General features: G+C 63.5%; 100 protein-coding genes, 1 other RNA gene and 3 pseudogenes. 32 read left to right on the forward strand and 72 right to left on the reverse strand.

The window, feature by feature from the left end; all coding sequences use genetic code 11:
* Both JV551A3_RS29800 and ilvD read left to right on the forward strand, forming a co-directional pair.
* Positions 1-258: pseudogene (locus JV551A3_RS29800) on the forward strand (RlmI/RlmK family 23S rRNA methyltransferase); the annotation flags it as partial.
* 338 nt (positions 259-596) lie between these two features.
* Complete coding sequence (ilvD, locus tag JV551A3_RS29805; RefSeq protein ID WP_133976116.1) at positions 597-2,438, forward strand: dihydroxy-acid dehydratase; 1,842 nt, start codon at positions 597-599, stop codon at positions 2,436-2,438.
* Between the two features lie 174 nt (positions 2,439-2,612).
* Here ilvD and JV551A3_RS29815 read toward each other — a convergent pair whose 3' ends face one another.
* On the reverse strand, positions 2,613-3,668 hold the full coding sequence (locus JV551A3_RS29815) for an HAD family hydrolase (protein ID WP_133976118.1): 1,056 nt from the start codon (positions 3,666-3,668) through the stop codon (positions 2,613-2,615).
* Positions 3,669-3,912: 244 nt separating this feature from the next.
* Here JV551A3_RS29815 and JV551A3_RS29820 point away from each other — a divergent pair, with 244 nt between their 5' ends.
* A complete protein-coding gene (locus tag JV551A3_RS29820) occupies positions 3,913-5,304 on the forward strand; it encodes an L-cystine transporter (protein ID WP_133976120.1) in 1,392 nt (463 codons plus the stop codon).
* A gap of 179 nt (positions 5,305-5,483) precedes the next feature.
* Here JV551A3_RS29820 and JV551A3_RS29825 read toward each other — a convergent pair whose 3' ends face one another.
* On the reverse strand, positions 5,484-5,999 hold the full coding sequence (locus JV551A3_RS29825) for a dihydrofolate reductase (protein WP_133976122.1): 516 nt from the start codon (positions 5,997-5,999) through the stop codon (positions 5,484-5,486).
* Positions 6,000-6,053: 54 nt separating this feature from the next.
* Here JV551A3_RS29825 and JV551A3_RS29830 point away from each other — a divergent pair, with 54 nt between their 5' ends.
* Together JV551A3_RS29830 and JV551A3_RS29835 are read left to right on the forward strand one after the other, a co-directional pair.
* Positions 6,054-7,445: a DUF2868 domain-containing protein gene (locus JV551A3_RS29830; protein WP_133976124.1), complete on the forward strand. Its 1,392-nt coding sequence runs from the start codon at positions 6,054-6,056 to the stop codon at positions 7,443-7,445.
* Positions 7,438-8,802, forward strand: a complete 1,365-nt coding sequence (locus JV551A3_RS29835) for a GTPase/DUF3482 domain-containing protein (RefSeq protein WP_133976126.1) — start codon at positions 7,438-7,440, stop codon at positions 8,800-8,802. The genes JV551A3_RS29830 and JV551A3_RS29835 overlap by 8 nt, the downstream gene beginning before the upstream one ends.
* 109 nt (positions 8,803-8,911) lie before the next feature.
* Here JV551A3_RS29835 and JV551A3_RS29845 read toward each other — a convergent pair whose 3' ends face one another.
* The 5 genes from JV551A3_RS29845 to JV551A3_RS29865 form a co-directional block, all read right to left on the reverse strand.
* Positions 8,912-9,937, reverse strand: a complete 1,026-nt coding sequence (locus JV551A3_RS29845) for a putative 2-aminoethylphosphonate ABC transporter substrate-binding protein (RefSeq protein ID WP_133976130.1) — start codon at positions 9,935-9,937, stop codon at positions 8,912-8,914.
* A gap of 18 nt (positions 9,938-9,955) precedes the next feature.
* On the reverse strand, positions 9,956-11,680 hold the full coding sequence (locus tag JV551A3_RS29850) for a putative 2-aminoethylphosphonate ABC transporter permease subunit (RefSeq protein WP_133976132.1): 1,725 nt from the start codon (positions 11,678-11,680) through the stop codon (positions 9,956-9,958).
* Position 11,681: 1 nt separating this feature from the next.
* Positions 11,682-12,740, reverse strand: coding sequence for a putative 2-aminoethylphosphonate ABC transporter ATP-binding protein (locus tag JV551A3_RS29855; protein ID WP_133976134.1), 1,059 nt, complete (start codon positions 12,738-12,740; stop codon positions 11,682-11,684).
* A gap of 219 nt (positions 12,741-12,959) precedes the next feature.
* Positions 12,960-13,829 (reverse strand): LysR family transcriptional regulator, encoded by an 870-nt coding sequence (locus tag JV551A3_RS29860; RefSeq protein WP_133976136.1) that lies wholly within the window; start codon positions 13,827-13,829, stop codon positions 12,960-12,962.
* A gap of 9 nt (positions 13,830-13,838) precedes the next feature.
* The gene (locus JV551A3_RS29865) at positions 13,839-16,052 is read right to left on the reverse strand and encodes a heavy metal translocating P-type ATPase (protein ID WP_133976138.1); all 2,214 of its coding nucleotides are present in this window, start codon (positions 16,050-16,052) and stop codon (positions 13,839-13,841) included.
* An 84-nt stretch (positions 16,053-16,136) separates the two neighbouring features.
* On the opposite strand from JV551A3_RS29865, the gene cadR reads away from it, so the two are divergent.
* Positions 16,137-16,580, forward strand: a complete 444-nt coding sequence (gene cadR / locus JV551A3_RS29870) for a cadmium resistance transcriptional regulator CadR (protein ID WP_015272183.1) — start codon at positions 16,137-16,139, stop codon at positions 16,578-16,580.
* 133 nt (positions 16,581-16,713) lie between these two features.
* Here the strand turns inward: cadR and JV551A3_RS29875 are convergent, their stop codons facing one another.
* The 3 genes from JV551A3_RS29875 to JV551A3_RS29885 are packed head-to-tail and all read right to left on the reverse strand — an operon-like array spanning position 16,714 to position 19,342.
* Positions 16,714-17,685 (reverse strand): thymidylate synthase, encoded by a 972-nt coding sequence (locus JV551A3_RS29875; RefSeq protein ID WP_133976142.1) that lies wholly within the window; start codon positions 17,683-17,685, stop codon positions 16,714-16,716.
* Between the two features lie 48 nt (positions 17,686-17,733).
* Complete coding sequence (gene lgt, locus JV551A3_RS29880) at positions 17,734-18,543, reverse strand: prolipoprotein diacylglyceryl transferase (protein WP_133976144.1); 810 nt, start codon at positions 18,541-18,543, stop codon at positions 17,734-17,736.
* Between the two features lie 16 nt (positions 18,544-18,559).
* Positions 18,560-19,342, reverse strand: coding sequence for a sulfite exporter TauE/SafE family protein (locus JV551A3_RS29885; protein WP_133976146.1), 783 nt, complete (start codon positions 19,340-19,342; stop codon positions 18,560-18,562).
* A 129-nt stretch (positions 19,343-19,471) separates the two neighbouring features.
* Between JV551A3_RS29885 and JV551A3_RS29890 the strand changes: the two are divergent.
* Positions 19,472-20,217 (forward strand): annotated as a pseudogene (locus JV551A3_RS29890) (NRDE family protein).
* A gap of 134 nt (positions 20,218-20,351) precedes the next feature.
* Here the strand turns inward: JV551A3_RS29890 and ptsP are convergent.
* Together ptsP and JV551A3_RS29900 are read right to left on the reverse strand one after the other, a co-directional pair.
* Entirely contained in the window at positions 20,352-22,631 is a 2,280-nt protein-coding gene (gene ptsP / locus JV551A3_RS29895; RefSeq protein WP_013974668.1) for a phosphoenolpyruvate--protein phosphotransferase, read from the reverse strand.
* Positions 22,632-22,653: 22 nt separating this feature from the next.
* The gene (locus JV551A3_RS29900) at positions 22,654-23,133 is read right to left on the reverse strand and encodes an RNA pyrophosphohydrolase (protein ID WP_003249017.1); all 480 of its coding nucleotides are present in this window, start codon (positions 23,131-23,133) and stop codon (positions 22,654-22,656) included.
* A gap of 141 nt (positions 23,134-23,274) precedes the next feature.
* On the opposite strand from JV551A3_RS29900, the gene JV551A3_RS29905 reads away from it, so the two are divergent.
* Positions 23,275-23,931 (forward strand): histidinol-phosphatase, encoded by a 657-nt coding sequence (locus JV551A3_RS29905; RefSeq protein ID WP_133976148.1) that lies wholly within the window; start codon positions 23,275-23,277, stop codon positions 23,929-23,931.
* A gap of 129 nt (positions 23,932-24,060) precedes the next feature.
* Here JV551A3_RS29905 and JV551A3_RS29915 read toward each other — a convergent pair whose 3' ends face one another.
* Complete coding sequence (locus tag JV551A3_RS29915; protein WP_133976150.1) at positions 24,061-24,486, reverse strand: DUF2269 domain-containing protein; 426 nt, start codon at positions 24,484-24,486, stop codon at positions 24,061-24,063.
* A 148-nt stretch (positions 24,487-24,634) separates the two neighbouring features.
* On the reverse strand, positions 24,635-26,149 hold the full coding sequence (gene ilvA, locus JV551A3_RS29920; RefSeq protein WP_013974671.1) for a threonine ammonia-lyase, biosynthetic: 1,515 nt from the start codon (positions 26,147-26,149) through the stop codon (positions 24,635-24,637).
* A 134-nt stretch (positions 26,150-26,283) separates the two neighbouring features.
* Between ilvA and rpiA the strand changes: the two genes are divergently transcribed.
* On the forward strand, positions 26,284-26,958 hold the full coding sequence (gene rpiA / locus JV551A3_RS29925; RefSeq protein WP_013974672.1) for a ribose-5-phosphate isomerase RpiA: 675 nt from the start codon (positions 26,284-26,286) through the stop codon (positions 26,956-26,958).
* A 115-nt stretch (positions 26,959-27,073) separates the two neighbouring features.
* On the opposite strand, the gene JV551A3_RS29930 is transcribed toward rpiA, so the two are convergent.
* The 4 genes from JV551A3_RS29930 to JV551A3_RS29945 form a co-directional block, all read right to left on the reverse strand.
* Positions 27,074-27,976: an SdiA-regulated domain-containing protein gene (locus tag JV551A3_RS29930; protein WP_133976152.1), complete on the reverse strand. Its 903-nt coding sequence runs from the start codon at positions 27,974-27,976 to the stop codon at positions 27,074-27,076.
* 91 nt (positions 27,977-28,067) lie between these two features.
* Positions 28,068-28,985 carry an SdiA-regulated domain-containing protein gene (locus tag JV551A3_RS29935; RefSeq protein ID WP_133976154.1) on the reverse strand — a complete coding sequence of 306 codons (918 nt, stop codon included), beginning with the start codon at positions 28,983-28,985 and terminating at the stop codon, positions 28,068-28,070.
* 183 nt (positions 28,986-29,168) lie between these two features.
* Positions 29,169-29,834, reverse strand: a complete 666-nt coding sequence (locus tag JV551A3_RS29940; RefSeq protein ID WP_133976156.1) for a fumarylacetoacetate hydrolase family protein — start codon at positions 29,832-29,834, stop codon at positions 29,169-29,171.
* A gap of 25 nt (positions 29,835-29,859) precedes the next feature.
* Positions 29,860-31,257 (reverse strand): FAD-binding oxidoreductase, encoded by a 1,398-nt coding sequence (locus JV551A3_RS29945; RefSeq protein ID WP_133976158.1) that lies wholly within the window; start codon positions 31,255-31,257, stop codon positions 29,860-29,862.
* Between the two features lie 170 nt (positions 31,258-31,427).
* Between JV551A3_RS29945 and serA the strand changes: the two genes are divergently transcribed.
* Complete coding sequence (serA, locus tag JV551A3_RS29950; protein WP_046613587.1) at positions 31,428-32,657, forward strand: phosphoglycerate dehydrogenase; 1,230 nt, start codon at positions 31,428-31,430, stop codon at positions 32,655-32,657.
* A 168-nt stretch (positions 32,658-32,825) separates the two neighbouring features.
* Here serA and JV551A3_RS29955 read toward each other — a convergent pair whose 3' ends face one another.
* Positions 32,826-33,302: a DUF4399 domain-containing protein gene (locus JV551A3_RS29955; RefSeq protein ID WP_085621626.1), complete on the reverse strand. Its 477-nt coding sequence runs from the start codon at positions 33,300-33,302 to the stop codon at positions 32,826-32,828.
* Positions 33,303-33,522: 220 nt separating this feature from the next.
* Here JV551A3_RS29955 and JV551A3_RS29960 point away from each other — a divergent pair, with 220 nt between their 5' ends.
* Complete coding sequence (locus JV551A3_RS29960; protein ID WP_133979367.1) at positions 33,523-34,011, forward strand: substrate-binding periplasmic protein; 489 nt, start codon at positions 33,523-33,525, stop codon at positions 34,009-34,011.
* Positions 34,012-34,143: 132 nt separating this feature from the next.
* Here JV551A3_RS29960 and JV551A3_RS29970 read toward each other — a convergent pair whose 3' ends face one another.
* Positions 34,144-34,635 carry a 2-thiouracil desulfurase family protein gene (locus JV551A3_RS29970; protein WP_133976162.1) on the reverse strand — a complete coding sequence of 164 codons (492 nt, stop codon included), beginning with the start codon at positions 34,633-34,635 and terminating at the stop codon, positions 34,144-34,146.
* The gene (locus JV551A3_RS29975) at positions 34,622-35,254 is read right to left on the reverse strand and encodes a 2OG-Fe(II) oxygenase (protein WP_112249937.1); all 633 of its coding nucleotides are present in this window, start codon (positions 35,252-35,254) and stop codon (positions 34,622-34,624) included. Before JV551A3_RS29975 ends, JV551A3_RS29970 begins: the two co-directional genes overlap by 14 nt.
* Positions 35,255-35,367: 113 nt before the next feature.
* Here JV551A3_RS29975 and JV551A3_RS29980 point away from each other — a divergent pair, with 113 nt between their 5' ends.
* On the forward strand, positions 35,368-36,120 hold the full coding sequence (locus JV551A3_RS29980; RefSeq protein WP_112249767.1) for a DUF2059 domain-containing protein: 753 nt from the start codon (positions 35,368-35,370) through the stop codon (positions 36,118-36,120).
* Here the strand turns inward: JV551A3_RS29980 and bipL are convergent, their stop codons facing one another.
* The gene (gene bipL, locus JV551A3_RS29985) at positions 36,121-37,047 is read right to left on the reverse strand and encodes a phospholipase BipL (protein ID WP_133976164.1); all 927 of its coding nucleotides are present in this window, start codon (positions 37,045-37,047) and stop codon (positions 36,121-36,123) included.
* 233 nt (positions 37,048-37,280) lie between these two features.
* On the opposite strand from bipL, the gene JV551A3_RS29990 reads away from it, so the two are divergent.
* The gene (locus JV551A3_RS29990; RefSeq protein WP_133976166.1) at positions 37,281-37,850 is read left to right on the forward strand and encodes a DUF6436 domain-containing protein; all 570 of its coding nucleotides are present in this window, start codon (positions 37,281-37,283) and stop codon (positions 37,848-37,850) included.
* Here JV551A3_RS29990 and JV551A3_RS29995 read toward each other — a convergent pair.
* Positions 37,829-38,395: a sugar O-acetyltransferase gene (locus JV551A3_RS29995; RefSeq protein ID WP_133976168.1), complete on the reverse strand. Its 567-nt coding sequence runs from the start codon at positions 38,393-38,395 to the stop codon at positions 37,829-37,831. The two genes, JV551A3_RS29990 and JV551A3_RS29995, sit on opposite strands and share 22 nt — an antisense overlap.
* Before the next feature lie 86 nt (positions 38,396-38,481).
* On the opposite strand from JV551A3_RS29995, the gene JV551A3_RS30000 reads away from it, so the two are divergent.
* On the forward strand, positions 38,482-40,845 hold the full coding sequence (locus tag JV551A3_RS30000; protein WP_133976170.1) for a penicillin acylase family protein: 2,364 nt from the start codon (positions 38,482-38,484) through the stop codon (positions 40,843-40,845).
* Positions 40,846-40,958: 113 nt separating this feature from the next.
* Here JV551A3_RS30000 and JV551A3_RS30005 read toward each other — a convergent pair whose 3' ends face one another.
* The 19 genes from JV551A3_RS30005 to JV551A3_RS30105 all read right to left on the reverse strand — a co-directional run bounded on the left by JV551A3_RS30005 (position 40,959) and on the right by JV551A3_RS30105 (position 59,351).
* Complete coding sequence (locus tag JV551A3_RS30005) at positions 40,959-41,831, reverse strand: transporter substrate-binding domain-containing protein (RefSeq protein ID WP_133976172.1); 873 nt, start codon at positions 41,829-41,831, stop codon at positions 40,959-40,961.
* Entirely contained in the window at positions 41,828-42,601 is a 774-nt protein-coding gene (locus tag JV551A3_RS30010; RefSeq protein ID WP_133976174.1) for an amino acid ABC transporter ATP-binding protein, read from the reverse strand. The genes JV551A3_RS30005 and JV551A3_RS30010 overlap by 4 nt, the downstream gene beginning before the upstream one ends.
* Positions 42,598-43,257, reverse strand: a complete 660-nt coding sequence (locus tag JV551A3_RS30015; protein ID WP_133976176.1) for an amino acid ABC transporter permease — start codon at positions 43,255-43,257, stop codon at positions 42,598-42,600. Before JV551A3_RS30015 ends, JV551A3_RS30010 begins: the two co-directional genes overlap by 4 nt.
* Positions 43,238-43,903 carry an amino acid ABC transporter permease gene (locus JV551A3_RS30020; protein WP_133976178.1) on the reverse strand — a complete coding sequence of 222 codons (666 nt, stop codon included), beginning with the start codon at positions 43,901-43,903 and terminating at the stop codon, positions 43,238-43,240. The genes JV551A3_RS30015 and JV551A3_RS30020 overlap by 20 nt, the downstream gene beginning before the upstream one ends.
* Positions 43,904-44,207: 304 nt before the next feature.
* Complete coding sequence (locus JV551A3_RS30025; protein ID WP_025341021.1) at positions 44,208-44,993, reverse strand: MetQ/NlpA family ABC transporter substrate-binding protein; 786 nt, start codon at positions 44,991-44,993, stop codon at positions 44,208-44,210.
* 175 nt (positions 44,994-45,168) lie between these two features.
* Entirely contained in the window at positions 45,169-45,999 is an 831-nt protein-coding gene (locus tag JV551A3_RS30030; protein ID WP_133976180.1) for a sigma 54-interacting transcriptional regulator, read from the reverse strand.
* A gap of 64 nt (positions 46,000-46,063) precedes the next feature.
* Positions 46,064-46,645: an alpha/beta hydrolase gene (locus tag JV551A3_RS30035; RefSeq protein WP_133976182.1), complete on the reverse strand. Its 582-nt coding sequence runs from the start codon at positions 46,643-46,645 to the stop codon at positions 46,064-46,066.
* A 302-nt stretch (positions 46,646-46,947) separates the two neighbouring features.
* Complete coding sequence (locus tag JV551A3_RS30045; RefSeq protein ID WP_133976186.1) at positions 46,948-47,349, reverse strand: ExbD/TolR family protein; 402 nt, start codon at positions 47,347-47,349, stop codon at positions 46,948-46,950.
* 1 nt (position 47,350) lies between these two features.
* On the reverse strand, positions 47,351-48,070 hold the full coding sequence (locus JV551A3_RS30050; RefSeq protein ID WP_046613603.1) for a MotA/TolQ/ExbB proton channel family protein: 720 nt from the start codon (positions 48,068-48,070) through the stop codon (positions 47,351-47,353).
* Positions 48,071-48,100: 30 nt separating this feature from the next.
* Positions 48,101-48,892 carry an energy transducer TonB gene (locus tag JV551A3_RS30055; RefSeq protein ID WP_025341026.1) on the reverse strand — a complete coding sequence of 264 codons (792 nt, stop codon included), beginning with the start codon at positions 48,890-48,892 and terminating at the stop codon, positions 48,101-48,103.
* A gap of 401 nt (positions 48,893-49,293) precedes the next feature.
* On the reverse strand, positions 49,294-50,283 hold the full coding sequence (locus JV551A3_RS30060) for a sulfate/molybdate ABC transporter ATP-binding protein (RefSeq protein WP_133976188.1): 990 nt from the start codon (positions 50,281-50,283) through the stop codon (positions 49,294-49,296).
* 3 nt (positions 50,284-50,286) lie between these two features.
* Positions 50,287-51,159 carry a sulfate ABC transporter permease subunit CysW gene (cysW, locus tag JV551A3_RS30065; RefSeq protein ID WP_025341027.1) on the reverse strand — a complete coding sequence of 291 codons (873 nt, stop codon included), beginning with the start codon at positions 51,157-51,159 and terminating at the stop codon, positions 50,287-50,289.
* Positions 51,160-51,170: 11 nt separating this feature from the next.
* Positions 51,171-51,989, reverse strand: a complete 819-nt coding sequence (cysT, locus tag JV551A3_RS30070; RefSeq protein WP_046613605.1) for a sulfate ABC transporter permease subunit CysT — start codon at positions 51,987-51,989, stop codon at positions 51,171-51,173.
* 184 nt (positions 51,990-52,173) lie between these two features.
* Positions 52,174-53,181 (reverse strand): sulfate ABC transporter substrate-binding protein, encoded by a 1,008-nt coding sequence (locus JV551A3_RS30075; protein WP_114171971.1) that lies wholly within the window; start codon positions 53,179-53,181, stop codon positions 52,174-52,176.
* A gap of 48 nt (positions 53,182-53,229) precedes the next feature.
* Positions 53,230-53,412, reverse strand: a complete 183-nt coding sequence (gene oscA / locus JV551A3_RS30080; protein WP_003258557.1) for a sulfur starvation response protein OscA — start codon at positions 53,410-53,412, stop codon at positions 53,230-53,232.
* Between the two features lie 250 nt (positions 53,413-53,662).
* Positions 53,663-56,716 (reverse strand): efflux RND transporter permease subunit, encoded by a 3,054-nt coding sequence (locus JV551A3_RS30090; RefSeq protein ID WP_133976192.1) that lies wholly within the window; start codon positions 56,714-56,716, stop codon positions 53,663-53,665.
* Positions 56,713-57,780 carry an efflux RND transporter periplasmic adaptor subunit gene (locus tag JV551A3_RS30095; protein WP_133976194.1) on the reverse strand — a complete coding sequence of 356 codons (1,068 nt, stop codon included), beginning with the start codon at positions 57,778-57,780 and terminating at the stop codon, positions 56,713-56,715. Before JV551A3_RS30095 ends, JV551A3_RS30090 begins: the two co-directional genes overlap by 4 nt.
* A complete protein-coding gene (locus tag JV551A3_RS30100; protein ID WP_133976196.1) occupies positions 57,777-58,865 on the reverse strand; it encodes an efflux RND transporter periplasmic adaptor subunit in 1,089 nt (362 codons plus the stop codon). The genes JV551A3_RS30095 and JV551A3_RS30100 overlap by 4 nt, the downstream gene beginning before the upstream one ends.
* Before the next feature lie 213 nt (positions 58,866-59,078).
* On the reverse strand, positions 59,079-59,351 hold the full coding sequence (locus JV551A3_RS30105; protein WP_133979369.1) for a DUF3077 domain-containing protein: 273 nt from the start codon (positions 59,349-59,351) through the stop codon (positions 59,079-59,081).
* 525 nt (positions 59,352-59,876) lie between these two features.
* Between JV551A3_RS30105 and JV551A3_RS30115 the strand changes: the two genes are divergently transcribed.
* The gene (locus JV551A3_RS30115; RefSeq protein WP_133979373.1) at positions 59,877-60,332 is read left to right on the forward strand and encodes an REP-associated tyrosine transposase; all 456 of its coding nucleotides are present in this window, start codon (positions 59,877-59,879) and stop codon (positions 60,330-60,332) included.
* Positions 60,333-60,437: 105 nt separating this feature from the next.
* Here the strand turns inward: JV551A3_RS30115 and JV551A3_RS30120 are convergent, their stop codons facing one another.
* The 7 genes from JV551A3_RS30120 to JV551A3_RS30150 form a co-directional block, all read right to left on the reverse strand.
* Positions 60,438-61,331: an ABC transporter permease subunit gene (locus tag JV551A3_RS30120; protein ID WP_133976204.1), complete on the reverse strand. Its 894-nt coding sequence runs from the start codon at positions 61,329-61,331 to the stop codon at positions 60,438-60,440.
* Positions 61,328-62,248, reverse strand: a complete 921-nt coding sequence (locus JV551A3_RS30125; protein WP_085621601.1) for an ABC transporter permease subunit — start codon at positions 62,246-62,248, stop codon at positions 61,328-61,330. Before JV551A3_RS30125 ends, JV551A3_RS30120 begins: the two co-directional genes overlap by 4 nt.
* Positions 62,245-63,387 carry a polyamine ABC transporter ATP-binding protein gene (gene potA, locus JV551A3_RS30130; RefSeq protein ID WP_016712588.1) on the reverse strand — a complete coding sequence of 381 codons (1,143 nt, stop codon included), beginning with the start codon at positions 63,385-63,387 and terminating at the stop codon, positions 62,245-62,247. Before potA ends, JV551A3_RS30125 begins: the two co-directional genes overlap by 4 nt.
* A 71-nt stretch (positions 63,388-63,458) precedes the next feature.
* A complete protein-coding gene (locus JV551A3_RS30135) occupies positions 63,459-64,553 on the reverse strand; it encodes a polyamine ABC transporter substrate-binding protein (protein WP_112249810.1) in 1,095 nt (364 codons plus the stop codon).
* A gap of 158 nt (positions 64,554-64,711) precedes the next feature.
* Positions 64,712-65,809, reverse strand: coding sequence for a polyamine ABC transporter substrate-binding protein (locus tag JV551A3_RS30140; protein ID WP_085621599.1), 1,098 nt, complete (start codon positions 65,807-65,809; stop codon positions 64,712-64,714).
* A 170-nt stretch (positions 65,810-65,979) separates the two neighbouring features.
* Positions 65,980-67,341: an aspartate aminotransferase family protein gene (locus tag JV551A3_RS30145; RefSeq protein ID WP_112249812.1), complete on the reverse strand. Its 1,362-nt coding sequence runs from the start codon at positions 67,339-67,341 to the stop codon at positions 65,980-65,982.
* 47 nt (positions 67,342-67,388) lie between these two features.
* Positions 67,389-68,747, reverse strand: a complete 1,359-nt coding sequence (locus JV551A3_RS30150) for a glutamine synthetase family protein (protein ID WP_112249814.1) — start codon at positions 68,745-68,747, stop codon at positions 67,389-67,391.
* A gap of 574 nt (positions 68,748-69,321) precedes the next feature.
* Between JV551A3_RS30150 and JV551A3_RS30160 the strand changes: the two genes are divergently transcribed.
* A complete protein-coding gene (locus JV551A3_RS30160; RefSeq protein ID WP_112249816.1) occupies positions 69,322-70,698 on the forward strand; it encodes a glutamine synthetase family protein in 1,377 nt (458 codons plus the stop codon).
* A gap of 151 nt (positions 70,699-70,849) precedes the next feature.
* Here the strand turns inward: JV551A3_RS30160 and argA are convergent, their stop codons facing one another.
* Positions 70,850-72,148, reverse strand: coding sequence for an amino-acid N-acetyltransferase (gene argA / locus JV551A3_RS30170; protein WP_112249818.1), 1,299 nt, complete (start codon positions 72,146-72,148; stop codon positions 70,850-70,852).
* Positions 72,149-72,272: 124 nt separating this feature from the next.
* Positions 72,273-73,415, reverse strand: a complete 1,143-nt coding sequence (gene argE / locus JV551A3_RS30175) for an acetylornithine deacetylase (RefSeq protein ID WP_133976206.1) — start codon at positions 73,413-73,415, stop codon at positions 72,273-72,275.
* A gap of 220 nt (positions 73,416-73,635) precedes the next feature.
* Between argE and JV551A3_RS30180 the strand changes: the two genes are divergently transcribed.
* On the forward strand, positions 73,636-75,003 hold the full coding sequence (locus JV551A3_RS30180) for a CYTH domain-containing protein (protein ID WP_133976208.1): 1,368 nt from the start codon (positions 73,636-73,638) through the stop codon (positions 75,001-75,003).
* A gap of 169 nt (positions 75,004-75,172) precedes the next feature.
* On the opposite strand, the gene JV551A3_RS30185 is transcribed toward JV551A3_RS30180, so the two are convergent.
* On the reverse strand, positions 75,173-75,643 hold the full coding sequence (locus JV551A3_RS30185; RefSeq protein WP_133976211.1) for an Lrp/AsnC family transcriptional regulator: 471 nt from the start codon (positions 75,641-75,643) through the stop codon (positions 75,173-75,175).
* Positions 75,644-75,769: 126 nt separating this feature from the next.
* Here JV551A3_RS30185 and JV551A3_RS30190 point away from each other — a divergent pair, with 126 nt between their 5' ends.
* From JV551A3_RS30190 to JV551A3_RS30200, 3 genes are all read left to right on the forward strand, one after another.
* Positions 75,770-76,075 carry a hypothetical protein gene (locus JV551A3_RS30190; RefSeq protein ID WP_003259353.1) on the forward strand — a complete coding sequence of 102 codons (306 nt, stop codon included), beginning with the start codon at positions 75,770-75,772 and terminating at the stop codon, positions 76,073-76,075.
* A gap of 216 nt (positions 76,076-76,291) precedes the next feature.
* Positions 76,292-77,977, forward strand: coding sequence for a GspE/PulE family protein (locus JV551A3_RS30195; RefSeq protein WP_133976213.1), 1,686 nt, complete (start codon positions 76,292-76,294; stop codon positions 77,975-77,977).
* Between the two features lie 89 nt (positions 77,978-78,066).
* Positions 78,067-78,381 (forward strand): DUF2388 domain-containing protein, encoded by a 315-nt coding sequence (locus JV551A3_RS30200; protein ID WP_003259356.1) that lies wholly within the window; start codon positions 78,067-78,069, stop codon positions 78,379-78,381.
* A 111-nt stretch (positions 78,382-78,492) separates the two neighbouring features.
* Here JV551A3_RS30200 and gcvP read toward each other — a convergent pair whose 3' ends face one another.
* From gcvP to JV551A3_RS30250, 10 genes are all read right to left on the reverse strand, one after another.
* Entirely contained in the window at positions 78,493-81,366 is a 2,874-nt protein-coding gene (gene gcvP / locus JV551A3_RS30205) for an aminomethyl-transferring glycine dehydrogenase (RefSeq protein WP_133976215.1), read from the reverse strand.
* Between the two features lie 194 nt (positions 81,367-81,560).
* Complete coding sequence (gcvH, locus tag JV551A3_RS30210; RefSeq protein ID WP_133976217.1) at positions 81,561-81,944, reverse strand: glycine cleavage system protein GcvH; 384 nt, start codon at positions 81,942-81,944, stop codon at positions 81,561-81,563.
* A gap of 51 nt (positions 81,945-81,995) precedes the next feature.
* Positions 81,996-83,078, reverse strand: a complete 1,083-nt coding sequence (gene gcvT / locus JV551A3_RS30215) for a glycine cleavage system aminomethyltransferase GcvT (RefSeq protein ID WP_133976219.1) — start codon at positions 83,076-83,078, stop codon at positions 81,996-81,998.
* A gap of 125 nt (positions 83,079-83,203) precedes the next feature.
* Positions 83,204-84,826 (reverse strand): ABC transporter permease, encoded by a 1,623-nt coding sequence (locus tag JV551A3_RS30220; protein WP_133976221.1) that lies wholly within the window; start codon positions 84,824-84,826, stop codon positions 83,204-83,206.
* Positions 84,827-84,969: 143 nt separating this feature from the next.
* Complete coding sequence (locus JV551A3_RS30225; RefSeq protein WP_015272231.1) at positions 84,970-85,971, reverse strand: extracellular solute-binding protein; 1,002 nt, start codon at positions 85,969-85,971, stop codon at positions 84,970-84,972.
* 221 nt (positions 85,972-86,192) lie between these two features.
* A complete protein-coding gene (locus JV551A3_RS30230) occupies positions 86,193-87,410 on the reverse strand; it encodes a 2-octaprenyl-3-methyl-6-methoxy-1,4-benzoquinol hydroxylase (RefSeq protein WP_166674317.1) in 1,218 nt (405 codons plus the stop codon).
* A gap of 9 nt (positions 87,411-87,419) precedes the next feature.
* The gene (locus JV551A3_RS30235) at positions 87,420-87,905 is read right to left on the reverse strand and encodes a DUF4442 domain-containing protein (protein WP_133976225.1); all 486 of its coding nucleotides are present in this window, start codon (positions 87,903-87,905) and stop codon (positions 87,420-87,422) included.
* A complete protein-coding gene (gene ubiH / locus JV551A3_RS30240) occupies positions 87,902-89,101 on the reverse strand; it encodes a 2-octaprenyl-6-methoxyphenyl hydroxylase (RefSeq protein ID WP_133976227.1) in 1,200 nt (399 codons plus the stop codon). Before ubiH ends, JV551A3_RS30235 begins: the two co-directional genes overlap by 4 nt.
* Complete coding sequence (pepP, locus tag JV551A3_RS30245) at positions 89,098-90,432, reverse strand: Xaa-Pro aminopeptidase (RefSeq protein ID WP_133976229.1); 1,335 nt, start codon at positions 90,430-90,432, stop codon at positions 89,098-89,100. Before pepP ends, ubiH begins: the two co-directional genes overlap by 4 nt.
* A gap of 22 nt (positions 90,433-90,454) precedes the next feature.
* Positions 90,455-91,009 (reverse strand): YecA/YgfB family protein, encoded by a 555-nt coding sequence (locus JV551A3_RS30250; protein ID WP_133976231.1) that lies wholly within the window; start codon positions 91,007-91,009, stop codon positions 90,455-90,457.
* A 181-nt stretch (positions 91,010-91,190) separates the two neighbouring features.
* On the opposite strand from JV551A3_RS30250, the gene JV551A3_RS30255 reads away from it, so the two are divergent.
* The 4 genes from JV551A3_RS30255 to JV551A3_RS30270 all read left to right on the forward strand — a co-directional run bounded on the left by JV551A3_RS30255 (position 91,191) and on the right by JV551A3_RS30270 (position 92,576).
* A complete protein-coding gene (locus JV551A3_RS30255; RefSeq protein ID WP_029886233.1) occupies positions 91,191-91,373 on the forward strand; it encodes a TIGR02449 family protein in 183 nt (60 codons plus the stop codon).
* Positions 91,370-91,690: a cell division protein ZapA gene (locus tag JV551A3_RS30260; protein ID WP_003259368.1), complete on the forward strand. Its 321-nt coding sequence runs from the start codon at positions 91,370-91,372 to the stop codon at positions 91,688-91,690. The genes JV551A3_RS30255 and JV551A3_RS30260 overlap by 4 nt, the downstream gene beginning before the upstream one ends.
* 17 nt (positions 91,691-91,707) lie before the next feature.
* A non-coding RNA gene (gene ssrS, locus JV551A3_RS30265) (6S RNA) lies at positions 91,708-91,887 on the forward strand.
* Between the two features lie 80 nt (positions 91,888-91,967).
* Complete coding sequence (locus JV551A3_RS30270) at positions 91,968-92,576, forward strand: 5-formyltetrahydrofolate cyclo-ligase (RefSeq protein WP_133976325.1); 609 nt, start codon at positions 91,968-91,970, stop codon at positions 92,574-92,576.
* Positions 92,577-92,594: 18 nt separating this feature from the next.
* Here the strand turns inward: JV551A3_RS30270 and JV551A3_RS30800 are convergent, their stop codons facing one another.
* The gene (locus JV551A3_RS30800; protein WP_003253683.1) at positions 92,595-92,747 is read right to left on the reverse strand and encodes a hypothetical protein; all 153 of its coding nucleotides are present in this window, start codon (positions 92,745-92,747) and stop codon (positions 92,595-92,597) included.
* A 178-nt stretch (positions 92,748-92,925) separates the two neighbouring features.
* Here JV551A3_RS30800 and JV551A3_RS30275 point away from each other — a divergent pair, with 178 nt between their 5' ends.
* The 4 genes from JV551A3_RS30275 to JV551A3_RS30290 all read left to right on the forward strand — a co-directional run bounded on the left by JV551A3_RS30275 (position 92,926) and on the right by JV551A3_RS30290 (position 98,414).
* Positions 92,926-93,375, forward strand: coding sequence for an EVE domain-containing protein (locus JV551A3_RS30275; RefSeq protein ID WP_133976233.1), 450 nt, complete (start codon positions 92,926-92,928; stop codon positions 93,373-93,375).
* 248 nt (positions 93,376-93,623) lie between these two features.
* Positions 93,624-94,583 carry an HlyD family secretion protein gene (locus JV551A3_RS30280; protein ID WP_133976235.1) on the forward strand — a complete coding sequence of 320 codons (960 nt, stop codon included), beginning with the start codon at positions 93,624-93,626 and terminating at the stop codon, positions 94,581-94,583.
* Entirely contained in the window at positions 94,580-97,300 is a 2,721-nt protein-coding gene (gene rbbA, locus JV551A3_RS30285) for a ribosome-associated ATPase/putative transporter RbbA (RefSeq protein ID WP_133976237.1), read from the forward strand. Before JV551A3_RS30280 ends, rbbA begins: the two co-directional genes overlap by 4 nt.
* 1 nt (position 97,301) lies before the next feature.
* On the forward strand, positions 97,302-98,414 hold the full coding sequence (locus tag JV551A3_RS30290; RefSeq protein WP_133976239.1) for an ABC transporter permease: 1,113 nt from the start codon (positions 97,302-97,304) through the stop codon (positions 98,412-98,414).
* A 181-nt stretch (positions 98,415-98,595) separates the two neighbouring features.
* Here the strand turns inward: JV551A3_RS30290 and JV551A3_RS30300 are convergent, their stop codons facing one another.
* Complete coding sequence (locus JV551A3_RS30300; RefSeq protein WP_025341058.1) at positions 98,596-99,000, reverse strand: flagellar basal body-associated protein FliL; 405 nt, start codon at positions 98,998-99,000, stop codon at positions 98,596-98,598.
* 169 nt (positions 99,001-99,169) lie between these two features.
* Here JV551A3_RS30300 and JV551A3_RS30305 point away from each other — a divergent pair, with 169 nt between their 5' ends.
* The gene (locus tag JV551A3_RS30305; RefSeq protein ID WP_133976241.1) at positions 99,170-100,147 is read left to right on the forward strand and encodes an NADPH:quinone oxidoreductase family protein; all 978 of its coding nucleotides are present in this window, start codon (positions 99,170-99,172) and stop codon (positions 100,145-100,147) included.
* A 114-nt stretch (positions 100,148-100,261) separates the two neighbouring features.
* Here JV551A3_RS30305 and JV551A3_RS30310 read toward each other — a convergent pair whose 3' ends face one another.
* The 5 genes from JV551A3_RS30310 to trxA form a co-directional block, all read right to left on the reverse strand.
* Complete coding sequence (locus tag JV551A3_RS30310; RefSeq protein WP_112249851.1) at positions 100,262-100,912, reverse strand: gamma-glutamylcyclotransferase; 651 nt, start codon at positions 100,910-100,912, stop codon at positions 100,262-100,264.
* A gap of 246 nt (positions 100,913-101,158) precedes the next feature.
* Positions 101,159-102,127: a CDP-6-deoxy-delta-3,4-glucoseen reductase gene (locus tag JV551A3_RS30315; protein ID WP_133976243.1), complete on the reverse strand. Its 969-nt coding sequence runs from the start codon at positions 102,125-102,127 to the stop codon at positions 101,159-101,161.
* Positions 102,127-103,593: a 4-hydroxy-3-polyprenylbenzoate decarboxylase gene (gene ubiD / locus JV551A3_RS30320; RefSeq protein ID WP_025341062.1), complete on the reverse strand. Its 1,467-nt coding sequence runs from the start codon at positions 103,591-103,593 to the stop codon at positions 102,127-102,129. The genes JV551A3_RS30315 and ubiD overlap by 1 nt, the downstream gene beginning before the upstream one ends.
* 204 nt (positions 103,594-103,797) lie before the next feature.
* The gene (gene rho / locus JV551A3_RS30325) at positions 103,798-105,057 is read right to left on the reverse strand and encodes a transcription termination factor Rho (RefSeq protein WP_003253661.1); all 1,260 of its coding nucleotides are present in this window, start codon (positions 105,055-105,057) and stop codon (positions 103,798-103,800) included.
* 373 nt (positions 105,058-105,430) lie between these two features.
* Complete coding sequence (trxA, locus tag JV551A3_RS30330; RefSeq protein ID WP_009684153.1) at positions 105,431-105,760, reverse strand: thioredoxin TrxA; 330 nt, start codon at positions 105,758-105,760, stop codon at positions 105,431-105,433.
* A 254-nt stretch (positions 105,761-106,014) separates the two neighbouring features.
* Between trxA and ppx the strand changes: the two genes are divergently transcribed.
* On the forward strand, positions 106,015-107,517 hold the full coding sequence (gene ppx / locus JV551A3_RS30335) for an exopolyphosphatase (RefSeq protein WP_133976245.1): 1,503 nt from the start codon (positions 106,015-106,017) through the stop codon (positions 107,515-107,517).
* On the opposite strand, the gene ppk1 is transcribed toward ppx, so the two are convergent.
* Positions 107,504-109,747 carry a polyphosphate kinase 1 gene (ppk1, locus tag JV551A3_RS30340; RefSeq protein WP_133979375.1) on the reverse strand — a complete coding sequence of 748 codons (2,244 nt, stop codon included), beginning with the start codon at positions 109,745-109,747 and terminating at the stop codon, positions 107,504-107,506. The genes ppx and ppk1 overlap by 14 nt on opposite strands.
* A 213-nt stretch (positions 109,748-109,960) precedes the next feature.
* Here ppk1 and JV551A3_RS30345 point away from each other — a divergent pair, with 213 nt between their 5' ends.
* A complete protein-coding gene (locus JV551A3_RS30345) occupies positions 109,961-110,605 on the forward strand; it encodes a DedA family protein (protein ID WP_166674318.1) in 645 nt (214 codons plus the stop codon).
* Between the two features lie 549 nt (positions 110,606-111,154).
* Here JV551A3_RS30345 and JV551A3_RS31165 read toward each other — a convergent pair.
* A pseudogene (locus JV551A3_RS31165) lies at positions 111,155-111,733 on the reverse strand (sterol desaturase family protein); the annotation flags it as partial.
* A 112-nt stretch (positions 111,734-111,845) separates the two neighbouring features.
* On the opposite strand from JV551A3_RS31165, the gene elbB reads away from it, so the two are divergent.
* Entirely contained in the window at positions 111,846-112,514 is a 669-nt protein-coding gene (elbB, locus tag JV551A3_RS30355) for an isoprenoid biosynthesis glyoxalase ElbB (RefSeq protein WP_133979377.1), read from the forward strand.
* 302 nt (positions 112,515-112,816) lie between these two features.
* Here the strand turns inward: elbB and JV551A3_RS30360 are convergent, their stop codons facing one another.
* Positions 112,817-113,269: a YaiI/YqxD family protein gene (locus tag JV551A3_RS30360; protein WP_133979379.1), complete on the reverse strand. Its 453-nt coding sequence runs from the start codon at positions 113,267-113,269 to the stop codon at positions 112,817-112,819.
* Positions 113,270-113,370 lie beyond the last annotated feature (101 nt).

Below are 113,370 nucleotides of genomic sequence, written 5' to 3' on the forward strand. Positions count from 1 at the left end.
GAAGCAGCCTACCGCCGCCTGAACGAGCAGGCCATGCGCATGCTGACCAAGGACGGCATCCTGGTCAGCGCATCGTGCTCGATGCACCTGCCCGAGGACGACCTGCATAACATCCTGCTGACCAGCGCCCGCCATCTGGACCGCAATATGCAACTGCTCGAGCGCGGCGGCCAGGGCCCGGACCATCCGGTTCACCCGGCAATCGCCGAAACCCGCTACATCAAGAGCATCACCTGCCGGTTGTTGCCCAACAGCTGACAGACCAGGCAACTCTGACCCTGTGGGAGCGGGTTTACCCGCGAATGCGATGGCGTGGCTACCGCCATCTTCGCGGGTGAACCCGCTCCCACAGAGTCCCCTCAGGCTTCAAAAGGGCCAACTATCCATATCTGCATTCCCTCGCCGCGCCAGCGGTGTAGAATCGGCCTATTCATCGCCAGTCATCCCCGGCGGGTTTATGAGCTCTGGCCAAGCACGCGGCGATCCCGCGCGGTCTTCGGCCCCATCCGTGCCAGTGGCAACCGGCCTGCGGCGCAAAGGACATAGAGAAGCTCACTCCCCTTTTAGTGACCTGATTAAGCCGCCAGGAGTGTTTCATGCCTGATTATCGTTCCAAGACTTCCACCCAAGGCCGCAACATGGCCGGCGCCCGTGCCCTGTGGCGCGCCACCGGGATGAAGGACGAAGACTTCAAGAAACCGATCATCGCCATCGCCAACTCGTTCACCCAGTTCGTCCCGGGCCATGTGCACCTGAAGGACCTGGGCCAGCTGGTCGCCCGCGAAATCGAACGCGCCGGTGGCGTGGCCAAGGAATTCAACACCATCGCGGTCGATGACGGCATCGCCATGGGCCACGACGGCATGCTCTATTCGCTGCCAAGCCGCGAGATCATCGCCGACGCCGTGGAGTACATGGTCAACGCCCACTGCGCCGACGCCATCGTGTGCATCTCCAACTGCGACAAGATCACCCCCGGTATGCTGATGGCCGCCCTGCGCCTGAACATCCCGGTAATTTTCGTGTCCGGCGGCCCGATGGAAGCCGGCAAGACCAAGCTGGCCAGCCACGGCCTGGACTTGGTCGACGCCATGGTCATTGCCGCCGACTCCTCGGCTTCCGACGAAAAAGTCGCCGAATACGAGCGCAGCGCCTGCCCGACCTGCGGTTCGTGCTCCGGCATGTTCACCGCCAACTCGATGAACTGCCTGACCGAAGCCCTGGGCCTCGCCCTGCCTGGCAACGGTTCGACCCTGGCCACCCACGCCGACCGCGAACAGCTGTTCCTCACCGCCGGCCGCACCATCGTCGAGCTGTGCAAGCGCTACTACGGCGAGAACGATGAGTCGGTACTGCCGCGCAACATCGCCAACTTCAAGGCGTTCGAGAACGCCATGATGCTCGACATCGCCATGGGTGGCTCGACCAACACCATCCTGCACCTGCTGGCTGCAGCCCAGGAAGCCGAGGTAGCGTTCGATCTGCGCGACATCGACCGCCTGTCGCGCAAGGTGCCGCAGCTGTGCAAGGTTGCGCCGAACATCCAGAAGTATCATATGGAAGACGTGCACCGTGCCGGCGGCATCTTCAGCATCCTCGGCTCGCTGGCCCGTGGCGGCCTGCTGCACACCGACCTGCCGACCGTGCACACCCGCAGCATGGAAGAAGCCATCGCCAAGTGGGACATCACCCAGACCGATGACGAAGCCGTGCATACCTTCTTCAAGGCCGGCCCTGCCGGCATCCCGACCCAGACCGCGTTCAGCCAGTCGACCCGCTGGCCGAGCCTGGACCTGGACCGTGCCGAAGGCTGCATCCGCAGTGTCGAGCACGCCTATTCGCAGGAAGGCGGCCTGGCCGTGCTGTACGGCAACATCGCCCTGGACGGCTGCGTGGTGAAAACCGCCGGCGTCGACGAGTCGATCCACGTATTCGAAGGCACCGCGAAGATCTTCGAAAGCCAGGACAGCGCCGTACGCGGCATCCTCGCTGACGAAGTGAAGGCTGGCGACATCGTGATCATCCGCTACGAAGGCCCGAAAGGTGGCCCGGGCATGCAGGAAATGCTGTACCCGACCTCGTACCTGAAGTCCAAGGGCCTGGGCAAGGCTTGCGCCCTGCTCACCGACGGCCGCTTCTCGGGCGGCACCTCGGGCCTGTCGATCGGCCACGCCTCGCCGGAAGCCGCCGCTGGCGGCGCCATCGGCCTGGTGCGTGACGGCGACAAGGTGCTGATCGACATCCCGAACCGTTCGATCAACCTGCAGGTCAGTGACGAAGAGCTGGCCGAGCGCCGAGTGGAGCAGGACAAGAAGGGCTGGAAACCGGCTGAAGTACGCCCACGCAAGGTGACCACCGCGTTGAAGGCCTATGCCCTGCTGGCGACCAGTGCCGACAAGGGTGCTGTGCGTAACAAGGCGATGCTCGAAGGGCTGTGAGGCTCTGACGGTGTGAAAGAAGAACCGGCGCCCTGAGCGCCGGTTTTTTTATGTCTGTACCGGCCTCTTCGCGGGCACGCCCGCTCCCACGGGTACGGTGCCTGGCTCAAAGGCTGTGAGGTCTCTGTGGGAGCGGGCGTGCCCGCGAAGAGGCCAGCACAGGCACCACATGGCTTACTGAATCTGCTCCGGCGTCACGATCACCCAGTTCTTGTCCGCCGTCACCGGCAACCCTTCCTTGGCCTGCGCCGCGGCATTCCTGGCAATCATCCCGTTCATCTGGTCCATGTACTTGGCCTTGCGGTTTATCCACAGGTGGATGCCGCCCTTGCTCACATCGACACCATGGAATTGCATGTAGCCATCGCTGGTCGGCGTATCGCCCCCCACCAGCACCGGCTTCTTCCACTCATCGATGTAGGTCAGGATCGCCGCCTGCTTTCCCGCCATCCAGGTGGCCGGGGTCCACAGGTACGGGGTCAGCTCCAGCCCCACGTTAGCCTTGGCATCATACTGCCCGGCGCTGATCTGCTTGCGCGCGGTGGTCAACTGGCCGCTGGCGCGGTCCTTCAGCAACAGGCTGACGCCAATCACGTTCTGCGGCTTCACGTTGTAGCCGTACTTGGGGTCCGACGCGACCATGCGCACCAGCTCCTCGGAAGCGGCGGAAATCACGTATACCTCGATACCGTTCTCCATCAGCTTGTTGTACAGCTCGGCCTGGCCCTTGAAGACCTTGGGCGGCTGTACCTCGATGGCCTTGACCTGGTCCCCTTCGTAATAGGTGGCAGGGATCGGCTTGCCGGAGGCCATCAGCTCATCCACCTGCACTTTCAGCTCCTGCAGGGTAAAGCCGGAGAATATCTGGGCCACCCACGGGTAGCAGACCATGTCATCGACTTCGCACAGCCGGTAGTAGTAGCTGAACAGGCTTTCCTTATGCTCGGCGGTGTCCTTGAACGGCATCAGCTTCAACGAGGGGTCGAGCTTGTCGCGGCTCAGCAGGCCTTTGTTTTCCATGAACGGCAGCAAGGCCTCTTCAAGGTCGTAGCGGTAGCTGGTGTTGTCCATGTCGAACACCGCGTAGTTACCCTTGTTGGCATTGGCGGCAATCATGCTGTCGAGCTGCCTGGCTGCCTCGGCGGGCCAGTGTTTGAGCTCGGTGGCGAAGGTTTCGATACTGAACAACAGGGACAGGCTGATGGCGACGGCTTTCGGAGCGAATTTCATGCATGAATCTCCTGAAATGACCCGGAAACGCTAGTGCAACAATCCCCTTCGACAGGCCACGATAACGACCCTCATGCAACTGCAAACGCCTTGTTCATTGCAATCCGCGACACGCCGTTATTCCATAAACGACTATGCACATTCTATTTAGATATAAATTCGTTTGTTTTCAGGCTGTTAGCATTTCCATTCGCAATCGCTCACAGAGGCGATGCCTCTTCTGCTTTTTTCCGCTGGAGCTTCAATGAATCTGCCGCTGTCCCTTAATCTGCTGGCGTTCCTGGCCCTGCTGCTGGGCCTGGCACAAACCCGCCGCACCGACTGGAGCCTGGCCAAGAAGGTATTGCTGGGCCTGGTGCTGGGCGTGGTGTTCGGCCTGGTCCTGCATACCATCTATGGCGCTGGCCACCCTGTGCTCAAGGCCACCATCACCTGGCTCGACCTGGTCGGCAACGGCTATGTCGGCCTGTTGCAGATGATCGTCATGCCGCTGATCTTCGCCTCGATCCTGAGTGCCGTGGCGCGCCTGCACAACGCCTCGTCGCTGGGCCGCATCAGCGTGCTGAGCATCGGCACCCTGCTGCTGACCACTGCCATCGCTGCGTTGATCGGCATCGTCCTGACCAATCTGTTCGGCCTCAGCGCCGAAGGCCTGGTGGCCGGCGCGCAGGAAAGCGCGCGCATGCAGGTTATCCACAGCGACTACGCTGGCAAGGTTGCCGACCTCAACATCCCGCAACTGCTGCTGTCGTTCATCCCCAGCAACCCGGTAGGTGACCTGGCACGGGCCAAGCCGACCTCGATCATCAGCGTGGTGATCTTTGCTGTGTTCCTCGGCCTGGCTGCGCTGCAGCTGATCAAGGACGATGCCGAGAAAGGCGAACGCGCGCTGATGGCCATCGACACCCTGCAGGCCTGGGTGATGCGCCTGGTGCGGGTGGTGATGAAGCTGACCCCGTATGGCGTTCTGGCGCTGATGACCAAGGTGGTGGCCAGCTCGAACATGGAAGACATCCTCAAGCTGGGCAGTTTCGTGGTGGTGTCCTATTTGGGCCTGGCGCTGATGTTCGTGGTGCACGGCGTTATCCTCGCCGCCACCGGCGTGAGCCCGCTGCGCTTCTTCCGCAAGGTGTGGCCTGTGCTGACCTTCGCCTTCACCAGCCGCTCCAGCGCCGCAAGCATTCCGCTGAACATCGAAGCGCAAACCCGCCGCCTGGGCGTACCGCAGTCGATTGCCAGCTTCAGTGCATCGTTCGGGACCACCATTGGCCAGAATGGCTGCGCCGGCCTCTATCCCGCCATGCTGGCAGTGATGGTGGCGCCGGCGGTGGGCATCGATACCTTCGACCCGCTGTGGATCGCCACCCTGGTGGCCATCGTCACACTGAGTTCGGCAGGTGTTGCCGGTGTGGGTGGCGGTGCTACTTTCGCCGCGCTGATCGTGCTGCCGGCCATGGGCTTGCCGGTGGAACTGGTGGCGTTGCTGATTTCGGTAGAGCCGCTGATCGACATGGGCCGCACAGCGTTGAACGTGAACGGTTCGATGACTGCAGGGGTAGTGACCAGCCAACTGCTGAAAGAGACCGACAAGGATGTGCTGGCTGGCGATGAACATGCCGAGCTGAGCCATACCTGACGGATTGCCGAGCCACTGTGGGAGCGGCTTTAGCCGCGAACACCGGCGAAGCCGGTGCCATGCACCGCGTTGGATTCTTCGCGGGTGAACCCGCTCCCACAGGGACCGCGCAGGCCTTGACCTCACGTGGTCCCTGAGCGGCCTTGTGTCGCGATGGGCTGCAAAGCAGCCCCAAAATCTCAAACCCTGTCCCAAACCTCAAAATGGTACGCAGGCTTGTCTTCCTCAGCCTGCGCCTCGCTCGACACCAGCTTCCACTGCCCCCGATCAAACTCCGGGAACCACGCATCCCCTTCCGGCGACAACTCGACCCGCGTCAGGTACATCCGGCTGACCAACCCCTTCTCCAGCGCCTGTGCATACAGCTGCGCCCCGCCAATCAGCATCAGCTCATCGACATCCTTCTCTCGCGCCCACTGGTCGGCCCGCAGCAACGCCTCTTCCAGCGATGCAAACACCTCGGCCCCCGCCAGTTCCAACCCCGCCTGGCGGCTGACGACGATATTCAATCGCCCCGGCAATGGCCTGCCCAGCGAGTCCCAGGTCTTGCGCCCCATGATGATCGGCTTGCCCAGGGTAGTGGCCTTGAAGTACTTGAAGTCCCCCGGCAGATGCCAGGGCATGGAGTTGTCGATGCCGATCACGCGGTTCTCGGCGTGAGCCGCGATCAGGCTGAGGGGGAGTGATGTATTCATGCCAGCGAGGATAGCACCGGGCGTGTGGGTTATGCTTCTGCCCTGACCTGTGCAATGGAAGACCTTGTGACCGCACCGACTTCACTGGACAAGCGCTGGCTCACCGAAGCGATACGCCTGCGCGAGGAACATGCCGGCCCCCTGGAGGACCAGGAAGCCAACCGCCGTGCCCGCCAGGCAGGCGGTGACCTGGCGGCCCGCATCGAAACCCGTGCCCTGTTCCTGGCCGAACGCGACGGCATCAGCACCGCCCTGCGCCACTGGAAACAGGGCGCACGCCTGGCGTTGCTGGCCTTGCTGGTGCTGGCCATGCTCAGCGGCGCAGGTTTGGCGCTGGCCGCCCTGGGCGACGGGCAGCGCCCGGTGAATGTGTTCTGGGCCCTGGGCAGCCTGCTCGGGCTGAACCTGCTGATGCTGCTGGGCTGGGCCATCGGCTTTGCCTTGAGCGGCGAGCATGGCGCGGGGCTGGGCCGCCTGTGGCTGTGGTTGAGCGAACGCTTTGCCCGTGACGCCAAGGCCGCGCACCTGGCACCGGCGCTGCTGGTGATGCTGCAACGCCAGCGCCTCAACCGCTGGCTGCTCGGCCTGCTGGTGCATGGCCTGTGGCTGCTGGCGATGATCACCGCGCTGGGCATGCTGCTGGCCTTGCTGGCGACCCGGCGCTATGGCTTTGTCTGGGAGACCACCCTGCTCGCCGCCGACCCGTTCATCCACCTGACCCGGGCCTTGGGCGCGCTGCCCTCGTTGCTGGGCTTCACGGTACCCGACGAGGCCATGATCCGCGCCAGCGGCGACAGCCAGCCGGCCCTGGACCTGGCGCGCCAGGCCTGGGCCAGCTGGCTGCTTGGCGTAGTGCTGGTGTACGGCCTGCTGCCGCGCCTGCTGTTGGCCGGACTGTGCCTGTGGCGCTGGCGCCAAGGCCGCCAACGCCTGGCGCCGGACCTGAGCCTGCCCGGCTACGCGCAATTGCGTGAAGCGCTGATGCCGCGCAGCGAACGCATCGGCGTCCAGGATGCCGCGCCCGATGCCTTGCCGCAGTTTGCCGCTGGCCAACTGGAAAGCGGCAGCAGTGGTGCCCTGCTGGTCGGCCTGGAGCTTGACGACCAGCACCCCTGGCCGCCCGCCCTACCGAAAAACGTGACCAGTGCTGGCGTGCTCGACAGCCGCGAATCGCGCAACCGCCTGCTCGAACAGCTCAGCCGTTTTCCACCGGCACGCCTGGCCATCGCTTGCGACCCACGCCGCTCGCCAGACCGTGGCAGCCTGGCGCTGCTCGCCGAGCTGGCACGCAACGCCGGTGCCACCCGTATCTGGCTACTGCAGGCCGCACCGGGCGAGGCCCTGGACGCCCAGCGCCTGGGCGACTGGCACGAAGCCCTCGACCGCCTTGGCCTGACGCATGCCGATACCTCGCCGCTGACCTGGCTGGAGCATGGCCATGACTGAGCCGCTGAAACTGGCCGTGGTCGGCCACACCAACGTCGGCAAGACCTCGCTGCTGCGCACCCTGACGCGCGATGTCGGCTTTGGCGAAGTCTCCCACCGCCCCAGCACCACCCGCCATGTGGAAGGTGCGCGGTTGTCAGTGGACGGCGAACCCTTGCTCGAGCTGTACGACACCCCGGGCCTGGAAGACGCCATCGCCCTGCTCGACTACCTCGAGCGCCTGGAGCGCCCGGGTGAGCGCCTGGATGGCCCTGCCCGCCTCGAACGCTTTCTGCAAGGCAGCGAGGCACGCCAGCGTTTCGAGCAGGAAGCCAAGGTGCTGCGCCAATTGCTGGCCAGCAATGCCGGCTTGTATGTAATCGACGCCCGCGAACCGGTGCTGGCCAAATACCGCGACGAACTGGAAGTGCTGGCCAGCTGCGGCAAGCCGCTGCTACCGGTGCTCAATTTCGTCGCCAGCCATCAGCACCGCGAGCCGCAATGGCGTGAAGCCCTTGCCAGGCTTGGGCTTCACGCGTTGGTGCGGTTCGACAGCGTGGCCCCGCCAGAGGATGGCGAGCGCCGTTTGTACGAAAGCCTGGCCCTGCTGCTGGAAGACGCCCGACCGGCCCTGCAGCGGCTGATCGATGACCAGCAGGCACAGCGCCTGGCGCGCCGGCATAGCGGCAAGCGCCTGATTGCCGAGCTGCTGCTGGACTGCGCCGCCTGCCGGCGAAGCGTCGAGGCCGACCCGGCTGCCGAAGCCCGGGCCATCGAGGCATTGCGGCAGGAGGTGCGCCAGCGCGAACAGCGCTGCGTCGAGGCACTGCTAAAGCTGTATGCCTTCCGCCGTGAGGACGCCCATGCCAGCGACTTGCCGCTGCTGGATGGCCGTTGGGGCGATGACCTGTTCAATCCTGAAACCTTGAAGCTGCTGGGCGTGCGCCTGGGCAGTGGTGTGGCCGCCGGTGCTGCGGCGGGTGCCGGGGTGGACCTGCTGGTCGGCGGCCTGACACTAGGGGCTGCCGCCCTGGCCGGGGCGATTGCCGGCGGCGCGCTGCAGACGGCGCGCAACTATGGTTCACGGTTGATGAGCAAGCTCAAGGGCAAGCGCGAGCTGACGGTGGACGATACGGTGTTGCGCTTGTTGGCCTTGCGTCAGCAGCAGTTGATGGTGGCGCTGGAAAACCGCGGGCATGCGGCGCAGGACAGCATTCGGCTGGGGGAACTGGATGAGAAGGCCTGGCGGGAGGGCAAATTGCCGGAGGCGCTGGGCAAGGCGCGGGCGCATCCGCAGTGGTCCACGCTGAATCCTGGGGCGAAGCTGAATCAGGCCGAGCGGCAGGAACAGCTGGAGGCGCTGGTTTCACAATTCTGAGTGGGCAGGTCTGGCCTCGGGCATGCCCGCTCCCACAGGTATCTCACATTCCTTGGGATGTGCACTATTCCTGTGGGAGCGGGCGTGCCCGCGAAGGGGCCGGTGCAGGTTACTGCTGGGCCACCTTCTCCGACTTGCCGTCATAGCGCTTGCGCCACTCGGTCAGGATCTGGTCACGGTTCTTCGACGCCCAGGCAAAGTCGTTCTTGATCAGGCGCTGTTCATAGTCCGCCGGCAGCTCGGTCTGCGGCTTGGCAATACCAGGGGCAGCCAGCACGGCAAAGTTCTCCTTGTACAGCTCCATGGCCGCCGGGCTTGCCGAGAAATCAGCCAGGCGCTTGGCCGCATCCGCTTTTGGCGAACCTTTGATCAGTGCAGTCGCCTCGATCTCCCAGCCCAGGCCTTCCTTCGGCAGCACGATATCCAGCGGCGCGCCCTGGCGCTTGAGCTGCACGGCCGGGTACTCGAACGAGATACCGATCGGGAACTCACCCGCTGCGGCAAGCTTGCACGGCTTGGAACCGGAATGAACGTACTGGCCGATGTTCTGGTGCAGCGCATCCATGTACGCCCAACCCTGCGGCTCGCCAAAAGTCTGCAACCAGGCACTGACATCGAGGAAGCCGGTGCCGGACGAGGCCGGGTTCGGCATGACGATCTTGCCCTTGTACTCAGGCTTGGTCAGGTCCTGCCAGCTCACCGGCTTGCTCAGGCCCTGCTTCTCGGCCTCGATGGTATTGAAGCAGATGGTGGCGGCCCACACGTCCATACCGACCCAGGCTGGCGGGTTGGCAGCATCGCGGTAGTTGGCGGCAATCTTGCCCAGGTCCTTCGGTGCATAGGCTTCGAGCATGCCGTTCTGGTCGAGGATGGCCAGGCTGGAAGCGGCCAGACCCCACACCGCGTCGGCTTGCGGGCGGTCTTTCTCGGCCAGCAGCTTGGCAGTGATGATGCCGGTGGAATCACGGACCCACTTGATCTCGATGTCCGGGTTGGCCTTCTCGAAGGCCTGCTTGTAGCTCTTCAGCTGTTCGGCTTCCAGGGCGGTGTAGACCGTCAGCTGGGTACCAGCGGCCGAAGCCTGCAGGCTGAACACGGCGGAAACGGCAGCGGCAAGTGCAAGGTGCTTGTACATGGGTAGGTTCCCTACAGGTCAGACAGTCGCGGCGCGTTGGCGCCAGGCTTGGGAGCGGCGCAGCAGGCCGCGTGAGGCTGCGGCCAGCAGCAGTGAAGCGCAGGCACTGGTCAGCAGAATCAGGGTGGACATGGCGGCGGCACCGCCGACGTTGCCGGCGTCGTCCATGTTCAGCACCGCGACGGCCGCCAGGATGGTGTCGGGGCTGTACAGGAAGATCGCCGCCGAGACGGTGGTCATCGCCGAGACGAACAGGTAGCGAATGATGTCCAGCAGCGCCGGCAGGCAGATCGGCACGGTCACCCGCAGAAAGTGCCTGTACAACGGCGCCTTCAACGACAGCGCGGCGGCCTCGAATTCGCCGTCTAGCTGGCGCAGGGCGGTGGTAGCGGTCATCTGCGCGGTGGTCAGGTAGTGGGCGATGGTGCACACCATCAGTAGCCCCATGCCGCCGTAGAACACATGCAGCGGGTTGCCGTTCAGGTTGAAGAAGAATACGTAGCCCAGGCCCAGCACCAGGCCCGGCACGGCCATGGGGATGAAGCTGAGCAGGCGCAGCGCCTGGTTGAGCAGGCGTTGGCCCTGGGTCTTCTCCATCAGGTAGGCGCCGGTGAAAATCACCATGCTGCCGATCAGCGCGGTACCGATGGCCATGGTCACGCTGTTGCGGTAGGCCAGCCAGCCGCCACCGGCGGTGTCCTCGAACATGTAGTGACGCAGCGACAGCGAGAGGTTGTAGGGCCAGAACGTGACCAGCGACGAGTACACCGCCATGCCGATCACCAGCAACAACACCGCGCATACCAGCAGCACGATCATCAGGAAGCAGGCATCACGGCCCCGCGACGGCTTGGGCTCGAACACCTGGGCACGGCCGCTCATGGCCTCGCCCTGGCGCCGGCGCAGCCAGGCATCGACGGTAAAGCTGAGCAGCGCCGGCACCAGCAGCACCATGCCGATCAGTGCACCACGGCCGAACTGTTGCTGGCCGACCACCGCCTTGTAGGCTTCCAGCGCGAGCACCTGATAATCGCCACCGACCACGACCGGCACACCGAAGTCGGTGATGGTAAGGGTAAATACCAGGCAGAACGCCGCGAACACTGCCTGGCGCGTGGCCGGCCAGGTAATGCTGGTGAACGCTCGCCAAGGGCCGGCACCCATGCTGGACGCTGCGTCGAACAGGCGTGCATCGGCCAGCGACAGCGCCGACAGCAGGATCATCAGGGCATGCGGGAAGGTGTAGATGGCCTCGCCCAACACAATGCCCCAGAAGCCGTAGATGTTGTCGCTGAGCAACCCGCGCAGCAGCCCCTGGTTACCGAACAGATAGACCAAGGCGATGGCCGGCAGCATTGACGGCGCCAACAGCGGCAGCAGCGAAATCCCCCGCCACAGGCCCTTGGCCGGAATCAGCGTGCGTTGCAAGGCATAGGCGAACAGGTAGGCCAGCGGCACCACGATGGCTGCCACCGTGAAGGCCACCGACAGGCTGTTGCCCAGCAGCCAGTGGAAGTTTTGACTGGCGAACAGCTCGCGGGCCGCCAGCAGGCCACCACCTTGGCCCGCTTCGGCACTGAAGCCGCGCCAGAAGATCGCCAGCAGCGGCATCAGCACCGCCAGCACCAGAAGAATCAGCAACAGGCTCTTGCCACCGACGACGAACAATCGGTCGCACAAGGCGACGCCCGCACGCGGCGCGGCCTTGGCCTGGCTCAACGGCAGGGACATTGGCGCGGCCATCTCAGGCAAAAACCTGCAGGCTCTGTGGCGGCAGCGCCACCCAGATGTCCTGTGAGCCCAGCCGCGGCATGGCCTCGGGGGCCAGCTCCGCCAGCAGTGCATGGCCAGGCAGCGCCTTGAGCTCAAAGCTCATGCGGCAGCGGTTACCGAGGAAGGTAATTTCACGGACCATGGCCGGGAACAGGTTTTCTTCGTGCACCGCCGGGTTGACCGTGATCGCCTCCGGGCGGCAGAACAGCCGGCCGCTGCCCGCCCGGGCGGAACCTGGTGCCAGGCGCATGTTCATGCCACCGACCTGGGCATGGCTGTCACTGCTGCGCTGGAACGGCAACCAGTTGCCCTGGCCGACGAACTCGGCAACGAACGGCGTGGTCGGCCGGTCGTAGATTTCCTGAGGGGTGGCGTACTGCTCGACCTGGCCGTTGTTCATCACCGCAATACGGTCGGCCATCAGCATGGCCTCGTCCTGGTTGTGGGTGACCATCAGCGTGGTGATACCCAGCTGGCGCTGCAGCTGGCGCAGTTCGGTGCACAGGTGCTCGCGCACCCGGGCGTCCAACGCCGACATCGGCTCGTCCAGCAGCAGCAACGATGGCGACGGTGCCAGCGCGCGGGCCAGGGCCACACGCTGCTGCTGGCCACCTGAAAGCTGACCGGGGTATTTCTTCTCGCTGCCGGCCAGGCCCACCAGTTCGAGCATTTCGGCCACGCGCTGGCGGGCCTGCTCGCGGCTACTGCCAGTCAGGCCATAGGCGATGTTGGCTTCGACGGTGAGGTTGGGGAACAGCGCATAGGACTGGAACAGGATGCCGTAGTCACGGGCCTGGGGTGGCAGCTCGGAGATATCGCGCTCGCCGATGTACAACGTACCGCGGTCCTGGCGCTCCAGGCCGGCGATGCAGCGCAACAGTGTGGTCTTGCCGCAGCCGGACGGGCCGAGCAGACACACCAGTTCGCCGGCGGCGATGTCCAGCGAGACATCATTCAGCGCCGTGAAGGCGCCGAAGCGCTTGTGGATGTTGCGCACTTTCATCTGTGCGCCGGGGGTGGTGTGGTTCATGGCAGGGCCTCATCGAAGAGATGGGGGCCATGCTAGGAAGGCTGTGCGAAGGTTCTGTGGCTTTAGGGCAAAAGCGGGTGATAGTGGTATAGGCAGATTTTGTAATGGCCTTCGCGGGCCTCTTCGCGGGTAAACCCGCTCCCACAGGGATCGCGTCGCATCTGAAGGCTGTGCAGTACCTGTGGGAGCGGGTTTACCCGCGAAGAGGCCAACACAGGTCTAGAACTGTGAACCGGCCACTTCTTGCGCCACCCCCAGGAACGCCGCCGGCAACCGGGCCTGGCGCCGCTCCTTCAGGCAATACAGGTACTCATGCATCACCGGCGCGTTATCCAGCGCCAGCACCCGCAATTCAGGGTTGTGCGGCACCTCATGCCGGGCAATCACGCTGATACCGATATTGCGCAGCACCGCCTCGCGGATCGACTCGCGGCTGCCAATCTCCAGCAATGCCGTGGCCTTCACCCCGGCCTCCTGCATCATCTGCTCGGTCAGCTTGCGCGTGGTCGAGCCTTTCTCGCGCATCAGCAGGCAATGCCCGGCCACTACGTCGATGGACACCGCCTGGCGGTGTGCCAACGGGTGGTTGCGATGCACCGCCACTACCAATGGATCAATCCCCAGCACCCGCCGCACCAGCCGCGAGTCTTCCAGTAGCTGCGACGAAGCGGCGATATCCACCCGGTAGTCCTCGAGCATCTCCAGCACCTGCTGCGAGTTGCCGATTTCCACCGCTACTTCCACCTGCGGCAGGCGTTCGCGGTAGATCTTCACCAGGTCGAGAATGTAGTAAGGCGCCGTGGCCGCAATGCGCAAGCTGCCCTGGGCCTGGCCGCTGTTGCGCAGCTCGAACTCGATGTCGGCCTCCTGCTGCAACAATGCCTTGACCATCGGTAGCAGACGCACGCCCTCCTCGCTCAGCACCAGGCGCCGCCCGCCGCGGTAGAACAGCTCAACCGCGTACTGGCTCTCCAGGTTGCGAATCTGCGTGGTCACCGTGGGCTGGCTGAGCCCGAGCTTCTTCGCCGCCAGGGTGATGCTGCCCAGACGGGCCACCATGTAGAAGGCTTTCAGCTCCGAACTCAGCATGCACGTCCTCTATTTGCGCAACAGGCGCAAGCCGTTGAATACCACCAACAGGCTCACGCCCATGTCGGCAAACACCGCCATCCACATGGTGGCCATGCCGGCAAAGGTGATCGCCAGGAATATCGCCTTGATGCCCAACGCCAGAACGATGTTCTGCATGAGGATCGCCGCACTTTGGCGCGACAGCCTGACGAAGGCCGGGATCTTCCGCAAGTCATCGTCCATCAGCGCCACATCGGCCGTCTCGATGGCAGTGTCGGTACCGGCCGCCGCCATGGCAAAACCGATCTCGGCGCGGGCCAGCGCCGGGGCGTCGTTGATGCCGTCACCGACCATGCCCACCCGATGGCCCTGGGCGTACAGGGCTTCGATGCTCTTGAGCTTGTCGGCTGGCAGCAGGTTGCCTTCGGCACGGTCGATACCCACCACAGTGGCGATGGCTTGGGCGGTATGCGGATTGTCACCGGTCAGCATGACAGTCTTGATGCCCAGTTCATGCAGCTCGGCGATCGCCTGGCGACTGCTTTCCTTGACCGTGTCGGCCACCGCGAACAGCGCCAACGGGCCGGAGCGGTCGAGCAGCAGCACAACGGTCTTGCCCTGGCGCTCCAGCGCATCCAGCTGGGTCTCGAGCTCGGGCGAGCACAGTCCCAGCTCCTCGACCAGACGGTGGTTACCCAGGTGGTAAACCTCACCCGCGATGGTACCGCGCACGCCGCGCCCGGCCAGGGCAGCAAAGTCATCGACCTCGCTCAAGGCCAGGCCTTGCTCCTTGCCGAACTGGGCAATGGCGCGGGAAACCGGGTGGTCCGAACGCTCGCCCAGGCTGGCGGCCAGGGCTTGCGCGCGGCCTTCGAACAGCGGCTCCAGCACCTTAGCGTCGGTCTGCACAGGTTTGCCATGGGTGATGGTGCCGGTCTTGTCCAGGGCCAGGAAGTCCAGCTGGCGCCCGCCTTCCAGGTACACCCCACCCTTGATCAGGATGCCCTTGCGAGCGGCGGCGGCCAGGCCGCTGACGATGGTCACCGGGGTCGAGATCACGAGGGCGCATGGGCAGGCCACCACCAGCAGCACCAGGGCCCGATAGACCCAGTCGAACCAGGCACCAGCCATGAACAGCGGCGGTATCACCGCAACGGCAAGAGCGATAGCGAACACCACCGGGGTATAGATGCGCGAGAAGCGGTCGACGAAACGCTGGGTAGGCGCCCGTGCGCCTTGCGCTTCCTCGACGGCCTTGATGATACGCGCCAGGGTCGACTGCCCGGCAGCAGCGGTAACGCGGAACTCCAGCGCCCCTGCCTGGTTGATGGTGCCGGCGAACAGTTTATCGCCCACGGCCTTTTCCACTGGCAGGCTTTCGCCGGTGATCGGTGCCTGATCGACGCTGGATTGCCCGCTGGTCACTTCACCGTCCAAGCCAATGCGCTCGCCTGGGCGTACCCGCACCAGGGCACCGATGGCCACCTCTCGCACCTCCACTTCCCGCCATTGGCCATCGGCCTGGCGCACGGTGGCCATGTCGGGGGTGAGCTGCATCAGGCCGCCGATGGCGTTGCGCGCGCGGTCCAGCGAGCGGGCTTCGATCAGCTCGGCGACGGTGAACAGCACCATCACCATGGCCGCTTCCGGCCATTGGCCGATCAGCACTGCGCCAGTCACGGCAATGCTCATCAGCGCGTTGATGTTGAGGTTGCGGTTTTTCAGGGCGATCCAGCCCTTCTTGTAGGTACCCAGACCACAGCCGAGGATCGCTGCCAGCGCCAACATCGCCACCGCCCACTCCGGGGCCAGCGCGGCAAAATGCACGATTTCGGCGGCGACAGCGGCAATACCCGACAGCGCCAGCGGCCACCAGCGGGTCTTGGCCACTTGTACTGCGCTGGCGGGGCCGTCGTCTTCGGCGCCAAGCGGCTCGGCTTTCATGCCCAGGCTATCGATGGCCTGCTCGATTTCAGCGGTGCCGCCCAGGGTATGGCGAACGCCAAGCACACGGTTGATCAGGTTGAATTCCAGCTGCTCGATACCGGCCAGCTTGCCCAGCTTGTCCTGGATCAAGGTCTGCTCGGTAGGGCAGTCCATGGCCTCGATGCGGAAACGGCTGAACTGGGCATGGCTGCTGGCCTTTTCGCTCAGTTGGACCAATGCTGGCGCAGCAGAGCTGCCACAGCAGGCATGGGCGTGGTGATCGTGCTTGTGTTCGTGGCTGACAGGCTGGTTCATGGGGTCATCCTTAATTTGAGCCTGTTGCCAAGTGAACACCCTGTAGCCACTATAGGGTCAAGCCACTTGCTGGAGAATTTGCTGATGAAGATCGGAGAGCTGGCCAAAGCCACCGACTGCGCGGTGGAAACCATCCGCTACTACGAGCGCGAACAGCTGCTGCCGGAGCCGGCGCGCAGCGACGGCAACTACCGGCTGTACACCCAGGCCCATGTCGAGCGGCTGACCTTCATCCGCAACTGCCGCACCCTGGACATGACCCTGGATGAGATCCGCAGCCTGCTACGCCTGCGCGACAGCCCCGATGATTCGTGCGGCAGCGTCAATGCGCTGATCGACGAGCATATCGAGCATGTGCAGGCACGGATCGATGGTCTGGTGGCGTTGCAGGAACAGCTGGTGGAGCTGCGGCGGCGCTGCAATGCGCAAGGGGCGGAATGCGCGATCTTGCAGCAATTGGAGACGAATGGGGCGGTATCGGTGCCGGAAACCGAGCATTCGCATGTGGGGCGAAGCCACGGGCATTGAGCCAAAAGCATTCGCGGCGGTTCGGCGCCCCGGCACGCCCGCTCCCACAGGCATTCCACAGGGCCAAGCCTTGTGCGATCCCTGTGGGAGCGGGCGTGCCCGCGAATAGGCCAGTTCAGGAGAAGGGGATCTGTCAGACCGCCATCGGCGCTGTCATCGGCGCATGATGCTCATACCCTTCCAGCCAGAAATCGCTCGGCTCGATCTTCTCCAGCCACTCCGGCTCGTACTTGCCCGTCTCGGCAAACGCCGGCACGCGGTCGCTGATCACCAGCTTCGGTGCCTCCAGCGGCTCACGCTTGAGCTGCTCGTTGAGCATGTCCAGGTGGTTTTCATACACATGGGCATCGCCAATGAAGTAGGTGAACCAGCGCGGGGTATAGCCGGTCAGACGGCCGAACAGCGACAGCAGCGCCGCGCCTTCGGTGAGGTTGAACGGCGTACCCAGGCCCAGGTCGTTTGAGCGGATGTAGAGGGTCAGGGAAATCTCCCTGGTCTCCACATTCGGGTGGAACTGGTACAGAAGGTGGCACGGCGGCAGGGCCATTTCGTCCAGCTGCGCACAGTTCCAGCCGTGGAACAGGATACGGCGGCTGCCCGGGTCATTGGCGATGGTGTCCAGGCACTGGCGCACCTGGTCGATGGCCTTGTACAGGATGACGAATGCGACACCGTCCTCCTCGTCCTGGGCGATGCGGCGGAAGCCTGCCTTCTCGGCCATCTGGATGGCCGCCGGGTTGCTCAGCGGAATGCGCTTGTAGCCCGGCCACTGGCGCCATTGCACGCCGTAGATCTCGCCCAGGTCGTCATGGCCCTGGCGGAACGGGTTGGCCAGCCACTGGGCGTTCTCGTTGGCGTTCTGGTCCCAGACCTTGCAGCCCAGCTCGCGGAATTCACCGGCGTTCTTCACGCCACGCAGGAAACCGACCATTTCGCCGATCGCCGACTTGAACGCCAGTTTGCGCGTGGTAATGGCCGGGAAGCCCTTCTGCAAGTCGAAACGCAGCATGGCGCCCGGCAGGCTGATGGTGCGGATGCCGGTGCGGTTGCCTTGCAGCGTGCCGTTGTCGATGACGTCGCGGACCAGGTCTAAATACTGTTTCATGGCTTACCTGTAACGAGAACGGCAGGGGGATCGCCCCTGCCGTGGAAATCAGACGGCGGCCTTGGCCGTCGGTTTACGGTTGTAGGCCCACCAGATCAGGAATATGCCGCCAACGATCATCGGCACACACAGCAACTGACCCATGGTCAACCAGCCGAAGGCTATGTAGCCGAGCTGGGCGTCGGGTACGCGCACGAATTCCACGATAAAGCGGAAAATGCCGTAGAACAGCGCGAACATGCCGGAAACGGCCATGGTCGGGCGCGGCTTGCGCGAGTACAGCCAGAGAATGACGAATAATGCCACACCTTCCAGCGCGAATTGGTACAGCTGCGACGGGTGACGCGGCAGCTGCGCCGGGTCGCTGAATGGCGGGAAGACCATCGCCCATGGCACATCGGTGGCCTTGCCCCACAGCTCGGCGTTGATGAAGTTGCCGATGCGCCCGGCCCCCAGGCCGATCGGCACCAGCGGGGCGACGAAGTCCATCAGCTCGAAGAACGACTTGTTGTTGCGCTTGCCGAACCACAAGGCCGCCAGCATCACGCCGATGAAACCGCCATGGAACGACATGCCACCCTTCCATACCTCGAAGATAAGCGTCGGGTTGGCCAGGTAGGCGTGCAGGTCGTAGAACAGCACGTAGCCCAGGCGGCCACCGACGATCACGCCCATCGACAGCCAGAACACCAGGTCGGAGAGCTTTTCGCGCGTCCAGGTGGGGTCGAAGCGGTTCAGTCGGCGCGAGGCGAGCAGCCAGGCACCGCCGATGCCGACCAGGTACATCAGGCCGTACCAATGGATTTTCAGCGGCCCGATGGCGAGGGCCACGGGGTCTATCTGCGGGTAAGGCAGCATGGAACTTCCTCTCGATTCAAATCAAAAAGCTGAGGCCGACACAGAACAACAGGGCTGCGAACAGGCGTTTCAACAAACGTGGCGACAGCTTGTGCGCCAGGCGCGCGCCGAAGCGGGCGAAAAACATGCTGGTCACGGCAATGCCGAGCAGCGCCGGCAGGTATACGTAACCCAGGCTGTGGGCCGGCAAGTGCTCCTCGTGCCAACCCAGCAGCATGAAACTGAAGGCACTGGCCAAGGCAATCGGCAGGCCACAGGCCGAAGATGTGGCCACTGCCTGCTGCATGGGCAGGCTGCGCCAGGTCAGGAACGGCACGGTCAGCGAACCGCCGCCGATGCCGAAAATGGCCGAAGCCCAGCCGATCACCCCACCTGCACCGATCAGCGCGGGCTTGCCGGGGATACCACGACTGGCCTTGGGCTTGAGGTCCAGGGCCATCTGCGCGGCGATGACCAGGGCGAACACCCCGATGATCTTTTGCAGCAGCGGCCCCTGGATCAGTGAGGCGGTCTTGGCCCCGACACCGGCCCCAAGGAGGATGCCGAGGGTCATCCAGGCAAAGATCGGCCATTGCACCGCGCCCTTGCGATGGTGCTCGAGCACGGCGTTGATCGAGGTGAAGACGATGGTTGCCAGCGAGGTACCGACCGCCAGGTGGGTCAGCACCGAGGCATCGAAACCTTGCAGCGTGAAGCTGAACACCAGCACCGGCACGATGATTATGCCGCCGCCTACGCCGAACAGGCCGGCCAGCACACCGGCACAGGCCCCCAACAGCAGATAGAGCACGAATTCCATTCGTCTTCCCCGAGAAAACAATGCGGCATGGTAACGGAAGCCGGGCCCGGGGCTCTAGTGAACAGTGTGTCAGGATGGATCCTCCCTGCCGCTGTGCGTACAGTGGCAAAAAACCCAGAGGCCTGACCGATGTGCCTGATCGTATTCGCTTGGCGGCCGGAACATGCCCTGCCGCTGATCGTGGCGGCCAACCGCGATGAGTTCTATGCCCGCCCCACCCAGGCCCTGGCGGCCTGGGAGGATGCGCCCGGGATATATGCCGGCCGCGACCTAGAGGCAGGTGGCACCTGGCTGGGCGTAGGCCCGCAGGGGCGGTTCGCGGCGCTGACCAATATTCGTGACCCGGCACAGGCACTGGGGCCGCGCTCGCGGGGCGAGTTGGTGGCCGCGTATCTGCAGGGTGAGTTGGGGGTCGAGGCCTATCTGGACCAGGTGGCCAGCCGCAGCGCTCAGTACTCCGGGTTCAACCTGCTGGTGGGCGATAGGCGGCAGCTGGGTTATCTGCATGCCCGGGACGCAGCGCCGCGCTTGCTGGAGGCAGGGGTTTACGGGCTTTCCAATGCCGGGCTGGATACGCCTTGGCCGAAGCTGGTGAAGGCGCGTAGTGGGCTGGAAGGGTTACTGGAAACGCCCGAGCCACAGCGCCTGCTGGCGTTGCTGGCCGATGCCGAACCGGCGCCGGAGGGCGAATTACCGGAGACGGGCGTTGGTTTGGCAACAGAGAAGCTGCTGTCGAGTGTGTTCATTGCCAGCCAGAACTACGGACACGGGCAAGTACGGTGCTGATTGTTGATGATCAGGGCAGAAGGCGGCTTATTGAGCGCAGTTTTGGGCCCTTTGGTGGACATCTTGGGGAAGTAGAGCTTTCAGTCTGATCCTTTGATGTTGGCTGTGCTGGCCTCTTCGCGGGCTTGCCCGCTCCCACAGGTACAGCGCAGCCTTCAGATGCGGCGCGATCCCTGTGGGAGCGGGCAAGCCCGCGAAGAGGCCAGTACAGGCACCATCACCCTCACAGGGTTTTATTGGCGCCAGGCCCGATCATCCGCGCCAACCCGAGGTTCTTCAGGGCCAGTTGCAGCGAGCTGTGGATAACCTGCGGGTTGTCATGGCTCAAGGCCTCCACCAGCAGCTCCTTGGCCTTGCTCATATTCACCTGGCGCAGCATCCACTTCACCTTCGGCAGGTTGGTGGCGTTCATCGACAGGCTATCGAAGCCCATGGCCATCAACAGGATCGCCGCTGCCGGGTCACCGGCCATCTCACCGCAAATACTCACCGGCTTGCCTTCGCCATGGGCGTCGCGCACTACCGTGTTCAGCGCCTGCAACACCGCCGGGTGCAGGTAGTCGTACAGGTCGGCGACCCGCGGGTTGTTGCGGTCCACCGCCAGCAGATACTGGGTCAGGTCGTTGGAGCCGACCGACAGGAAGTCCACCTGCCGCGCCAGCTCCTTGGTCTGGTACACCGCCGCAGGAATTTCCACCATCACGCCAACCGGCGGCATCGGCACATCGGTGCCTTCGTCACGCACCTCGCCCCAGGCGCGGTGGATCAGGTGCAGCGCTTCTTCCAGCTCATGGATGCCGGAAATCATCGGCAGCAGGATACGCAGGTTGTTCAGCCCCTCGCTGGCCTTGAGCATGGCGCGGGTCTGCACCAGGAAGATTTCCGGGTGGTCGAGGGTGACGCGAATGCCGCGCCAGCCAAGGAACGGGTTTTCTTCCTTGATCGGGAAGTACGACAGCGACTTGTCGCCGCCGATGTCGAGGGTACGCATGGTTACCGGCAGCGGGTGGAAGGCCGCCAGCTGCTCGCGGTAGATGGCCAGCTGCTCTTTCTCGCTGGGGAAGCGCTGGTTGATCATGAACGGCACTTCGGTGCGGTACAGCCCCACCCCTTCGGCGCCACGCTGCTGGGCACGGGCCACATCGGCGAGCAGGCCGGTATTGACCCACAGCGGCATGCGATGGCCGTCCGGGGTAACGCACGGCAGTTCGCGCAGAGCATCCAGGCCCTGGGCCAGCTGGCGCTCCTCCTCGACCACGTCGCTGTACTGCTTGCGCAGCACTTCGCTGGGGTTGGTGAACACCTCGCCCTTGTAGCCGTCGACGATCATCTCGATGCCGTCGACCTTGGAATAAGGCAAATCGACCAGGCCCATCACCGTGGGAATACCCATGGCACGGGCCAGGATGGCGACGTGGGAGTTGCCCGAGCCCAGTACCGAGACCAGGCCGACCAGCTTGCCTTCCGGCACTTCGCCGAGCATCGCCGGGGTCAGCTCTTCACTGACCAGGATGGTGTTGTCGGCATACACCAGCGACTGCGCGCGGGCTTCCTGCAGGTATGCAAGCAGGCGCCGGCCCAGGTCCTTGACGTCGGAGGCGCGCTCGCGCAGGTAGTCATCGTCCATCAGCTCGAAGCGGTTGACGTGCTCGCCCACCACCTGGCGCAGGGCGCCCTGGGCCCATTGGCCGGTCTTGATGACCTCGGTCACCTCACCGCCCAGGGCCGCATCTTCGAGCATCATCAGGTACACATCGAATAGTGCACGCTCCTCCGGGCGCAGCTGGGTGGCCAGTTTGGCCGACAGCTTGCGCATATCGTCGCGCACGCCTTCGAGGGCGTTCTGGAACAGCTTCAGTTCGGCGTCGATGTCGTCGACAGTCTTGTCCGGCACCACTTCCAGATCGGCTGGCGGCAGCATCACTACGGCGCGCCCCACGGCGGCGCCAGGCGAGCCCGGCACGCCGACGAAGCGCGCTTCCTGGATGCCCTTGCCCTGGCGGCCCAAGCCGCGGATCGAGCCGGTCGCTTCGGCGTGGGCGATAACCCCGGCGAGCTGGGCGCTCATGGTAACCAGGAAGGCTTCTTCGCCCTCGTCGAACTGGCGGCGCTCCTTTTGCTGGATGACCAATACCCCGACCACGCGGCGATGGTGGATGATCGGCGCACCAAGGAACGACGCGAATTTTTCTTCGCCGGTTTCGGCAAAGTAGCGGTAACGCGGGTGGTCGGCAGCGTTTTCCAGGTTCAGCGGCTCTTCCCGGGTACCGACCAGGCCGACCAGGCCTTCGTTGGGGGCCATGCTGACCTTGCCGATGGAACGCTTGTTCAGGCCTTCGGTGGCCATCAGCACGAAGCGGTTGGTTTCCGGGTCGAGCAGGTAGACCGAGCAGACCTGGCTGCCCATGGCCTCCTTGACACGCAAGACAATGATCCCCAACGCCGACTTGAGATCTTTGGCGGAGTTTACTTCCTGGACGATCTTGCGCAGCGTATTGAGCATGGCTCGGGGTCGAACTCCGTCGTCAGTCGCGCGTCAGCAGACGCGGTGCTAGCTCTTTCAGGGCGCGTCGGTAGACCTCGCGCTTGAATGTCACAACCTGGCCCAGCGGGTACCAATAGCTGACCCAGCGCCAACCATCGAATTCCGGCTTGCCGGTCAGGTCCATCCGCACCCGTTGTTCGTTGCTGACCAGGCGCAGGAGGAACCATTTCTGCTTCTGGCCGATGCACAGCGGCTGGCTATGCGTACGCACCAGTCGCTGGGGTAAACGATAACGCAACCAGCCACGGGTGCAGGCAAGAATTTCCACATCATCGCGTTCAAGGCCAACTTCTTCGTTCAGCTCGCGGTACAGGGCATCTTCCGGCGTCTCGTCAGGGTTGATGCCACCCTGGGGAAACTGCCAGGCATCCTGGTTGATCCGTCGAGCCCATAGCACCTGCCCGGCATCATTCGTGAGAATGATCCCGACGTTGGGGCGAAAACCATCCGGGTCGATCACGGCAGCAACCTCGCAAACGCATGTCACCGCATTGTTCCACAAAGCTTGCGAGCGCAGCAACGCGCCCGCCAAGCTTATGTGCAGCAGCGTGAAAACTCCGTATTCTGCGGGCCTACCCTGTGGCTGATGCGAGTGACCGCGATGCGCCTGGCTTTATTCGACCTGGACAATACCCTCCTCGGTGGCGACAGCGACCATGCCTGGGGTGACTACCTTTGCCAGCGCGGCATCCTCGACCCGATTGCCTACAAGCAACGCAACGATGGCTTCTATCAGGACTACCTGAACGGCACCCTGGACCTGCAGGCCTACCTGGCCTTTTCCATGGAAATCCTTGCGGCAACACCGCTAGCCCAGCTCGACGAATGGCACCGCGATTTCATGCGCGACTGCATCGAGCCGATCATCCTGCCCAAGGCGCTGAGCTTGCTGCAGCAGCACCGCGAGGCCGGCGACCAGCTGCTGATCATCACCGCCACCAACCGCTTCGTGACCGCACCGATTGCCCGGCGCCTTGGTGTTCGCGTGTTGCTGGCGACCGAATGCGAGATGCGTGATGGCCGCTATACCGGGCGTAGTACCGATATACCGTGTTTCCGTGAAGGCAAGGTGACGCGGCTGGAGCGCTGGATGCTGGAGAACGGCTTCGATCTTGAGGACAGCTATTTCTATAGCGACTCGATGAATGACCTGCCGTTGCTGCAGCGGGTGGCGCATGCGGTGGCGGTGGACCCCGACCCGAATCTGCGAGCGGAGGCCGAGAAGCGCGGGTGGCCGGTGGTTTCGCTGCGGGATTGAGGTTTTCCTGTGCCGGCCTCTTCGCGGGTAAACCCGCTCCCACAGGTACTGCACAGCCCTCAAGCCTTGCGCATAGCCTGTGGGAGCGGGTTTACCCGCGAAGAGGCCAGCACATACAGCACAAGGCTGTCAGACCGGCTTGGCCCCCATCAGCCCGGCGATAGACAGGAAGCAAACCCCACTGAACACCGCCAATGCCAAGGTCAAGCGCAACCCCACCACCTCGGCCTTGCGCAGCCGGTTCAGCCGCACCAGCAGCCACCACACGGCAAACGCGCCCAGCGTATAGATGACGCTGGAAGCCAGCACCCAGGTCTGCCCCAGCGGCCAGCCCACCAGGTGTACCAGCCACCAGCCGGTGAACGGCATGCTCACCAGGCACAGGCCCATCACCAGCCAGACGAACACCAGCGGCCGACGCAGCAGCTTGGCATAGGCCTCGGCGTCGCCCTGGCGGCGGGCGCGCACGGTCCAGAGCGCCAGGCCCAGAGCGCCCAGCAGCAGGAGCGCGGTGGCGATGATGTGCAGGGTCTTGAGGGTGGTCAGGTGTTCCATGTCTCGATTGTCCTTAAGCAGGCCATTTTGTGCAGGCTTCTTCGCGGGCTTGCCCGCCCCCACAGGGATATCACAGGCCCTGAAGCCTGCGCTGTACCTGTGGGAGCGGGCAAGCCCGCGAAAGGGCCATCAGCCCCAGCTTAGCCGCTCAGCCCAGGAACAGCTTGTAAGCCGGGTTGTCAGTCTCGTCCCAGTACGGGTAGCCGATCTTCGCCAGCGCCGCCGGCACCAGGTGGCGCTCGTCCTCCGGCACCTGCAACCCCGCCACCACGCGCCCGTCAGCGGCGCCATGGTTGCGGTAATGGAACATCGAGATATTCCAGCGCCCGCCCAGCTTGTTGAGGAAGTTGAACAGCGCCCCTGGCCGCTCGGGGAACTCGAAGCGCAGCACCATTTCGTCACTGGCACCGGCCGAATGGCCACCGACCATGTGGCGAATATGCAGCTTGGCCAGCTCGTTGTCGGTCAGGTCGGTAACCGGGAAGCCCTGCTCGGTCAGCTGCTGCACCAGCGCAGCCCGTGGGTCGTTTTCCGGGTGGGTCTGCACGCCTACGAAGATATGCGCCTCGTCGGAGGTGTGCTTGCGGTAGTTGAACTCGGTGATCTGGCGCTTGCCGATAGCCTCGCAGAAGGCCTTGAAGCTGCCCGGGCGCTCGGGAATGGTCACGGCGATGATCGCTTCGCGCTTTTCACCCAACTCGGCACGCTCGGCCACATGGCGCAGGCGGTCGAAGTTGACGTTGGCACCGGAGTCGATGGCCACCAGAGTCTGCCCGGTCACGCCGTACAACTCGACGTACTTCTTGATGCCCGCCACGCCCAGGGCACCGGCAGGTTCGGTGATCGAGCGGGTATCATCGTAGATATCCTTGATAGCCGCGCAGATCTCGTCGGTACTGACGGTGACCACTTCATCCACATGATGGCGGCAGATATCGAAGGTGTGCTGGCCGATCTGCGCCACCGCCACGCCGTCGGCGAACAGCCCGACCTGCGGCAGCACCACGCGCTCGCCGGCCGCCATGGCCGCCTGCAGGCAGTTGGAGTCGTCCGGCTCGACGCCTATCACCTTGATTTCCGGGCGCAGGTACTTCACGTAGGCAGCAATCCCGGCGATCAGGCCACCGCCACCCACCGGCACGAAGATCGCGTCCAGCTGGCCAGGGTGCTGACGCAGGATTTCCATGGCCACGGTGCCCTGCCCGGCGATAGTGTGCGGATCGTCGTAGGGGTGTACGTAGACGAAGCCCTTCTCATCGACCAGTTTCAGCGAATAGGCCAGCGCCTCGGGGAACGAGTCGCCATGCAGTACCACCTTGCCGCCCCGCGAACGCACGCCTTCGACCTTGATCTCAGGGGTGGTCTTGGGCATCACGATAGTGGCCTTGATGCCCATCTCGCGTGCGGCCAGGGCCAGGCCCTGGGCGTGGTTGCCGGCCGAGGCGGTGACCACGCCACGGGCCAGTTCTTCCGGGGTCAGTTGGGCCAGCTTGTTGTAGGCCCCGCGGATCTTGAACGAGAACACCGGCTGCAAGTCTTCGCGCTTGAGCAGAATCTGGTTGCCCAGGCGCTTGCTCAGCTGCCCCGCGCTCTGCAGCGGGGTTTCGACCGCAACGTCGTAGACGCGCGAGGTGAGGATCTTCTTGACGTACTGTTCGAGCATCGGGAAAGCATCACTGGGCCGCGGGACAAGGGCTGGGAGTCTACCCCAGCGCTACGTCGGGCGACCACAGCAAAGCCGCCCGAGCCGTTATACTAGGCTCTTTTCAAAACCGCCCTGCCCCTCTCGGAGCCCGCATGACCCAGGACCAACTCAAACAGGCCGTCGCCCAGGCCGCTGTCGACTTCATTCTGCCCAAGCTGGATGAAAAGAGCGTCGTCGGCGTCGGCACCGGTTCGACCGCCAACTTCTTCATCGACGCCCTGGCTCAGCACAAGACCGCCTTCGACGGCGCGGTCGCCAGCTCCGAAGCTACCGCCCAGCGTCTGAAGGGCCATGGTATCCCGGTCTACGAGCTGAACAGCGTCAGCGAACTGGAGTTCTACGTGGACGGCGCCGACGAGAGCGACGCGCACCTGAACCTGATCAAGGGCGGCGGTGCAGCCCTGACCCGCGAGAAGATCGTCGCTGCAGTGGCCAAGACCTTCATCTGCATCGCCGATGCCAGCAAGCTGGTACCGGTGCTGGGCGCCTTCCCGCTGCCAGTCGAAGTGATCCCTATGGCCCGCAGTCACGTGGCGCGTCAGTTGGTCAAGCTGGGTGGTGACCCGGTTTACCGTGAGGGCGTGGTTACCGACAACGGCAACGTGATCCTCGATGTGCACAACCTGCAGATCACCAACCCGGTGGAGCTGGAAGCGCAGATCAACGCCATTGTTGGCGTGGTGACCAACGGCCTGTTCGCGGCGCGGCCGGCGGATTTGCTGTTGCTGGGTACCTCTGAGGGTGTGAAGAGCCTCAAGGCCGAGTAACCTGCGGCGAGGGCTTCGCCCTCGTTTCGCGACACAAGGCCGCTCCTACAGGGGTACGCGATTTCCTGTAGGAGCGGCCTTGTGTCGCGATGGGCTGCAAAGCAGCCCCACCTGCTCACTCTGCTGGCTGTTTGAACACATAGAACAGGTTCGGCTCACTGACCAGATAGATGGTCCCCGCCTCGTCCATCGCAATCCCCTCCGCCTGCGGCACCGTCGCCTGCAACCCCTGAAACCCCTTGCGCAACGACATGGTACTCAGCGGCCGGCCCTCGACATCCAGCTCCAGCACCAGCCGCGACTCGTCCGACAGTGCCAGCAGGTGCCCGCTGCGCTCATCGAACTGCAAGCTCGACAGGTCCCGCACGAACAGCCGCGAATCGCGCTTGCGGTCCTGCACCACATGCACCGCATAAGGCTGCTCAGGTTTGTCGTGCGGGAAGCCATGCACCTCGTAGATCAGCATCGGGTCACGCTCCTTGGCAACGAACAGGCGCTTGCCCGCCGAATCGTAGGCCAGCCCCTCGAAGCCCTTGTTGCCGTTCAGGCCAATGCCCAGGGTCAGCTGCTCGGCATCGCCGGCATCAAGGAACATCGTGTCGTCTTCCAGGCGCACGCGAATCAGCCGCTGCTGACGCTCGTCGGTGATTACATAGCTGTTGGGCCCGACGTACTCCACGGCTTCGGGGTCGCCGAAGCCGGTCAGCGGTACCCGGCGCAGGATGCGGCCGTCCAGCGACAGCTCGATCAGCTCCGAGCGGGCATTGGTAACAGTAAACAGGGTCTTGCGATCGGGGTCGTAGGTCAGCGCCGATATGTCGTCATCCAGCCCTTCAACCGGCTGCGCCTCCACCACTACCTGGTAACGGTCCAGGCCGATGCTCTGCTCGGCGGGCTGCCACCAGGCCTTGAGGTTGAACCAGCCACGCTCGAACAGGCGAAACTCCTGCCCGGCCAAGCCGAGCAGGATCAGGCCGATGACAGCCAGAACAGGGAGCGGGCGAACAAAACGGCGCATGAGGGCAGACTCGACACAGGGGGTGGCGAATCTAACCATGAACAACTGAAATAAAGCTTAATGCCAGCATCCGAAAAGTCGGATATTGGGCTCAGTTCTTTCTGAAGCGATAGAACAGGGCCGGTTCGCTGACCATGTACAGGTTGCCCTTGTCATCCATGGCCACCCCTTCGGCACGCGGGATGGTGTCCTGCAGGCCGTTGAAACCGCCGAGCAAGGTCATGAAGCTGACTTGCTGGCCCTGCTCGTCCAGCTCCAGGAGCATGTTGGAATCGGCCGAAAGTACCAGCAGGTGGCCGGTACGCGGGTCGACGCCCAGCGCCGAGAGGTTGCGCAGGTCCAGTTCGTCACTGAGCAACGGCTGCTTTTCGCCCGTGAGCGGGCTACGGCCATCGGTGTTCCAGGTGTACAGCTTGGGCGGGCGCTCCTCGCCGATGACCAGGCGCTGACGCAGCGGGTCCCAGGCCACCGCCTCGAAGCCCTTGTTGCTCTTCACCGACTGGCCCAGGTCGTGGCTCTGGAAATCATCATGGTTCAACGAGGTGGTCTGCGCATCCACCTTGACCACGGTCAGGTCGTGCAGGCGCTCATCGGTGATTGCCAGGAAGCCGTCTTCCAGCACGGCAACGCCTTCGGGGTTGTTCCAACCGTTGAGGGGGATCTTGCGCAGAACATCGCCATCCAGGCTCAGTTCGACCAGGATCGGGTTCTTGCCCATGACTGCGAACAGCGTGCGGGTACGCGGGTTGAAGGCCACATCCGAAGCTTCATCATCGTCCATGCCAGGCAGCGGCTTGGCATCGATGTCGACCTGGTAGTCCGGCAGCCATACGCTTTCGCTGCGCTCGGCGGTGCTTTCGAAGCTTTCCTTGACCCACAGCGCGCCGCGGTCATCCCAGTGCATGGCCACGGCCACGCCGTAGCCGATTACCGCTGCCACGGCCAGGCCGAAGGGCCAGCGCAGGAAGAAACGACGCTTTGGGGTTGCCGGGGCGCTGGGTGATGGCATGCGGGGGTCCTGAGGAGAATGGGCGTAGGTTCGCGCATTATCCTGATCGGGTGTGAAAAATCGGTAAACAGGACCGGCCTCTTCGCGGGTGAACCCGCTCCCACAGGGGTCTCCACAGGCCTGAGGCTGGTGAAATTCCTGTGGGAGCGGGTTTACCCGCGAAGAAGGCGACGCGGTTTCGAGTCAGAGCACCCGGCTTTCGAAGCGGCTCACACCCGGCAGCTCGAGCACCACTTCGTCACCGACATTGAACGGCCCTACGCCAGCCGGGGTGCCGGTGAGGATCACATCCCCGGCCTGCAGCGAAAAATGCGCGGCCATGTGCTGGATCATCGGCACGATCGGGTTAAGCATCATCGCGCTGCTGCCATCCTGGCGAACTTCGCCGTTGACGGTCAGGCGCACCGGGATGTCGCGTACATCCTCGAAGCTGGCAGCCGACACGAACGGCGGCAGTACGCAGGCGCCGTCGAAGCACTTGGCCAGCTCCCAGGGCAGGCCCTTTTCCTTCAGCTTGGCTTGCACATCGCGCAGGGTCAGGTCCAGCGCCGGGGCGTAACCGGAAATGGCATCCAGCACCTCCTCCTCGCTCGGATGAGTCGACAGCGGCTTGCCCAGCAGCACGGCAATTTCCGCCTCATAGTGCACCGAGCCACGCTCGACCGGAATCTTGAAGCCTCCCTCGGCCGGCACCACGCAGCTGCCCGGCTTGATGAACAGCAGCGGTTCGGAGGGAATCGGGTTGTCCAGTTCCTTGGCATGCTCGGCATAGTTACGGCCGATGCACACCACCTTGCCCAACGGGAAGTGAATGCGTGTGCCGTCTACGTACTGGTGCTGGTAACTCATGGCCGACTCCTCTGGATGCTGCTTTCTATTCAGGTGCGAAGATCTTACCCGGATTCATGATGCCGTTAGGGTCGAACACGGCCTTTATTGCCTTCATGCAGGCGATTTCTTCGGGCGAGCGGCTGTAGCTCAGGTAGTCACGCTTGGTCATGCCCACACCATGCTCGGCGGAGATCGAGCCGTTGTAGCGCTCGACGATCTCGAACACCCACTTGTTGACCTTGGTGCACGAGGCGAAGAAGTCGTCCTTGCTCATGTGCTCGGGCTTGAGAATGTTCAGGTGCAGGTTGCCGTCACCGATGTGGCCGTACCACACCACTTCGTAATCCGGGTAATGCTCAGCGACGATGGCGTCGATATCGCGCAGAAACGCTGGCACTTTCGAGACCGTGACAGAAATGTCGTTCTTGTACGGGGTCCAGTGCGAGATGGTTTCCGACAGGTACTCGCGCAGTTTCCACAGGTTTTTCAGCTGGGTCTCGCTCTGGCTCATCACCCCGTCCAGCACCCAGCCCTGCTCGACGCAGTGCTCGAAGGTAGCCAAGGCTTCGTTGGCCACCTCCTCGGTGCTGGCCTCGAACTCCAGCAGCGCGTAGAACGGGCAGTCGGTCTCGAAAGGCGCCGGCACGTCACCACGCGCCAGGATCTTGGCCAGGCCCTTGTCGGAGAAGAACTCGAAGGCGGTCAGGTCCAGCTTGCCCTGGAAGGCATGCAGCACCGGCATGATCGAGTCGAAGTCCGGCGTACCCAGCACCATCGCGGTGAGGTTGCGCGGCGCACGGTCCAGACGCATGGTGGCCTCGACCACGAAGCCCAGGGTACCTTCGGCACCGATGAACAGCTGGCGCAGGTCGTAGCCGGTGGCGTTCTTGATCAGGTCCTTGTTCAGTTCCAGCAGCTCGCCCTTGCCAGTGACCACTTTCAGCCCGGCCACCCAGTTGCGAGTCATACCGTAGCGAATCACCTTGATCCCGCCGGCATTGGTGCCGATATTGCCGCCGATCTGGCTGGATCCGCTGGAGGCGAAGTCCACCGGGTAATACAGGCCCTGTTCTTCGGCGAAGGTTTGCAGCTGGCGGGTAATCACCCCTGGCTGGCAGACCACTGTGCGATCGAAGGCATTGAAGCCGAGTATCTGGTTCATGTAGTCGAAAGCGACCACCACTTCGCCATTGGCCGCCACGGCGCCTGCGGATAGCCCAGTACGCCCGCCAGACGGCACCAGCGCCACCTTGTGCGTATTGGCCCAGCGAACGATCGCCTGTACCTGCTCCACCGTTTTGGGGAAAACGATGGCGCTGGGCGCCGGTGGGTAATGCTTGGTCCAATCCTTGCCATAGGCTTCCAGGGAGGCTGCGTCGGTCAGGACCTTGCCAGGGTCGACAAGGGTCATCAGTTCATCAATTACAGCGGGGTGGGTCATCGCTGGAACTCTCGACTTATTCATAGTCACCCTGAGCACTCTTCACCTGTCGGGATAAGCTCAGATTGTGTCGCGTATGCTAGCATAGCCCTCCCGCTGTTCATGCTAAGGCTGCCTTTGCGCCTGGCATCACCCTCGCCATTTTTTCTCCGGGATACAGGTTTACGCAGATGAGCAAGACTTCTCTCGACAAGAGCAAGATCCGGTTCCTTCTTCTTGAAGGTGTGCACCAGAACGCGGTCGATACCCTCAAGGCCGCCGGCTACACCAACATCGAATACCTCACTGGTTCGCTGCCGGAAGCCGAGCTGAAGGAAAAGATCGCCGATGCCCACTTCATCGGCATCCGTTCGCGCACTCAGCTGACCGAAGAGATCTTCGACTGCGCCAAGAAACTGGTTGCTGTTGGCTGCTTCTGCATCGGCACCAACCAGGTCGACCTGGAAGCTGCCCGCGAGCGCGGTATCGCCGTGTTCAACGCGCCATACTCCAACACGCGTTCGGTAGCCGAACTGGTACTGGCCGAAGCCATCCTGCTGTTGCGCGGCATCCCCGAGAAGAACGCTTCCTGCCACCGTGGCGGCTGGATCAAGAGCGCGGCCAACTCCTTCGAAATCCGCGGCAAGAAGCTGGGTATCGTCGGTTATGGCTCGATCGGCACCCAGCTGTCGGTCCTGGCCGAGAACATGGGCATGCAGGTGTATTTCTACGACCCGCTGACCAAGCTGCCACTGGGCAATGCCGTGCAGGTCACCAGCCTGCACGAGCTGCTGGGCCTGGCCGACATCGTTTCGCTGCACGTACCTGAGCTGCCGTCCACCCAGTGGATGATCGGCGAGAAGGAAATCCGCTCGATGAAGAAGGGCGCGATCCTGATCAACGCTGCCCGTGGCACCGTGGTCGAGCTGGACCACCTGGCCGCCGCTATCAAGGACCAACACCTGATCGGTGCCGCCATCGACGTGTTCCCGGTCGAACCACGCTCCAACGACGAGCAGTTCGAAAGCCCGCTGCGTGGCCTGGACAACGTGATCCTGACCCCGCACATCGGTGGTTCCACTGCCGAAGCCCAGGCCAACATCGGCCTGGAAGTTGCCGAGAAGCTGGTCAAGTACAGCGACAACGGTACCTCGGTATCCTCGGTCAACTTCCCGGAAGTGGCCCTGCCGGCGCACCCGGGCAAGCACCGCCTGCTGCACATCCACGAAAACATCCCAGGCGTGCTCAGCGAGATCAACAAGGTCTTCGCCGAGAACGGCATCAACATCTCCGGTCAGTTCCTGCAGACCAACGAGAAAGTCGGTTACGTGGTGATCGATGTTGACGCCGAGTATTCCGACCTGGCGCAAGAGAAGCTGCAACAGGTCAAAGGCACCATCCGTTCCCGCGTCCTGTTCTAAGTTTGCTGGCGGCATGAAAAAAGGGAGGCCCTGGTGGCCTCCCTTTTTTATGCTTGTGACATTGGTGTCGCCTGCTTCGCGGGCTTGCCCGCTCCCACAGGGCCCCCACAAGCCTCGAAGCCAGTGGTGATCCTGTGGGAGCGGGTTTACCCGCGAAGAATCCAACACCTATTTCACGTCGACAGTAATCTTCTGCGACACGACGCTCGGCTTGAACGGCACGTGATACTGGTCACCCAGCACCAGTTGCAGGGTGTGCTTGCCCGGGGTCAGGGTAATGCTGGTTTCGGTCTGCGCCTTGCCGAAGTGCAGCACTTGCGGGCCATCCGGCAATGCGGTGCCGGCCTGTGGCATCAGGCTGGTCGGCAGCGCCATGTCGGCTACCGGCTCTTTATCCACGTCCACCAGCAGGTGGTGGTGCCCGGTGTGCGGGGTGCTGTCACCCGCAGGCTTGAGCGCCATGCCCTCGATGCCGAACTTGACGGTGAAGGTCCTGTCGACCGTGGCGCCATCGGCGGGGGAAACGATGAAGACCTTGGCCTCCTTGGGCGGCTCCTGGCTTTTCAGGGCGTCTGCGGCACTGGCGAACATTGACGCTCCCATCAACAGACCAGCAACGGCAGCACGCGAAAATAGGCTGTTCATTCACTTCTCCTGTGATTCACTTATTGACCGCCGCCAGTATTCCAGTGGCGGCGGTGGTTCACCTTAGTTGATATGTATGCCCAGATGTTCACATCGTCGGGCAGAAATATTTCAATCAGGGTTAAACAATGCCGAGGCTTCAAGGTCATAGGCTGCGCTCGACCATGGCGAGGAAGAAAGCCGTGGCGAAGGTTATTCATCTGCCAAAGAGGGGCTTTTCATGCGTACGACCATTGGGGTAATGCTGGCGGTACTGATCACGCCATTGGCTCAGGCCGAGCTGATTGATGATATTGCCGACCGGGGTGAACTGCGCATTGCCGTGCAGGCCGACAACTCGCCGTACGCATTCAAGGAAAACGACCACCTGAGCGGCTTCGAGATCGACTTCGGCCAGGCGCTGGCCAAGGAACTGGACCTGCGCGCCGAATTCATCGAAGCCCCTGCCGCTGAGGTGCTGCCGGGTGTCGAGGCTGGCAAGTACGACATAGCACTGACCCCGTCGAGCGAATCGCCCAAGGGTGACGGCCCGCTCGATGTGAGCCTGCCATTCGGCGAGAAGCAGTTGGTGATCCCGTTCCAGAAGGACAACCCGGCATTCGAGAGCGCGGTGAACAATGCACTGCAGCGGCTCAAGGACAACGGGCGAACTGCCGAGCTTGAGCAGAAGTGGTTCAAGGGTGTGCCTGAGACTGCGTCCGGGCAATAGGATTTTTGAGGATTTTTGCTGCCTGTACCGGCCTCTTCGCGGGTGAACCCGCTCCCACAGGGACATCACAAGCCTTGAGGGCTGTGGAGAACCTGTGGGAGCGGGTTCACCCGCGAAAGGGCCGGTACAGGATTACTCCAAGGCCCGCTGTGCCTGCTCCAGCTCCAGCTCGCTGAACACCTGCACCCCCGCCCGCCGCAGCAACGCCGTGGTCACCCCTTCCCCGGCCACCTTCACACCACTGAACGTGCCGTCGTAGGTCAGCCGGTTGCCACACGAAGGGCTACCCGCCTTCAGCACCGCCACACGAATACCATGCCGGCGCACCAGTTCAAGCGCCCGCTGCGCCCCGGCCAGAAACTCGGCGCTGACATCCTCGCCCGTCACCGTAAGCACTTGCGCGCCGCCGTCGAGCACCTCAGCGCCCTGCCCGCCCGGTATCTCTGCAGGCGGCCGTGGGGTCGGCAAGCCACCCGCCACTTCCGGGCACAAAGGCACCACGCGCCCTTCGGCCTGCCAGCGCTGCAACAGGTCGGGGTGGCCACTGGCGCGGCCGTCATAGCGCACTGGCTGCCCCAGCAGGCAGGCGCTGACCAGCACCTTGGGCAAATCAGAACGGGTCATTGCCACGGCGCCGGAACCAGCCGGTCAACGAAAGCCGCTCACGCCCAGCCGGCAGCACCTCATGAGGCACCTCGCCCGAGAGGAAAACCACCAGGCAGCCCGCCACGGGCTCGACATCATGCTCGACGCCGTCCGCCAGGAACATGCGCAACTGGCCACCGTCCTGCGGCTGCCAGCCTTCATTCAGGTACAGGACTGCCGACACCATGCGCCGGTCATCGTCGCGGAAGCGGTCAAGATGCCGGCGATAGAATGCCCCCGGCGGGTACAGCGCAAAATGGCACTCGAAGTCCTCCAGGCCGAGGAACAGGCCCTGGTTGATGGCCTGGCGCAGCTGGTCCATGGCGCCAAGGTACTGGTCGCAGGCCTCGGCCTGGCCAGGGTCGATCCACTGGATCTGGTCGCCGCGAATGGCCTCGCGCACCTCCTGGGCAGCCCCGCGCCCAACCCCTGCCGGGTTGAGTTCGCCTTCGGCATCACGGCGCCGGCACTCGGCCGCAAGCGCGCGCACCAGGTCGGCAGGCAGAAAAAGCGCCTGCTGGGACCAGCCATGGGTGGCCAGATCGTCGACGACGGCCGCAAGCATCGGGTGTTCAGGGGAGGTGTGCATGGCGCGCATCATATCCATTAGCCATGCCGGCGCACAGCGCCACTTGGCCGAGAAGCATGCGGATATCTCGACAAACCGGCGCCCGGCCACGGACAATAGCCACCTGCCGACAGGAGTCCTGAATGCGCCGTCTGTTTTCCCTGATTCTGCTGATGATCTGCACCGTGCCTGTCTGGGCAGACAACCTGGATCAACTGTACAAGGCCGCCGGCTGGCCCGACCAGCGCGCCCATTTCAATGATGCCCTGACCGCCGCCCAGGAGCGCTACCGCAACAGTTTGCCACCTGCCGTGTACCAGGCACTGGTAAACAACAGCAACCAGCGCTTCCAGGCCCAGGCGGTGGACCGTCGCGCCCAGGCGCAGCTGCGCGCAACCTTGGCCAACCCGGCACCGGCGCTGGCCTTCTTCCGCTCGCCGCTGGGGCGCAAGGTGGTGGCTGCCGAGCTCAAGGCCACACGCAAGGACGAGCTGGCCAGGAATGCCAAGGGCTTGCCGAAGATCCAGGCCAGCGATGATCGCCTGCTGATAATCGGGCACCTGGCCCAGGCCCTGCCGGCGCGCGAAGCCGGCGCCGAAGTGAGCCTGGCCATCGCTGGCGTGGCCGCCGACAGCCTCAGCTCGATGATCCCCGGCCTGTTCGGCGGCGGTCAGGCCCAGGGTCTGCTCGATGGTCAGCGCCAGCGTCTGATGAGCCAGATCGGCGAAGACCTCAACAACACGTTGCTGTATGTCTACCGTGACCTGTCCGATGCCGAGCTGGAAGAGTTCGCCACCTTTGCCGAGTCGCCCGACGGCAAGGCTTACTACCAGGCCGCCCTGGCCGCCGTTCGTGCAGGCCTGGCGGTTGGCCAGAGCAGCAGCGACCTGAAGTGATCAGCCCAGGCGCTGGTCGATGAAGTCGAAGTAGCGCTGGCGAATGCCCGGCAGCTCGTTGGCCAAGTGGTGACGGGCCTCGGGCAGCATCAGAATCTGCGGTTCGGCGAATTTGGCCTTGAGTACTTCGAGGTTGTACGGCCAGTCCACCGTGCCATCCGCTTCTCCTTGCACGATCAATGGCCGCCGCGTGCTGCGCGGCGCAGCCTCGATGCGTTTGACCCAGGCAATCAAGGCGCCCACCCAGGCTGTAGGCAGGCGGCGCGGTTGCAGCGGATCGGCTTCGAGGAACGGCAGGAAGGTCGGGTCATTGGTGTTCTCGCTGAAGCGCCGTTCGATGCCATTCACGAAATGACGCAACACGCGATAGCTCAGCTTCGACCAGCGCCAGGCACAGGGCCGCACCAGCGGCGCCAACAGGATGACCTGGCCATCGATGGGGCTGCGCGCGCCCTGGTGCAGCAGGTGGTCCACGGCGATGGCGCCACCGGTGCTTTGCCCGCAGAGATGCCAGGGACGCGGCATTTGCAGCGTGCGCGCTTGTTCGAACAAAGCCGCCAGCACTTGCTGGTAAATCGCAAAATCACTGATGCTCGCCCGCTCGCCGCTGGACAGGCCATGACCGGGCAGGTCGCAACTGATCACGGCGAAACCCTGATTGAGCGCCCAATCGATTACATGCCGGTAAAGGCCCATATGGTCGTAGTAGCCGTGCAGCAGGAACAGCGTCGCCGTGGGTTGCTCGGGTAACCAGACCTGCCCGACCAAGTCGAACCCCGCGGCCTGGAAGCCGCCCAGCCAGCTCTGTGCCGGCAGGTTCAGGCCATAGAAGCGCTGGTAGTCGTGCGCCTGTGCCGACAACGGCTGGCGAGCGGTCAGCGGCGCCAGGCTGGTGCGCAGGAGGTCAGGGTGAAAGGCAGCGGGCATCTAGTACATCCACAGTGAAGCAAGTATTGATCTGGGATACTCAGCTCTGGCCGGCGTCGTGGCAAGCTTGCTCACCTTCGAACCACCAGCACCGCCCCCTTGTAGGAGCGGCCTTGTGTCGCGACAGGGCCGCAATGCGGCCCCAGCGATATCAGCTTGATGCACAAATACCGGGGGCGCTTCGCACCCCTTTCGCGACACAAGGCCGCTCCTACAGGGGCCGCGGGAAATTCATGAAGACTCGGATCATCAAACAGCTGTGCACGGCAATCGCCCTCCTGGTCGGCGCCGTCACCCTCTGGCAGGCCTACTCCACCTTCCAGGCCCGCTACCTGCGCCCGTTCGACAACCAAGCCACGCTGTTCGACGGCAGCCAGCTGCAGTTACCCGCCGAACTGGCCGGCCCCGGCCCGATCCGGGTAGTGCACTTCTGGGACCCGGCCTGCCCGTGCAACGTCGGCAACCAGCAGCACCTGGGCGACCTGGCCAACCAGTTCGCCAGCCAGGGTGTGAGCTTCCACGTGCTGCAAAAGCCCGACAGCCACGGCCAGCTGCCCGCCAACCTCACCGCCCTCAAGCCACTCGCCAGCATGCCCGGCAGCGAACACCTGCCCGCCTCCCCGGCAGTGGCCATCTGGGACCGGCAAGGCCACCTGGCCTACTTCGGCCCCTATAGCGAAGGCGCGGTGTGCAACGCCAGCAACAGCTTCATCGAGCCGATCCTCAAGGCACTACTCGATGGCCGCCAGGTGAATGCCTCCAATACCCTGGCGGTGGGCTGTTACTGCCCCTGGGCCGGCTGACGCACCCGTGCAGGGTTGCCCACCACCACCGCGCCTGCCGGCACATCACGGGTGACCACACTGCCAGCCCCCACCACGGCGTTATCGCCAATTGTCACCCCCGGCAGAATGATCGCCGCACCGCCGATCCACACGTTGTTGCCGATGGTCACCGGCCGACCGCTCTCCAGCCCTGTGCGGCGCACCTCGGGGTCGAGCGGGTGGTCGGCGGTATAGATCTGCACGTTGGGGCCGATCTGGCAGTCATCACCGATACGCACCGGCAGCACATCGAGGATCACGCAGTTGAAGTTCATGAAGGTGTTGCGGCCGACGCTGATGTTATAGCCATAGTCGCAATAGAACGGCGGGCGGATCACCGCGCCTTCGCCGACCTGGCCAAAGTGCTCGACCAGAAGCCCATGACGTGCGTCGTTGAGCAATTCGACACTGCTGTTGTAGCGGTGCATCCAGTGCTTGTTGGCGATCTGCTCGGCCTGCAGCTCGGGGCAGCCAGCGTGATAGAGCTGGCCTGCAAGCATTTTCTGTTTTTCGCTGAGGGACATGGAAACTCCTTCGTGGGGCTATGCTCTGTTCGCGAATCCGCCGATCATCGGACCACATTTTTCGCTTGAACGCACAAGGAGCCTGCATGAAGCGCAGCCTGACCCTGTTGGCCGTGGTGGTTGCCGTGGCCGCCGGCGCCGGATACTGGTATGTGCAGGGCAAGCTGCCGCAACGCGAGGGCGAGATGGCCATCGCCGGCCTGCAGGCGCCGGTCAGTGTGCGCTACGACGCCCGTGGCGTGCCGCACCTGCAGGCGCAGAGCGAGCCGGACCTGTACCGTGCCCTCGGTTACGTGCATGCCCAGGACCGGCTGTTCCAGATGGAAATCCTGCGCCGCCTGGCCCGTGGCGAGCTGGCCGAGGTGCTGGGCGACAAGTTGGTGCCCACCGACACCCTGTTCCGCAGCCTGCGCATTCGCGAACAGGCAGCACTGATGGCCAAGCGTCAGGACCGCCAGTCACCCGCCTGGCAAGCCCTGCAGGCCTACCTCGACGGAGTGAACAGCTGGCAAGCCAGCCACCCCAAGCCCATCGAATTCGACGTGCTCGGCATTGCCCCTCGCCCATTCACCGCCGAAGACACCCTGAGCATCGCCGGCTACCTGGCCTACAGCTTTGCCGCCGCGTTTCGCACCGAGCCCGCGCTCACCTACATCCGCGACCAGCTCGGCCCTGAATACCTGAACATCTTCGATCTCGCCTGGCAGCCCGAGGGCGCCCTCGTTACTCCGTTGGCCGCTGCCGACTGGCAAAGCCTGGAGGCCCTCGCGCGCCTCAGCCAGGATGCACTGGGCGATGCTGGCATCCCGCAATTCGAAGGCAGCAACGCCTGGGCTGTGGCCGGCAACCGCACCCGCAGCGGCAGGCCGTTGCTGGCCGGCGATCCACACATCGGTTTTGCGGTGCCGGCGGTGTGGTACGAGGCCGAGCTGTCGGCGCCGGGCTTCAACCTGTATGGCTACTTCCAGGCGCTCAACCCGTTCGCCCTGCTCGGTCACAACCGCGATTTCGGCTGGAGCCTGACCATGTTCCAGAACGACGACGTCGACCTGATCGCCGAGCGCACCAACCCGGCCGATGCCAACCAGGTGATGGTCGATGGCAAATGGCAGGCGCTGGAAAAGTCCGAGCAGCAGATCGCCGTCAAAGGTGAGGCGCCAGTCACCCTCAGCCTGCGCCGCTCGCCCCACGGCCCGATCGTCAACGACGTGCTGGGCGCCACTGCCGGCCCTACGCCAATCGCCATGTGGTGGGCGTTCCTGGAAACTGAAAACCCGATTCTCGACGGCTTCTACCAGCTCAACCGCGCCGATACCCTGGGCAAGATGCGCGAGGCCGCAAGCAAGGTACATGCGCCGGGGCTGAACCTGGTCTGGGCCAATGCCCGTGGCGATATCGGCTGGTGGGCGGCGGCGCAGCTGCCGATGCGCCCCGATGGCGTCGATCCAGCGTTCATCCTCGACGGTGCCAGTGCGCAGGCGGACAAGCTCGGTTTCTATCCCTTCAGTGTCAACCCGCAGCAGGAGAACCCGGCGAGCGGCTACATCGTCTCTGCCAATTACCAGCCTCCAGCGGCGGTGCCGATACCCGGTTACTACAACCTGCCGGACCGAGGCCGCCAGCTCGACCGCCACCTGGCCAACCCCGATGTGAAGTGGGATACCCAGAACAGCCAGGCGCTGCAGCTGGACACTGCCAGCGACCATGGCCCGCGCACCCTTGCACCGCTGCTGGCAACACTGCGCGCAGTGGCCGAAGGTGATGAAGAGAAGGAACTGGTCGAGCAACTGGCAGCCTGGGGCGGCGACTACCCCATCGACTCGACCAGCGCCACGCTGTTCAACCAGTTCCTCTACGAGCTGGCGTTCGCCGCCCTGCATGACGAACTGGGCGACACCTGGTTCCCGGTGCTGATCAGCACCCGCGCCATCGACGCCGCCCTGCCGCGCCTGGCGGCGGATGCCGATTCGCCCTGGTGGAACACCCGCGGTAGCAACCAGCGTACCGATCGCACTGCGGTCGTGCGCACGGCGTGGCGGAACAGCCTGAAGCATCTGCGGGAGACCCTGGGCGATGATCCGGCCAGCTGGCAATGGGGCAAGGCCCACACCCTGACCCACAACCACCCGCTTGGGGTGAAAAAGCCACTGAACCTGTTGTTCAACGTCGGGCCGTTCGCTGCGCCCGGCACCCATGAAGTGCCGAACAACCTGTCAGCGAAGATCGGCCCGGCACCGTGGCCGGTAACCTACGGGCCGTCGACGCGGCGGCTGATCGATTTTGCCGATGCCGGGCAGGCGCTGACCAGCAACCCGGTCGGGCAGAGTGGCGTGCCGTTCGACAGGCATTATGCGGATCAGGCCGAAGGGTATGTGCAGGGGCGTTACCAGAAGGCGCAGATGGGGGTGATTCCGGCGCAGAGTACCTTGCGCCTGGTGCCGGCTCAGTAAAGGGGCTGCCATGCAGCCCATTCGCAGCACAAGGCTGCTCCTACAAGAGACCGCGATCCCTGTAGGAGCAGCCTTGTGCTGCGAATGGGCCGCAAAGCGGCCCCCTTACTCGATTATCCCTGCCACTTGCCCCCTTCGACGATCACGCTTTCCGGCTTGGTGTCATCGCTCAGTTCCTTACGCACATACTGGTCATACAGCTTCAGCAGAAACTTCTCTTCCCCCAGTTTGGCCAACTCGGCATTCACCCAGTCACGCAGCTCGGTATTGCCCTTTTTCACCGCCGGTGCAATTGGGGCCTCGTCACCCAGCAGCTCAGGCAGCACGCGGTACCCCGGGTTCTGCTTGGCCCAGCTGAACAGAATCAGGTTGTCCTGGGCATAGGCATCACCACGCCCGGTGGCCAGCGCCTGCAGCGACTCGCTGTTCTTCTCGAACTTGAGCAGTTTCCAGTCCGGGTGGTTCTTGGTCAGCCAGATATCAGCGGTAGTGCCGGTGGTGACGATGATGGTCTTGTCAGCCAGGTCGTCGAGCTTCTGCACCGGGCTACCATCCGCAACGATGGCCTGCACGGCAACGCGCAGGTTGGGGTTGGTGAAGTCCACCGCTTCCTTGCGCTCCGGGGTCACGGTCATGTTGGCGAGAATCAGGTCGACCTTGTCGCTCTGCAGGAACGGGATACGGCTGGCCGGCTCCACGGCAACGAACTCGATCTTGTTTTCATCACCCAACAGGTCCTTGGCCAGGCGCCGGCCAATGTCGGTGTCAAAACCCACATAGCGGCCCTGCTCATCGACGAAACCGAACGGTGGCTTGTCGGTGAACACCCCGACAATCAGCTTGTCGCGAGCCTTGATGGTTTCCAGATAGCTGGTGGCCGGCGAGGCCGCCGCGGGCTTGGGTGGTTCTTCAGCCTTGTTGCAGCCGGCCAGCAGGGCCAGGCCGAACAACGGCGCCAGCAGTTTGGTGAGGTTGGCAGTTTTCATGACAGTTCCTTGTGCAGTGTTTTCGGCAGGCTTTCTACGAAGGAGAATTTCTCCAGGAACTGCTGCGCGCGTGCGGTCCGCGGTCGGGTGAAGAAGCTCTCGGGGTCGCCCTGTTCAAGGATCCTGCCGGCCTCCATGAACACGATGCGGTCGGCCACCGCGCGAGCGAAGGCCATTTCGTGGGTAACGATGAGCAAGGTCATGCCGTCGCGGGCCAGACCCTGAATGACCTGCAACACTTCCTTGACCATTTCCGGGTCAAGGGCTGCGGTAACTTCGTCGAACAGCATCACCTCGGGGTTCATGCACAGCGACCGCACGATGGCGATGCGCTGCTGCTGGCCTCCGGATAACTGCCGGGGAAAGACATCGCGCTTGTCCAGCAGACCGACCCGCGCCAGCAGCGCCTCGGCCTGGGCCTGCGCTTCGGCGCGCTCGCGCTTTTGCACCTTGAGCGGGCCAAGCAGCAGGTTGTCGATCACGCTCATGTGACCGAACAGGTGATAGCTCTGGAACACCATGCCGACCCGCTGGCGGATTTCGCGCCAATCGGTGCGCGGGTCGAGCAGCTCCTGCCCGGCCAGACGCAGGTGGCCGCCGTGGGCCTGCTCCAGGCCGTTGAGGCAGCGCAACAGCGTGCTCTTGCCACAGCCGCTGGGGCCGAGGATGACCACCACCTCACCGGCCGCCACCTGAAGGTCGACATCCTTGAGCACCTGATGCTCGCCAAAGAACTTGTTGAAGCCGTGGAATTCGATCAATGCGCTCATGAGTGTGCCCAGCGGCGTTCCAGCGCGCGCGAAGCGGCGGACAGCGGATAACAGACGATGAAGAAGAACAGGAACAAGACGCCGTAGATCAGCACCGATTCGTAGGTACGCTCGATGATCTGCTGGCCGGCCTTGATGACCTCGACCACGCCGATCAGCACCGCCAGCGAACTGGTCTTGATGATCCGGGTGTAAATGTTGATGGTCGGCGGGGTCATGCGCTTGAGCGCCTGTGGCAACAGCACGTAGCCATACAGCTGCCAGCCGGCCAGGCCGATCGACAGCCCCGCCTCGCGCTGGCCGCGCGGCAGCGAACGCAGCGCGCCACGCACCACCTCGCCCACCTCGCTGGCACCCCACAGGCCCAGCACCAGCACCGCGCACCAGAAGCTGGGGATGCTCAAGGCAAGGAAAATCGGCAGGCCGAAGAACACTAGGTACAGCCAGACCAGCACCGGGATGGCACGGAACAGCTCCAGGTACACCTGCAAGGCAATGTTCAAGGCCCGGTTGCCCAAGGTTGCCAGCACACCATAGAGCACACCGCCCAGCGTCGCGAAGAGGATGCCCAGCGCTGAGATGGCCAAGGTCTGCGCCGCACCGCCAGCCAGCTGCGGCGATGCCTGCAGCAGCAGTTCAGACGCCGAACTGGCCATGTTGCAGCCTCCTTTCGACATAGCGCAGCAACAACGACAGCGGCAGGAACAGCAGCACGCAGAGCAGGGTCAGCACGGTGAGCATTTCATAGGTCTTGTAGTACAGCGCGATGTAGTTCTTGGTGGTGTAGAGGATTTCCGGCACGGCCACCGCCGACACCACGGTGGTTTCCTTGAGCAGGAAGATGAAGTTGGCGAACAGCGCCGGCAGGCTGAGGATGCCGGCCTGGGGCAGCACCACGTGGCGCAGCAGCTGGCCTTCGGAAAGGCCGATGGAACGCCCGGATTCCAACTGGGCACGGGGCACGGCTTCGATGCCGGCACGCAGCACCTCGGTAAGGTAGGCACCGCCCATGAAGGTCATGGTGATGATCGCGGCGGCAAAACCGGAAATCTTCAGGCCCAGGCTGGGCAAGGCAAAGTAGACGAAGAACAGCTGGATCAGCAGTGGAGTGTTGCGGGCCAGTTCCACGTAGGCTTTCACCAGGCGCCACAGGTATGGGGTGCGCAATACCAGCAGTGTGGCATTGACCACGGCGACCAGCAGCGAGGTGGCGATGGCGATCAGGCCGACCTGCAGGGTCACGCCCACGGCCTTGAGGAAGGCGGGCAGTGTGCCGAGGATGAATGCGATGTCGAGGGTCATGGTTAAGCAGATCTGCCGAGTGCGCGTGGGCACGGTAGCTAGACTCTAATGATCTAAAAACTTTTTAATAAATATCTTTATTGCATATACATATCACTGAGAGTTCCGCGCTGGTGACACATATTGGCGGCGCACGCAGGACATTGTGGGAGCGGGTTCACCCGCGAAGCAGGCAACGCGGTGGATGGCACGGACTTCGCCCGTGTTCGCGGGTAAACCCGCTCCCACAGGTAACTGTGCCCCCGAAACAAAAACGCCGACACAAGGGTGTCGGCGTCGGGTCATGCCAGGTAATGCAAGCGCATCAGAACGCCGGCAGCACCGCACCTTGGTACTTCTTGGCGATGAATTCCTTCACTTCAGGGCTGGTCAGGGCCTTGGCCAGTTTCTGAATAGCTTCGCTGTCCTTGTTGTCCGGGCGGGCGACCAGGAAGTTCACGTACGGCGAGTCGCTGCCTTCGATCACCAGCGCATCCTTGGCCGGGTTCAGGCCGGCTTCGAGGGCGTAGTTGGTGTTGATCATGTCCAGGTCGACTTGGTCCAGCACGCGCGGCAGCATGGCCGACTCAAGCTCGCGGAACTTCAGCTTCTTCGGGTTCTCGGCAATGTCCTTGGGGGTGGCCAGGGCGTTCTTCGGATCCTTCAGGGTGATCAGGCCAGCCTTCTGCAACAGCAGCAGGGCGCGGCCGCTGTTGCTGCCCTCGTTAGGGATGGCAACGGTAGCGCCTTCTTTCAGTTCGCTCAGGCTCTTGACCTTCTTCGAGTAACCACCGAAGGGTTCGACGTGCACGCCGATCACGGTATCCAGGTGGGTGCCCTTGCCTTCGTTGAAGTTCTGCAGGTACGGCAGGGTCTGGAAGTAGTTGGCGTCCAGACGCTTCTGGTCAACCTGCACGTTCGGCTGCACGTAGTCGGTGAAGACCTTGATCTGCAGGTCCACACCTTCCTTGGCCAGGGTCGGCTTGATCAGTTCGAGGATTTCGGCGTGCGGTACCGGCGTGGCGGCGACAACCAGTTTCTCGGCGGCGGCAGCTAGGCCGGCGAACGACAGGGCAGCGGCCAGGGCAGTGGTCAGCAGGGTCTTCTTCATGGTGGTCCTTGTTCTGGTTCTGGGCCATCGACGATGGCGAATCGGGTGCCCAACCGGTTCACCAGCGGGCATGAGGCGGACAATACCCAGTTTTTTTATTCCGGAACAATATCTTTTGCTTAGCTGCTTATTCCAAAAACAAACTGCCATCAGCCTCTTTGCTTATGAGCGGTGTCTAGCGCGCGGGGCCTGGCAGGTCGAGGTCCTCAGCCAGGATCTCTTCGCCGTCATTCACCAGCAAGGCGAAGTGGATGACGTTCTCCAGCTCACGGGTATTGCCGGGCCAGGGGTGTGCTTCCAGCACCTGCTGCGCCGCCTCGCTCACTAGCGGCACAGGCCGTTGCAGGCGCACGCTGTAGATGCCGACGAAGTACTCGGCCAACGGCAGGATATCGCCCGGCCGCTCGCGCAGCGGCGGCAGCTCCAGCGCCCCCTCGCGCAGGTACTGGTACAGGCGCTCGTTGAAGCGCCCTGCACGCACCACACGCGCCAGGTCGATGCTGGTAGCGGCCACCAGGCGCACATCCACCGGTTGCGGCTGCTGCGCCCCAACCCGGGTAACCTCGCGGTTTTCCAAGGCGGCCAGCAGCTTGCCCTGGATGGCCAGCGGCAAATCGGCGATCTCATCCAGGTACAACGTGCCGCCGTTGGCCGAACCGAACCAGCCGGCGCGGCTGCTGGCTGTGCCACCCTGGCTGCCGGCACTGTAGCCGAACAGCTCGGCATCGGCGTAGGTGGGGCTGATGGCCGCGCAGTTGACCGACACGAACAACCCGCTGCGATCGCTGGCACGGTGGATCTGCCGGGCCAGTAGCTCCTTGCCGGTGCCGGTTTCGCCACGGATCAGCACTGGCAAGGGTTGCGGCGCCAGCCGCTCTAGCTCTTCGCGCAGCTGCTGCGAACGTGGGTCGATGAACACCAGCGCCTTGGCGCGGATGCTCAGCGGGCTCTTGTCCAGCTCAGGGAAGGTCAGCAACGGCTGGCCAAAGGGGTTTTGAAAAGTCATGACGAACTCCCGCCCCAGGCCTGCAATGGCCGGGCGTCAGGCAAACGGTAAACAGTAAGGGCGATCAGGCGCGGCGCAGTGCGCGCTGCTCGACCCGGCTCTGCAAGCGATACAGGTAGGCGAAACCTTGTTCCCAGCGCTCATGGCCGGACTTGACGTTGATGTGCCCGGCGTTGGTCAGCAGCCCTGCTTCGGCACCCCAGGCCTGGGCCAGGTACAGCGCCCTCGGCACGCTCACGGCCGGGTCGTTGTCCGAGCTGACCACCTGGCTGGGGAATGGCAGTGCTTCGGTCGGGATCGGCGCGAAGTTGCGCAGCGCCGGCGCGCAGGTCGGCCGCTCTACGTCAGCGGGTGCCACCAGCAGCGCGCCACGTACCCGCCGCAGCAGCGCCGGGCTGGCTTGCGCGGCCCAATGCGCGACGGTTATGCAGCCCAGGCTATGGGCAATCAGAATCACCGGCGAGCGCTCGGCGACAATCGCCTGCTCCAGTGCCTGCACCCAGTCCTGGCGTTGCGGGGTCAGCCAGTCGTGCTGCTCGACCCTGGCACTGTTGGGCAGGGTGCGCTGCCAGTGACTTTGCCAATGGTTGTCTGGCGATCCTTGCCAGCCCGGCACAATCAGGTAACGAATTGACTCATTGCGCATGGGGACGCCTCCAGTGAGTTTGCGTGCTTGGAGACAAGTATAGGGGTGGAGTTATATCAGTAAAGGAATAAGAAGCTATTTGTTAATAACCGAAAATGACACATGATGCGATCCCTGTGGGAGCGGGCATGCCCGCGAATCAGGCACCGCGGTGGAAGGCACGGGCTTCGCCCGTGTTCGCGGGCACGCCCGCTCCCACAGGGATCTGCATAGCCGCTTTTGCATCTTGCGGGCAAAAAAAAGGGCCATCCCCTGCCAAGAGATATGGCCCATAAGCACTTGCCTGAAGAGGGTTGACGGGTTCAGCGCGCGGTAATCACCGCCAGCTTGCTGATCCCCGCACGTTCGATGGCCGCCATGGCCCGCGCCACTTCGCCGTAGTTCACACCGTCGTCGGCCTGCAGCTGCACGCGCACGTCCGCGTCCTTGACCTTGGCGGCCTTGAGGCTGGTTTCCAGCAGGTCGGGCTGGATCTCGTCCTTGTTGATGAACAACTTGCCGTCACCATCGATGCTGACCACCAGCGGGTCCTTCTGCTCCACCGGGGCCACGGCCTCGGTCTTGGGCAGGTTGATGGGGATGGCGTTGGTCAACAGCGGTGCGGTGACGATGAACACCACCAGCAGCACCAGCATGACGTCCACCAACGGCGTAACGTTGATTTCACTGAGGACTTCGTCGCTGTCCTGGGTCGAAAAGGCCATGTCAGGACGCCTCCTTCACCGGCTGGGTGAAGCCGGCCTGAGGCCTGTGCACGGCCGGGTGCACCAGCACGCGGAAGGCACTCTTCTGCGCCAGGCTGTAGAAGTCGTGGGCAAAGTCATCAAGGTCAGCGGCGGTGAGCTTGAGGCGGCGCAGGAAGTAGTTGTAGACCAGCACTGCCGGCACCGCGACGGCGATACCCACGCCAGTGGCCACCAGTGCCGCGCCAATCGGCCCGGCCACGGTTTCCAGGCTGGCGGAGCCGGCCGCGCTGATGCCTTTGAGCGCTTCCATGATGCCCCAGACAGTACCGAACAGGCCGATGAAGGGCGAGGTGCTGCCGATACTGGCGACCACTGCCAAGCCGGTTTCCAGCGAGCGGCGCTCACGCACGATCTGCTGGCGCAGTGCGCGTTCCAACCTGTCCTGGTGATTGATGGCGTGGCTCAGGTCATTGGCCTGGCTGTCACCGACGGCGATGGCGGCGTAACCGGCCTGGGCAACGCGGGCGGCCGGGCCAGGCAGTTCGTGGCTGGGCTCGGCAGCCGAGTCCAGGCTCGAGGCGGCCCAGAATTGCTGGTGGAAGCGCTTGTCCTGGTTCTTCAGCCGCACGAACTGCACGACCTTGACCAGGGCCAGGCCCCAGGTGACGACAGAAAAACCGACCAGCAGCCAGATGACTGCGCTTTCAACGGATTCGAGAGGGGATGCCAGCAGGCTCATGATGATGTCTTCCTTTGTTCTGCGAAAAAGTTAGCGAAGCTTGAAATCGATCGGCACGCTTACCCAGCCGGTCTGGGCCACATCGCCCTGCTTGGCGGGAACGAAACTCCAGCGCTTGACCGCGGCCAGTGCCGCAGCGTCGAGGGCATCACGGCCGCTGCTCTTCTGAATCTGGATCTGCCCGGGCTTGCCGCTGGGCAGCACCTCGACGCGCAGCAGCACGGTGCCTTCCCAACCGCGGCGCTGGGCCATCTGCGGGTACTCCGGCGCCGGGTTCTTCAGGTACGCCGCGTTGGCCGATGCCGGAGTGACCGGGGCCGGCGCGGGTGGCGCAGGCGGGGCTGGGGCGGCCACAGGAGCTGGCGGCGGGGCTTCGACCGGCTTGGGCTGGGGTTTGGGCTGTTGCTTGACCACCGGCTTGGGCACGGGCTTTGGCTTGGGTTTGGGCTTGGCGGCCAGTTCGTCGACCACCGGCGGTGGTGGCGGCTGGACCACCGGCGGTGCCGGGGCTGGGGGCGGTGGTTCGACCACAGGCGGTGCCGGTGCAGCGAACTCGATGGTCATCGGCGGTACTTGCGGTGGCACCACCGGCAGCTCGGGTGTTGGTGCCTGGCTGACCCAGTACGCTGCAGCGCCATGCAGGGCCAGCACCAACAGGCCCAACACCAGCTTGTCGCGGCGCTTGAGCCCGCTGACAGGCGTGCGTTGCAGGCGCAGCTGGCCAAGCGGGAGGCGAAGCGTGCGTCCAAGGTCGACCAGGTCGCCCGGGGCTGGGCGCCATGGCTGGTCGTAGGCCCTGACGGCCGACTGGACATTACCCATTGATCAAACTCCTGGGGTCTCGATTCAGGTGTGTGGCTGAATCATCGGGGCCAGAGGCTTATCTCTTAAAGTAATGTTTGAAATTATGGTTAGAACTTTAATGAATATTCTTTTTGAGGGATTGTGGCAAGGCCGCGGAATTCGCGGGCTGTGGCCGGGTGGGTTTACAATCATGCATTGCCGGCATGCGAAATATTCGCGCAAGGCATGGGATTGCCGCGAGGGCTACGCCCTCGATCGCGACGCAAGTCCGCTCCTACATGGACCGCGCAAGCCCAGGCATTACGCGATCCCCTGTAGGAGCGGCCTTGTGTCGCGATGGGCTGCAAAGCAGCCCCGGCAATCCATCAGGAAAAAAAAGCCCGGGATCAACCCCGGGCTTTTTCATCATCAAAGGCGACTCAGATATCCGCCACCTTCTGCCAAACCTTCGGCCGGAAGAACAATGTCTCTCCCCGCGCCAACCCGGTCAGGCTGTCATGGTCCTTGACCACCTCGGCCTCGATCAGCTCGCTCTGCCCTTCCACCTTCAAGGTCACCCGCGTAGTCGCGCCCAACGGCCGGATGTCCCGCACCTCGGCCGCATGGTGCCCTTCGGTCTCGTGCCGCGACAGCGACACTTCGTGTGGGCGGAACAGCACATGATGCCCTTCGCTCAGGGCCAGGCGGTTGGAATCACCGAGGAAGTGGTAGACGAAATCGTTGGCCGGGTGCTCGTACACCTCGCCCGGCGAGCCGATCTGCTCGATCACACCCTTGTTCATCACCACGATGCGGTCAGCCACCTCCATGGCCTCTTCCTGGTCGTGGGTAACGAACACCGACGTCAGGTTGATGTCCTCGTGCAGGCGCGCCAACCAGCGTCGCAGTTCCTTGCGCACCTTGGCATCCAGTGCACCGAAAGGCTCATCCAGCAGCAGCACCTTGGGCTCCACCGCCAGCGCACGGGCCAGGGCGATACGCTGGCGCTGGCCGCCGGACAACTGCTCGGGGTAGCGGTCGGACAGCCAGTCCAGCTGCACCATGTTCAGTAGCTCATGCACCTTCTCGGCAATCTTGCTCTCGCCCGGGCGCTCGCCCTTGGGCTTCATGCGCAGGCCGAATGCGACGTTGTCGAACACACTCATGTGGCGGAACAACGCGTAGTGCTGGAACACGAAACCGACGTTGCGGTCACGCACGTCATGGCCGGACACGTCTTCGCCATGGAACACGATGCTGCCCTGGTCCGGGGTTTCCAGGCCGGCAATGATGCGCAGCAACGTGGTCTTGCCGCAGCCGGACGGGCCGAGCAGGGCCACCAGCTCGCCGCTGTTGATGTCCAGGTTGATGTTGTCCAGGGCCTGGAAGCTGTTGAAGCGCTTGCTGACGTTACGAACTTCGATCGACATGAATCATTCCTCCGCGGCGCTGTGGCGCAGGCGGTTAATACGGTTCTCGCTCCACTGCTTGAGCAGCAGGATGAAGAGCGCCAGGATCAGCAGCAGGCTGGCCACGCTGAAGGCCGCCACGTGGTTGTACTCGTTGTAGAGGATCTCCACGTGCAGCGGCAAGGTATTGGTCACGCCGCGAATATGGCCCGACACCACCGATACCGCGCCAAACTCGCCCATGGCTCGCGCGGTGCACAGCACCACGCCGTAGATCAGGCCCCACTTGATGTTCGGCAGCGTCACGTGCCAGAACATCTGCCATCCGTTGGCACCGAGCAGGCGCGCAGCCTCCTCTTCCTGCGTGCCCTGCTCCTGCATCAGCGGGATCAGCTCACGGGCCACGAACGGTACGGTGACGAATATGGTGGCCAGGACGATGCCCGGCAGGGCGAACACGATCTGGATATCGTGGTCCTGCAGCCACGGCCCGAACAGGCCTTGCGCACCGAACATCAGCACGTAGACCAGGCCGGCGATCACCGGCGACACCGAGAACGGCAGGTCGATCAGAGTGACCAGGATACTCTTGCCACGGAAGGTGTACTTGCTCACGCACCAGGCGGCGCTGACGCCGAACACCAGGTTCAGCGGCACCGAAATGACCACGGCGAGCAGGGTCAGCTTCAGCGCCGACAACGCGTCAGGCTCGAAGATCGCCTCGAAGAAGGTGCCAAAGCCATTCTTCAGCGCCTGCGATACCACGATTACCAGTGGCAGCAGCAGGAACAGTGCGAACACCAGCCAGCCAAGGCCGATCAGGATACGCCGCGAAGTGGCGCTGCCCCGGCGGGCGGCGTTGGCGGCGGCGGTTGCATTCAGGGATGAACTGGACATGCCGGCCTCCTTCAAGGGGTTTCGATGCGGCGCTGCAGCAGGTTGATCAGCAGCAGCAGGATGAAGGAAACCACCAGCATCAGCACGCCGATGGCGGTCGCGCCGGTGTAGTCGTACTGGTCGAGCTTGACCATGATCAACAGTGGCAGGATCTCGGTCTTCATCGGCATGTTGCCGGCAATGAAGATCACCGAACCATACTCGCCCACGCCACGGGCGAAGGCCAGGGCAAAGCCTGTCAGCCAGGCAGGCAGCAGCGCTGGCGCCAGCACGTGGCGGAACACCTGCAGCGGCTTGGCCCCCAGGCAGGCGGCGGCCTCTTCCACTTCACGCGGAATATCGGCCAGTACCGGCTGTACCGTGCGCACCACGAACGGCAGGGTGACAAAGGTCAGCGCCAGGGTAATGCCCAGCGGGGTGTAGGCGATCTTGAAGCCCAGGTCGGTGGCGAACTGGCCGACCCAGCCCGAGGGCGCGTACAGGGCGGTCAGGGCGATACCGGCTACGGCCGTGGGCAGGGCGAACGGCAGGTCGATCATCGCATCGATGATCTTGCGCCCGGGGAAGGTGTAGCGCACCAGCACCCAGGCCAGCAGGGTGCCGATCACACCGTTGATGATGGCGGCGAACAGGGCGGTGCCGAAACTCAGCTTGAGCGCGGCGATCACCCGCGGCGCACTGATGACGTTCCAGAACTGCTCCCAGGTAAGCTGCGCGGCATGCACGAACATGGCGGCCAGCGGTATCAGCACGATCAGGCTGAGGTACACCAAGGTGTAGCCCAGCGTCAGCCCGAAGCCGGGTATGACGGGGGAAATGCGACGTGACATAAATATCCCTGGTTGAACGCACTTGGCCCGGGAACGATCCCGGGCCGGTGCTAGCTTCTGAATCCTGGGGCTGCTGCGCAGCCCATTCGCGGCACAAGGCCGCTCCTACATGGATCGCAATTTCCTGTAGGAGCAGCCTTGTGCTGCGAATGGGCCGCAGCGCGGCCCCGCTTTTCCTTGGCGTTTACTGTGCCTGATAGATCTGGTCGAACACACCGCCATCGTTGAAGAATTTAGGTTGTGCAGTTTTCCAGCCACCGAAGTCCTTGTCGATGGTTACCAGGTCCAGTTTCGGGAACTGCTTGCCAAACTCGGCAGCGACCTTCGCGTCACGAGGGCGGTAGAAGTTCTCGGCGGCAATCTTCTGCCCGGCCGGGCTGTACAGGTGCTTGAGGTATTCGCCGGCAATCTCGGTATTGCCCTTCTTCTCGGCGTTCTTGTCCACAACGGCCACCGGCGGCTCGGCGAGGATCGACAGCGACGGCACGACGATCTCGAACTTGTCGGCACCACCGTCTTCCTTCAGCGCCAGGAAGGCTTCGTTTTCCCAGGCCAGCAGCACATCGCCCTGGCCGTTGTTGACGAAGGTGATGGTCGAACCACGGGCGCCGGTATCCAGCACCGGTACGTGCTTGAACAGCTCCTGCACGTATGCTTTGGCCTTGTCTTCGCTACCCCCGGTTTTCAGGCCGTAGGCCCAGGCAGCCAAGAAGTTCCAACGGGCGCCGCCGGAGGTTTTCGGGTTGGGGGTGATGACCGATACGTCCTTCTTGATCAGGTCGCCCCAGTCCTTGATGCCTTTCGGGTTGCCCTTGCGTACCAGGAACACGATGGTCGAGGTGTACGGGGTGCTGGCATCCGGCAGGCGGGTCTGCCAGTTGTCCGGCAGGGTCTTGCCGAGCTTGGCGACTTCATCGATGTCGCCGGCCAAGGCCAGGGTCACCACGTCGGCACGCAGGCCGTCGATCACCGCACGAGCCTGCTTGCCCGAGCCGCCATGAGATTGCTGGATCTTCACCTTGTCGCCCGGGTGGGCCTGCTGCCAGTGCTTGATGAACTCGGCATTGTACTGCTGGTACAGCTCGCGGGTCGGGTCGTAGGACACGTTCAGCAGTTCGTAGTCCTTGGCGATGGCGGAACCGGCAAAAACAGCACTGGCCAGGGCGGCGAGCGCATAACGGCGGATGGACATGGTGAAGCTCCCGATTGGCATTTTTCTAGTTTTGGATGGGTGGTGCGATCAGCCGGTCTTGTTGCCGGGCTGCTGCAGGCGGAACTTCTCCTTGCGCTCGATCTGCACGACCTGAGCGTTGTGCACGGTGATCTCCACCGCACCGAATCGCAGGTCGCGCAGGGCGCTCTGGATTTCACGCAGAATGGTGGCTTCGTCCTGACCGTCGATGCTACGCAGAGATGCACTCATGCTCGTTCTCCTTGGAGTGAGGGTGCCGGGCTGAGGTTTGAAGGGGATTTGCGCCTGGCTTGAGGGCAATAGTAGTGAGGCGGGGTTATTCTTAAAAATACTGTTTAAGAATGTTTATATAACCGAAATCAAAAGACCAATTTGAACGCGACAGAAGGCCCTGTGGGAGCGGGTTCACCCGCGAATGCGGCGGTGGCTCCACCATCGCATTCGCGGGTAAACCCGCTCCCACAGGGTCCGTGCCAGGGCTTCAGTTGTGTTTCTGCGGCTCGCGGATCTTGTACCAGGCCACATACAGCGCCGGCAGGAACAGCAGCGTCAGCAGGGTCGCCACGATGATCCCGCCAATCATGGCGTAGGCCATCGGCCCCCAGAACACTTCGCGGGCAATCGGGATCATGCCCAGGCTCGCCGCAGCCGCGGTCAGCAGAATCGGCCGGCGCCGGTGGTTGGTGGCCTCCACCACCGCATCCCACGGCGAGTAGCCCTGTGCTTCGAACTCGTCTATCTGGGTCACCAGGATCACCGAGTTACGAATGATGATGCCCGCCAGCGCGAGAATGCCGAGAATCGCCACGAAGCCCATGGGCGTACCTGTGGGCACCAGCGCAATGATCACGCCAATCAACCCCAGCGGCGCCACGCTGACCACCAGGAACAGCTTCTGCACGCTGTGCAGCTGGATCATCAAGAACGTCGCCATCAGGAACAGCATCAGCGGGATGACCTTGCGGATCGGCCCCTGCGCCTTGGCGCTCTCCTCCACCGTACCACCGGTGGCCACTTCGAAGCCCACCGGCAACTTGCTGGCGAACTCGTCGATCTTCGGCTTCAGCTGGGCCACCAGGTCGGTGGGCTGGATGTCGCCGTTGACCGAGGCCTTGATGGTGATGGTCGGCTTGCGGTCACGACGCCACACCAGCGGCTGCTCCAGCTCGTAGCGCACAGTGGCGAAAGCCAGCAGCGGGATCGAGGTGCCGTTGGGCGTCAGGATCTGCAGGTTCTGCAGAGTATCAGGCGAACCACGCTCGCTGTCCTCGGCACGGGCGACCACGTCGACCAGGTAGATGTTGTCGTTGACCTGGGTGATCTGCACACCGCTGACGATGCTGTTCATCACATTGGCCACGTCCTCCGACGACAGGCCCAGCTGGCGCGCCTTGTCCTGGGCAATCTCCACACGCAGCACCTTACCCGGCTCGTTCCAGTCGTAGATCATCTCGCCGATGTGCTCGTTCTGGTCGAGCAAGGTGGCCAGCTCGATGGCGTGCTTGCGTACCTCGTCGATATTGGCACCGCTGACCCGATACTGGATGGGTCGGCCCACTGGCGGGCCCATTTCCAGCGATTGCACGTTGGTGCCGATGCCAACGAACTCTTCATGCAGGATCTTCTGCAGGCGGTCCATCATGCCCTGGCGTTCCTCGAAGCCCTTGCTGACAATCACCAGCTGCGCGTAGTACGGGTTCTGCAGCTGCTGGTCGAGGGGCAGGTAGAAGCGGATCGCGCCCTGGCCGATATAGGTACTCCAGTGCACCAGGTCCGGGTCGTCCTTGATCCGCGCTTCGAAGCGGTCGACCACCTTGCGCGTTTCCTCAATCGAAGCGTTCTGCGGCAAGTTGAGGTCGACGAGGATTTCCGGGCGGTCCGAGGACGGGAAGAACTGGTTCTGCACGAAGCGCTCGCAGAAGATCGCCAGGGCGAACAGCACCACGGTGCCGATGATGGTCAGCCAGCGGTTGCGCATGCACCACAGCAAGCCATGCTCGAAGGCCCGGCCGACACGGCCCGGCTCGGCTTCATGGGCCTTGAGCTTGGCGCTGCTGAGAATGTGCACGCCAAGCACCGGGGCGAAGAACACCGCCACCACCCACGACACCATCAGCGCCACGGCAATTACCGCAAACAGGGTGTAGGTGTACTCACCCGCCGAACTGGCGTTGAGGCCGATCGGCACGAAGCCGGCCACCGTCACCAGGGTGCCGGTGAGCATGGGGAAGGCTGTGGAGGTATAGGCAAAAGTCGCCGCCTGTTCCTTGCTTTCGCCCATTTCCAGCCGGGTGACCATTACCTCCACGGTGATCATCGCATCGTCCACCAACAGGCCCAGGGCGATGATCAGCGCCCCCAGCGAAATCCGCTGCATGGTGATGCCGCTGTATTCCATGAACACGAACACCATGGCCAGCACCAGCGGGATCGAGCAGGCCACCACCAGCCCGGCACGCACGCCGAGGCTGACGAAGCTCACCGCCAGCACGATCACCACCGCCTCGAACAGCGCACTGGTGAAGCCGCCGACCGCTTGCTTGACCACCACGGCCTGGTCGGAAACGGTATGCACCCCGACGCCCACCGGCAAGTCCTCGACCACTCGGTCCATGCGTTTCTTCAGCGCTGCACCGAACACCTGGATATTGCCGCCAGCCTTCATACCGATGGCCAGGCCCAACGCCGTCTGGCCGTTGTAGCGGAACATCGGCGAAGGGGGATCGACATAGCCGCGCTCGATATCGGCGATGTCGGCCAGGCGGAAGAAGCGGTCGTTGATCTTCAGGTTGACAGTTTGCAGGTCCTTTTCCGAGGTGAACTGCCCGGAGGTACGCACCGAGATACGTTCCGGCCCTGCCTCGATAACGCCGGCAGGGGTCACGGCGTTTTGCGTTTGCAGGGCCTGCATGACCTGGCGCTGGTCGATGCCAAGGGCTGCCAGCTTGCGGGTGGAGAAGTTCAGGTACAGCACTTCGTCCTGGGTGCCGATCAGCTCGATCTTGCCGATGTTGGGCACATCACGCACTTCGGCCCGCGCCTGTTCCACGTAGTCGCGCAGCTGGCGCAGGGTCAGGCCGTCGGCGGTGAAGGCATAGATGGAACCGAACACATCGCCGAACTCATCATTGAACCCGGGCCCCTGGATGCCCGCAGGGAATTCACCGCGAATGTCCTGGATCTTCTTGCGCACCTGATACCAGATGTCCGGAATGTCCTTGGCCTTGGTGGTGTCGCGCAGGTACACGTAGACCGTGGATTCGCCGGGGCGGGTGTAGCTTTTGGTGTAGTCGAGGGAATCGAGTTCCTCGAGCTTCTTCTCGATGCGGTCGGTGACTTGGTACAGGGTTTCGTCCTGGGTCGCGCCGGGCCAGCGGGTCTGGATGACCATGGTCTTGATGGTGAATGACGGGTCTTCCTCACGGCCCAGGTTGAAGTAGGAGAAGATCCCCATCAGCAGGCCAACGAACATCAGGTACCAGACGAACGATTGATGCTTGAGTGCCCAGTCGGACAGGTTGAAGCTTCCTTTCATTGCGCATCCTCGTCGAAGGTGACCTTCTGGCCAGGCTTGAGGCTGTTCACGCCGGCAGTCACCACCCGCTCGCCAGGCTGCACGCCCGAGGTCAGGACAATGCTGTCGGCGGTGCGACCGATCAGGGCCACGTCACGAGTAGCCACGGTCTTCTGCTGCGTATCGATCACCCATACCTGGGTCTTGCCGTCGCGCTCGAGCAAAGCACTCAAGGGCAGTTCGCTGCGCGGCGATACCTCCGAACTCAGGGTCACGCTGATGGCGGTGCCCAGGTGGAAGGCCGCCGGGGTGCTGGCCAGGGTCAGGCGCGCGCGGCGGGTACGAGTGGTGGCGTCCGCCTGGGGTTCCAATTCCCGCAGGCTGGCGGTGGTGTTGATGGTCGGGTCCAGCTGCGAAGCAACGGTGAAGGTCAGGCCTTTGCTCAACTGCTCGGCCAGGCCTATCGGCAGGTCGATTACCGCTTCTTTCACATCCGGCCTGGCCAGGGTTACCACGGCCTGGCCGGCGGTGACGGTTTGCCCGGCTTCGGCCTGCCAGGCAGTGATTACCGCCGCGTGGTCGGAGCGCAGGGTGCTGTAGTCGAGCTGATCACGGGCCTGGCTGACGGCCGAGCGCGCCTGCTCCAGTGCCGCGCTGGTGGTTTTCAGGTTGGTCTGGGCGATATCCAGCTGGGCCTGGGCGCCTACGCCACGGTCGTACAGCTGTTGCTGGCGGCGGGCATCGGCCTGGGCGTTGATCCACTGCGCCTGCACCTTGGCCAGGTCGCCTTCGGCGGCACGCAGCTGGTTCTGCTGGTCGGTCGGGTCGAGGGTGGCCAGGGTGTCACCCGGCTTCACCTGAGCGCCCACATCCAGCCAGCGTCGGGCAATACGCCCGGAAACCCGGAAGCCCAGTGTGCTTTCGAAGCGTGCCTGGATACTGCCGGCAAAACGGCCCAGCTGCGACTGCACCTGGGGTTCGACCTTGACCGACAATACCGGCCGGATCGGCTCTGGTGCCTCGTCCTCGCTATTGCAACCGGCCAGCAGCACACCGGCCGACAGCATCAGCAGCAGGCGCTTCATAGCTCACCCCCTTGGGCCCTGGCGTCGACTTTCTGCACCTGCATGCCGGGGTGCAGCAACTGCCCGCCATTGACCACCACGGTCTCGCCACCTTTCAGGCCACTGGCGACCACGATCCTGCCGGTGAGATAGCGGCTGACTTCGACCTTGCGCAGTTCTACCTTGTCGCCCTCGCCCACTACCCAGACGGCAGGTTCGTGCAGAGCCTTGGTCAGCGCCGACCATGGCAGCTCGACGCTAGGCCGGCCCTGGGCGTTGGTGGTGGCGGTGACCGGCGCGCCCAGTTGCATCCCGGGCGGCACATCCTTGAGCCCTACCTTGACCTGCACCGTGCCGCTTTGCTCCGACACGGTCGGGGTGATTTCGCGTACGAAGCCATGGGCCTGAACCTTGGGGTCGTCGAGCAGGCTGACGATCACCCCGGCATCGCTGGGCGGTGCTACCAGCAGCGATTCGTATACGTTGAATACCGCGTCACGGTCGCCATCGGTGGCCAGGCTGAAGATCGGCATGGTCGCCTGCACCACCTGGCCGACCTCGGCCTGGCGCTCGGTGATCACGCCATCGGCTTCGGATACCAGTGCGGTGTAGCTCAACTGCTCGTTGGCGTTGGCCAGTTGCGCCTGGGCCGCCTTGAGGGCGCTCTGGTTGCTGCGCAGGGCGGCTTCGGCGGCGTCGTATTCGCTCTGGCTGGTGTAGCCTTTGGGCAGCAGTTTCTGCTGGCGGACGAAGGCCGCGCTGGTCTGGGTGACCCGCGCTTGCGCTGCGAACACCTCGGCCTTGGCCGAGTCGACATTGTTCTGCAGGTCTTTCGGGTCCAGGCGCGCCAGCACCTGGTTGGCCTTGACGTGATCGCCGACATCGACGCTGCGCGAAATGATCTTGCCGCCCACACGGAACGACAGGTCGGTCTGCACCCGCGCCTGCACATCACCGGTCAGGGTGACCCTGGCAGCGAAGTCGGTCGGCTGCACCTGTTGCACGCCTACGCGTGGCAGTGTTTCGGTGGTTTCTTCCTTGCTACAGCCTGACAGCAGGGTACCCAGCCCCAGGCAAACGACCAACAGCGGACGCATCAACGTCATGCAGGCTCCTTGCTTGCGCGCAAATGATTCGTGGGATGCGACTGTCAGCGTAGTTCAGGGTTCGATAAACATCACTGACCGCGATCAAGCTGGCACTTTCGGCGCCTGCGCGGGCCTCTTCGCGGGTGAACCCGCTCCCACAGGATTGCGCAAGCCCTGAGGCTGCCCATGACCCTGTGGGAGCGGGTTTACCCGCGAAAGGGCCGGTACAAGTCAGAGCTGAACTGAAGCCCTGTTCAGCCCCAGCTCAATGTCATCGATCAGTGCTTTGGCAAAGCCACTGAGAATTCTCGCGGCACTGCCGGCCAGCCGGTCATTCTCCATCTCGGCTTCGGTCGTCAGGTGATTGATGCAGCCGAGCATTACGGAGAGTTCGGAAAAGGCGTGGTTGAAGGGGATATTGGCCTGGACGCGGAAGAGGTCCATGCAGGTTTCTTTACCGACGGTGCTGCTGTTTGTTGGGTGATTCGGGACGTGCGTCGTCATGGTTGGAATCCAATGTCGTTTATGGAACCGCCAGCTCATCTTTCTCACGGATAAGGGGTGGCAGCCGTACGTGGGGTGAGAAAACCGAGGACATTGAACCCGGCCAGACCGAAGCCTGCCCACGCAAGGCCGCCATGACAGGAAGCCTGTTCAACATCGAGCGGGTTCTCACACCCGGTCACCATGAATGGCGACGCAACGACGTTATCCCTGGGGCATTTCCCCTACAACGGAGCAGCTTCCACATGGCTCGTAGGATAATTCCCAAGCTGATTTGACTGAAGCACTGAGTTTGAGTTGATGAAAATTCGTACACCTTGCGGGCCTCTTCGCGGGTGAACCCGCTCCCACAGGGGGGAGCGCCAGAATTCAAGGTGTGCACCATATCTGTGGGAGCGGGTTCACCCGCGAAAGGGCCGGTACTGCCACCAAAGTGTCTGCCATATCCAGAAACCATGATCCACAAAGCACCTGCATTCCAGCCGCTACCTTTGAGAGCTCACCTGCTTTTCAAGGAAGAAAACAATGTCGCGAGCCCAGTCTTACCTACTTCGTCGTGGTCGCTATTCAGAGCATGGCAGGCTCTATCTACTAACCACCGTCACCCACCAGCGCAAGCCGCTGTTCCATGACTTTCAGCATGCCCGGTTGGTGATTCACCAATTGCGCCAGTCAGATGAGGAGCACGCCTGTCGGTCACTGGCCTGGGTATTGATGCCGGACCATCTGCATTGGCTGATCGAGTTGAAAGGCACGACCCTAGGGACCTTGATGCGGAGATTCAAATCCAGGTCCAGTCTGGTGTTGCATCGGGCAGGGGTTGAGCATGATCCGGTTTGGCAACCCGGGTATCAGGACCGGGCACTAAGAAGGGAAGAAAGCATGGTGCATTTCGCCAGATATATCGTTGCCAATCCGTTGCGTGCTGGTCTGGTCAGCAGTGTCAGGGACTATCCACATTGGGATGCAGTCTGGCTTTGAATCAGAGTTGAGGCATTCGCGGGTGAACCCGCTCCCACAGGGATTACCACAGGCCCGAGGCAGTGATATTCCTGTGGGAGCGGGTTCACCCGCGAATAGGCCGGGTCAGGCCGAAGCAGCCACCTGCACCGGGCGCTTGACCTGAGGCTGCGAAGCATTCGCCGCCGCACCCTCTTCGATCGCCTGCTGAATCGCCTTGCGACGACGCTCTTCGGCCTGGCGGCTGAAGTACCAGACGAAGAAGGTCACCAGCGACACCGACAACAGGATCAGGCTGGCCACGGCGTTGATCTCCGGTTTCACGCCCAGGCGCACCGCCGAGAACACTTCCATCGGCAAGGTGGTCGAACCCGGGCCCGACACGAAGCTGGCCAGTACCAGGTCATCCAGCGACAGGGCGAACGACATCATGCCGCCCGCCGCCAGCGACGGCGCGATCATCGGGATGGTGATCAGGAAGAACACCTTCCACGGCTTGGCACCCAGGTCCATCGCCGCTTCCTCGATCGAAAGGTCCAGCTCACGCAGGCGCGCCGACACCACTACCGCCACATACGCCGCACAGAACGTGGTATGGGCGATCCAGATGGTGACGATGCCGCGCTCCTGCGGCCAGCCGATCATCTGCGCCATGGCCACGAACAGCAGCAACAGCGACAGGCCGGTGATCACCTCGGGCATTACCAGCGGCGCAGTGACTAGGCCACCGAACAGCGTGCGGCCCTTGAAGCGGGTGACCCGGGTCAGCACGAATGCCGCCAGGGTACCCAGCGCCACCGCCGCCACCGCCGTGTAGCAGGCGATTTCCAGCGAGCGCATGACCGAACCCATCAGTTGCGTGTTGTCGAGCAGGCCGACGTACCACTTGACCGACCAACCACCCCATACCGTCACCAGCTTGGAGGCGTTGAACGAGTAGATCACCAGGATCAGCATCGGCAGGTAGATGAACAGCAAGCCGAGCACCAGCATCAGCTTGGAGAAACCGAAGCGCTTCATGCCCTGCCCTCCATTTCTTTGGCCTGGCTGCGGTTGAACAGCAGGATCGGCACGATCAGGATCGCCAGCATCACTACCGCCAGCGCAGAGGCCACCGGCCAGTCACGGTTGTTGAAGAACTCTTGCCACAGCACCTTGCCGATCATCAGGGTTTCCGGGCCGCCAAGCAGTTCAGGAATCACGAACTCGCCCACCACCGGGATGAACACCAGCATGCAGCCGGCGATGATGCCGTTCTTCGACAGCGGCACGGTGATCTTCCAGAAGCTGTTGAAGGTACTCGAACCCAGGTCCGAAGCGGCCTCGAGCAGGCTCGCGTCGTGCTTCACCAGGTTGGCGAACAGCGGCAGGATCATGAACGGCAGGTACGAATAGACCACGCCGATGTACACCGCCAGGTTGGTGTTGAGGATTTGCAGCGGCTGGTCGATCAAGCCGATCCACAGCAGGAAGCCGTTGAGCAGGCCGTTGTTGCTGAGAATGCCCATCCAGGCATAGACGCGGATCAGGATCGCGGTCCAGGTCGGCATCATGATCAGCAACAGCAGGACCGTCTGCGTCTCCTTCTTGGCGTTGGCAATGGCATAGGCCATCGGGTAGCCGATCAGCAGGCACAGCAAGGTGCTGAAGAAGGCCATCTTCAGCGAGCCCAGGTAGGCCGAGATGTATAGCTCATCCTCGGTCAGCAGGCCGTAGTTGGCCAGGTTGAGCACCAGCTGGATCTTGTCTTCGACGTAGCTGTAGATCTCGGTATACGGCGGGATCGCCACATCGGCTTCGGCGAAGCTGATCTTCAGCACGATGAAGAACGGCAGCATGAAGAACAGGAACAGCCAGATGAACGGCACGCCGATCACCAGGTGCCGCCCCTCCGGGGTGATGCGCTGGAAGGCTCGCTTGAGCTTGCGCAGTTTCATGACCGCAGTACCACGCCGCTGTCGTCTTCCCACCACACGTACACTTCATCGCCCCAGGTTGGGCGGGTGCCCTGGCGCTCGGCGTTGGCAACGAACGACTGGACGATCTTGCCGCTCGGCAGCTCGACATAGAATACCGAGTGGCCGCCCAGGTAGGCGATGTCGTGGACCTTGCCGCGCGACCAGTTGTGCTCGCAGGTAGGTTGCTGGGTGGTGACCAGCATCTTTTCCGGGCGCAGGGCGTAGGTGATGTGCTTGTCTTCCACCGAGGTGGTGATGCCGTGGCCGACGTAGATCTTGCGCTCCAGCTCCGGGCTGGCAATGATCGCGTGGCCTTCGGCGTCGTCGACCACTTCACCTTCGAACAGGTTGACGTTACCGATGAACTCGCACACCAGGCGGCTGGTAGGCGTCTCGTAAATGTCCACCGGCGAACCGATCTGGGCGATCCAGCCCAGGTGCATGATGGCGATGCGCTGGGCCATGGTCATGGCCTCTTCCTGGTCGTGGGTCACCATCACGCAGGTCACGCCGACGCGCTCGATGATCTCCACCAGTTCCAGCTGCATCTGCGAGCGCAGCTTCTTGTCCAGTGCGCCCATCGGCTCGTCGAGCAGCAGCAGCTTGGGGCGCTTGGCCAGCGAGCGGGCCAGGGCCACGCGCTGACGCTGGCCACCGGACAGCTGGTGCGGCTTGCGCTTGGCGTACTGGGTCATGTGCACCAGCTTGAGCATCTCGGCCACGCGGGCGTCGATCTCGGCCTTGGGCATCTTGTCCTGCTGCAGGCCGAAGGCGATGTTCTGCGCCACGGTCATGTGCGGGAACAGCGCGTAGGACTGGAACATCATGTTGATCGGCCGCTCGTAAGGCGGCATGTCGGTGATGTCGACGCCATCGAGGAAGATCCGCCCTTCGGTCGGGCGCTCGAAACCGGCCAGCATGCGCAGCAAGGTGGACTTGCCGGAACCGGAGCCACCCAGCAGGGCGAAGATCTCGCCCTTGCGGATTTCCAGGGACACATCGTCCACAGCTACCGTTTCGTCGAACTTTTTCGTGACCCGGTCGATCTTGACCAGCACCTGCTTGGGTTGCTGGCCACCCTCGAGGGCTTTTTTATAGGCACCGGAGGCAACTGCCATGAGTGAAACTCCCAACAAGATTTTTGTGCCCGCGAGCCCTGTTCTACAGGTACCGCCACGGGCCTGGATTTTTACTTGCCCGACTTGACCTTGGTCCAGCTACGGGTCATCAGCCGTTGCACCTTGGGTGGCAACTCTGAATTCACGAACATCTTGTTCAGCACTTCCTGCGGTGGGTAAACCGCGGCGTCAGTCCTCACGGCCTGGTCCATCAGGTCGCCAGCCTTGGGGTTCGGGTTGGCGTAACCGACGTAATCACTGACCTGGGCGATAACCTCAGGCTTCAGCAAATAGTTGATGAAGGCATGCGCCTCTTTGACGTTCTTGGCGTCCTTGGGGATCGCCAGCACGTCGAACCAGAGGTTGCCGCCTTCCTTGGGAATGGCGTAGGCCAGGTTCACGCCCTTCTTCGCTTCTTCGGCGCGGGTCTTGGCCTGGAACACATCACCCGAGAAGCCTGCCGCGACGCAGATGTCGCCGTTGGCCAGGTCGGTGATGTACTTGGACGAGTGGAAGTAGGTCACGTACGGGCGCACTGCCAGCAGTTTCTTTTCGGCGGCCTGGTAGTCCTTGGCGTTGGTGCTGTTGGGGTCCAGCCCCATGTAGTTGAGCACCGCCGGCAGCATTTCGTCCGCCGAGTCGAGGAAGGCCACGCCACACTTGGCGAGCTTCTTCATGTTTTCGGGCTCGAACAGCACCGCCCAGGAGTCGATGGTGTCCACGCCCAGCGCAGCCTTCACCTTGTCGACGTTGTAACCGATACCGTTGGTGCCCCACAGGTAAGGCACGGCGTACTGGTTGCCCGGGTCGTTCCTTTCCAGGCGCTTCATCAGCGCCGGGTCCAGGTTGGAATAATTGGGCAGCAGACTCTTGTCGAGCTTCTGGAACGCGCCCGCCTTGATCTGCTTGCCGAGGAAATGGTTGGAGGGCACTACCACGTCATAGCCGGTATTGCCGGCCAGCAGCTTGCCTTCCAGGGTTTCGTTTGAGTCGAACACGTCTTGCACGGGCTTGATGCCCGTGGCTTTCTCGAAGTCCGCGAGTGTGGTCGGGCCGACATAGTCGGACCAGTTGTAGAAGTGCACCGTAGGCGCCGCTTGGACGCTGCATGCCAGCGTCAGGCCCGCTCCAGCCATCAAGGCTTTGCGGAATACAGAAATGGACAAGTGGGTGGTCCTCACAATCAGTGCCTGGGTAGCGACAATGCTGCCGCACACGCAAAACCGGCGCGCAACTTACCTTCGCAGCTTCGATGCCGCAATCATCAATTGCCTTTCACTGGCTCTGGGCCGGGAATCCCCGGCCCAGAGGTGCCGCATCGGGGTTATTTGCCCGACTTGATCTTGGTCCAGCTGCGGGTGATGTCACGCTGGGCCTTCGCTTCAGGTGCAGCGATGGCATACAGCTGTTTCTTCACTTCGGCTGGTGGATAGATGCTTGGGTCGCTGGTGATTTCCTTGTCCACGAACTGGGTGGCGGCTGCGTTGCCGTTCGGGAAGCGCACGGCGTTGGTGATTTCAGCCATGATTTCCGGCTGCATCAGGAAGTTCATGAACTGGTAGGCAGCGTCTTTGTGCTCGGCATCCTTGGGGATGGCGACCATGTCGTAGAAGGTACCAGCACCTTCCTTCGGAATGACGTAGTCGACCTTGACCTTGTCGCCGGCTTCGTGGGCACGGGCCTTGGACTGCTCCAGGTCACCCGAGTAACCGACGGCTACGCAGATGTTGCCGTTGGCCATGTCGCCGATGTACTTGGACGAGTGGAAGTAGGTGATCGAAGGACGGATCTTGAGGAACAGGTCCTCGGCGGCCTTCAGGTCTTCCTTCTTGGTGCTGTCGGTCGGCTTGCCGAGGTAGTGCAGCGCAGCCGGGAGCATTTCGGTCGGCGCGTCGAGGAAGCTCACGCCGCAGCTTTTGAGCTTGGCGATGTTCTCTGGCTTGAACACCACGTCCCACGAGTCGATCTTGTCCACGCCCAGCGCGGCCTTGACCTTCTCCGGGTTGTAGCCGATGCCGATCGAGCCCCACATGTACGGGAAGGCGTGCTTGTTGTCCTTGTCGCTGGCATCGCCAACGGCCTTGAGCAGGTCAGGGTCGAGGTTCTTCCAGTTCGGCAGCTTGGAACGGTCCAGTTCCTCGTACACGCCAGCCTTGATCTGCTTGGCCAGGAAGTTGTTGGACGGCACCACGATGTCGTAGCCAGACTTGCCGGCCAGCAGCTTGGCTTCGAGGGTTTCGTTGCTGTCGAACACGTCGTACTTGACCTTGATACCGGTCTGCTTCTCGAACTTGGCGATGGTGTCCGGAGCGATGTAGTCCGACCAGTTGTAGACGTTCAACACCTTGTCTTCAGCCTGAACAGCGGTAGCCATGGCACCCATCAGGGCGGCGGCCAGCAACGTCTTGCCCATTTTATTCATGCGTAATGCTCCAGAATTTTTTATTTAGCCATCTGTTCAGCAGCCAGGACCTACGGTGCAGAGCGCGCGGCGACTGAAACAGTCGCTAGTCTGGCAAGTTACAAGGCTCTGTATCAAGGAAAGCAGGGCCTTGTAACCACTTAATGTCACACCGCTAGCCTAGCAAACGCCTAGCGAATCGCTTCCAGGGTCAGATCGAGGCACTTGCGTGCCTTTTCCACCAGCTCATCGATCTCTGCATGGCTGATCACCAGCGGCGGCGCAATGATCATGGTGTCACCCACCGCGCGCATGATCAGGCCGTTGTCGAAGCAGAAGGTGCGGCAGATCATGCCCACGCCCTTGCCTTCGTAACGGCTGCGGGTGGCCTTGTCCTTGACCAGCTCGATCGCGCCGAGCAGGCCCAGGCCGCGTACCTCGCCCACCAGAGGGTGGTCCTGCAGTTCACGCAAACGCTTTTGCAAATACGGTGCCGCTTCGGTACGGGCCTTCTCGACGATTTTCTCGTCGCGCAGGATGCGCAGGTTTTCCAGGCCTACCGCCGCCGCTACCGGGTGGCCGGAGTAGGTGAAGCCGTGGTTGAAGTCGCCGCCTTGGCTGAGTACCTGGGCCACGGTGTCACGCACGATCACACCGCCCATGGGGATGTAACCGGAAGTCAGCCCCTTGGCGATGGTCATCAGGTCGGGCTTGAGGTCGTAGTAGTCGGAGCCGAACCACTCGCCGGTACGGCCAAAACCGCAGATCACTTCGTCGGCGACGAACAGGATGTCGTACTTGGCGAGGATCTCCTTCACCTTCGGCCAGTAGGTTTCCGGCGGGATGATCACGCCGCCGGCGCCCTGGATTGGCTCGGCGATGAAGGCGGCGACGTTGTCTTCGCCGACTTCGAGGATTTTCTGCTCCAGCTGCTCGGCTGCCCACACCCCGAACTCATCCGGGGTCATGTCGCCACCTTCGCCGAACCAGTAAGGCTGCGGGATATGCACGATGCCAGGGATCGGCAGGCCGCCTTGTTCGTGCATGCCGCTCATGCCGCCCAGGCTGGCGCCAGCCACGGTGGAGCCGTGGTAGCCGTTGATGCGGCCGATGATGGTCTGCTTCTGTGGCTTGCCTTTCAGCGCCCAGTAGTGGCGGACCATGCGCAGCACGGTGTCGTTGCCTTCGGAGCCGGAACCGGTGAAGAACACATGGGTCATGCCCTGTGGCGCCACGTCGGAGATTGCCTTGGCCAGCTCCAGCGCAGGCGGGTGGGCAGTCTGGAAGAACAAGTTGTAGTACGGCAGCTCACGCATCTGCTTTTCTGCCGCCTGCACCAGCTCCTCACGGCCATAGCCCACAGCCACGCACCACAGGCCAGCCATGCCGTCGAGGATCTTGTGCCCCTCGCTATCCCACAAATGCACACCCTGGGCCTTGGTGATGATACGCGGCCCCTTCTCCTTCAACTGCTTGTAGTCACTGAAGGGTGCGAGGTGATGCTCCCCGCTCAGGGCTTGCCATTCACGGGTTTGCGGGTTGTTGACGCTCATGTGCTTCTCCGTTGTTCGACAGCCGCTTCCTGCGGCACCAAGTTTGATCAGACAGCAAACAGCAGGAACTCACGCTCCCAGGAACTGATGACTCGCTTGAAGTTCTCGTGCTCGGCGCGCTTGGTGGCGACGTAGCCGGTGATGAACTTCTTGCCCAGGTACTGCACCAGTGCACGGCTGTTTTCCATGCGTTCCAAGGCATCTTCGATGGTCAGTGGCAGGCGCAGGTTGCGGCGTTCGTAGCCACGGCCCTGCACCGGCGCGCTGGCGTCGATGCCTTCGACCATGCCGATGTAGCCACACAGCAGGCTGGCGGCAATGGCCAGGTAAGGGTTGGCGTCGGCGCCTGGCAGGCGGTTCTCGACCCGGCGGCTTTGCGGGCCGGCGTCCGGCACGCGCAGGCCGACGGTACGGTTTTCCTCGCCCCACTCCACGTTAACCGGCGCCGAGGTGTCGGGCAGGAAGCGGCGGAACGAGTTGACGTTCGGGGCGAACAGCGGCAACGCCTCAGGGATGAACTTCTGCAGGCCACCGATGTGGTGCAGGAACAGTTCGCTCATGCTGCCGTCGTCGTTGCTGAAGATGTTCTTGCCGGTGGCCACGTCGACCACGCTCTGGTGCAGGTGCATGGCACTGCCTGGCTCGCCGGTCATGGGCTTGGCCATGAAGGTGGCGGCGACGTTGTGCTTGAGCGCGGCCTCGCGCATGGTGCGCTTGAACACCAGGATCTGGTCGGCCAGGTGCAGGGCATCGCCATGACGGAAGTTGATCTCCATCTGCGCCGTGCCGTCTTCATGGATCAGCGTGTCGAGGTCCAGCTGCTGCAGTTCGCACCAGTCGTAGACGTCTTCGAACAACGGGTCGAATTCGTTGGCGGCTTCGATCGAGAACGACTGACGACCGGTTTCCGGGCGGCCCGAACGGCCTACCGGAGGCTGCAGCGGGAAGTCAGGGTCTTCGCTGCGCTTGGTCAGGTAGAACTCCATCTCCGGCGCGACGATCGGCTGCCAGCCCTTGTCGGCGTATAGCTTGAGGACTTTCTTCAGCACGTTGCGCGGCGACAGTTCGACCGGGTTGCCTTTCTTGTCGTAGGTGTCGTGGATTACCTGGGCGGTCGGCTCGATGGCCCACGGCACCAGGAACACGGCGTTCTCGTCGGGGCGGCAGATCATGTCGATGTCCGCCGGGTCCAGCAGTTCGTAATAGATGTCGTCGTCGACATAGTCGCCGGTCACGGTCTGCAGCAGCACGCTCTCGGGCAGGCGCATGCCTTTTTCGGCGATGAACTTGTTGGTAGGCGAAATCTTGCCGCGCGTGATGCCGGTCAGGTCACTGATCATGCATTCGACTTCGGTGATCTTGTGCTCTTTCAACCAATCGGTGAGCTGGTCGAGGTTGTTACTCATAAATACCTCAGGAGGTAAGGTGGTCCGCGCACTGATTCTGGATGGAGTACATTGCTAAAGCAAAAACCCCCGCGCAGAGCCACAGTGGATACACTGAAAACAGGTGCGTCCGTAATGAGTTCGAAAGGCAGGAAGACGAAACGAAGGGCGGCAAGCCGCTATGAGGGCAGGTCCGTGAGCGCCAAACGTCAATTATTGCGGCCAGGGTGGCCACGCCATCGACGAAGCTTGCAAAAATGACGGATGTACCCGATGGCACTGCGCAGGCAGTGCTTTCAGGTCTCGGCAAGCGGACCATGTGACCCTCGTATTATTGTGTTCTGGGTTGAGACCGAGCTTAGCCTTGTTCATTTTTTTACACAACCACTCCGTAAAAAATAAAACACGGTTGGTCGGAGATAGCCCTTTGCGCGGGAAATAGCGGATAATGGTTTGCCCCGAGATGCAGCAAATCTGCCGTTGATGTGCCATTTCAGGGCATCATGGGGTTGGCTTGACATCAGTTTGTCTTTTCGATTGACTGGTCTTGCAAGCCCCCCTTGATTGATATTTTTAACAACAAAGGTGTTGCATCATGTCGGTACCCCCGCGTGCCGTTCAGCTTAACGAAGCGAACGCGTTCCTTAAGGAACATCCTGAGGTTCTCTACGTTGACCTTCTGATTGCAGATATGAATGGTGTGGTGCGTGGCAAGCGCATAGAGCGCACCAGCCTCCACAAGGTTTACGAGAAAGGCATCAACCTGCCTGCCTCCCTCTTCGCCCTGGACATCAACGGTTCCACCGTTGAAAGTACCGGGCTGGGCCTGGACATCGGCGATGCTGACCGCATCTGCTATCCAATCCCTGACACCCTCTGTAACGAGCCGTGGCAAAAGCGCCCTACCGCTCAGCTGCTGATGACCATGCACGAGCTCGAAGGCGAGCCGTTCTTCGCCGACCCGCGTGAAGTGCTGCGTCAGGTGGTGAGCAAGTTCGACGAACTGGGCCTGACCATCTGCGCCGCGTTCGAGCTGGAGTTCTACCTGATCGACCAGGAGAACGTGAACGGCCGCCCGCAGCCGCCGCGCTCGCCAATTTCGGGCAAGCGCCCGCAGTCGACCCAGGTGTACCTGATCGACGACCTGGACGAATATGCCGACTGCTTGCAGGACATCCTGGAAGGCGCGAAAGAGCAAGGCATCCCGGCCGACGCCATCGTCAAGGAAAGCGCCCCGGCGCAGTTCGAAGTCAACCTGCACCACGTGGCCGACCCGCTCAAGGCCTGCGACTACGCGGTACTGCTCAAGCGGTTGATCAAGAACATCGCCTACGACCATGAAATGGACACCACCTTCATGGCCAAGCCCTACCCGGGCCAGGCAGGCAACGGCCTGCATGTACACATTTCCGTGCTGGACAAAGATGGCAACAACATCTTCACCAGCGAGGATCCCGAGCAGAACGCCGCGCTACGTCACGCTGTCGGCGGTGTGCTCGAGACCCTGCCCGCGTCCATGGCGTTCCTTTGCCCGAACGTCAACTCGTACCGCCGCTTCGGCGCGCAGTTCTATGTGCCGAACGCGCCAAGCTGGGGCCTGGACAACCGTACCGTGGCCCTGCGCGTGCCGACCGGCTCGCCGGACGCCGTGCGCCTGGAGCACCGCGTGGCCGGTGCCGACGCCAACCCGTACCTGATGATGGCCGCCGTACTGGCCGGCGTGCACCATGGCCTGACCAACAAGGTCGAGCCGGGTGCGCCGATCGAAGGCAACTCGTACGAGCAACTGGAGCAGAGCCTGCCGAACAACCTGCGCGATGCCCTGCGCGAGCTGGACGACAGCGAGATCCTGAACAAGTACATCGATCCGAAGTACATCGACATCTTTGTCGCGTGCAAGGAGAGCGAGCTGGAGGAGTTCGAGCACTCGATCTCCGACCTCGAGTACAACTGGTATCTGCATACCGTGTAAACGAAAACGCCGCCCCCAAGGGCGGCGTTTTTGTTCGAGATCGGTGTCGCCTGCTTCGCGGGCTTGCCCGCTCCCACAGGTACGCCACAGGCTTCAGGCCTTGTGAGCACCCTGTGGGAGCGGGCAAGCCCGCGAAGAGGCCAGTACAGGCTTACAAAGGCTTCTCGAAAATCTTCGAATTGCGCTGGTAGTTGTACAGCGAAGCCCGCGCCGCCGGCAGCCGCTCCACCCCACTCGGCGCAAACCCGCGTTCGCGGAACCAGTGCGCGGTTCGCGTCGTCAGCACGAACAGGGTGTTCAGCCCCAACTGCCGCGCTCGGCTTTCGATACGCTCCAGCAGTTCGTCACCACGCCCGCCATGGCGGTACTCCGGGTTCACCGCCAAGCACGCCAGTTCGCCGGCGTCGGAGTCGGCAATCGGGTACAACGCCGCACAGGCGATGATCATGCCTTCGCGCTCGACCACGCTGAACTGCTCGATCTCCCGCTCCAGCACCTCACGCGAACGGCGCACCAGGATGCCCTGCTCTTCCAGCGGGCTGATCAGTTCCAGCAAACCGCCCACGTCCTCGATGGTTGCCTCGCGCACCACTTCGAACTGCTCCTGCGACACCAGCGTGCCGCCACCGCCACGGGTGAACAGCTCAGTCAGCAAGGCGCCATCCTCGGCATAGCTGACGATATGACTGCGCGCCACGCCGCCTTTGCAGGCTTCGGCCGCGGCATCCAGCAATTCGCCCTGGTAATCGCTGCCCAGGCGCTGCAAATGCGGCGCAACCTGCTGCGGGCGCAGTTCGCGCACCAGCTTGCCATCTGCATCCAGCAGGCCCGGCTCGGCACCGAACAGCAATAGCTTGTCGGCACCCAGTTCGATGGCAGCGCGGGTGGCCACATCTTCGCAGGCCAGGTTGAAGATTTCGCCCGTGGGCGAATAGCCCAGCGGTGACAACAACACGATGGAGCGCTCGTCGAGCAGGCGGCTGATGCCCTTGCGGTCGACCCGGCGCACTTCGCCGGTGTGGTGGTAGTCCACGCCTTCGAGCACGCCGATCGGCCGCGCCGTGACCAGGTTGCCGGACGCCACGCGCAGGCGCGAGCCCTGCATCGGCGAAGCGGCGATGTCCATCGACAGGCGTGCCTCGATGGCCAGGCGCAGGGCGCCGACAGCATCAATCACGCAATCCAGGGTGGCGGCATCGGTGATGCGCAGGCCACGGTGGTAGTGCGGGGTCAGGCCGCGCTCGGCCAGGCGGCTTTCGATCTGCGGGCGCGAGCCATGTACCAGCACCAGGCGCACGCCAAGACTGTGCAGCAGCACCAGGTCATGGACGATGTTGCCGAAATTAGGGTGTTCCACGCCATCGCCAGGGAGCATGACCACGAAGGTGCAGTCGCGATGGGCATTGATATACGGGGAGGCATGACGCAGCCAGTTGACGTAGTCGGGCATGACAGGGCCTGTGGATAAGTGGACGGAGAACGGCGATACAGGGGGCGTTCAGGATCATCGTCGGAACAGGCTTGCGGTCACGCGCGGTCTCCTCTAGGCAGGAACGAATCAGTTCGATTGACGTTTAGTCCAGGCAATAATGCCGGATCAGGTCACGCAATAGACGCACGGTAGGCTCGATTCGTGACATTTCAAGATATTCGCCGGGCTGGTGGGCACAGGCGATGTCGCCGGGGCCCAGCACGATGGTCTGGCAACCCAGCTGCTGAAGATAAGGCGCTTCGGTGCCGAACGCCACCGCTTCGGCGCGATGGCCGGTCAGGCGCTCCGCCACCTGCACCAGTTCGGTGTCGGCGGCCTGCTCGAATGGCGGCACCTCCGGGAATAGCGGCGCATGGTCGATGCGCACCTCGAAGCGCTCTGCCACCGGCACCAGCTTGGCACGGATGGCCGCGCGCAGTTGCTCCACATCCATGCCTGGCAGCGGGCGCAGGTCGAATTCCAGGGCGCACTGGCCGCAGATCCGGTTCGGGTTGTCACCACCATGGATGCAGCCGAAGTTCATGGTGGGGGTCGGCACGGTGAATTGCGGGTTGCGGTAGGTTTGCTGCCATTGCTGGCGCAGCCCCATCAACTCGCCCATCACCGCATGCATGGCTTCCATGGCGCTGCGGCCCAGGCTTGGGTCCGAGGAGTGGCCGCTGCGCCCGAGGATATCGATGCGGTCCATGAGGATGCCCTTGTGCATGCGAACCGGCCGCAGCCCGGTGGGCTCGCCGATCACTGCCGCACGGCCGAGTGGCTGCCCGGCCTCGGCCAGGGCGCGGGCGCCGGACATCGAGCTTTCTTCGTCACAGGTGGCGAGGATCAGCAGCGGCTGCTTGAAATCGTGCTCCAGCAGCGGGATGACCGCCTCGATGGCCAGGGCGAAGAAGCCCTTCATGTCGCAGCTGCCCAGGCCGACCCAACGGCCGTCGGTTTCGGTCAGCTTCAGCGGGTCACTGGCCCACAGCTGTTCGTCATAGGGTACGGTGTCGCTGTGCCCCGCCAGCACCAGGCCGCCCGGGCCAGTGCCACGGCTGGCCAGCAGGTTGAACTTGCCGGGGCTGACCTGCTGGATGTCGCACTTGAAACCCAGGTCTCCCAGCCAGCCGGCCAGCAGGTCGATGACCTGGCGGTTGGACTGGTCCAGCGCAGGCTGGGTGCAACTGACCGAAGGCGCGGCGATCAGGGCGGCGAACTGGTCTTTCAGCGTCAGCAACGGCATGCGCGTACTCCTCGGAAGCGTTGCCCATCATAGCAATGCCCTTCAACCGTGTGGGCTTCTTCGCGGGCCTGCCCGCTCCCACAGGGATTGCACCGCCCTTGAAAGCGATGCTGTACCTGTGGGAGCGGGCAAGCCCGCGAAGAAGCCCACCACGATCCAACAGACCACAGCCGACTCCTGTAGACTGCTGGGCAACCACGCCCTCTCCTTCGAGCCTGTGATGCACAAAGAAACCGAACTCAAGCTCCGCGCCAGCCGCGAGACCCTTGCCGCCCTGCGCGAGCACCCTCTGCTGAAAAAGCGCAACAAGTCCGGCTGGCAGACCCGCGAACTGCTCAACCAGTACTTCGACACCCCCGAGCGCGAGCTCTCCGCTGCCCGTGTAGCCCTGCGCCTGCGCCGCGATGGCGAGGCCATCATCCAGACCCTCAAGTGCCGCGGCACTAGCGTGGCGGGCCTGTCCGAACGCAACGAGCACGAATGGCAGCTGGACAAGGTCAAGCTCGACCTGAAGAAGCTCGACGACAGCTGCTGGCCCGCGCAACTGGCCAACCTGGACAAAAAGACCATCAAGCCGCTGTTCACCACCGACTTCACCCGTGAATACGCCGAAATCGCCTGGGGCCGTGGCAAGAGCAAGGTGGTGATCGAGGCCGCGCTGGACCAGGGTTTCGTGATCGCCGGCAAGCGCAAGGAAGAAATCTGCGAGCTGGAACTGGAACTGCGTGAAGGCGAGCCGCAGGCTCTGTTGGAACTGGCCGCCGAGCTGGCCGCCAGCCTGCCACTGATGCCATGCGACATCAGCAAGGCCGAGCGTGGCTACCGCCTGCTGGAGCCGGACAGCTACGAGCTGGGCCTGCCGCAAACCGAGCTGGAAGGCGAAATGGCCGTGGACGACGCCTACGCCGCACTGGCCTGGCAACTGCTGGGCAGCAGCCAGCGCCTGGCCGAGCAATACCGCCACAACGGCCACTGGCGCCTGTTGCAGGACTGGGTCGAGTGCCTGAGCGAGCTGCGTGCCATGACCGCCAGCCTGGGCCAGGCCGCGCCGCGCGCCACCACCCGTGACCTGCGCAGCAGCCTCGACGCCCTGCTCGAAGACTGGCGCCCGCTGGTGCAGGCCGGCAATGAAGACGAAGATATCCGCCGCGCCGCCCCCGAGCAGTTCGCCGAAGAGCTGGAAGACGTGCGCTGGGGCCAGTTCTCGCTGGAAACCTCGCGCTGGCTGCTGGCACGCGCCTGGACCGTGGAGCGCAAAGGCCGCGGCGAGCGCCAGGGCAAGGCGCAGCTGGCCAGCTGGCTGGCGCACCTGCTGGGCGAAGAAGGCCGAGCGTTGAAACTGCCGCTGTACACCCAGCGGCCGGAAGACCTGGCCGAGCAGTTGCCGCGCATCGAACAGCTACTGGCCTGGCTGCACCATGCCCGCCAGGTGCTGGAAGCGCCACAGATGGACCGCCTGTATGGCGACCTGAAGAAGCTGCATGAGCTGGCTGAACAGCCGATCAGCGATGAAGTGCTGGAAGCGCGTATCGAACAGGCCCGGGCGGTGGATCAGAGCCGCGGCTGGAAGCACCTGCTCAAGGCTTGACCCTTCTGAAGGCTGACGCAGCCATGTAGGAGCGGCCTTGTGTCGCGAAAGGGCCGCACAGCGGCCCCGGCAGTATCGGCTTGGTGCACAAGTCCTGGGGGCGCTTCGCGCCCCTTTCGCGACACAAGGCCGCTCCTACAGGGACCGCGTCAGCGGGTCTGAAACGGTCTTACCGTGACAGTGGCAGGCTGGTGGTGGACTTGATCTCCGATAGCGCCACGATCGAGTTCACTTCCTGTATCCCCGGCACGTTCGACAGCTTTTCGAAGAAGAACCGCTCATAAGCCTCGATATCCGGGGTGACAATGCGCAACAGAAAGTCCACCGACCCCATCAGCACATAACACTCCAGCACCTCCGGAAACCCGCGGATCGCGTCAGTGAACTCGGTGAAGTTGGAGCGCCCGTGGGCGTTCAGTTTCACCTCGGCGAAGATCTGTGTGTTCAGGCCGACCTTCTTGCGGTCCAGCAAGGTCACCTGCCCGCGAATCACGCCCTCCTCCTTCAACCGCTGGATACGCCGCCAGCACGGCGATTGCGACAACCCCACACGTTCGGCGATCTGTGCGCTGGACAGCGAGGTGTCCTCCTGCAGCAGTTCGAGAATACGGCGGTCGTAGGCGTCCAGCTCGCTGTGCATCAATAATTCTCCTGAACAGCACTTTATGAATAGAGCAATTCGCCAATACAGCGAAATTACCAAATCATAGCGAAAAAATACCGCCCCCAACGTGCAAGAATTTCTCCCACATTCGCGGAGACCAGCATGAACGCACAGCCCCGTACCGACGCCTGGGCCGCCAGCAGCGCCCACAGCACCGTGCATTATCGCCTGCAGGCCGAGGCCGAGCCTGACAGCCTGTGCCGGGTGCTCAACCTGTTTGCCCTGCAGTTCCTGACCCCGCACAGCGTGCAGGTCAGCCAGCAGGATGACTGGCTGGATATCGAGGTCGGCATCGGCGGCCTGAGCTGGCACCGGGCCGAGGTGATTGCGCAGAAACTGCGTAACCTGGTGTGTGTGGGTGAAGTGAGCCTGAGCAACCTGCAGCGGGTGGAACTGGCGGTGGTCTGAGCGATCAGCTGTACCTGTGCTGGCCTCTTCGCGGGTAAACCCGCTCCCACAGGGACCGCACAGTTCTTGAATGCTGTGCAATACCTGTGGGAGCGGGTTCACCCGCGAAGAGGCCAGCACAGGCACTGCAAGATCCCGAAACCCTTCATCCCCATCAACCCAACCCCGCCCGTCTAGCCTTGATCAGCACTCCCCTATCAGGCACGGACGCCAACCATGCACACCCCCGACAACCCGGCACTCGACCTCAAGCGCGTGCTCCAGGCCCTGCTCGCCGACCAGCATCTACACGCCAACGACACCCTGCAGGTACTCGAGCACGCCGCCACTCACCCCACCGCTCACCCGCTGGAACAGCTCGCCGCCTGCGCCCTGGAAGACCGCCGACACCCTGGCCAGCCCCTGGATCTGGACCGCCTCTGCCAATGGCTGGCCAACAAGGTCGGCCAGCCCTACCTGCGCATCGACCCGCTGCAACTGGACCTGCCCCAGGTCACCGGCCTGATATCCCCTGCATTCGCCCAGCGCCACGGCATCCTCATCGTCGCCGCCGACGCCTCCGGCGTCACCGTCGCCAGCGCCCAGCCCTACCAGGACGACTGGCTGGCCGACCTCACCCGCAGCCTTGGCCGGCCGGTCCGTCGCGTGCTGGCCAACCCGCAGCAGGTTCGCCAGGCAGGGCAGTCGTTCCATCGGCTGGCCCAATCGGTAAAGGGCGCGCAACACCAGCAGTCAGCCAGCCTGGGTGAACTCGAGCAGTTGCTGGAGCTGGGCAAGCGCCAGGCCGAGGCCAGTGCGGACGACGCGCACATCGTGCATATCGTCGACTGGCTGCTGCAGTACGCCATCGAGCAACGCGCCAGCGATATCCACCTGGAACCACGCCGCGAGCAGGGCCAGTTGCGATACCGCATCGACGGCCTGCTGCACAACGTCTATGCCTTCCCCGCCGGAGTGACCCTGGCGCTGGTCAGCCGCCTGAAACACCTGGGGCGCATGGACGTCGCGGAAAAGCGCCGGCCGCAGGATGGCCGGCTGCAAAGCCGCCTGCCTGGCGGCGGCGAGGTGGAGTTACGGCTGTCGACCCTGCCGACCCCGTTCGGCGAAAAGCTGGTGCTGCGCCTGTTCGACCCGCAACAGTTGCAAGAAGGCTTCGACCGACTCGGCCTGGATGGGCCACAACTGGAACAGTGGCAAAGCCTGCTGCGCCAGCGCCAGGGCATCATCCTGGTCACCGGCCCCACCGGGTCCGGCAAGACCAGCACGTTGTACGCCAGCCTCAAGCTGCTGGCCACGCCGCAGGTCAACCTGTGCACCATCGAAGACCCGATCGAGCGCCTGGACCCCGCATTCAACCAGCTGCAGGTGCAGCCTGCGCTGGACCTGGGTTTCGCCAACGGTGTGCGGGCCATGCTGCGCCAGGATCCGGACATCATCATGATCGGTGAGATCCGTGACCGCGAGACCGCCCTGGTGGCGGTGCAGGCGGCCTTGACCGGGCACCTGGTGCTGTCGACCCTGCATACCAACGACGCCTGTGGCGCGATCACCCGCCTGCAGGAGCTGGGTGTGGCCGACTACCTGATCAAGGCAACGCTGGTGGGGGTCATGGCCCAGCGGTTGGTTCGCACGCTGTGCGCGGATTGCCGAGGTGGTGCAGCGCTGCCCGAAGGCCAACCGTGCCGTACCTGTCGTGGCACCGGGTTCCATGGCCGCACAGGGTTGTTCGAGCTGCTGGTGCCCAGCGACAGCCTGCGCGCCCTGATAGGCCCGGGCAGCGATCTGGCCCGTTTGCGGCGTCAGGCCGTGGCCGATGGATTGCTCGATCTGCGCCGCTGCGGCGAAGCCAAAGTAGCCTGCGGGCAGACCCGCCAAGAGGAAGTGCTTCGGGCCTGTTCCTGAGCAAAAATCCTTTGTATTCAAGGAACTTGCACCCCCGTGACAGGATCAAACCGCGCATCTTCAACCCTCACCCTTCGAGGTGTTTCAACATGCGTTTCAAAACCGCCATCGCTGCCGCTGCCTTGCTTTCGCTGCCTATCGGCTCGGCCATGGCCGATACCTTCTGGCGTAACGTGATGACTACCGGTGCTACCACGGCATCGAGCTACCTGACTTCCGGGGATCACAAGCTGGTGATGGCGGCGCAGGATGACGCTGGCAGCTTCGTGGCCAGCGAAGGCGCGATCCGCGGGCCGTTCCTTGAAGCGGCGATTCGCCAGGCCCGTGCGGAGAACCCGGGGATGCAGGCTTCCGACATGGAACTGGCCAATGCCATCCTGGCCAAGAATGCGGTAGCCGAATAACCGCGTCGCCTGCTTCGCGGGTGAACCCGCTCCCACAGGTACTACACAACATTCAAACCTTGTGCGGTCCCTGTGGGAGCGGGCGAGCCCGCGAAGAATCCAACACCGATCTCAGCGATAAGCCTCCACCGGCACACAAGCACAGAACAGATTCCTGTCCCCATACACGTTGTCGACCCGGTTCACCGCTGGCCAGTACTTGTGCTGGCGCACGTGAGCACTGGGCGCCACCGCCTGCTCCAGGCTGTAGGGCCTGTCCCACACCGCCAGCACATCGGCCAGGGTATGCGGCGCATGCTTGAGCGGGTTGTTCTCCGCCGGCCAGTTGCCCTCCTGCACTTCGCCAATTTCCGCCCGAATCGCCAGCATCGCCTCGACGAAACGGTCCAGTTCGGCCTTCGACTCACTCTCGGTCGGCTCGACCATCAACGTGCCCGGCACCGGGAACGACATGGTCGGCGCGTGGAAGCCATAGTCCATCAGGCGCTTGGCCACATCCTCTTCGCTGACGCCGGTCAGCGCCTTCAGCGGCCGCAGGTCCAGGATGCATTCATGCGCCACCCGCTGGTTGCGCCCGCGGTAGAGCACCGGGAAAGCGCCACCCAGCTGGCTGGCCAGGTAATTGGCCGAGAGGATCGCCACCTCGCTGGCATCGGCCAGCTGCGGCCCCATCATGGCTATGTACATCCAGCTGATCGGCAGGATGCTCGCACTGCCCCAGGGCGCGGCGCTGACTGCGCTGTTGTTCGGGTCCAGGCCGGGTACCGGCACCACCGGGTGGCTGGCGACGAACGGCTTGAGGTGCGCGCGAATGCCGATCGGGCCCATACCCGGGCCACCACCACCGTGGGGGATGCAGAAGGTCTTGTGCAGGTTCATGTGTGAAACGTCGGCGCCGATATCCGCCGGCCGCGCCAGGCCCACCTGGGCATTGAGGTTGGCGCCGTCCATGTAGACCTGGCCTCCGTGCTGGTGGACCACCTCGCAGATTTCGCGAATTCCCTCTTCGTACACACCGTGGGTCGACGGGTAAGTGATCATCAGGCACGACAACCGCTCCCCGGCTGCGTGGGCCTTGGCCTTGAGGTCGCCCAGGTCGACGTTGCCATCGTCGTCGCAATCGACGATCACCACCTCCATGCCGGCCATTTGCGCCGATGCCGGGTTGGTGCCGTGGGCCGACGACGGGATCAGGCACAGCGTACGTTGCGGCTGATGGCGGCTGCGGTGGTAGCGGGTAATGGCCATCAGGCCGGCGTACTCGCCCTGGGCGCCGGAGTTGGGCTGCATGCAGATGGCATCGAACCCAGTAATGGCGCACAGCCAGCTTTCCAGTTCGTCGATCATCGCCTTGTAGCCGGTAGCCTGCGCCGCCGGGGCAAACGGGTGCAGCTGGGCAAAGCCAGGCCAGGTGATGGGGATCATCTCGCTGGTGGCGTTGAGTTTCATCGTGCACGAACCCAGCGGAATCATCGACTGGTTCAGCGCCAGGTCCTTGTTCTCCAGCTGCTTGAGGTAACGCAGCATCTCGGTTTCGCTGTGGTGCAGGTTGAACACCGGGTGGGCGAGGAACGGCGTGCGCCGCACCAGGCTGGCGGGGATGCCTTCAGGCAGTGCCAGCTGGTCGAGTGTGGCGATGTCGAGGCCATGGTCCACCCCCAGGAAAATGTCGAACAGGCGCAGCACCGTGTGCTCCGAGCAGGTCTCGTCCAGGCTCACGCCCAAGTGCCCGCGGCCGAGGATGCGCAAGTTGATCTGCGCGGCTTCGGCGCTTTCGATGATGGCCGCCTGGGCACCGCCGACATCCAGGGTGAGGGTGTCGAAGAAGTGCTGGTTGAGGCGCTTGATGCCCTTGGCTTCGAGGCCGGCGGCGAGGATGAAGGTCAGACGGTGCACACGCTGGGCAATGCGCTGCAGGCCTTCCGGGCCGTGGTACACCGCGTAGAAGCCGGCGATGTTGGCCAGCAGCACCTGGGCCGTGCAGATGTTGGAGTTGGCCTTCTCGCGGCGGATATGCTGCTCGCGGGTTTGCAGCGCCATGCGCAGCGCGGTGTTGCCACGGGCATCGCGCGACACGCCGATGATGCGCCCCGGCATGGCTCGCTTGTAGTCATCGCGGCAGGCGAAATAGGCCGCGTGGGGGCCGCCATAGCCCATCGGTACGCCAAAGCGCTGGGTAGAGCCCAGCACCACATCGGCACCCAGCTCCCCGGGCGGTGCCAGCACCACCAGGCTGAGCAGGTCTGCAGCTACGCAGGCCAGGGCATGGTGGCTGTGCAAATGATCGATTTGCGGACGCAGGTCGCGGACCTCGCCGTGGGTATCCGGGTACTGCAGCAAGGCCCCGAAAACCGCGTGCTTGCCAAGGTTATCCACAGAGTCGACGATCAGCTCGAAGCCGAAGCCCTCGGCACGGGTCTTGAGTACCGACAGGGTCTGCGGGTGACAGTGCTCGTCGGCGAAGAAGGCATTGCTCTTGTTGCGCGCCACCCGCTTGGCCAGGGCCATGGCCTCGGCGGCGGCAGTGGCTTCGTCGAGCAGTGAGGCATTGGCCAGGGCAAGCCCGGTGAGGTCGATGACCATCTGTTGGAAGTTCAGCAGCGCCTCCAGCCGGCCTTGGGCAATCTCGGGCTGATAGGGCGTATACGCGGTATACCAGCCCGGGTTCTCCAGCACGTTGCGCAGGATGACCGTGGGGGTGATGGTGCCGTGGTAGCCCATGCCGATCAGGCTGGTCCAGACCTGGTTCTGCCCTGCGTACCCGGCGAGCTTGGCCAGGGCGGCCTGTTCGTCCAGTGCCGGCGGCAGCTCGAGGGGGCGATTGAGGCGGATGTCTGGCGGTACGGTCTGCTCGATCAGCTCACTGCGGCTGGCGACACCCAGCGCATCAAGCATGGCCTGCTGCTCCGTGGCATCCGGGCCCAGGTGACGACGCAGAAAAGGGTTGAGCTCTTGCAGTTGATGCAGGGATGGCGACTGGGACATGACGACGCTCTCTTCCTGGAACAGCTCTCATGGAGACTTACAAGTCTAGGAAGGGATTGCCGATTGTGCGGGGAAAGTTGCTTGCAGGCCCGGCCTCTTCGCGGGCATGCCCGCTCCCACAGGTCAGCCACAAGCCCTGAGGCTGGCGCTATCCCTGTGGGAGCGGGCGTGCCCGCGAAGAAGGCGACGCGATCTTACTCGCCGATCGCGGCCTTGTAGCCAGCAGCATCCAGCAGCTTGTCCAGCTCGGCCGGGTTGCTTGGCTTGAGCTTGAAGATCCACGACTCGTAAGGCTGTTCGTTGAGCAGCTCCGGGCTGTCGGCCAGTTCTTCGTTGACCGCGATCACTTCACCAGCGACCGGGGCATAGATGTCCGAAGCGGCCTTGACCGACTCGACCACACCGGCAGCGTCGCCAGCGCCAAATACCTTGCCGACTTCGGCCAGCTCGACGAACACCACGTCACCCAGGGCTTCCTGGGCGTGGTCGCTGATACCCACGGTCACGGTGCCGTCGGCTTCCAGGCGAGCCCACTCGTGGCTTTCGGCAAAACGCAGGTCGGCGGGGATATTGCTCATGTCTTGAATTCCTCGATTGGCTCAGCGGTACGCCCGCCGGTTGAAAATTGTTCAGATCAGGATCTTGCCGTGGCGCACGAAGGTCGGTTTGACCACCCGCACCGGGTACCACTTGCCGCGGATTTCCACCTCGGCCCGGTCGCCGGTGGCCATGGGCACGCGTGCAAGGGCAATGGACTTGCTCAGCGTAGGCGAGAAACTACCACTGGTGATCTCCCCTTCGCCAATCCCGGCTACACGCACCACCTGGTGGGCACGCAGCACGCCACGCTCTTCCAGCACCAGACCGACCAGTTTTTCCTGCACGCCGTGCTCGATTTCCGCCAGCAGCCCGGCGCGGCCGATGAAATCGCGCTCGGCCGGCTCCCAGGCGATGCTCCAGCCGAGGTTTGAGGTGAGCGGGGTGTGGGCTTCGTCGATGTCCTGGCCGTACAGGTTCATGCCGGCTTCCAGGCGCAGGGTATCGCGGGCACCCAGGCCGCTGGGGGCGATGCCGGCACCGACCAGGTCGTTGAAGAAGGCCACGGCCTGCTCGCCCGGGAGCATGATCTCCAGGCCGTCTTCACCGGTATAGCCGGTGCGGGCAATGAACCAGTCGCCTTCGGCAACGCCTTCGAACGGGCGCAGTTCGCGGATCAGCGAGGCACGCGCGGGGCTGAGCAGGGCCGCAACCTTTTCTCGGGCATGCGGGCCCTGGATGGCAAGGATGGCAAGGTCCGGGCGGGCCTTGAAGTCCACGGCAAAACCGTCACGCTGCAGTTGCAGCCAGTCGAGCACCTTGGCGCGGGTGGCGGCGTTGGTGACCAGGCGGTAGCCGTATTCCGTACGGTACACGATCAGGTCGTCGATCACCCCGCCCTGCGCCTGCAGCAGCGGGCTGTACAGCGCCTTGCCGGTGTCGTCGAGGCGGGCCACATCGTTGGCCAGCAGACGCTGCAACCAGGCAGTGGCGTCGCTACCATCGACATCGATCACGGTCATGTGGGAAACATCGAACACCCCGCAATCGCTGCGCACCTGATGGTGCTCCTCGACCTGCGAGCCATAGTGCAGGGGCATGTCCCAGCCACCGAAATCGACCGTCTTGGCGCCAAGCGCCAGGTGCAGGTCATACAAAAGCGTGCGCTGTCCCATGGGTTTCTCCTTCCGGGCGTGGCGAAGCGGCGGCGGTCGATGACGTCGGGTCGTCAGCTCTTCTTGTGTAGGACCCGCCGCGCGAATGCCGCGCATTGTAGCCGCAAGGGCGCGGGCTGGCACCCTCAGTGACTGTGACCGGGTCGACGTGCCGAACGGCGGATCAGGCCGATGACCGGCAGCAGGCCCACCAGCACCAGAGTCAGTGCCGGCAGCGATGCACGCGCCCACTCGCCCTCGCTGGTCATCTCGAACACCCGTACCGCCAAGGTGTCCCAGCCGAACGGGCGCATCAGCAAGGTGGCCGGCATTTCCTTGAGCACGTCGACGAACACCAGCAGGGCAGCGCTGAGCGCGCCAGGCACCAGCAGCGGCAGATACACCTTGAAAAACAATCTCGCGCCGCCGACGCCCAGGCTGCGGGATGCCTCGGGCAGTGATGGACGGATGCGCTCCAGGCTGCTCTCCAGCGGCCCGTAGGCCACCGCGATGAAGCGCACCAGGTAGGCCAGCAGCAACGCCGCCAGGCTGCCCAGCAGCAGCGGCTTGCCGGCACCGCCCAGCCAGCTGGACAGCGGGATGACCAGATGGTTGTCGAGGTAACTGAAGGCCAGCATGATCGACACCGCCAGCACCGAGCCGGGCAAGGCATAGCCCAGGTTGGCCAGGCCTACCCCGGCGCGGATACCACCCGTCGGCGCCTGGCGCCGGGCAAAGGCCAGCAGCAACGCTACGCACACAGTGACCAGCGCCGCCATGCCGCCCAGGTACAGGGTGTGCAGCACCAGGCCGACATAGCGCTCGTCCAGGTCATGCCGGCCGCGCTGCCAGAACCACGCCAGCAGTTGCAGCAGCGGGATGACGAAGGCGCAGGCGAACACCAGCAGGCACCAGCCACTGGCCAACAACGCCTTGAACCCGCGCAGGTGGTACAGCGCCTGCCCGCGCGGCCGCTCGTTGCCGCTGCGGCTGGCGCCCCTGGCACGGCGCTCGCCATACAGCACCAGCATCACTGCCAGCAGCAACAGGCTGGCCAGCTGGGCCGCGCTGGACAGGCTGAAGAAGCCGTACCAGGTCTTGTAGATGGCCGTGGTGAAGGTGTCGAAGTTGAATACTGCCACCGCGCCAAAGTCGGCCAGGGTTTCCATCAGGGCCAGGGCAATACCGGCGCCGATCGCCGGTCGTGCCATTGGCAGGGCCACACGCCAGAACGCTTGCAGCGGGGACAGCCCCAGCACCCGTGCCGCTTCCATCAGGCCCTTGCCCTGGGCAAGGAATGCGGTACGCGCCAGCAGGTAGACATAGGGGTAGAACACCAGCACCAGGACGACGATCACCCCGCCAGTGGAACGCACCCGCGGCAGGCGCATCGGCCCGAAGACCTCGCGCAAGGCGCTCTGCACCGGGCCGGCGAAGTCCAGCAGGCCGACAAAGACGAACGCCAGCACATAGGCCGGGATGGCGAACGGTAGCATCAGCGCCCAGTCCAGCCAGCGTCGGCCAGGGAACTCGCAGAGGCTGGTCAGCCAGGCCAGGCTGACGCCCAGCACGGTGACGCCGATGCCCACACCCACCACCAGCGTCAGGGTATTGCCCAGCAGGCGAGTCATCTGGGTGTCGAGCAGGTGCGACCAGATCTGCAGGTCGATCGACTGCCAGGACAACAGCAGAACGCTCAGGGGCAGGAGCACCAGGGCGGCGACCAGGGTGACCGGGAGGTACCAGCGGCGTTGGGGGGTGTGGGGCAAGTTGAATGTCTCTGTGGCTGATGTGCGACCGCTATGCGGTCGTTCGCGGGCACGCCCGCTCCCACAGGGATCGAGTAATCCTATGGGAGCGGGCATGCCCGCGAAGAGGCCCTGAAAGGCCCCGGAAGGATAAAGCCTGGCGCTTAGTTCCAGCCAGCCCGATCCATCAAGCGAATCGCTTCAGCCTGGCGCTTGCCAGCGATTTCCACCGGAATGCTGTCAGCCTTGAAGCTGCCCCACGCCGCCACTTCTTCCGATGGCTTGACCTTCGGGTTGGCCGGGAACTCCTGGTTGATGTCGGCGAACAGCTTCTGCGCCTCTTCACCGGTCATCCATTCCACCAGCTTCTTCGCTGCCTCCGGGTGTGGCGCGTGCTTGGTCAGGCCGATGCCCGACAGATTCACGTGCACGCCACGGTCACCCTGGTTGGGCCAGAAGATCTTCACCGGCAGTTTCGGGTTCTGGTTGTGCAGGCGGCCGTAGTAGTAGGTGTTGACCACACCCACGTCGCACTGGCCGGCCTCGATGGCCTGGATCACGGCGTTGTCGTCGGAGAACACATCGGTGGACAGGTTGTTGACCCAGCCTTTGACGATTTGCTCGGTCTTCGCCTCGCCGTGGGTCTCGATCAGGGTGGCGGTCAGCGACTGGTTGTACACCTTCTTCGCCGTGCGCAGGCACAGGCGGCCTTCCCACTGCTTGTCGGCCAGGGCTTCGTAGGTGCTCAGCTCCTGCGGCTTGACCCGCTCGGTGGAGTAGATGATGGTGCGGGCGCGCAGGCTCAGGCCGGTCCAGTCGTGGGACGAGGCGCGGTACTGCGGCGGAATGTTCTGGTCGATGATGTCGGACTTGATCGGCTGCAGGATGCCCATCTGCTCGGCCTGCCACAGGTTGCCGGCATCGACGGTCAGCAGCAGGTCGGCCACGCCATTTTCGCCCTCGGCCTTGATGCGCTGCATCAGCGGGGCTTCCTTGTCGGTGATGAACTTGATCTTGACCCCGGTCTTGGCGGTATAGGCATCGAAAACCGGCTTGATCAGCTCGTCGATGCGCGAGGAGTACACCACCACTTCGTCCGCTGCCTGGGCGGTGCCGCCGAACAGGGTCAGGGCCAGGGCGGCCAGTAGGGGCTTGCGTGGCAACATGGAAAGCACTCCTCGGATCGTATGAGAGGCGCAAATGGTAGTGAATCCCATTTTCCGACTCATCTACATAGCCGTTACCGGATGTTGCAAGAGCTTGCGCCGCCCTTTGTAGGAGCAGCCTTGTGCTGCGAAAGGGCCGGCAGCTCAACCTGAATGATTGGCTGGATTCACTGGCCACTTCGCAGCACAAGGCTGCTCCTACAAGGACTCGCGCACGGCCTTCAGGTTTTGGCCAGATCCGGCAGGTCGCCGCTCAAACCCAGCGCCTGCCGCACGAACATCGCCTTGGCCTCCGGCATCTGCTCCACCAGCTTCAACCCGCTGTTACGCAACCAGCGCAACGGCAACGGGTTGGCCTGGAACAGGCGCTCGAAGCCCTCCATCGCCGCCATCAGCGCCAGGTTGTGCGGCATGCGCCGCCGCTCGTAACGGCTCAGCACCTTAACATCAGCCAGCCGCTCGCCACGCTCGCAGGCATTGACCAGCACCTCGGCCAGTACCGCTGCATCGAGGAAGCCCAGATTGACGCCCTGCCCGGCCAGCGGGTGAATGGTGTGCGCGGCATCGCCGATCAACGCCAGGCCTTCATCCACATAGCGCTTGGCGTGGCGCTGGCGCAACGGTACGCACACCCTAGGGTCGGCTTGCAGCACATTACCCAGGCGCCCCTCGAAAGCCCGCTCAAGGGCCTTCAGGAAGGCAGCTTCATCCAGCGCCAGCAATTGCTCGGCATGCTCCGGGGTGGTCGACCACACGATCGAGCACCAGTCCTGCTGGCCATCGCGGGTCAGCGGCAGGAACGCCAATGGCCCTTCATCGGTGAAGCGCTGCCAGGCCGTAGCCTGGTGCCCGGCGCTGCAACGCACGCTGGTGACGATGGCATGGTGCAGGTAATCCCACTCGCGGGTTTCGCAACCGGCCAGGCGCCGCACTGCCGAGTTGGCGCCATCGGCCGCGATCACCAGCGGCGCACGCAGTTGCCGGCCATCTGCCAGGGTCAGTAGCCATTCATCGCCAGAGCGGCGTAGCTGCTCCAGCCGCGCATTCGCCAACAGGCCGATGTCGCTGTCATGCAGGCGCTCCAGCAGGCCGTCCTGCACCACCCGGTTCTCGACGATATGGCCGAGCGTCTGGGCGTGCACGCTGGCAGCCGAAAAGTGAATCTGCCCGGTGCCGCTGCCATCCCACACATGCATGTCCGAGTATGGCGTGGCACGCCGCCGGGCAATGCCATCCCAGGCGCCAAGGCGCTCCAGAATGCGCTGGCTGGCCGCCGACAGTGCGCTGACACGTGGCTCGAACGGCGCCTGGGCATCGAACGGCTTGACCGTGAGCGGGCCGCCGTCGAGCAAGAGGATTTGCAGGCCACTGTGGCGTAACGCCAGGGCCAAGGCGCTGCCGACCATACCAGCACCGACAATCAACAGATCTGCGCGCATTTCCATGCCTTACGCCAGCCTCGCTTGCGGCTTGAGCCGCACATATAGGGTTTTATCGACCCGCGCCACCAGCTCGCCGGCGCCGTCGCGGATGTCGACCTGCAAACGCGGCAGGCACTTCTTGCCGGTGGCGGTCTGCTGGCGGATGTCTTCCAGCAGCGCGTCATCGACGTGGAGTTCGGCATACACCGGGCCTTTGCCCGGCGCAATGAAATCGATGCTGGCTGCCTTGTCCCAGACGATGTAGTCACGCCCCAGCTGCTCGATCAGCAACAGCATGTAGAACGGGTCGACCATCGAATACAGGCTGCCGCCAAACTGAGTACCGACATAGTTGCGGTTCCAGCGGGTCAGCTTCATCGCCACCTTGGCGCTGCGCAGGTCCGGGCTGATGTGCTGCACGCGGATACCGGCCCCCAGATACGGCGGGTAGAGGTTCAACCGCCAGCGCAACAGGCGTGCCCGGCGCGCCAGCCGGCGCGCGTCGTCGCTCATGCCTGCCCCCGCGGGTCGGGGCGGGTGCCAAGGCCCATGGCCTGCCTGGCGAACCAGCTTTTCGCCGGTGGCAACAGGTCCAGCCCGAGCAGGCCAAGGTTGCGCCCGGCGGCCAGCAACGGCTGGCTGCTGCCGAACAGGCGGGTGACCTGGTCGGAAAAACCGATGGTCATGGCCTGGTCCATGCGCTGGCGCTGATGGTAGGCCTGCAACGTGGTCAGGTCGCCAGGCTGCTGCGGGCCGGCCAGCAGTGCCTCGGCCAGCGCCTGCACGTCACGCAGCGACAGATTGAAGCCCTGGCCGGCAATGGGGTGCAGGCTGTGCGCGGCGTTGCCCAGCACCACCAGATGCGGCCGCACCTGCTCCTGGGCCTCGATCAGCGACAGTGGGTAGAGGTGCCGCGCGCCGACCTGACGCAAGGCGCCCAGACGATAGCCGAACACACCCTGGAGCTCGCGCAGGAAATTGCGCTCATCGATGTCGGCCAGGCGCCGCGCGTCCATACCCTGGCGGGTCCAGACCAGCGCACAGCGGTTATCCGGCAGCGGCAACAGGGCCATGGGGCCTTCTTCGGTGAAACGCTCGAAGGCCTGGCCGCCGTGGGCCTCGCCCGGGGTGATATTGGCGATCAACGCGCTCTGCTGGTAGGGCGTGTGGCGCACGTGGATGCCCAGCTGTTCGCGCAGGCCGGAGCGGCCACCGTCGGCCAGTACCGCCAGGTCGCATTCCAACTGGGTGTCGTCGTTCAGTTGCAAGCGGTAGCCACCTTCGATGGCCTGCATCGCGGTCACTTCCGCCGGGCAGCGCCAGCTCACCACCTCGCTGTCCAGCCCTTGCCACAGGCACTGGCCCAACCAGGCGTTTTCCACCACGTAGCCCAGCGCCGGTACGCCCTCTTCCTGGGCATCCAGGCGGGTGGCGCCGAAGCGGCCACGGTCGGACACGTGAATTTGTCGAATCGGCTCCGCGCGGTGCTCGATGGCCTGCCACAGGCCCAGCTGCTGGTAGATCTGCCGGGTACCGAACGACAGTGCCGACGAACGCGCATCGTAGCTGGGTTGAAAGCTGTCACCCGGGGCGAACGGCTCGATCAGCAGAATCTTCCAGCCTCGCGCCTTGGCCCCCGCCTGTAGCGCCAGGGCAAGGCTCGCGCCCACCAGGCCGCCACCGATGATCGCCAGGTTTACCCGGTTCATGCCGCGTCCTTGCGGGCGGCCTGCATCAACGCCTCGATCTCGGCGACCGTGCGCGGCACGCCCGAAGTCAGGATTTCACAGCCTTGCCTGGTCACTACCACGTCGTCCTCGATCCTTACACCAATGCCGCGCCATTTCTTCGCCACGGCCTGATTGTCGGCGCCTATGTAGATGCCCGGTTCGACGGTAAGCGCCATGCCGGGTTCAAGCACCCGCCACTCGCCACCCACCTTGTACTCGCCCACATCGTGTACATCCATGCCCAGCCAGTGCCCGGCGCGGTGCATGTAGAAGGCACGATAGGCCTCGCTGTCGATCAGCGCCTGCACCTCGCCCTTCAGCAGGCCCAGTTCCACCAGGCCCTCGGTGATGACCCGCACGGTGGCCTCATGGGCATGGTTCCAGTGCTTGCCGGGGGCGATTTCGGCAAACGCTGCGGCCTGGGCCTTGAGCACCAGCTCGTAGATGGCCTTCTGCTCCGGCGAAAAGCGCCCGCTGACCGGGAAGGTACGGGTGATGTCGCTGGCGTAGCAGTCGATCTCGCAACCGGCATCGATCAGCACCAGGTCGCCATCCTTCAGCGGGGCGTCGTTCTGCTGATAGTGCAGGATGCAGCCATTGCGCCCGGCCGCGACGATAGAACCGTAAGCCGGCATCTTCGCCCCACCCTTGCGGAACTCGTAGTCCAGCTCGGCTTCCAGGCTGTATTCGTGCAGCCCGGCCCGGCAGGCCTGCATGACCCGCACGTGGGCCCGCGCCGAGATATCTGCGGCAGCGCGCATTACCTTCACTTCCGCCGCCGATTTATACAGGCGCATGTCGTGCAGCAGATGATCCAGCGCAACGAACTCGTTCGGCGGCTGGGCGCCCAGGCGGGCCTTGGAGCGGATCACGTTGATCCAGTCCATCAGCCGGCGATCGAACTCGGGGTTGCTGCCCATGGCGCTGTACACCCGCTCACGGCCTTCGATCAGGCCCGGCAGAATCTCGTCGATGTCGGTGATGGGGAAGGCATCGTCTGCGCCAAAATCGCGCACCGCACCTTCCTGGCCGGCCCGCAGGCCATCCCACAGCTCGCGCTCGGGGTTGCGTTCACGGCAGAACAGCACGTATTCGCCATGCTCGCGCCCGGGGATCAGCGCAATCACCGCTTCCGGCTCGGGGAAACCACTGAGGTACTGGAAGTCGCTGTCCTGGCGGTAGACGTGCTCGACGTCGCGGTTGCGGATGGCAACCGCGGCGGCGGGCAGGATGGCGATGCTGTTGGGTACCATCTGCGCCATCAGCGCCTTGCGCCGACGGGCATACTCGGCCTTCGGAATGTGGCTCATGGGCAGACTACCCCCCGGTTGATCAGTGCAGCGATGGCTTGGGTGCAGGGGCGGCCGGCTTGGCCAGCTCGGAGAACAGCAGCAACGGCGCCACGCGCAGGTATTCCATGACTTCCATGTAGTCGCTCTCGCCATCCTCGGACTCCTCGAGGGCTTCCTGAACCTGGGAAATGGCCACCAGGTCCTGCAGCACTTCCTTGGCCTCGTCGGACAGGTCCTTGCCACCGGCGTTCAGGCCGAAACCGGTAATGAAACCTTGGCACCACTGGCCCAGCGCGGTGGCGCGGTCGCCAAGGGCGGCGTCGTCGGAAGGCAGCAGCAGGACGATCGCCATGTCGTCGCTGGTGAGCTCGCCCTTGACCATTTCCTGCAGGCCGACCAGGGCGTTGCGCACGGAGTCACCGGGCTCGGTTTCCAGCAGTTGGGCCGCATCGGCCAGCCAGCCGTCGGCGTCGAAGCCGGCACCGGCGCAGCTGCGGCCGATCAGCAGGCCGTGCAGTTCGGCCGGGGTGACAGGATGGCCATTGCTGGACAGCAGCATGGCGAAGGCGATGTAGGGCGATTGGGTATTAGGCATGGGCAGCTAGGCGCCAGACGGCGCAATGACTAGAATGGAGACCTTGTATCCTAGCACCGGCAGGCGCGCCAAGACCATCGGCACTGGCCGCAGCCGTCCAGGGAGAGGCATCATCGCCAGGTGACTCAACGACGGAGCGAATCGAGTGCAACCCACGCAAGAGAACGACCTGCAGGCACTGATGAGCCGATTCGAGCTGCTGATCGAACGTGTCGAGCAACTAAAACGGCAAAATGCACTCCTAGTAGCTCAGGAAAAATCCTGGCGCGAAGAGCGCGCCCACCTCATCGAAAAGAACGAGATCGCCAAGCGCAAGGTCGAGTCGATGATTTTACGTCTCAAGGCTCTGGAGCAAGACTCATGAGTTCAAGCAATAGCGTCACCGTGCAGATCCTCGACAAGGAATATTCGATCATCTGCCCGCCGGAAGAGCGCAACAACCTGGTCAGCGCCGCGCGCTACCTGGACGGCAAGATGCGCGAGATCCGCAGCAGCGGCAAGGTGATCGGCGCCGACCGCATCGCGGTCATGGCAGCGTTGAACATCACCCACGAAATGCTGCACCGCCAGGAAGACCGCAACGATGCCCCGGCAGGCGGCACCACCCGCGAACAGGTGCGCGACCTGCTGGAACGGGTCGACCAGGCACTGTCCGACGACGCGGATACCAAAATCGGCTGAGATTGGTATACTGGCGCCACTCCCTGGGGGATGCGCCAGTCGGTTATGTCCCTGAGCCGATACGCACAACCACGGGGGTTGCACGCTGGGGCCGGTGTGCATGTCCGCCCGACGGAAAGCCTTAACGCCCCCTGCAATCTCCACCTTGAACTTTCGGGTTCAAGGGCTACACCGATAGCGGTCTTATCGGGGAGCCTGAATTCTCTTGCCCGCCCCCTCCGGCGGGCAATTCGTTTTGGCCGAGCGCTCGGCCAGCACACCTGGGATCGCCCGTGCCATGACCGACACCGCGCAGCTCACCCGCCCCCAGCTTCGTCGCCTGCTTCGCAATGCCCGCCGCGCCCTTACCCCTGCCCAGCAACGCCAGGCCGCCCTTGGGCTGTATCGCCAGCTGGCGCAACACCCGCTGTTCCGCCGCGCCCGGCACATTGCCCTGTACTTGCCCAACGACGGTGAGATCGACCCATACCTGCTGATGCGCGAAGCCCAGCGCCGCGGCAAGCGCACCTACCTGCCGGTGCTGCACGCCTGGCCGCGCACGCGCATGGTGTTCCAGCGCTTCGAGCAAGGTGAAAAGCTCAAGCCCAACCGCTTTCGCATTCCGGAACCCGTTACCGACCGCAAGCGCCAGCGGCCGATCTGGGCGTTGGACCTGATCCTGCTGCCGCTGGTCGGCTTCGACGAAGTAGGGGGGCGGCTGGGAATGGGCGGTGGTTTCTATGATCGCAGCCTGGCCTACCAGGCGCGTCGCCAGACCTGGAAAAAACCGTTGCTGTTGGGACTGGCACATGAATGCCAGAAGGTCGAGCGGCTGGCTCAGGCCAGTTGGGATGTGCCGCTGCAGGGGACGGTCTCGGACCGTGGCTGGTACCTGGCGCCGCGTTGAGCGGCGCAGGCGGGGGCATCAACGTTGTGGCTGGCTGGCGTCGACCGGCATCTGATAGGCGTTGTCCAGCTTGCGCTCCCAGAACCCTTGCGCATAACCGGTAGTGACCACACCCAGGCCAAAAATGAACACCAGAATCCACAGCAGATCCGGCTTTTTACGTTGATTCATCGAAGATTGCCCCCCAAGCAAACTGTTCAGGCTCGGCGGTTTTCTGGGAACCACCGGAGCATCGCGCTTTAAACGGGGCGCATTTTCCGACAACCTGCGTCTGCAAGCAAACCTTGACGTCAACCGGCTGTCGGTTTCGTGCAACAGGTTATTTCAAACCTTTTCAGGAGCAGCACCCATGGCCTACTGGCTGATGAAATCCGAGCCTGACGAGCTCTCCATCGAAGCCCTCGGCCGCCTCGGCGAAGCGCGCTGGGACGGCGTGCGCAACTACCAGGCGCGCAATTTCCTGCGGGCCATGTGCGTTGGCGACGAGTTCTTTTTCTACCACTCCAGCTGCCCGCAGCCGGGCATCGCCGGCATCGCAAGGATCACCCGCGCTGCCTACCCGGACCCGACCGCGCTGGACCCGCAAAGCCATTACTATGATGCCAAGGCCACGGTCGACAAGAACCCGTGGAGCGCTGTGGATGTGGCTCATGTGCAAACCCTGCCACGGGTGCTGGAGCTGGGCTGGCTGAAACAGCAGACAGGCCTGGCCGAACTGCCCCTGGTGCAAAAGGGTAGCCGCCTGTCGGTGATGCCCGTAACGCCGGAGCAATGGGCGGTGATTGTCGCTTTGCGCTGAAACTGCGGCTAAGGTCAGTCTTTGCACAGTTACTCGGTAATTGTGGGAGCGGCCTTGCGTCGCGAAAGGGCTGCGAAGCAGCCCCAGTAATTTATGCAGGGACGCGAAGAACCTGGGGCCGCATCGCGGCCCTTTCGCGACGCAAGGCCGCTCCCACAGGCACCGCATAAGGACTTTGACTGGTATCAACACGCCACGCATGGCCGCAGGCCATGATGCAGTGTGCATGACCGCAAGGATGCAGAACGATGAACCGATACGCCCCCAGGATCTTCGCCATCGCGCTGATCGCCCTACTCGCAGCAGCCGGCGGGCTGGGATACTGGAAATCGCTCCACGACCAGTTGCCCGAAGGCCTGAGCATGGGCAACGGCCGCCTCGAAGCCACCGAAGTGCAGATCGCCAGCAAAATCCCCGGCCGCCTGGCCGAAGTGCTGGTCGACGAAGGTGACAAGGTCACTCGCGGCCAGCTGCTAGCGCGTATCGACACCCGCACCATGGAAGCCCAACGCAGCCAGGCCGAAGCTGAAGTGCTGCGCGCCCGGGAAAACTACGCCGCCGCCCAGGCCAGTGTGCAGCTGCGCCAGAGCGAACTGCTGCTGGCCAGCCAGGAGCTCAAGCGCGTGCGCGAGATCTTCCAGCGCAAGTACGCCAGCCAGCAGTTGCTCGACCAACAGCAGGCACGCTTCGACACGGCCAACGCCGCCGTGGTCGCCGCCCGCGCCCAGCTGGCGGCGATCAAGGCCGCCATCGGCGCCGCCGAGGCTCAGGTGGCGCAACTCACCAGCGAAATCGACGACAGCAGCTTGCGCGCACCGATCGACGGCATCATCCAGCTGCGCCTGGCCGAGCCGGGTGAAGTGCTGGGTGCCGGTGGCCGTGTGCTGATGTTGATCGACCCCAGCGACCAGTACATGAACCTTTACCTGCCGGCCTCCACCAGCGGTCGGCTGACCGTCGGCGACCAGGCGCGAATCGTGCTCGATGCCCTGCCCGAGCAGGCGCTACCGGCGAAGGTGGTCTTTGTCGCGGCCAAGGCCCAGTTCACCCCCAAGCAGGTGGAAACCCGCGACGAGCGACAGAAGCTGGTGTTCCGCGTCAAGCTGCGCCTGAGCGACCCCGGTGCTGTGCCGCAGGCCAAGCCAGGCATGCCAGGCGCCGGCTATGTACGCACGGCTGAAGTGGACTGGCCGGCCAACCTGCAATGAACGCCCCGGCATTGCTGGCCGAGGGCATCAGCCATCGCTATGGCGACTTGGTAGCTCTGCACCCCCTTGGGTTCAGCCTGCCGGCGGGCACCCGCTGCGCGCTGATCGGCCCTGACGGGGCTGGCAAATCGACCCTGCTGGGGCTGATCGCCGGCGTCAAGCGCCTGCAACAGGGCGAACTGCAGGTGCTGGGCGGCTCGATTCGCCAACGCCGCCATCGCGCGGCGCTGTACCCGAAAGTGGCTTTCATGCCGCAGGGGCTGGGTAACAACCTGTATCCGGAACTGTCGATCCGCGAAAACATCCGCTTTTTCGCCACCCTGTTCGGCCTCGGCCGCCGCGAATGCGAACAGCGCATGGCCAACCTGCTGCAGGCCACCGACCTGCAGCGCTTCGCCGAGCGCCCGGCGGGCAAGCTGTCGGGCGGCATGAAGCAGAAGCTGGGGCTGTGCTGCGCGCTTATCCACGAACCGGACCTGCTGATCCTCGACGAACCGACCACCGGTGTCGACCCGCTGTCACGGCGGCGCTTCTGGGAGCTGGTCGAACAGGTGCGCGCGCAACGCCCGCAACTGACCCTGCTGGTGGCCACCGCCTACATGGAGGAAGCCGAACAATTCGAGCATTGCCTGATGCTCGACGGCGGCCGCCTGCTGGCCGCAGGCCCCAGCCATGAACTGGCCGCAGTCACCCCCAGCGGCAAGCTGGACGACGCCTTCACCCACTACCAGGGCGCGGGCAAGGCATACCATCAACCCCTGACCATCCCGCCGCGCCCTGCCATGGACGGCCCGGTCGCCATCGAGGCGCACGACCTGACCCTGCGCTTTGGTGACTTCACAGCGGTCAACAAGGTCAGTTTCGCCATTGGCCGCGGGGAGATCTTCGGCTTTCTCGGCTCCAACGGCTGTGGCAAGACCACCACCATGAAAGTGCTCACCGGCCTGATGCCGGCCAGCGAGGGCAGCGCCAGCCTGCTCGGCCGCCCGGTGGATGCCAGCGACCTGGCCACGCGCAAACGGGTCGGTTTCATGTCGCAGAGTTTTTCGCTGTATGGCGAGCTCAGCACCCGGCAGAACCTGGCCCTGCATGCCCGCCTGTTCGACCTGCCCAAGGCCGAAACCGCCCAGCGCATCGATGAGCTGATCGAACGCTTCGACCTGAGCGCCATCGCCGACCAGCCGTCCGGCGCCCTGCCCCTCGGCCTGCGCCAGCGCCTGTCACTGGCGGTGGCGGTGCTGCATCGCCCGGAGGTGCTGATCCTCGACGAACCCACCTCCGGCGTCGACCCGGCCGCCCGCGACGATTTCTGGCGCCTGCTGGTGGAGCTGTCACGCGAGCAGGGCGTGACCATTTTCCTCTCCACCCACTTCATGAACGAAGCCCAGCGCTGCGACCGCATCTCGCTGATGCATGCCGGCCGGGTGCTGGCCTGCGACACGCCCGACGCCTTGCAGCACCAGTACCAGGGCGACACCCTGGAAGACGCGTTCGTACGTTGCCTGGAACAGGCCCAGGAACTGGCCCCGCAGGCCACCGACAATACCGTGCTGGAGCAGGCAGCCTCGCCTGCACCGGCGCTGCGCCAAGGCTTCAGCCTGCGCCGCCTGCTGACCGTGGCCAGCCGTGAGGGCAAGGAGTTGCTGCGCGACAAGGTACGCCTGGCCTTCGCCCTGCTGGGCGCGATGTTCATGATGGTGATCTTCGGCTATGGCATTTCCCTGGATGTGGAAAACCTCGCCTTTGCCGTGCACGATCAGGACCAAAGCCCGCAAAGCCGGGCCTACCTCGAAGCCTTTCGTGGTTCACGCTATTTCGCCGAGCAGGCGCCCATCCGTGATACCCGCGAAATGCACCAGCGCCTGCAGCGCTCGGAAATCAAACTGGCGCTGGAAATTCCGCCCGGCTTTGGCCGCGACCTGTACGCCGGACGCCAACCGGTGGTGGCCGCCTGGCTCGACGGCGGCATGCCGTTCCGCGCGGAAACCAGCCGCAACTACGTGGAGGCCGTGCACCAGGCCAACCTCGAGCAACTGGCCAAGGCCAGCCCCCTGCCGCAGCCGCGCCAGGACCTGGTGCGCCTGGAAACCCGTTTTCGCTACAACCAGGATGTGGTCAGCGTGAACGCCATCGGCCCGGGGGTGATGGCGCTGATCCTGGCCTTCATCCCGGCCATGCTCACCGCGCTGGGCATCGTCCGCGAGAAAGAGCTCGGCTCCATCACCAACTTCTACGCCACGCCCCTCACCCGCCTGGAGTTCCTGCTCGGCAAGCAGGTACCCTATCTGGTCGTGAGCCTGGTCAACCTCGCTTTGCTGGTGGCGATGAACCGCTGGCTGTTCGCCGTGCCGCTCAAGGGCAGCGTGCTGGCCCTGGCCTGCGGCGGCGTTGCCTACCTGCTGGCGACCACCAGCCTGGGCCTGCTGATTTCGGCGTTCACCCGCACCCAGATCGCCGCCATTCTCGGCACCATGATCATCACCAGCCTGCCGACCATCCAGTTTTCCGGGCTGATCGTGCCACGTTCGTCACTGGACGGCGCGGCAGCAGTCATGGGCCAACTGTTCCCGGCGGGCTACTTCCTCGACATCGCGGTCGGCACCTTCACCAAGGCGCTGGGCCTGCGCGAACTGTGGCCGCAGTGCCTGATCCTGCTGAGCTTCTTTGCCGTGTTCACCGGCCTGAGCCTGGCGATGCTGAAGAAGCAGGAGGCCTGAGATGTCGCGCCTGAACCACACCCTGCGCCTGGGCCTTAAAGAGCTGACCAGCCTGCGCCATGACAGCGTACTGCTGTTGTTCCTGCTGTATGCCTTCAGCGTGGCCATCTACATGCCGGCGGCGGGCTCGGTAATCGGCGTGCACAACGCCAGTGTCGCGATAGTGGACGAAGACCACAGCCTGCTCTCGCGCAAACTCGGCGAAGCCTTGCAACCGCCCGAGTTCCAGCCCGCCGCGCCGCTGGCAGCAGAGCGCCTGGACCAGGCCATGGACAGCGGCCAGTACACCTTCGTGATCAACGTGCCGGTGAATTTCCAGAGCGACCTGCTAGCCGGGCGCTCGCCGGAGCTGCAGATCAATGTCGACGCCACGGCCATGAGCCAGGCCTTCATGGGGGCGGGCTACATCGGCCGCATCTTCGAACGCGAGTTGCTCGACTACAGCCAGCGCAGCAACACGCAGAGCCCGGTGGTGATCAACGCCAAGGCCCTGTTCAACCCCAACCTGGAGGGTGGCTGGTTCCTCGCGGTGATCCAGATCGTCAACAACATCACCATCCTGGCGATCATCCTCACCGGCACCGCGCTGCTGCGCGAACGCGAGCACGGCACCCTCGACCACCTGCTGGTGCTACCGCTGACCGCGCTGGAAATCATGCTGGCGAAAATCGCCAGCAACGCGCTGGTGGTGGTGATCTGCACCTGGATTTCGCTGGTGGTTGTGGTCAAGGGTGCGCTTGGCGTGCCGTTGGTCGGCTCGATGGGGCTGTTCCTGGCAGTGACCGCGCTGTACCTGTTCGCCAGTACCGCACTAGGGATATTCCTCGCCACCCTGGCACGCTCGACGCCGCAGTTCGGCCTGCTGGCGATCCCGGTGATCATCCCGATGCTGTTGCTGTCAGGCGGTAGCACACCGCTGGACAGCATGCCGCAGTGGTTGCAGTGGGTGATGCAAGGGTCGCCGTCGACTCACTTCGTCAGCCTTGGCGCCGCAATCCTGTTCCGTGATGCCGGGTGGACGGTGGTGTGGCCCGACATCCTGGCGCTGGCCGTGATCGGCCTGGTGTTCTTCAGCGTGGCGCTGGCACGATTTCGCCGTAGCCTGGCGTCCTGATCCGCGCACTCCCGGCTCAAACTCTGAAAGATTGCGCGATTCCTGTGGGAGCGGGTTTACCCGCGAACACCGGCGCAGCCGGTGCCATGCACCGCGTTGGATTCTTCGCGGCTAAAGCCGCTCCCACAGGGATCGCGCCACAGTGCGGATTGCGCTGCTCCTGAGAGAGCCGGCTTGCCGGTCACTGCACGATCAGGTTGTTGAACAGCAGGTCCTCAACAATCGGCTTGCCCTCTTCTGCTTCCATCACCTGCTGCACCTGCTTCAGCGCTTCCTGGCGAAGATGCTCCTTGGCTTCGACGTTGCTCATGCTGTCCACCGACTGCTGGGTGAACAGCGCCACCAGCTGGTTGCGGATCAGCGGCTCGTGGTGCTTCACCGCCTTCGCGGCTTCGTCGCCGGTCACGCGCAGGGCCACGTCGGCCTTGTACACGCGCAACCGCGGGCTGCCGTCGAGCGCATAGTTGCCGACAAAGGGCGGGCTCAGGCTGATGTAGGCGACCTTGGGCGCCCCTTCCTTGGCTTCCTCGGCCATGGCCGCAGCCGGCAGCAGCAGCGCCAGCACCATCAAGATCCACGCTTTCACAAATTCGCTCCTCAATACAGTTGGCGCCAGCTTACCCAGCATGCCCTTCAAACCCAAGCCCGGGCTAGTGCCGCCACTTATGCCCACACATCAGGGCGGGCCATGCTCGTTGACCCGGCAGACGGCCTTCCTACACTTATCGGCCACGACCCGCAAAGGAATAGCCCCGATGAAAGCTGTGTTGTGCAAAACCCTGGGCCCGGCGCGCAACCTGGTGCTGGAAGAAGTACCCAGCCCGGTGCCGAAGAAAAACGAAATCCTGCTGGATGTGCATGCCGCCGGGGTCAACTTCCCCGATACCCTGATCATCGAAGGCAAGTACCAGTTCCAGCCACCGTTGCCGTTCTCCCCGGGCGGCGAGGCGGCGGGCGTGGTGGCCGCAGTCGGGGAAAAAGCCGGCGCGTTCAAGGTCGGCGACCGGGTCATGGCGCTGACCGGCTGGGGTGCGTTCGCCGAGCAGGTGGCGGTGCCGTTCTACAATGTGCTGCCGATCCCCCCGAGCATGGACTTCACCACCGCTGCAGCGTTCGGCATGACCTACGGCACCTCCATGCACGCCCTGCGCCAGCGCGGCCAGTTGCAGGCGGGCGAGACCCTGCTCGTGCTGGGCGCGTCCGGTGGGGTCGGGCTGGCGGCGGTGGAGATCGGCAAGGCGCTGGGCGCGCGGGTAATCGCGGCGGCCAGCAGTGCGGAGAAACTGGCCGTGGCCAAGGCAGCCGGGGCAGATGAACTGATCGACTACAGCCAGGCCAGCCTGCGTGAGGAGATCAAGCGCTTGACGGGTGGCCAGGGCGTCGACGTGGTCTACGACCCGGTCGGTGGCGAGTTGTTCGAGCAGGCGGTGCGCGGGCTGGCCTGGAATGGCCGGTTGCTGGTGGTGGGCTTTGCCAGCGGGACCATCCCGCAGTTGGCGGCCAACTTGGTGTTGCTCAAGGGTGCAGCGGTGCTCGGGGTGTTCTGGGGGGCATTTGCCCAGCGCCAGCCAGAGGACAATGCGGCCAACTTCCGGCAGCTGTTTGCCTGGCATGCCGAAGGCAAGTTGAAGCCGCTGGTGTCGCAGACTTATCCACTGGCGGAGGCAGGAGCTGCCATCGAAAAGTTGGGGCAGCGGCAGGCTGTGGGTAAGTTGGTGGTGCTGGCCAGGTAAGACAGTTCCGGCCTTTTCGCGGGCACGCCCGCTCCCACAGGAATACCATGCCGTTCGAGGCTGTGGTGATCCTGTGGGAGCGGGCGTGCCCGCGAAGAGGCCGGTGCAGGAAAATCAAACTTCGCGCAGGTTATGGCAGCGCCTGAACCGCGCCTCCAGGTTGCGATCGGGCATCTGGTGGCTGCGCAGGGCATTCAAGGTCTGTTCGACGTAATCACGCGTGGTGCCATAGCGCCCCTTGGCACTGGCCAGGATCTGGCTGAGCAGGGTATCCGGGAGGTTCCCGGCGTAGCAGGGCAAATGCCGCTCCAGCACGAAGCCCAGAGCCTGCACCTTGCTGCCATCACCCAAACGGCAACTGAGCCAGTGCGGCCGGTACGCCGGGTATGGCATCTCGCGCTGCCACAGGGCCATTAGCGAATCGTCCAGGGTACTTTCATCCAGCCGGTAGGCAAAACCACTGCAGGAGCCACCACGGTCCAGGCCGAACACCAGGCCGGGGGTTTCCGGAGTGCCGCGGTGTTCGTGCGACCACAGGTACAAGCCACGGTGGTAACCATGCACTCGAGCGCGTTGGCGTTCCACCGAGTTGCACTCCGGCCGCCAGATCAACGAACCATAGGCGAACAGCCACACCGGCCCACCCTGATGGCGAGACATGGTTGTCTTCATGGAACTGAACAACTGTTCGCGAGTATGTTGCTGACCGAAGTCGAGTGTCGGTGGATATGGAACTTCCCAGGACATACTTTCAAGTGCCGACATAAGCTGCCGCCATTATCCCTGTGAACTACGGATGTAGCGAGATTCGATTACGATGCACCCCAAAGCCTCTGTACCAGGGGCGCTTGCAGTAACCATAGGACAGAAGTGCAGGAATACTCAAGCCCTCGCGCCAGAGTTTCATCCGCGCTCCCGACGACTGGAAAGTACTGTTTCGGCAACTGCGAAAGTTATTGGCCAAGGCGGTAACAATTACCGCCTTATACCCATACTTTCAAACTTCGGTTATTAGCCGCGTGGCGCGTAGGCAAACACATCTGCGCGCATGCGATGCGCATCCATGCCGGCTTCGACCAAGGCGTCGAGAGTGGCATAGATCATGTTCGGCGAGCCGCTGGCATATACATGCACGTTGTTGAGGTCGGCGATGTCCTCGCAGACAGCCTCATGCAGCATGCCGCAACGGCCTTCCCAGCCGCACAGGTCGCTGACCACCTGGTGCAGGAACAGATTGGGCAGGCGCTGCCATTCGTCCCAATGCTCGATCTGGTAGAAGTCCTCGGGCCGGCGCACGCCCCAGTACAGGTGAACCGGGTGCTTGAACCCCTTGGCCCGGCAATGCTCGACCAGGCTGTGCATCTGGCCCATGCCGGTGCCAGCAGCGATCAGCACCAGCGGCCCGTCAGGCAACTCGGCCAGGTGGGTGTCGCCGAACGGCATTTCGATGCGCGCCAGACCGTCGCGCTTGAGCTGCTCGATAAGTTGCACCGCACTGGGCTCGCGTGCCAGCACATGCAGCTCCAGCTCGCGCCCGGCATGGGGTGCGGAAGCCAGCGAAAACGCCGCCTGCTTGCCGCCTTCGCGCTCGATCATCAGGTACTGCCCCGCGTGGTAGCGCGGCGGCCTGCCAGCCGGCGCGCGCAACCGCACGCGCCAGACGTCGCCACCGACCTCGACGCACTCACTGACACTGCACGCCAGTTTGCGCACCGGCAGCTCGCCCAGGGCGAGCACACCATCCCAGAGCAACACGCAATCCTCCAGCGGTTCGGCAATGCAGGTGAACAGCTCGCCATGGTCGCGGACTTCGCCGTCCTGGCGTACCCGGCCTTCGACCAACAACGCGGCGCAGACATGGCAATTGCCATTGCGGCAGCTGTTCGGGCAGTCATAGCCCAGCCGCCGCGCTCCATCCAGGATCCGTTCCCCGGGTTCGAGCGCCAGCACCGCCCCGGACGGCTGCAACGTTACCTGCATCAATCTATTCCCAACTGATCCCACAGCTCATCGATACGGCGGGTGACGGCCTCGTCCTTGACGATGACCCGTCCCCATTCGCGTGTAGTCTCGCCCGGCCACTTGTGCGTGGCGTCCAGGCCCATCTTCGACCCCAGCCCGGACACCGGCGACGCAAAGTCCAGGTAGTCGATCGGGGTGTTGTCGATCATCACCGTATCACGCTTGGGGTCCATGCGCGTGGTGATAGCCCAGATCACATCATTCCAGTCACGGGCATTGATATCGTCATCGGTGACAATAACGAACTTGGTGTACATGAACTGTCGCAGGAACGACCATACACCCAGCATCACGCGCTTGGCGTGGCCCGGGTACTGCTTTTTCATGGTCACCACCGCCATGCGGTACGAGCAGCCTTCCGGCGGCAGGTAGAAATCGACGATTTCCGGGAACTGCTTCTGCAGAATCGGCACGAACACTTCGTTCAGCGCCACGCCAAGGATCGCCGGCTCGTCTGGTGGGCGACCGGTGTAGGTGCTGTGGTAGATCGGTTTCTGCCGATGGGTGATGCGCTCCACGGTGAACACCGGGAAGCTGTCCACTTCGTTGTAGTAGCCGGTGTGGTCGCCGTATGGGCCTTCCGGGGCCATTTCCCCCGGGTGGATCACACCCTCCAGGATGATTTCGGCGGTGGCCGGCACCTGCAGGTTGCTGCCCCGACACTTGACCAGTTCGGTGCGGTTGCCGCGCAGCAGGCCGGCGAAGGCGTACTCGGAGAGGGTGTCCGGCACCGGGGTCACGGCGCCGAGGATAGTGGCCGGGTCAGCGCCCAGGGCCACGGCGACCGGGAACGGCTGGCCAGGGTTCTTCTCGCACCATTCGCGGTAGTCCAGGGCGCCGCCACGGTGGCTGAGCCAGCGCATGATGACTTTGTTGCGGCCGATCACCTGCTGGCGGTAGATGCCCAGGTTCTGGCGGTCCTTGTTCGGGCCGCGGGTGACTGTGAGCCCCCAGGTGATCAGCGGTGCCACGTCGCCCGGCCAGCAGTGCTGGATCGGCAGTGCGCCGAGGTCGACATCGTCCCCCTCGACCACCACTTCCTGGCACACCGCGTCCTTCACCACTTTCGGCGCCATCGACACGACTTTCTTGAAGATCGGCAGCTTGGACCAGGCATCCTTCAAGCCCTTCGGCGGCTCGGGCTCCTTGAGGAAGGCCAGCAGCTTGCCGATCTCGCGCAGTTCATCGACCGACTCGGCGCCCATGCCCATGGCCACGCGCTCCGGAGTGCCAAACAGGTTGCCCAGCACCGGAATGTCGAAGCCGGTGGGTTTTTCGAACAGCAATGCCGGGCCCTTGGCACGCAGGGTGCGGTCGCAGACCTCGGTCATTTCCAGGACGGGGGAGATCGGAACCTGGATGCGCTTGAGCTCGCCGCGCTGTTCCAGGCCACGGATGAAGTCGCGCAAGTCGCGATACTGCATGCAGGAGCCTCGTGTTGGCCGTATCGGTCGGGGGTGCAGAGTGTAGCGCCGTTCGGGCTTTGTTTGGGGGCAAAAATGCATTGGGGCCGCTTCGCGACCCATCGCGACACAAGGCCGCTCCTACAGGGAATACGTAACCTGTAGGAGCGGCCTTGTGTCGCGATGGGCTGCAAAGCAGCCCCAATCAATCCCGAATTGAAACGCTTACTTGCGCTTCATCGACAGGAAGAACTCATCGTTGGTCTTGGTCTGCTTGAGCTTGTCGACCAGGAACTCGATGGCGGCGATTTCGTCCATCGGGTGCAGCAGCTTGCGCAGGATCCACATGCGCTGCAGTTCGTCGTCGGCGGTCAGCAACTCTTCGCGGCGAGTGCCGGAGCGGTTGATGTTGATGGCCGGGAACACGCGCTTCTCGGCGATGCGGCGATCCAGCGGCAGCTCCATGTTGCCGGTACCCTTGAACTCTTCGTAGATCACTTCGTCCATCTTCGAGCCGGTTTCGACCAGCGCGGTGGCGATGATGGTCAGCGAACCGCCTTCCTCGATGTTACGCGCGGCACCGAAGAAGCGCTTCGGCTTCTCCAGGGCGTGGGCATCGACACCACCGGTCAGTACCTTGCCGGAGCTCGGGATCACGGTGTTGTAGGCACGCGCCAGACGAGTAATGGAGTCCAGCAGGATGACCACGTCCTTCTTGTGCTCGACCAGGCGCTTGGCCTTCTCGATCACCATTTCGGCAACCTGCACGTGGCGGGTTGGCGGCTCGTCGAAGGTGGAGGCAACCACTTCGCCGCGCACGGTGCGCTGCATTTCGGTCACTTCTTCCGGGCGCTCGTCGATCAGCAGGACGATCAGATGGCATTCAGGGTTGTTACGGGTGATGTTGGCCGCGATGTTCTGCAGCATGATCGTCTTGCCCGCTTTCGGCGGGGCAACGATCAGGCCACGCTGGCCTTTGCCGATCGGGGCGCACAGGTCGATGACGCGGCCGGTCAGGTCTTCGGTGGAGCCGTTACCGGCTTCCATCTTCAGGCGCTTGTTCGGGAACAGCGGCGTCAGGTTTTCGAACAGGATCTTGTTCTTCGCGTTTTCCGGGCGGTCGAAGTTGATGGTGTCGACCTTCAGCAGGGCGAAGTAACGCTCCCCTTCCTTCGGCGGGCGGATCTTGCCGACGATGGTGTCGCCGGTACGCAGGTTGAAACGGCGGATCTGGCTGGGCGAGACGTAGATATCGTCAGGGCCGGCCAGGTAGGACGCATCAGCCGAACGCAGGAAACCGAAACCATCCTGGAGGATCTCCAGCACGCCGTCACCCGAGATCTCTTCGCCGCTTTTCGCGTGCTTCTTCAGCAGGGCGAAAATCACGTCCTGTTTGCGCGAACGGGCCATGTTTTCGATGCCCATCTGTTCGGCCATTTCCAAAAGATCGGTAATCGGCTTTTGCTTGAGTTCAGTCAGGTTCATAAGGGGAGTGACGTAATCATGTAAGAAGGGAGAATTAAGCTTCTGGCTTAATGAGGCCGCGCCGCTAGATGGCGACAGGATCGCGTACTGATTCGAATTAGGGATGCTTCGGCGACGGCATGTAGAGGGCACTGGAGAAGCAGTGCGAGGCCGAATGTAACACTTGCTTTTTTCTGCGTCTAGTGGTTTTGCCCTGCCATTTTCAGCTGCAACACACCTGTCTGTAGGAGCAGCCTTGTGCTGCGAAGAGGCCATCAGCCGCAGCGACAACGTCAGCCTTACCGGCCCTTTCGCAGCACAAGGCTGCTCCTACATGGGCAAGCCTGCCTTTGCAGAGGCAAAAAAAACCCCGCATCTGCGGGGCCTTTTCAAATCACAGGTGAGCGTCGAGGAACGCGGCCAGCTGCGATTTGGACAGGGCGCCGACCTTGGTGGCTTCGACGTTGCCGTTCTTGAACAGCATCAGCGTCGGGATACCACGCACGCCGTGCTTGGCCGGGGTTTCCTGGTTGTCGTCGATGTTCAGCTTGGCGACAGTCAGTTTGCCCTCGTAGGTGGAGGCGATGTCGTCCAGAACCGGAGCGATCATCTTGCATGGACCGCACCATTCAGCCCAGTAGTCGACCAGCACCGGGCCTTGAGCCTGCAGGACTTCGGCTTCGAAGGTGGCGTCGGTGACGTGTTTGATCAGATCGCTGCTCATGGATATCTCCAGGGTCGTAAGCAAAAAAACGTGGCCCATGATAGCCGTACCCAGGCCCTACAGGAAGTCACGGTCGATTGAGTGTAACTATAGTTGTGCAAGACGCCACGAATCGAAACTGTCACACAAACGTCATAGCATCGAATGGCACATTGCCTTGCATCAAGGCCAGCTCAACGGCTTTGTACCACGCGTTGGCGACAGCCTGCTATCGTGGCACGATTGCCGGGTTAACGACCGAGAACAACCAGATCATGCCGCATACCATCGCGAAGAACCTGTCCCTGATCGCCGCCATCGACCTTGGCTCCAACAGTTTCCACATGGTCGTGGCCAAGGCCCACCATACCGAAATCCGCATTCTCGAGCGGCTCGGCGAGAAGGTTCAGTTGGCGGCCGGCATCGACGAAGACCGCAAGCTCAGTGAAGAGGCAATGGAACGAGGCCTGGATTGCCTCAAGCGCTTTTCCCAACTGATCAACGGCATGCCGGCAGGCTCCGTGCGCATCGTCGGTACCAACGCCTTGCGCGAAGCGCGCAACCGCAACGAATTCATCCAGCGCGCCGAAGCCATCCTTGGCCACCCGGTCGAGGTGATTTCCGGCCGTGAAGAAGCGCGCCTGATCTACCTGGGCGTGTCGCACACCCTGGCCGATACCCCCGGCAAGCGCCTGGTGGCCGATATCGGCGGCGGCAGTACCGAATTCATCATCGGCCAGCGCTTCGAACCGCTGCTGCGCGAAAGCCTGCAGATGGGCTGCGTCAGCTTCACCCAGCGCTACTTCCGCGATGGCAAGATCACCCCGGCCCGCTACGCCCAGGCCTACACCGCCGCGCGCCTCGAGCTGATGAGCATCGAGAATGCCCTGCACCGCCTGACCTGGGACGAGGCCATCGGCTCGTCCGGTACCATTCGTGCCATCGGCGCTGCCATCAAGGCAGGCGGCCTGGGCAATGGCGAGGTCAACGCCGAGGGGCTGGCCTGGGTCAAGCGCAAGCTGTTCAAGCTGGGTGAGGTCGACAAGATCGACTTCGAAGGCGTCAAGCCGGACCGCCGCACCATCTTCCCTGCCGGCCTGGCAATTCTCGAAGCGATCTTCGATGCCCTGGAACTGCAGCGCATGGACCACTGCGACGGCGCCCTGCGCGAAGGCGTGCTGTTCGACCTACTGGGTCGCCACCACCACGAAGATGTGCGCGAACGCACCCTGAACTCGCTGATGGAGCGCTACCACGTGGACCAGGGCCAGGCCGCGCGCGTCGAGCGCAAGGCGCTGCACGCTTTCGACCAGGTAGCGGCCTCGTGGGACCTGAAAGACGGAAACTGGCGCGATCTGCTTGGCTGGGCAGCGAAAGTGCACGAAATCGGCTTGGATATCGCCCACTATCACTACCACAAGCACGGCGCCTACCTGATCGAGCACTCCGACCTGTCAGGCTTCTCCCGCGAGGACCAACAGATGATGGCCTTGCTGGTGCGCGGCCACCGCCGCAACATTCCCAAGGACAAGATCGCCGAACTGGGCGAAGAAGGGGTCAAGCTGCTGCGCCTGTGCGTGCTGCTGCGCTTCGCCATCCTGTTCCATCACATCCGTGGCAACCAGCAGATGCCCAAGGTAGAGCTGAAGGCTGGCAATAACAGCCTGGATGTGGTGTTCCCCGCCGGCTGGCTGGAACAGAACCAGCTGACCCAGGCCGACTTCGCCAATGAGGCGGAGTGGCTGGCCCGGGTCGGCTTCGTCCTCAGCGTACGTTGAGGACCGGGTTGCTCAGGCGCTCCAGCAGGGTCGCCTGGGCACTGCGCGGGTTCTGGTTGCCGGTTGGCGTGCTGCGCACGTAGCGCCCGTCCGGCTGCAGGGTCCAGGCGTGGGTGTTGTCGGTCAGGTAGCCTTCCAGCTCCTTCTTCACCCGCAGCAACAGCTTCTTGCCTTCCACCGGGAAGCAGGTCTCGACGCGCTTGTCGAGGTTGCGCTCCATCCAGTCGGCACTGGACAGGTAGATCTGCTCTTCGCCGCCATTGAGGAAGTAGAACACCCGCGTGTGCTCGAGGAAGCGGCCGATGATGGAGCGCACCTGGATGTTGTGCGAAACCCCCGGAATGCCTGGGCGCAGGCAGCACATGCCACGCACCACCAGATCGATCTTCACGCCCGACTGGCTGGCCTTGTACAGCGCCTTGATGACCTTGGCGTCGGTCAGCGAGTTGAACTTGGCGATGATATGCGCCGGCTTGCCTTCGAGGGCGAACTGGGTTTCGCGCGCGATCATGTCGAGCATGCCCTTCTTCAGGGTGAACGGCGCGTGCAGCAGTTTCTTCATGCGCAGGGTCTTGCCCATGCCGATCAGCTGGCTGAACAACTTGCCGACGTCCTCGGTGAGGGCGTCGTCGGAGGTCAGCAGGCTGTAGTCGGTGTACAGGCGGGCGTTGCCGGCGTGGTAGTTACCGGTGCCCAGGTGCGCATAACGCACGATCTCACCCTGCTCGCGGCGCAGGATCAGCATCATCTTGGCGTGGGTCTTGAAACCGACCACGCCGTAGATCACCACCGCACCGGCCGCTTGCAGGCGGCTGGCCATCTGCAGGTTGGACTCTTCGTCGAAGCGCGCCCGCAACTCGATCACCGCGGTGACCTCCTTGCCGTTACGCGCCGCGTCCACCAGCGCGTCAACGATTTCCGAGTTGGCCCCGGAACGGTAAAGGGTCTGGCGCACGGCAAGCACGTGAGGGTCCTTGGCGGCCTGGCGCAGCAGGTCGATCACCGGGGTGAAGGACTCGAACGGGTGCATCAGCAGGATGTCCTGCTTGCCGATCACGCTGAAGATGTTGTCGGCGTTCTGCAGCAGCTTAGGGATCGCCGGGGTGAACGGCGTGTACTGCAGCTCGGGGTGACTGTCCAGGCCGGTGATGCTGAACAGGCGGGTAAGGTTGACCGGGCCGTTGACCTGGTACAGCTCGCTTTCGCTGAGGCTGAACTGCTTGAGCAGGTAATCCGACAGGTGTTTGGGGCAGGTGTCGGCCACCTCCAGGCGCACGGCGTCACCGTAGCGGCGCGAGAACAGCTCGCCGCGCAACGCGCGGGCCAGGTCGTCGACCTCTTCGGAGTCCAGCGCCAGGTCGGCGTTACGGGTCAGGCGGAACTGGTAGCAGCCCTTTACCTTCATGCCCTGGAACAGGTCGTCGGCGTGCGCGTGGATCATCGACGACAGGAACACGTAGTTGGCGCCCGGACCACCCACATCTTCCGGCACCCGGATAACCCGCGGTAACAGGCGTGGAGCCGGGATGATCGCCAGGCCCGAATCGCGGCCGAAGGCATCGACACCCTCGAGCTCGACGATGAAGTTGAGGCTCTTGTTCACCAGCAGCGGGAACGGGTGAGTCGGGTCGAGGCCGATCGGGGTGATGATCGGTGCGATCTCGTCACGGAAGTAGCGGCGCACCCAGGTCTTGAGCTTGGGTGTCCAGTAACGGCGGCGGATGAAGCGGATATGGTGCTTTTCCAGCTCCGGCAGCAGCACGTCGTTGAGAATCGCGTACTGGCGCTCCACTTCGCTGTGCACAAGGTCGCTGATGCGCGCCAGCGCCTGGTGCGGCTGCAGGCCATCGGCACCGGCCTGTTCACGGGCAAAGTTGATCTGCTTCTTCAGGCCGGCGACGCGGATCTCGAAGAACTCGTCGAGGTTGCTGGAGAAGATCAACAGGAACTTGAGGCGTTCGAGCAGCGGGTAGCTCTCGTCCAGCGCCTGCTCCAGCACACGGATATTGAACTGCAGCTGCGAGAGTTCGCGATGAATGTACAGGCTGCTGTCGTCCAGGCCCGGGATGACGATCGCCGGGGCCGGTGCAGGGGCCGGGGCTGCAGTCTCTGCCACCGGTTCCACGGCAGGCTGAGGGGCCGCCGGCAGGTCTGGCGGGGTCTGCACCATCTCTTCGGGGAGTTCCTGAGCATCCTTGATCGCGACAGGGGTTAGCACTTCATTATTCATCTGGCGTTCCTGAGGACGTTAACGCCCTATCATCTATTGAGCGGCAAGATAAGCGCCCATTATGACGCCTGTGTTACACGCCAGGGCAAGCCATGACGCATGGCTTCTGGCATTCTCCGAGCGGGAATTGTTCATGTCGAGACACATTTGGACACTTTCACGAACGCGCGCGAAGGGGTAGGCTTCGCGTTCATTTCGCCAGCACCTCAGAAAATGCTTCAACAATTCCTGCAGGATTTCGGCTACTTCGCCCTTTTTCTAGGCACCTTCTTCGAAGGCGAGACCATCCTGGTGCTTGCGGGATTCCTTGCGTTCCGCGGTTACATGGACATCAACCTGGTGTGCCTGGTGGCGTTTTTCGGCAGCTATGCCGGCGACCAGCTGTGGTACTTCATGGGCCGCCGCCACGGGCGCAGGATCCTGGCACGCAAACCGCGCTGGCAGGCGATGGGTGACCGAGCGCTGGACCACATCCGTCGCCACCCCGACATCTGGGTACTGAGTTTCCGTTTCGTCTATGGCTTGCGCACGGTCATGCCGGTGGCCATTGGCCTGTCCGGCTACCCACCACGCCGCTACCTGCTGCTGAACGGTATCGGCGCGGCCATCTGGGCAGTGGCCCTTGGCGCGGCCGCGTATCACTTCGGCGCCATCCTCGAAGGCCTGCTGGGCAACGTGAAGCGCTACGAGCTATGGGTGCTCGGTGGCCTGTTGGCGCTGGGCGGCCTGCTGTGGCTGCGCCGGCGCTTCCGCACGTTGCGCGCGGAGCGCAAGGCGGCGAGCAAGGCCCAGGCCCCAGAGGCTGAGCAGGCTGTAAGCCACGAGCAGCAACCAGGCCAGCGGCACGACCACCGCTAGGCCCAGTGCGCCGGCCAGGTACAGCGCCGGCGCATTCGCCAGCAACCGTACCAGCTCCAGGCGCACGGCCCATGGCCGGTTCTCCAGCAGCGCACCAAGCACGAACAAGCCAAACGCCATCAGCCCCCAGCCGAGCCACAGGGCGGCGGTTGGCACTCGCTCGGCTACCTCCATCAGATAGCTGCCCAGCGCCACGTAAACCACGAATTGCGCCGCTACATAGGCCTGCTGCGCGCGGCCCAGGGCAACCTCGAACTTGCGGAACAACGCCAGGTCCTGCTTGGCCTGTGGGTAGCGTGCGGCCACATCGGCCGGGCGCCAGCCGGTGGGCATGAACCAGATCCGCAGCTTGTCCCACAGGCTGTCGGCGCGCCGGGCGTCGTGCCAGAGCTGGGCATAGAACTGCAGGTTGGCCCACAGCGGGTTCCAGCTGGCCAGCGGCGTGGTCACCCCGAACACCACCGGCTCGGCCGGGTCCTCCTCTTTGAAGGTGCCGAACAGACGATCCCAGAGAATGAACACGCCACCGTAATTGCGATCCAAGTAAGCAGGATTTTGCGCATGGTGGACGCGATGGTTGGATGGCGTGATCAACACCCACTCGAGCCAGCCCAGCTTGGGAATGTGCCGGGTATGCACCCAGAACTGGTAAAGCAGGTTGAGCGACGCCACCGTGATGAATACCAACGGCGGCACACCGAGCAACGCCAGCGGCAGGTAGAACAGCCACGAGAAGATGAACCCGCTGCTGGTCTGGCGCAGCGCCGTGGTGAGGTTGTACTCCTCGCTCTGATGATGCACCGAGTGCGCAGCCCACAGCACGTTGCGCTCATGGCCAAGACGGTGCAGCCAGTAGTAGCAGAAGTCGTACAGGACGAAGGCCAGCAGCCACACCCACCAGGCCTGCGGCGGCAGCTGCAGCAACGCCATGTGCTCGAACACCACGGCATAGGTCAGCAGCCCCACCCCTTTGGTCAGCAACCCGGTACTGGTCGACAGCGCGCCAGTGCTGAGGCTGTTGATCGAGTCGGCCAGGGTGAAGTTGCGCTGGCCACGCACACGGTCGGCCAGCAGCTCGACGGCGATCAGCACGAAGAAGAACGGCACGGCCAGCAGGATCAGGTCCATGGGTACGACCTCAGACGTTATCCGCCAAGATTAGGCCGCGCTTGCGGGAATCCCTATGGCTACATCTGCCAAACTAGAGGACATTTAGCGCCTCGACACTGGAGTAAAAAGCATGACAAAAAAAGTAGCGGTGATTCTTTCCGGCTGTGGCGTTTATGACGGCGCCGAAATCCACGAAAGCGTGATCACCCTGCTGCGCCTCGACCAGCGTGGTGCGCAGGTGCAGTGCTTCGCGCCGAACATTGCGCAGATGCATGTGATCAACCACCTGACCGGCGAGGAAATGCCCGAGTCGCGCAATGTGCTGGTGGAGTCGGCGCGCATTGCCCGCGGCGAGGTCAAGGACATCCGCGAAGCCAAGGCCGAAGACTTCGACGCGCTGATCGTGCCGGGCGGTTTCGGGGCGGCGAAAAACCTGTCCAACTTTGCCGTGGAAGGTGCCAACTGCAGCGTCCACCCGGATGTGCTGGCCCTGGCCGAAGCCTTCGCAGCGGCGTGCAAGCCGGTTGGCCTGATCTGCATCTCGCCGGCGCTGGCGGCGAAGATCTACGGGCCAGGCGTGGTCTGCACCATCGGTAGCGACGCGGGCACTGCGGCGACCGTGACGAAGATGGGTGCTACCCATGAAGAATGCGATGTGCACGACATTGTCGAAGACACCCAGCGCAAGCTGGTCACCACCCCGGCGTACATGGAGGCCAAGTCGATCAGCGAGGCGGCTGGCGGCATCTACAAGCTGGTGGATCGGGTGCTGGAGCTGACGCACGAGGGTGACCAGTAAATCCTTGGGCCCGCTGCGCAGGCCATCGCCGGCAAGCCAGCTCCCACAGGAATAACGCATGGCTTGAGGCCGATGCGATCGAGGTGGGGGCAACTGTCTTGAATATCTCTTCAAGCCAGCACTGGCCCTTGTAGGAGCGGCCTTGTGTCGCGATGGGCCGCGCAGCGGCCCAGGCAATCTTTGCTGCGAAGCTGAAAACCTGGGGCCGCTTCGCGCCCCATCGCGACACAAGGCCGCTCCTACAGGTATTTGCACATGGCTTGAGACCGGGGTGGTCGATGGGCTGCAAAGCAGCCCCTGCATCAGGTCTTACTCAGTCTTGCGATGATCCGGTCCAGCGCATTGGCAAAAGCCTGCTTCTCACGCTCGCCATAAGGCGCTTGCCCTCCCCCCACCTGGCCCTGCTCGCGCAGTTCGGTGAACAGGTTGCGCGCCGCCAGCCGATCACCCATGTTGCGCTCGTCGAACTCGCGGCCGCGCGGGTCCAGTGCCGCCACGCCCTTTTTCACCAGGCGGTCAGCCAACGGCACGTCACTGCAGATCACCAGCTCGCCGGGCACGGCGTACTCCACCAGGTAATCGTCGGCTGCGTCCATGCCGCTGGGCACCACGATCAAACGCACGATCGCGAACGCCGGCTTGGCCACGGCCTGGCCCGCCACCATCACTACCTCGAACTTGCGCTTGAGGGCGAACTTGACGATCAGATCCTTGGCCGCCTTGGGGCAGGCGTCGGCATCGATCCACACACGCATCGGAAAACCTCGCAATCAGCTTGAGGCCCCCATCATGCCTCAAGCGCAACGAAAGCTGGAGCAGCGGCCACGAGCGCTGGGAAAATGGCGCCAATATTTCA

This window comes from Pseudomonas inefficax (genome assembly GCF_900277125.1).
GTDB lineage: Bacteria > Pseudomonadota > Gammaproteobacteria > Pseudomonadales > Pseudomonadaceae > Aquipseudomonas > Aquipseudomonas inefficax.

Bases quoted from the DNA above. Each gene is read 5' to 3' on its own strand.
- ilvD (WP_133976116.1), top strand. From the start codon at position 597: ATGCCTGATTATCGTTCCAAGACTTCCACCCAAGGCCGCAACATGGCC.
- JV551A3_RS29815 (WP_133976118.1), bottom strand. From the start codon at position 3,668: ATGAAATTCGCTCCGAAAGCCGTCGCCATCAGCCTGTCCCTGTTGTTC.
- JV551A3_RS29820 (WP_133976120.1), top strand. From the start codon at position 3,913: ATGAATCTGCCGCTGTCCCTTAATCTGCTGGCGTTCCTGGCCCTGCTG.
- JV551A3_RS29825 (WP_133976122.1), bottom strand. From the start codon at position 5,999: ATGAATACATCACTCCCCCTCAGCCTGATCGCGGCTCACGCCGAGAAC.
- JV551A3_RS29830 (WP_133976124.1), top strand. From the start codon at position 6,054: ATGGAAGACCTTGTGACCGCACCGACTTCACTGGACAAGCGCTGGCTC.
- JV551A3_RS29835 (WP_133976126.1), top strand. From the start codon at position 7,438: ATGACTGAGCCGCTGAAACTGGCCGTGGTCGGCCACACCAACGTCGGC.
- JV551A3_RS29845 (WP_133976130.1), bottom strand. From the start codon at position 9,937: ATGTACAAGCACCTTGCACTTGCCGCTGCCGTTTCCGCCGTGTTCAGC.
- JV551A3_RS29850 (WP_133976132.1), bottom strand. From the start codon at position 11,680: ATGGCCGCGCCAATGTCCCTGCCGTTGAGCCAGGCCAAGGCCGCGCCG.
- JV551A3_RS29855 (WP_133976134.1), bottom strand. From the start codon at position 12,740: ATGAACCACACCACCCCCGGCGCACAGATGAAAGTGCGCAACATCCAC.
- JV551A3_RS29860 (WP_133976136.1), bottom strand. From the start codon at position 13,829: ATGCTGAGTTCGGAGCTGAAAGCCTTCTACATGGTGGCCCGTCTGGGC.
- JV551A3_RS29865 (WP_133976138.1), bottom strand. From the start codon at position 16,052: ATGAACCAGCCTGTCAGCCACGAACACAAGCACGATCACCACGCCCAT.
- cadR (WP_015272183.1), top strand. From the start codon at position 16,137: ATGAAGATCGGAGAGCTGGCCAAAGCCACCGACTGCGCGGTGGAAACC.
- JV551A3_RS29875 (WP_133976142.1), bottom strand. From the start codon at position 17,685: ATGAAACAGTATTTAGACCTGGTCCGCGACGTCATCGACAACGGCACG.
- lgt (WP_133976144.1), bottom strand. From the start codon at position 18,543: ATGCTGCCTTACCCGCAGATAGACCCCGTGGCCCTCGCCATCGGGCCG.
- JV551A3_RS29885 (WP_133976146.1), bottom strand. From the start codon at position 19,342: ATGGAATTCGTGCTCTATCTGCTGTTGGGGGCCTGTGCCGGTGTGCTG.
- ptsP (WP_013974668.1), bottom strand. From the start codon at position 22,631: ATGCTCAATACGCTGCGCAAGATCGTCCAGGAAGTAAACTCCGCCAAA.
- JV551A3_RS29905 (WP_133976148.1), top strand. From the start codon at position 23,275: ATGCGCCTGGCTTTATTCGACCTGGACAATACCCTCCTCGGTGGCGAC.
- JV551A3_RS29915 (WP_133976150.1), bottom strand. From the start codon at position 24,486: ATGGAACACCTGACCACCCTCAAGACCCTGCACATCATCGCCACCGCG.
- ilvA (WP_013974671.1), bottom strand. From the start codon at position 26,149: ATGCTCGAACAGTACGTCAAGAAGATCCTCACCTCGCGCGTCTACGAC.
- rpiA (WP_013974672.1), top strand. From the start codon at position 26,284: ATGACCCAGGACCAACTCAAACAGGCCGTCGCCCAGGCCGCTGTCGAC.
- JV551A3_RS29930 (WP_133976152.1), bottom strand. From the start codon at position 27,976: ATGCGCCGTTTTGTTCGCCCGCTCCCTGTTCTGGCTGTCATCGGCCTG.
- JV551A3_RS29935 (WP_133976154.1), bottom strand. From the start codon at position 28,985: ATGCCATCACCCAGCGCCCCGGCAACCCCAAAGCGTCGTTTCTTCCTG.
- JV551A3_RS29940 (WP_133976156.1), bottom strand. From the start codon at position 29,834: ATGAGTTACCAGCACCAGTACGTAGACGGCACACGCATTCACTTCCCG.
- JV551A3_RS29945 (WP_133976158.1), bottom strand. From the start codon at position 31,257: ATGACCCACCCCGCTGTAATTGATGAACTGATGACCCTTGTCGACCCT.
- serA (WP_046613587.1), top strand. From the start codon at position 31,428: ATGAGCAAGACTTCTCTCGACAAGAGCAAGATCCGGTTCCTTCTTCTT.
- JV551A3_RS29955 (WP_085621626.1), bottom strand. From the start codon at position 33,302: ATGAACAGCCTATTTTCGCGTGCTGCCGTTGCTGGTCTGTTGATGGGA.
- JV551A3_RS29960 (WP_133979367.1), top strand. From the start codon at position 33,523: ATGCGTACGACCATTGGGGTAATGCTGGCGGTACTGATCACGCCATTG.
- JV551A3_RS29970 (WP_133976162.1), bottom strand. From the start codon at position 34,635: ATGACCCGTTCTGATTTGCCCAAGGTGCTGGTCAGCGCCTGCCTGCTG.
- JV551A3_RS29975 (WP_112249937.1), bottom strand. From the start codon at position 35,254: ATGCGCGCCATGCACACCTCCCCTGAACACCCGATGCTTGCGGCCGTC.
- JV551A3_RS29980 (WP_112249767.1), top strand. From the start codon at position 35,368: ATGCGCCGTCTGTTTTCCCTGATTCTGCTGATGATCTGCACCGTGCCT.
- bipL (WP_133976164.1), bottom strand. From the start codon at position 37,047: ATGCCCGCTGCCTTTCACCCTGACCTCCTGCGCACCAGCCTGGCGCCG.
- JV551A3_RS29990 (WP_133976166.1), top strand. From the start codon at position 37,281: ATGAAGACTCGGATCATCAAACAGCTGTGCACGGCAATCGCCCTCCTG.
- JV551A3_RS29995 (WP_133976168.1), bottom strand. From the start codon at position 38,395: ATGTCCCTCAGCGAAAAACAGAAAATGCTTGCAGGCCAGCTCTATCAC.
- JV551A3_RS30000 (WP_133976170.1), top strand. From the start codon at position 38,482: ATGAAGCGCAGCCTGACCCTGTTGGCCGTGGTGGTTGCCGTGGCCGCC.
- JV551A3_RS30005 (WP_133976172.1), bottom strand. From the start codon at position 41,831: ATGAAAACTGCCAACCTCACCAAACTGCTGGCGCCGTTGTTCGGCCTG.
- JV551A3_RS30010 (WP_133976174.1), bottom strand. From the start codon at position 42,601: ATGAGCGCATTGATCGAATTCCACGGCTTCAACAAGTTCTTTGGCGAG.
- JV551A3_RS30015 (WP_133976176.1), bottom strand. From the start codon at position 43,257: ATGGCCAGTTCGGCGTCTGAACTGCTGCTGCAGGCATCGCCGCAGCTG.
- JV551A3_RS30020 (WP_133976178.1), bottom strand. From the start codon at position 43,903: ATGACCCTCGACATCGCATTCATCCTCGGCACACTGCCCGCCTTCCTC.
- JV551A3_RS30025 (WP_025341021.1), bottom strand. From the start codon at position 44,993: ATGAAGAAGACCCTGCTGACCACTGCCCTGGCCGCTGCCCTGTCGTTC.
- JV551A3_RS30030 (WP_133976180.1), bottom strand. From the start codon at position 45,999: ATGACTTTTCAAAACCCCTTTGGCCAGCCGTTGCTGACCTTCCCTGAG.
- JV551A3_RS30035 (WP_133976182.1), bottom strand. From the start codon at position 46,645: ATGCGCAATGAGTCAATTCGTTACCTGATTGTGCCGGGCTGGCAAGGA.
- JV551A3_RS30045 (WP_133976186.1), bottom strand. From the start codon at position 47,349: ATGGCCTTTTCGACCCAGGACAGCGACGAAGTCCTCAGTGAAATCAAC.
- JV551A3_RS30050 (WP_046613603.1), bottom strand. From the start codon at position 48,070: ATGAGCCTGCTGGCATCCCCTCTCGAATCCGTTGAAAGCGCAGTCATC.
- JV551A3_RS30055 (WP_025341026.1), bottom strand. From the start codon at position 48,892: ATGGGTAATGTCCAGTCGGCCGTCAGGGCCTACGACCAGCCATGGCGC.
- JV551A3_RS30060 (WP_133976188.1), bottom strand. From the start codon at position 50,283: ATGTCGATCGAAGTTCGTAACGTCAGCAAGCGCTTCAACAGCTTCCAG.
- cysW (WP_025341027.1), bottom strand. From the start codon at position 51,159: ATGTCCAGTTCATCCCTGAATGCAACCGCCGCCGCCAACGCCGCCCGC.
- cysT (WP_046613605.1), bottom strand. From the start codon at position 51,989: ATGTCACGTCGCATTTCCCCCGTCATACCCGGCTTCGGGCTGACGCTG.
- JV551A3_RS30075 (WP_114171971.1), bottom strand. From the start codon at position 53,181: ATGTCCATCCGCCGTTATGCGCTCGCCGCCCTGGCCAGTGCTGTTTTT.
- oscA (WP_003258557.1), bottom strand. From the start codon at position 53,412: ATGAGTGCATCTCTGCGTAGCATCGACGGTCAGGACGAAGCCACCATT.
- JV551A3_RS30090 (WP_133976192.1), bottom strand. From the start codon at position 56,716: ATGAAAGGAAGCTTCAACCTGTCCGACTGGGCACTCAAGCATCAATCG.
- JV551A3_RS30095 (WP_133976194.1), bottom strand. From the start codon at position 57,780: ATGAAGCGCCTGCTGCTGATGCTGTCGGCCGGTGTGCTGCTGGCCGGT.
- JV551A3_RS30100 (WP_133976196.1), bottom strand. From the start codon at position 58,865: ATGACGTTGATGCGTCCGCTGTTGGTCGTTTGCCTGGGGCTGGGTACC.
- JV551A3_RS30105 (WP_133979369.1), bottom strand. From the start codon at position 59,351: ATGACGACGCACGTCCCGAATCACCCAACAAACAGCAGCACCGTCGGT.
- JV551A3_RS30115 (WP_133979373.1), top strand. From the start codon at position 59,877: ATGTCGCGAGCCCAGTCTTACCTACTTCGTCGTGGTCGCTATTCAGAG.
- JV551A3_RS30120 (WP_133976204.1), bottom strand. From the start codon at position 61,331: ATGAAGCGCTTCGGTTTCTCCAAGCTGATGCTGGTGCTCGGCTTGCTG.
- JV551A3_RS30125 (WP_085621601.1), bottom strand. From the start codon at position 62,248: ATGAAACTGCGCAAGCTCAAGCGAGCCTTCCAGCGCATCACCCCGGAG.
- potA (WP_016712588.1), bottom strand. From the start codon at position 63,387: ATGGCAGTTGCCTCCGGTGCCTATAAAAAAGCCCTCGAGGGTGGCCAG.
- JV551A3_RS30140 (WP_085621599.1), bottom strand. From the start codon at position 65,809: ATGAATAAAATGGGCAAGACGTTGCTGGCCGCCGCCCTGATGGGTGCC.
- JV551A3_RS30145 (WP_112249812.1), bottom strand. From the start codon at position 67,341: ATGAGCGTCAACAACCCGCAAACCCGTGAATGGCAAGCCCTGAGCGGG.
- JV551A3_RS30150 (WP_112249814.1), bottom strand. From the start codon at position 68,747: ATGAGTAACAACCTCGACCAGCTCACCGATTGGTTGAAAGAGCACAAG.
- JV551A3_RS30160 (WP_112249816.1), top strand. From the start codon at position 69,322: ATGTCGGTACCCCCGCGTGCCGTTCAGCTTAACGAAGCGAACGCGTTC.
- argA (WP_112249818.1), bottom strand. From the start codon at position 72,148: ATGCCCGACTACGTCAACTGGCTGCGTCATGCCTCCCCGTATATCAAT.
- argE (WP_133976206.1), bottom strand. From the start codon at position 73,415: ATGCCGTTGCTGACGCTGAAAGACCAGTTCGCCGCCCTGATCGCCGCG.
- JV551A3_RS30180 (WP_133976208.1), top strand. From the start codon at position 73,636: ATGCACAAAGAAACCGAACTCAAGCTCCGCGCCAGCCGCGAGACCCTT.
- JV551A3_RS30185 (WP_133976211.1), bottom strand. From the start codon at position 75,643: ATGCACAGCGAGCTGGACGCCTACGACCGCCGTATTCTCGAACTGCTG.
- JV551A3_RS30190 (WP_003259353.1), top strand. From the start codon at position 75,770: ATGAACGCACAGCCCCGTACCGACGCCTGGGCCGCCAGCAGCGCCCAC.
- JV551A3_RS30195 (WP_133976213.1), top strand. From the start codon at position 76,292: ATGCACACCCCCGACAACCCGGCACTCGACCTCAAGCGCGTGCTCCAG.
- JV551A3_RS30200 (WP_003259356.1), top strand. From the start codon at position 78,067: ATGCGTTTCAAAACCGCCATCGCTGCCGCTGCCTTGCTTTCGCTGCCT.
- gcvP (WP_133976215.1), bottom strand. From the start codon at position 81,366: ATGTCCCAGTCGCCATCCCTGCATCAACTGCAAGAGCTCAACCCTTTT.
- gcvH (WP_133976217.1), bottom strand. From the start codon at position 81,944: ATGAGCAATATCCCCGCCGACCTGCGTTTTGCCGAAAGCCACGAGTGG.
- gcvT (WP_133976219.1), bottom strand. From the start codon at position 83,078: ATGGGACAGCGCACGCTTTTGTATGACCTGCACCTGGCGCTTGGCGCC.
- JV551A3_RS30225 (WP_015272231.1), bottom strand. From the start codon at position 85,971: ATGTTGCCACGCAAGCCCCTACTGGCCGCCCTGGCCCTGACCCTGTTC.
- JV551A3_RS30230 (WP_166674317.1), bottom strand. From the start codon at position 87,410: ATGCGCGCAGATCTGTTGATTGTCGGTGCTGGTATGGTCGGCAGCGCC.
- JV551A3_RS30235 (WP_133976225.1), bottom strand. From the start codon at position 87,905: ATGAGCGACGACGCGCGCCGGCTGGCGCGCCGGGCACGCCTGTTGCGC.
- ubiH (WP_133976227.1), bottom strand. From the start codon at position 89,101: ATGAACCGGGTAAACCTGGCGATCATCGGTGGCGGCCTGGTGGGCGCG.
- pepP (WP_133976229.1), bottom strand. From the start codon at position 90,432: ATGAGCCACATTCCGAAGGCCGAGTATGCCCGTCGGCGCAAGGCGCTG.
- JV551A3_RS30250 (WP_133976231.1), bottom strand. From the start codon at position 91,009: ATGCCTAATACCCAATCGCCCTACATCGCCTTCGCCATGCTGCTGTCC.
- JV551A3_RS30255 (WP_029886233.1), top strand. From the start codon at position 91,191: ATGAGCCGATTCGAGCTGCTGATCGAACGTGTCGAGCAACTAAAACGG.
- JV551A3_RS30260 (WP_003259368.1), top strand. From the start codon at position 91,370: ATGAGTTCAAGCAATAGCGTCACCGTGCAGATCCTCGACAAGGAATAT.
- JV551A3_RS30270 (WP_133976325.1), top strand. From the start codon at position 91,968: ATGACCGACACCGCGCAGCTCACCCGCCCCCAGCTTCGTCGCCTGCTT.
- JV551A3_RS30800 (WP_003253683.1), bottom strand. From the start codon at position 92,747: ATGAATCAACGTAAAAAGCCGGATCTGCTGTGGATTCTGGTGTTCATT.
- JV551A3_RS30275 (WP_133976233.1), top strand. From the start codon at position 92,926: ATGGCCTACTGGCTGATGAAATCCGAGCCTGACGAGCTCTCCATCGAA.
- JV551A3_RS30280 (WP_133976235.1), top strand. From the start codon at position 93,624: ATGAACCGATACGCCCCCAGGATCTTCGCCATCGCGCTGATCGCCCTA.
- rbbA (WP_133976237.1), top strand. From the start codon at position 94,580: ATGAACGCCCCGGCATTGCTGGCCGAGGGCATCAGCCATCGCTATGGC.
- JV551A3_RS30290 (WP_133976239.1), top strand. From the start codon at position 97,302: ATGTCGCGCCTGAACCACACCCTGCGCCTGGGCCTTAAAGAGCTGACC.
- JV551A3_RS30305 (WP_133976241.1), top strand. From the start codon at position 99,170: ATGAAAGCTGTGTTGTGCAAAACCCTGGGCCCGGCGCGCAACCTGGTG.
- JV551A3_RS30310 (WP_112249851.1), bottom strand. From the start codon at position 100,912: ATGTCGGCACTTGAAAGTATGTCCTGGGAAGTTCCATATCCACCGACA.
- JV551A3_RS30315 (WP_133976243.1), bottom strand. From the start codon at position 102,127: ATGCAGGTAACGTTGCAGCCGTCCGGGGCGGTGCTGGCGCTCGAACCC.
- ubiD (WP_025341062.1), bottom strand. From the start codon at position 103,593: ATGCAGTATCGCGACTTGCGCGACTTCATCCGTGGCCTGGAACAGCGC.
- rho (WP_003253661.1), bottom strand. From the start codon at position 105,057: ATGAACCTGACTGAACTCAAGCAAAAGCCGATTACCGATCTTTTGGAA.
- trxA (WP_009684153.1), bottom strand. From the start codon at position 105,760: ATGAGCAGCGATCTGATCAAACACGTCACCGACGCCACCTTCGAAGCC.
- ppx (WP_133976245.1), top strand. From the start codon at position 106,015: ATGCCGCATACCATCGCGAAGAACCTGTCCCTGATCGCCGCCATCGAC.
- ppk1 (WP_133979375.1), bottom strand. From the start codon at position 109,747: ATGAATAATGAAGTGCTAACCCCTGTCGCGATCAAGGATGCTCAGGAA.
- JV551A3_RS30345 (WP_166674318.1), top strand. From the start codon at position 109,961: ATGCTTCAACAATTCCTGCAGGATTTCGGCTACTTCGCCCTTTTTCTA.
- elbB (WP_133979377.1), top strand. From the start codon at position 111,846: ATGACAAAAAAAGTAGCGGTGATTCTTTCCGGCTGTGGCGTTTATGAC.
- JV551A3_RS30360 (WP_133979379.1), bottom strand. From the start codon at position 113,269: ATGCGTGTGTGGATCGATGCCGACGCCTGCCCCAAGGCGGCCAAGGAT.